Raw genomic sequence first — 113,673 nt, forward strand, 5'->3', positions numbered from 1 at the left:
TTCGAAGGAACGTGCATCCTTGCGGCCGGCATAGATTTCCAGCAGCTTCAGGCGCACTGGGTGGCGTTCCGGATGGACGCGCAGCGCCTCCTTCAGGATTTCCTCTGCCTGGGCATCGCGGCCGTAAGCGATGTACACATCGGCTTCCGCCACCGGATCGACTTCATTGGTATCGAGCTGGCTGGCCGAAGGTGCGAAGTTGGAGTTGAACACGCTGTTGCTGGTGTCCACGCTCTGGCCGCCGGTTTCGGCGAACAGCGAGTGCGCGGTGGTGCCAGGATCGCCCAGCACGCTGGCTGCTTCCGTATTCGGCAGCGCCAGTTCTTCGGCAGCTTTGCGGCGGCGGACCACCATCAGCGCTGCGATGCCCAGCAGCGCAGCAACGCCGGCGCCGATCACCTTAATGTTCTCCATGATCATGTCGACCAGGCCCGGCTCGACCTTCGCAGGAGGAGGCGCAGCTACGGAACGCTTCGGCTTGGCTGGCTTCTCTGGTGCGGCTTCCGCCGGCGCCGAGGCTTCCGGAGCCGGTGCCGTAGCTGCTGGAACTGGAGCCGGGGCTGGAGCGGATGCAGCAGGCGCAGGCGTCGGTTCGGACAGCTTGACAGCCGGGCTGGCAGCCGGTGCCGCGGCCGCCGGCGCAGGGGCTGGAGCGGGTGCCGGCGCGCTGGCCTTCGCTTGCGCGCTGGCGGCTGCCTTGCTCTTCACCTCCATCAGCTTCTCGAGATTGTTGACGTTCTTTTCCAGCTCCTTCACGCGGGCGCTGGCGTCCGCCATCTGGCGGTCCTTGGCGATCTTGTCTTCCACCGCGCCGGTCTTGCCTGGCTTGCTGGAAGTTTCGCCTGCCTTGGACAGTTTCAGCTGGTCTTTCGACTCGGTGACGGCAGTCGGGCGTTCCTTGACCTGGGCGGTGATCTTGCCGGTCTGGCTTTGCTGGGATTCCGCTTCCTTGGACGGAGTCGCCGCAGCCACCTGGCCTGCCAGCTTGGAGCGGTAGGCGTTGAAGTCGGCAGCATGCGCCACCACCACGCCGTGGGCTTCGCCCTGGCTGGTGCCCTTGACGGTGCCGGCATCCGGCACGGACAGGATGGTGCCGGACTTCAGGCGGTTCATGTTGGAGCCGTTGAACGCATCCGGATTGGCGCGGTACAGCGCAACCAGCATCATGTCCAGCGACACGTCGGCCGGTTTCAGGCGGCCGGCGATCTTGCCCAGCGTATCGCCCTTCTTGACTTGATAGCTGTCAGCGGCACCGTCCTGGGCGGCAGCGGCGCGCGGCGCAGCGGCCGGCTCCGGTGCACGCGACGGGGCGGCCGCTGCCGACGGCGCGGCGCTTGGCGCAGCTGCTTGGGCCGGTGCTGCAGCAGCAGGCGCGGCCGCAGGGGCCGCTGCCGGCTTGGCGGCAGGACGCGAACGCTGCGCCGCCACTTGCGCCGAATTGGTCGTGCGCAGGTCGGCCGGGTCCAGCAGGAAGGTGTACTCGCGTACCAGGCGACCGTTAGTCCAGGTCAATTCCAGCAGCATGTCAACGAAAGGCTCGTTGATCGGCTGGGACGAAGTAATGCGGATAAATTGGCGCGAGCCACGGGCTTCGACCTCGAAGCGCAGGCTGAGCAATGCCGAATTGAAGTCGATATTGGCGGCACGGAAGGCATCCACCGAGGCCAGCTTGGCCACCAGTTCGGATGCTTCTTCAGGGGTAACGGCAGTCAATTCGATTTCGGCGCGCAGCGGCTGCCCCAGCGAGGAGAGCACAGTGAGCTTGCCAAGGCCTGCTGCGTTGACGGAAATAGGTGCGAGCACTGCACCGCTGAGCATGGCAGCGGTCAGTGTTTTCAACGCGAACGAAGCGACCTTGGAAGGTTTTTGAACAGGCATAGTGAGCGACGAAAAATGGTTAACGTGGAAACAAAGTTACTTTTCCAGAGGTCTCAACATAACATCATGCTTTGGAGCATGCAAGCATTGTCCCACTATTCTTCCTTTAAAGGAACTATTCTGTTTCGTTCATGCCGAAAATATTCCTTCGCCCAAAGAAAAAGCCGGAATTTCCTTTGAAATCCGGCTTTTAGAAAATACTGTTTAACTTGTTTATTATTCAGTAGTTATTAGCTGATTAATAACAGTTTATTTATCCAATACGATGCGCAGCATGCGGCGCAGCGGCTCGGCCGCGCCCCACAGCAGCTGGTCGCCCACCGTGAAGGCCGACAGGTAGTCGCCGCCCATCGACATCTTGCGCACGCGGCCGACCGGGATCGTCAGGCTGCCGGTGACGGCGGCCGGGGTCAGTTCCTTGACCGACGCCTCGCGGGTGTTCGGCACGAACTTCACCCACTGGTTGTCCTTGGCGATGATGTCGTTGATCTCGTCCAGCGGCACATCCTTGCGCAGCTTGATGGTCAGCGCCTGGCTGTGGCAGCGCATGGCGCCGATGCGCACGCACAGGCCGTCGACCGGGATCGCGGAGGCGGAGAAGCCTTCGCCGCGGCCCAGGATCTTGTTGGTCTCGGCGCCGCCCTTCCACTCTTCCTTCGACTGGCCGTTGCCCAGGTCCTTGTCGATCCACGGGATCAGGTTGCCGCCCAGCGGCACGCCGAACTGCTTGGTTTCTTCCGGCGACAGGCCGTGCTGGGTGGCCAGCACCTGCTTGTCGATTTCCAGGATGGCGGAAGCCGGGTTGTCCAGCAGGTGCTTGACGGAGGCGTTGATGGTGCCGTACTGGGTCAGCAGCTCGCGCATGTGCTGGGCGCCGCCACCCGACGCCGCCTGGTAGGTCATGGAAGTCATCCACTCCACCAGATCCTGCTTGAACAGGCCGCCCAGGCCCATCAGCATGCAGGACACGGTGCAGTTACCGCCGATGAAGTTCTTCACGCCCTTGGCCATCGCGTCCTTGATCACGTTCAGGTTGACCGGATCGAGCACGATCACAGCGTCCTTGTCCATGCGCAGGGTCGACGCGGCGTCGATCCAGTAGCCGTTCCAGCCGGCTGCGCGCAGCTTCGGGAATACCTCGGTGGTGTAGTCGCCGCCCTGGCAGGAGATGATGATCTCGCAGCGTTTCAGTTCGTCGATGTTGGTGGCGTCCTTCAGGGTAGTCTCGTTCTTCGCCATCTTCGGCGCAGCGCCGCCGGTGTTCGAAGTGGAGAAGAATACCGGCTCGATATGGGCAAAGTCGCCCTCTTCCTGCATGCGCTGCATCAGGACCGAACCGACCATGCCGCGCCAACCAACCAGACCTACGAGTTTCATTTTGCTTTCCTTTGGGGTTAATTCGTTTCAATTCTAAACCGGTACCCCGGTGTCTGACCCTGCGGGTCGGACACTGGTTTACCGGTTCTAGAGCGCCGCCACCACCGCATCGCCCATCTGCCCGGTGCCCACCTTGTTGGTGCCCTCTTCGTAGATGTCAGGCGTGCGCAGGCCTTGGGCCAGCACCTTCTTGACTGCGTTTTCGATGCGGTCGGCCTGCTCCGCGCGATTCAGGGAGTAGCGCAGCATCATGGCGGCCGACAGGATCGTGGCCAGCGGGTTGGCGACGCCCTTGCCCGCGATATCGGGAGCCGAGCCGTGCGATGGTTCATACAGGCCCTTGTTGTTGGCGTCCAGCGAAGCCGATGGCAGCATGCCGATCGAGCCGGTCAGCATGGCCGCGGCGTCGGAGAGGATGTCGCCGAACATATTGCCGGTGACGATGACGTCGAATTTCTTCGGCGCTCGCACCAGCTGCATGGCGGCGTTGTCGACGTACATATGGTCCAGCGCCACGTCCGGGTATTCCTTGTGCACGTCGGTGACGATGTCCTTCCAGAACTGGAAGGTCTCCAGCACGTTGGCCTTGTCGACCGAAGTCAGGCGCTTGGCGCGCTTTTGCGCCGCCTGGAACGCCACGTGGGCGATGCGGCGGATCTCGCCTTCCGCATAGCGCATGGTGTCGAAGCCTTCGCGCTGGCCCTTGAACGGGCCGTCCGGGCATTCGCGCACGCCGCGCGGCTGGCCGAAGTAGATGTCGCCGGTCAGTTCGCGCACGATCAGGATGTCCAGGCCCGACACCACTTCCGGCTTGAGCGTCGAAGCGCCGGCCAGTTCAGGGTACAGGATGGCAGGGCGCAGGTTGCCGAACAGGCCGAGGTTCTTGCGCAGGCCCAGGATCGCCTGCTCCGGGCGCAGCTGACGCTCCAGCGTGTCGTACTTCCAGTCGCCGACGGCGCCGAACAGCACGGCGTCGGCCGCCTTGGCCAGCGCCAGGGTGTCTTCCGGCAGCGGGTGGCCCTTGGCTTCGTAGCCGGCGCCGCCCACCGGCGCGGTTTCCATCTCAAACTTTTCGTCGAGCGCGTTCAGGACCTTGACGGCCTGGCTGACGATTTCCGGGCCGATGCCATCGCCCGGCAGGATTGCGATTTTCATTATTCGATCTTCTGTTAGATAACGTTGGCCAGCCAGGGCTGGCTTGCAAGACGGCGCTCCTCGAACGCGCGGATCTCGTCGGCATGGCGCAGGGTCAGGCCGATATCGTCGAGACCATTCATCAGGCAGTATTTGCGGAAGGCGTCGATCTCGAAGGGATAGGAGACGGAGCCGTTGCTGGTGCCGACACGCTGCTGTTCAAGGTCCACTACCAGGCGGTAACCCGGGAAGGCCTTGACTTCGTTGAACAGATGATCGATCTGCGCTTCAGTGAGGACGACCGGCAGCAGGCCGTTCTTGAAGCAGTTGTTGAAGAAGATGTCCGCAAAGCTTGGCGCGAGGATGGCGCGGAAACCGTACTGGTCGAGCGCCCACGGCGCGTGTTCGCGCGAGGAGCCGCAGCCGAAGTTCTTGCGGGTCAAAAGAATCGAGGCGCCCTGGTAGCGCGGCTGGTTCAGCACGAAGTCCGGGTTGAGCGGGCGCTTGCTGTTGTCCATGCCCGGTTCGCCGTGGTCCAGGTAGCGCCACTCGTCAAACAGGTTGGGGCCGAAGCCGGTGCGATGGATCGACTTCAGGAATTGTTTCGGGATGATCGCGTCGGTATCGACGTTGGCGCGGTCAAGGGGTGCAACTAAACCTTCGTAGACGGTAAATTTTTCCATGATTCTCAACGAGGTGGCGACAGCGGGCCGGCATGCTCGGCGCAGCCCGCAGTGCGGCGGTTATTTACTGCCCGCGCCTTCCATTTTCTGGCCGACTTTCTGGACATCCTTGCCGAAGCCTGCAACGGTATTGCAACCGGTCAGGGCGAAGGCGGTGATAGCAATGGCGATGGCGAATAGTTTCTTCATGATGTGTCTCTGGCAGGTTATGGTTAGCGGATGGATCGAACATCCACAAAATGGCCGGCGATACCGGCAGCCGCCGCCATGGCGGGAGACACCAGGTGGGTGCGTCCGCCCTGGCCTTGACGGCCTTCAAAGTTACGATTGGAAGTGGATGCGCAGCGCTCGCCCGGATCGAGGCGGTCGGCGTTCATGGCCAGGCACATTGAGCAACCCGGCTCGCGCCACTCGAAGCCGGCGGCCTTGAAGATCGCGTCCAGCCCCTCGCGTTCGGCCTGCTCTTTCACCAGCCCGGAACCAGGCACCACCAGCGCCAGCTTCACGTTGGAGGCGCGCTGCTTGCCGCGCACGACGGCAGCGGCGGCGCGCAAGTCTTCGATGCGCGAGTTGGTGCAGGAGCCGATGAACACCTTGTCGATGCGGATGTCTTCGATGCGGGTGTTCGGCGTCAGGTTCATGTACACCAGGGCCTTTTCCATGGCGTCGCGCTTGACCGGGTCTTTTTCCTGGTCAGGATCAGGTACGCGGCCGTCGATCGAAGTCACTTGCTCCGGCGAAGTGCCCCAGGTCACCTGCGGCAGGATCTGGGCCGCATCCAGCGTCACCACGAAGTCGAACTTGGCGCCCGGGTCGGAATGCAGGGTGCGCCAATAGGCCACCGCCTGTTCCCATTGCGGACCTGCCGGCGAATATGGACGGCCCTTGACGTAGTTGATGGTGGTCTCGTCGACAGCGACCATGCCGGCGCGCGCGCCCGCCTCGATCGCCATATTGCAGACGGTCATGCGGCCTTCCATCGACAGCGAGCGGATCGCCGAGCCGGCGAATTCGATCGCATAGCCGGTGCCGCCCGCAGTGCCGATCTTGCCGATCACGGCCAGCACGATGTCCTTGGCGGTCACGCCGGCCGGCAGCACGCCGTCGACCTGCACCAGCATGGACTTGGACTTCTTGGCCAGCAGGGTCTGGGTCGCCAGCACGTGCTCCACTTCCGAGGTGCCGATGCCGTGCGCCAGCGCGCCGAACGCGCCGTGGGTCGACGTGTGCGAGTCGCCGCACACCACGGTCATGCCCGGCAGGGTCGCGCCCTGCTCCGGGCCGATCACGTGCACGATGCCCTGGCGCTTGTCGTTCATGTTGAAATAGGTCATGCCGACCGACCTGGTGTTCTTGTCCAGGGTTTCCACCTGCAGGCGCGAGACCGGGTCTTCGATGCCGTGCGAACGGTCCGTGGTCGGAACGTTATGGTCGGCCACGGCCAGGTTGGCCGACAGGCGCCATGGCTGGCGGCCGGCGTCGCGCAAGCCGTCGAATGCCTGCGGGCTGGTCACTTCGTGGACCAGGTGGCGGTCGATGTACAGGAGGGCGGTGCCGTCTTCCTCAGTGCGTACTACGTGGGATTCCCAGAGTTTGTCGTAAAGCGTTTTCATGATGCTGCCGTAATAGGTGATCCGTTTGATTATGCCATATTTTGTGCAATGCAAAACCCGGCTGTTTTCCGCCTTGTGAGCAATCCAACGTAGATTTCGAGCGATGGCGCCAAATAAAAAAAGCCCGCAGCCCCTTTTTGGGAGGCTGCAGGCTTGTGTTTTCTTTATTTTTCGAAGGAGGCTTTAGGCCGCCATTCGTACACTTCCCCTGCAACCGTCCATCAGGAACGATAGGCCAACCACTAGGACCAGGTCGCCCTCCGCGGAACGCGCGGTACCGGTAATGCCGTCCACCGACAGCGCGGTCATCGGTTTGATGACCAGGTCGGCAGTGCCGTCCACGGCCGCTACGGCCAGGATGTATGGCTGCGGCGAGTTGATGACGATGCCCACGCGCTCCGAGCACGGCTCGTAGCCCAGCGCACCGGCCAGCGAACGCACCGGCAGCGGACGGCCCTGGTCCTTGAGGACTGGCGCGCCGCCCACTTCCATGAATACTTCCGGCAGTTCGACCACGCGCTCGACCACCGCCATCGGCAGCGCCAGCAGCGCGCCCGAGGTGGAGACCAGCATGGTCGGCACGATCGACAGCTCGATCGGCAGGCGGATGGCGAACTTGGTGCCCTTGCCCAGTTGCGATTCGATGTGGATGGCGCCGCGGTTCTTTTCCACGGCGGTCTTGACCACGTCCATGCCGACGCCGCGGCCGGACACTGAGGACGCCACTTCCTTGGTCGAAAAGCCCGGCAGGAACACCAGCTGGTAGGACTCGTCGTCCGACAGGTTGGCGCTTGGCGAGATCAGCCCCTTTTCCGCTGCCTTGCGGCGCAGCGCCACCGGGTCCATGCCCTTGCCGTCGTCCTGCAGCACGATCATGACGGAGTTGGCCTCCTGCCACGCCTTCAGGGAGATGTAGGCTTTCGGCGGCTTGCCGATGGCCATGCGGGCGTCAGGCGCTTCCACGCCGTGGTCCAGCGCGTTGCGCAGCATGTGCACCAGCGGGTCGTACAGGCTGTCCACCACTACGCGGTCCACCTCGGTTTCCGCGCCTTCGATGGTCAGCTCGACTTCCTTGCCCAGGTCCTTCGCCAGTTCGCGCACCAGGCGCGGGAATTTCTGGAACAAGCGGCCGACCGGCTGCATGCGGGTCGCCAGCGTGGCGCGCTGCAGTTCGGTGGAATAGCGCGAAGCGCGTTCCAGCGTCTCGGTCAGGGCCGACATCAGGGTCGCAGCCTGGCCTTCGAATTTGAATTGCTGCAGGCGCTCCAGCAACACGGCTGCCTGGTTGGCGGCCTGCACCGACTCGCCGGCCACTTCGAGCAGCGCGTCGAGCTTGACGGCGTCGATACGGATCGATTCTTCCTTGGCCGGCGCGCTGGTCGGCTTGGCTTCGCCGGCCGGACGTTCGCGCACTTCCGGCGCCGCAGCGGGCGTGGCGGCCGGCGCACCGGCTGCGGCGTGGGCCGCAGCCACGCCTTCGGCACGCGCATCGACAGCAGGCCGCACGTAAGTACCGGGTGGCACCACGGCTTCGTACATGCCTTCCCAGTCAAGGCCATCGGCCGACGGCGCGGCAGCTGGCGCAGCGCCCGGTGCGGCGGCGGCAGGGGCAGCCGCGGGAGCGGCGGCAACCGGCGCGGCGGCCGGCTTGGCCTTGCCCGCAGCGGAGCTGGCCTTGCCCTCGATCGCATCTTTCAGGATCGCTTCCAGGTCGGCCGGCATCGGCGCCAGCTGGTCCGGCGCGGTGCCGTTATTCAGGTCGGTCAGCTGGTCGGCCACGAAGCCGGAAGCCTGCAGCGCCGCTTCGATCGACAGCGGCGTGACCGGCGCAGCGCCGGTGCGCAGCGCATCGAACAGGTTCTCGGTCAGGTGGCAGGCCGACACCAGCGCCCCCAGGTTCATGAAGCCCGCGCCGCCCTTGATGGTGTGGAACGAGCGGAAAACTGCGTTCAGCGTTTCCTTGTTGTCGGGGTCACGTTCGAGGCGCAGCAAGTGCTCTTCGACGTTGACGGCCAGGTCCATGGCCTCGACAACGAACTCCTTGAGCATATCGTCCATTAGAACCCCAGGTCGGCAAGCAGGTCATCGACGCTGTCCTGATTCAGGGCTTCCGATGGGACGGATGGACCCGACATCAGCGACACCTCTTTCTGCGCAATCTTCTCGCGCACATCGGCCGGCGCATTGTCCTTCAACAGTTGCGCCAGTTCGGATTCGACCTTCTTGGTGATGGCGACGACCTTCTTGATCAACTGGCCGGTGATGTCCTGGAAGTCCTGGGCCATCATGATTTCCAGCAGGCGGGCTTTCTCCGCCTCCGTTGCTTGCGCTACCTTGCTGGCAAAAGCGCGCGAATCGCCCGCCAGGGCCTTGAAGTCCTCAATGCTCAGCTTGCCTGCGAACAGGTCGGCCCAGCGGTCTTCCATTTCCTTGGCCTGCTTGGACAGTACTTCCTGCGCCGGCATGCCGTCGTCCAGGGTATTCAAGACCTTGTTGGCAGCCTGCTCGGTCAGCGAGGCGACATATTCCAGGCGGTCCTGCGCGTCCACGATCTGGGTCGACGCTTCAGTCAGGGCCTTGTCGTAGCCCAGTTCACGCAGCGAGTCGTGCAGCAGGCGCACAATGCCGCCCAGGCGCTCGAACATGCCCTCGGCGTGCTCGCCGCCTTCCGCGGGCGTCTCGCCCGCCGGGGCCGGGGCCGCTGCCGGCGCTGCGGCAGGGGCTGCCGCTTTGCTGGACGCTGCTACGGAATCAAACAGGCTTTCCAGGTCATCAGAATCGCCCGACTCGGATGCCGCAGCGGCCGGAGCCGGCGCTGGAGCAGGTGCAGGCGCATTGGCCCGTTGCGCGGATACTTCCTCAAATAATGCATCGAAATCATCAGCGGCGTCGGTCATAATTCCTGCTTCTCCATTACGTTTCAAATTGCCAAAACATTGTCAAATTTAACGCTCGGCAATAAATTGGGTTCTCTCGCGAGTGTAACAGGGGCAGCCCCCACAGTTCAATCTCTTGGGTGAAGCCGGATGGCCCTACAAGTGTACTGTTGTATTTGCGGATCGTGTGAAATACACGCTGCAAGCCCCTGAAATAACGGGAATTTGCGGCATCTGCGATGTCCTCGTGACAGTTTCTTGATAATTATCAACTCTTTACAGCAGAACAATACTGGCAAACGGGGCTACAATGAAGGCAGGAACTGGCTCTTTTAAATAGTTAAAGGAGGCTGAGATATGTATCGGAAAATCCTGATTACGACGGACGGCTCGGCCGTTTCCAGCAAGACCGCTTGCGCCGGGGTCGAATTTGCCCAGCAGCTCGGGGCGGAAGTGCTGGCCCTGTTCGTGGCACCGGAATACCAGTACCCGATTTACGTGGAGATCATCCCGCCCAGCTATCCGAGCGAGGAAGAGTACCGTGCGGCAATGCAGCGCGCCGGCAATGAGCATGTTCAGTCTATCCTCGAGTCTTGCGCGAAAAAAGGCGTGCGGGCGGAAGGCATGACAGCTTTTGCCGAAAGTGCTGCACTGAAGATCGTGGACGTGGCCAACCAGTGCGGCTGCGACCTGATCTTCATCGGTTCGCATGGCCGCAGCGGCTGGGGTCACCTGCTGCTGGGTAGCGTGACCAACAAGGTGCTGTCCCATACCAAGATCCCGGTGCTGGTGCACCGCCTGATCAAGGACCCGCGCCCGGCCTGAACGGCCAGGCGTTACGACGCGCTCCAGCCTGCCGGGCTGGGGCGTGAAGACCAGTATTGATAACTATTGAGGAACCATGATTCGAATTGTCATTGCCGACGACCACACCATCATGCGCGAAGGGCTCAAGCGCATTCTTGACGGGGCACCCGACATCGACATCGTAGGCGAAGCCATCGACGGCTTCGAAGTCCTCACCCACATCCGCCAGGGCGGCTTCGACCTGCTGCTGCTCGACCTGTCCATGCCGGGGCGCAGCGGCGTTGACCTGATCCGCCAGATCCGCAGCGAATCCCCCAAGCTCGCCATCCTCATCCTCACCATGCACGAGGAAGAGCAGTACGCGGTGCGCGCCATCCGCGCCGGCGCCCAGGGCTACCTGACCAAGGAAAGCGCCGGCACCCAGCTGGTGGGCGCCATCCGCAAGGTTGCCTCTGGCCGGCCCTATATCTCCACCGAAGTGGCCGAGCAACTGGCGCTGAATATCATGCAGCCAGCCGAAACCCTGCTGCACAAACAGCTTTCCGACCGCGAGTTCGAGGTGTTTTCGCTACTGGTGTCGGGAAAATCCATCACTGAAATCGCCAACGGCCTGCATTTGAGCGTCAAGACCGTGAGCACCCACAAGACCCGCATCATGCAGAAGATGGGCATGGCTTCGCTCTCAGAAATGGTTCAGTACGCAGTGGCGCACAAGCTGCTGACCCCGTTCAAGGCGTGATTGACAAGGTTGATTTTAGGATAATTCCTACATCGCCCCACTACCCTCCTACGGGTATATTCAGCAACGACTGATATTTTTCCCACATTCACGTTGGCATACTGAAACCATTCCGTTTGGGAACCAGGAGATCAGCATGCTCTCAACGCAACCCGTGTCCCATGAGGCCGGCCGTCAGCGGCAAGGCCGTTTGTGGTCCAACCTGAAAGAAGTGTGCGAACTGCTGCACTTGCCGCCGGTATCGCTCAATTCTGAAGAGCTGCTGTTCCAGCATGTGCAGTTCAAGACCGGCCAGCGCGTGCATACGATTGGCCAGCCGTTCGACATGCTGTACGTGGTCAATTCCGGCTTCATGAAAACGGTGCTGATTGACGAGTTCGGCAACGAGCAGGTGCTGGCCTTCCCGATGAAGGGCGACCTGATGGGCGTGGACGGCATCCACAGCAAGACTTACGCCTCGGAGGCGGTGGCGCTGTCGGACTGCGACCTGATCCTGCTGCCGTTCAAGAAGCTGACCACGCTGGGCCGCACCCACGTGGAGTTGGAGAATTTGATGTACGGCGTGATGAGCCGCGAACTGGTGCGCGAGCAAGCCATGATCGGCATGCTGGGCGCCCTGAGCGCGGAGGCGCGGGTGGCGCGCTTCCTGGTCACGCTATCGGAAAAGTTTTCGCAGATGGGTTATTCGAGCAAGCTGTTCAACCTGCGCATGACGCGCCATGAGATCGGCAGCTACCTCGGATTGACGCTGGAAACGGTCAGCCGCACCCTGTCAGCCTTCAACGAGATCGGGCTGATCAGCGTGGACCAGCGCACCATCGGCATCAAGGATGTCGACGCCCTGAAATCGCTGCGTCGCCTGCCGCCATCGCGCACGCGCAGCAAGCTGCCGTCGCGCGCCAAAGCCGCCGCCAGCGAAGCTGCCGTGCCGCTGCTGGCGACTTTGTAAAGAGTACTACTCACCCAGCTTTGGCCCGCTTCGGCGGGCCTCTTTTTTTCTTCAATAATTTATTTGACAAGCTTTGCCGACCTGAGCATAATGCAAATGCGAATCATTCTTATCTGAGGAAAAATAACAATGTCTACTGCCACTATCGACGCCCCCAAACCCAAGGCTGCTGTCGCCCCTGCCGCGCAGCAGCCGACCCAGCCCCTGCGCCGCTACACCACCGCCGGCCTGATGGAAGATCAGCGCGAAATCGAAATTGAACATGCCGGCCGCATCTACCGTCTTCGCATCACGCAGTTGAACAAGCTGATCCTGACTGCCTGAAGCTTACCCTCCCCAATCGCCAGCCAGCCGTCACACGCGGCAGCCAGCCACCCCTGAAACTTTGGAGTGAATCATGGCTATCGACCGCAACGACCCGATCTTCACGCACAGCGCCGCTGCCCGGCAGCCGGAACTGATGCTGTCCGCCGTGCTGCACCTGATGTCCCACTATACGGCCAACGCCGCCGACAATGGCGGCTGCGTCAAGCTGGCATCGGTCATCGAGCGCCACCTGAAAGCGCTGGCGGCGCTGCCGGACCTCTCGCCCGTGCTGCGCGCCACCTGCCAGCAACTGTGCGAACAGTGGGGCGCCGTGGTCGAACATGCCCGTCCTCCGCAGGAACGCGCCAATTTCCTGGCGCGCCTGATGGGCCGCCCCCGCCCTGCCCCGCTGGCGGCCTGAGGGCCATCATGTGCGACAAGCACGACACTCCAGCCGCCAAGGCCGCGGCGGCCGAACCGGCGCGCCGCCGCCGCATCTGGGACCTGCCCCACACCTGCCACTGCCCCCTGGTCGGCGTCGGCCTGCCGCTTGGCGTGCTGCGCAAGATCGTCACCAAGGCAGTCGGCGGCAAGGTGCTGGCCGACGACTATGAAGTCCACGTTGGCGCCGTCAGCGAATGCAGCAACCGCAACCGCCTGTCCGAAGCCGTGCAGAAGGAATTGGAACGCCGCTATGCAGTGGTGATCCAGCGCTTCCGCCACGCCCGCGACACAGCGGCCCTGGAAGCGTTGTGGGAAGCTGCGGTCGCCAGCGGCGACGTGCCGGGCCCGTTCTGGGCCGGCCTGAGCCACCCGCACTGCACGCTCGAACTGCAGGAACGCATGTGCCGCGACCTGCACATGATCCAGCACCAGGCCGGCGCCGCCACGCGCGCCGACATCAGCCGCCTGCAGGCGCTTGAACAATCGAATGCCGCGCTGGAGCGCGAACTGGCACGCCAGCAGCAGCGCAGCGCCACCTGGCAAGCCGAGCGCCACTCCGAACAGGAAGCCCATGCAGCCGCCATGATGCAGCTGCGCGCGCAACTGGTAGGCCGCGACAGCGTGCTCGCCTCGCTGCGCCAGCAACTGGAAGAGCTGCACGCCACCGTTCCCGGCCTCGCCACGCGCGAACGCCTGGCGCGCCAACTGGCCGACACCGAGCAACGCGTGCATGACTTGCGCGCCGAAGCCGCCGCCGCCCGCGCCGAAGCCAGCGCCCTGGAACGCCAGCTCAGCGAAGCACGCGCCGCCTTGGCCGCAGCCGCGGCGCAATCATCGCCCGCCATGCCGGCAGCCGCCACCGCCGCAACGGGCGGGCCGGCTGTCCGTGCGGGCACCACCTCGCAACGCATCACGCTGCACGGACTGCTGGCCGAGCGCGTGCTGTGCGTAGGCGGCCGCGCCGGCAATGTGGCCGGCTACCGCAGCGTGATCGAAGAAGCCGGCGCCGAATTCCTGCACCACGACGGCGGCCTCGAAGACAACGTCGCCCGCCTCGAAACCAGCATGGCCGCCGCCGACCTGGTGATCTGCCAGACCGCCTGCATCAGCCACAGCGCCTACTGGCGCGTGAAAGACTTCTGCAAGCGGCACCAGAAGCGCTGCATCTTCGTCGACAACCCCAGCGTCACTACCCTCCAGCGCGCGCTAGAACCACAATAAAAGTCGGGGTCAGGTCTGGCAATCCGCCATTCCGCTGCGCGGAATGGCGGATTGCCAGACCTGACCCCGACTTTCAAAAAGAAACGCCCCGGCGCTTGCGCGCACGGGGCGTTTTGCTACTTGCTACTGAGGGCGGCGATTAGAAGGTGTAATTGCCGGTCAGGTAGAAGGTGCGGCCCATTGGGTCGGCGTAGCGTGGGTCGAAGCCAACCTGGTGGCCCGAGGAGTTACGCAGGGACAGCGGTGGGTTGCGGTCGGCCAGGTTCTTGATGCCGGCGCGCAGCGCCAGTTGCTTGTTGACAGCCCACTTGCCTTGCCAGTCGAAGGTCAGGTGCGATGGCACGTGGATGCGCACATCTTCGGAGGCGTTGGTACCCAGGTTCCACACAGTGGTCTTGGCATCGGTGTAGCCGTTGCGGTAGTTGGCGATGATCGAGTTGCTGAACGCGCCGGTTTCCAGGGTGTTGGTCCAACGTACAACGTGGCGGAACGACACGGCATTGTTGATGCCGAAGAAGTTCATGCTGTTGGTCCACTGATCGTCAGTGCCTGGCTTGGTGTAGTCAGACTTGATCAGGTAGGTGCCTGCCAGGGTCGACGAGAAGCGACCGAAACCGAAGTTGTGGCGGCCGGTCATGTCCCAGTCGATACCCTGGTTGTGGGTCTTGCCGATGTTGATCGACAGGCGCTGGAAGGCGTAGGACGTCTTGCCGCTTGCCACTTCGGTGAAGGTGGTGAACAGCTGCGGGTAGTCCGCGCCACCGTTGGCAAATGCCAGTTGCTCGGATACCGACGATACGGCGTCGCGAATCTTCACGTCCCACAGGTCGGCGCCGGCGGAGAACCAGTTTGCCGGCTCGACGCGGAAACCAACGGTGAACTGCTTCGACTTCTCAGGCTTCAGATTCACGTTGCCACCCGACATAACCGGGTATTGCTCCAGGGCGCCAGATTTGCACAGGCTGCTGTTGCCTTGCACGTTCGGGCAAGCATACTTGGACGCGGTCACGCCTGCCGGCACCAGCGGCTGGCCGATGTTCAGCATGTCAGGTGCCTTGAAGCCGGTACCGTAGGAAGCGCGCACCACGGTGATGGAGTTTGGCTGCCAACGGGTGCTCAGCTTGTAGGTAACAGCCGATTCCTTCTTGCCCATCTCGGTGCCGGTTACGCCATTGTCGATCGCGGTGTAGGCGTCGTAACGCACGGCGCCGGTCACTTCAAAGGACTTCACCACTGGCACCAGCAACTCGGTGAACAGACCGTAGGTCTTGCGGGTCATGTCGTAAGTCGCAGGGCTGCTCAGGTTGTAGATCAGGCCATTCTTGGCAGCATCGCTCGGGGTTTGCTCGTAGTGGTAGCGACGCAGGTCACCGCCCAGTGCGATCGAGCTGGAGCCGCCGCCCAGGCCCAGGTCGAACAGCTCGCGCGATGCGCGGCCATCGATGCCGGTCATGGTGGTCGATGCATTGCGGATCGCGCCGCGGTAGGTCGAACCATCGATCAGCGCGCGGGTAGCGTCGCTTACCGGGCCCAGCGGTGCGAACGGATCGAGGGAACCGTTGGCCATCATGCTGCGGAACTCTTTGTTCAGCTGGTAGCCGCCAACATAGCGCTCTTCGTACTTGTTGCGCGACCAGGTCAGGCCACTGCTGAAGTTCCAGGCGCCGATGTCGCCTTCCAGGCCGGTCACAAAGTGCTGGGTGTCGGTCACGGTCTGGCTATCGCGGGTGCCCCAGTCGAAGCTGCGGTAGGTCGCGTTCACTGGCGAGACGCCCGGCTTGGTCACCGCCAGGTTGGCTTGCTGGGCCGGGGTCAGGAAAGGCTGTACGTAGTTGGTATAGAACGCCGAACTGACTGGCACCGAAATCGGCATGGCGTTAGGCGCGATACGTGCGGTCAGGTCGAAGCGGCCAATGACGGTTTCAGCGAACAGGTTGACGTTGTCGGTCAGCTTGAAGGTGGCGTTACCGAAGAAGGTGTCGCGCTTGCTTTGCGGGACGATTTCAACGGTCGAACCGGAGTCGAAGCCGCAAGTCTGCTGGTTGGTCGGCACCACCACGTTCATTGGTGCGCACTTGCCGTTCTTCAGCAGGTATGGGTTGAAGGTGGTACTGGTCTTGTCGTTGAAGTCGACGGTGACGTTGCCCGGCACAGCGGAGCTGCTGGTGCGGTCCATGACGTAGCTGTTGCCGTTGTAGTTGAACGGAACGAACGAGGTCTTGGCGAATTCACGCTCGGTTGCGCGCAGCTGGGTGCGCTCGTCGTGGCGGTAGGTACCCATCAGGGCCAGGCGGCCACCCAGCAGGTCGTTGCTGCCGAAAGTGATCGCGGCATCAGTCTGGCGACCGGAGCTGCTTTCGAACGGCTGGGAGAAGTTGGCTTCCAGGTTCACGCCATTGAAGTTCTTCTTCATGATGAAGTTGATCACGCCGGCGATCGCGTCGGAACCGTACAGTGCGGAGGCGCCGTCGGTCAGGATCTCAACGCGCTCGATCGCGCTCATCGGGATGGCGTTCAGGTTGACGGTCGAGCCATCATTTTGCGGAGCAATGCGGCGACCGTTCAGCAGCACCAGGGTGTAGCTCTCGCCGATATCGTGGATGGACGCGGAGACGCGGCCACCGGAGTTGGAGCCGGCAGCAGTTGCTTCAATGGAGAAGCCCTGCATCGCTGGCAGGGCCTGGATCAGTTCGGCGACGGTGTTGGCGCCGGTCTTCTTGATCGTTTCGGCGGACAGGCGCTGCACTGGCAGTGCGCCTTCGACGGCGATACGCTTGATCGCGGAACCGGTGATTTCAACGCGCTGCATTGGCGCTTCTTGCGCGGCGGCGTGGCCGGCAGCAATCAGGGCCAGGGCGGACATTGCCAGGCGCACGGAACGCACACCGACTTTTTCTTGGAAAGCCATTCTCTACTCCTTCGGGTTTCTAAAAACGTTCGAATGAGCAAAGTTTCTTTTTTGCATTTTGCTCACCGACCGCGGATTATGGGGGGAGCAAACAAGCAATTTCATGCCGGAGTATTACATTTCTAAAAGTTAAAGGGAAAATTCGCAAGATAGCGAAAGAATCGGAATTAAATTTGCCAAAAAACTGTGCAAATGTAGTTTTAACGCAACAACACTAGAATCTTATTCAATTCAAATGGATTTCTATCAACCAGAACTTGCAACATCCGAGAAAGGTGTGCTTGTAATGAATTGTACTGATACTTAATTGAAATGTATTTATACTTGACTGAAAGAAAAAACGCCCCGACGCTGACGCGCGCGGGGCGTTTTTGCAACTGCCTGGCTGACTTAGAAGGTATAGCCGCCGGTCAGGTAGAAAGTACGGCCCAGCGGATCGGCGTAGCGTGGGTCGAAGCCAACCTGGTGGCCGGACGAAGCGCGCAGCGAGAACGGTGGGTTGCGGTCGGCGATGTTCTTGATGCCGGCGCGCAGCAACACGTTGCTGTTGACCTTCCACTTGCCCTGCCAGTCGAAGGTCAGGTGCGACGGTACGTGCACGCGGAAAGTTTCCAGCTGGTTGGTGGCAACGTTGCGGCTGGTCGCTTCGGCGTCAGTGTAGCCGTTGCGGTAGTTGGCCACCAGCGAGTTGGAGAACGCGCCGGTATCGAGGGTGGTCGACAGGCGGACGATGTGGCGGAACGACACGGCATCGTTGACGCCAAAGTAGTTCATGCTGTTCACCCAGTCGTTGTCCGTACCTGGCTTGGTGTAGTCGGACTTGATCAGGTAGGTGCCGTTCAGGGTGGTGGTCAGCTTGCCGAACGAGAAGTTGTGGCGATAAGTGGTGTCCCAGTCGATACCCTGGTTGTGGGTCTTGCCGATGTTGATCGACAGGGTCTTCTTGGCCCAGTAGGTCTGGCCGTTGCCCGGATCGACGAAAGTGGTGAACAGTTCGCGGTACTTGACCGGATCGCCGAAGATCAGCGCTTCCGACACGCTCGACACGGCGTCGCGGATCTTCACATCCCACAGGTCAGCCTGCACCGAGAAGTTGCTGGTCGGTTCGAAACGGAAGCCGATGGTGAACTGCTTGGACTTCTCTGGCTTCAGGTTTTCGTTACCGCCGGACAGCACGTTGTACTGGCGCTTGCCCACCTGGCAGTAGTCCGCATTCTCGGCCTTCAGATTGGCAGGGCAGTCCCACGAGTTGGAGGTGAAGCCGGCCGACACCAGCGGCTGGCCGATATCGAGCATGGAAGGAGCCTTGAAGCCGGTGCCATAGGAACCGCGCATCAGGAACGATGGCGTAGGCTGCCAGCGCGCCGACACCTTGTAAGTGGTGGACGATTCCTTTTTGCCCATGTCGCGGTTAGCCAGGTTGTTCTTGACTGCTTCGAAGGTATCGTAGCGTGCGGCGCCGTTCACCTCGAGGCCCTTGATCACTGGCACGTTAACTTCGCCGAATACGCCGTAGTTGTTACGCTCCATGTCGTAGGCTGGCGATGCGCTGAAGCCGAAGATGTCCGAGCTGGTGGCGTGCGGGGTCTGCTGGTAGTGGTAGTTGCGGTAGTCGCCGCCCAGTGCAATCTGCGCGGCGCCCGCTGGCAACTGGAACAGTTCGTGCGAAGCTTTCGCATCGATGCCCTTCAGGGTGGTCGAGGCATCGCGGATCGAACCGTTGAACACCGAGTTGGAGATCAGCTGCTTGGTCGCATCGGATTGGCCGCCAATGCCCAGGAACGGGTCGAACTGGTTCTTGGCCAGCATGTCGCGGAATTCGGTGTTCTTGACGTAGCCGCCAACATAGCGCTCATCGATAGCGTTCCGGGACCAGGTCAGGCCGGTGCCGAAGCCCCAGGAACCGATTTCGCCTTCAGCGCCGAGCACCAGGTTCTTGGACGTGGTGATGGTTTCGCTGTCGCGGGTGCCCCAGTCGTAGGTACGGTAGCTGGCGGTCACGCTCTTGATATCGGTATCTTGCGCAGCGGTGATATATGGACGTACGTAGGTGTTGTACAGCGGCGAGCCCTTGGCGATCGAGACCGAAGCGGTGTTCGGCGCGATGCGCGCGGTGAGGTCCAGGCGCGAGTATGCCGCTTCCACGAATACATTGATCTTGTCGGTGGCTTTCACGGTAGCCTTGCCGAAGAAGCTGTCGCGGCTGTTTTCAGGCACGATCTCGATGGTTTGCACGAAATCGAAGCCGCAGTTCTGCACCAGGGCGGTATTGCTCAACGAGAGCTGGTTCATGGCGGCGCACTGGCCGTTTTTCTTCTGGTACGGGTTAAAGCCGATTGGCGCGGCGCCGGACTTGAAGGTGGCCGACACGTTGGCAGGGATGGCTGCCGGGCTGGTGCGGTCGTAGATATAGCTGTTGCCATTCCAGTTGAACGGCACGTAGGCGGTGTCGGCGAAATCGCGGTCCAGCGCGCGCACCTGCTTAGTTTCGTCCTTGCGGTAGGTCAGCAGCACATTGTAGCGGTCCGAATCCAGGTCGCCCATGCCGTAGGTCAGGTTGAAATTGCTGGTGCGGCCTGCGCTCGATTGGGTGGGCTGGCTGTGGGTGGCTTCGATATTGAAGCCCTGGTAATTCTTCTTCAGGTTGAAGTTGATGACGCCGGCAATCGCGTCGGAGCCGTACAGGGCGGACGCGCCGTCAGTCAGGATGTCGACGCTCTCAACCGCGCTCATTGGGATGGCGTTCAGGTTGATGGTCGAGCCGGAACCTTGCGGGGCAATGCGGCGGCCGTTCAGCAGTACCAGGGTGTAGCTGGCGCCAATATCGTGGATCGAAGCGGTCACGTTGCCGCCGGAATTGGTGCCTGCTGCAATGGCGGCAACCTGGAAGCCCTGCATGGCAGGCAGTGCCTGGATCAGGTCGGCGACGTTGGCTGCGCCGGATTTGGCGATCTGCTCGGCGTTCAGGCGCTGTACTGGCAGCGAGCCTTCCGCATTGATACGCTTGATGGCGGAACCGGTGATCTCAACGCGCTGGATTGGCGTTTCCTGCGCAATGGCAGCGCCAGCGGCAAACACGGCCAGGGCCGACAAGGCCAGGCGTACCGAGCGCACGCCAATTTTCTCCTGGAAAAACATTCCCTACTCCCCTTTTGTTTATGGATGAACAGACTTCACTTTGAAAGTCAGCTCGGGGATTATGAGAGCTAAGCTGTTACCAAGAATTCATACTTGTTACAAGTTTGAAATATTGAGAGAAAATTTGAGGCACCGATCGATCGTCCGAATTTAATTCGACAAAATCAAAGCCCTTCGTTGTTTGGACGCGACAGTAAAAAATTATTAATTAATAGACATCACGCCGATAGCGGCCGGAACTTGCCATTTGAACCACAACTGTTTCCGTTAATATCTCGCGCAGGGCACGATCCACGGCAGCCGCCATGCCTTCCAGGCTACCGCACACGTAGATTGCCGCGCCCTCTTCCACCCAGGCGCGCACGGTGGCGGCGTGCCTCAGCAGCAGGTCCTGCACGTACTCCTTGCCAAGCGGGCCGCGCGACCAGGCCAGGTCCAGGCGCGGCAGCATGCCTTCACGTTGCCAGGCGTCCAGTTCATCGTGGTAGAAGGCGTCATGCGCCGGGTCGCGTTCGCCAAACAGCAGCCAGTTGCGCGACTGGCCGGCCGCGGCACGCGCCTTCAGGTGGCCCCGCAGTCCGGCGATGCCGCTGCCATTGCCGATCAGGATCAGCGGGCGCGCGGCATTTGCCTCGAGCCGGAAACGGCGGTGCTCGCGCAGGCGCAGGCGCACCATGGCGCCCGCCTCGGCCTGCTGCGTCAGCCAGCCCGATGCCAGGCCGTGGCTGCCGTCGCCATGGCGGTGCAGGCGGACCAGCAGGTGCACCCTGCCATCGGGCGGGATGGAGGCGATCGAATATTCGCGCGGGCGATCGGGATCGGCTGGCGCCGCGACCTGCACCAGGTCGCCCGATTGCCAGGCCGGCAGCGGCTGGCCTGGCATCGGCTCCAGTTCAAGGTGGTAGATCGGCGCACCGGCGCTGCCAGGATTGAGCTGGCGCCGTTCGGCCAGGCGCCATTCCGCGAAATCGGGCGCATCCCAGTCCGGCGCATCGCTGGTGCCTGCCAGGTGGCTCAATTGCTGGCGCCAGGCCGCGATGGCGGGCGCGGCGCTGCGGTCGACTTCGATGCGCGGGAACAGCGCTTGCGCGCCGCGCTCCGCCAGCCAGGCGTCGAGCGCGCGGCCGAAGCCGCAAAAGCTGCCATAGGCGCTGTCGCCCAGCGCCAGCACGGCGTAATGCATGCGCCCCAGCTGGAGGTCGCTGCGCGCCATCAGGCGCTGTGCAAAGCGCGCTGCGGCGTCGGGCGGATCGCCTTCGCCGTAGGTCGACGCCAGGAACAGCACGCGTTCGGCCGCCTGCAGCGTCGCCGCGTCGAGTTCGTCGAAGGCGCACAACTGGTTCGCAATGCCGGCCACGCGCAGGGTTTCGCTGGTCTGGCGCGCCAGCAGCTCGGCATTGCCGGTCTGGCTGGCGTAGGCCACCAGCCAGGGCGAGTCGCCCGCCGCCGCGCGCGCAGCCTGCGTAGCAGCGCGGGCGCGCCGCGCGCGCAGCCAGGGCAGCAGGCATACCAGGCCATAGCCGGCAATCATGGCGGCTGTCAGGCCGAGGCGGGTCGGGTCGTTCGTCAGGATCATTCTTCTTCAAGCATTTTCTGGAAGCGGCTGCTGAGGATTTCGCGCAGCCCCTTCCGTTCGCGCAGCAGGAAGCGCGCGGCCAGGCCCCTGCGTTCTGCCAGTGCCAGCCCTTGTTCAGGGCCAAGCACCGTCAGCGCGGTGGACCAGGCATCGGCGGCCATCGCGCTTTCGTGCACCACCGTGACCGAAGCCAGCGCATTGGAGATCGGCATGCCGTTGCGCGGATCGATGGTATGCGGTCGCCGCTCGGCATCCTGCATGAAATACTTGCGGTAGTCGCCGGAGGTGGCGACGGCCAGCCCATGCAGCGCGACGGCGATTTCACCCGCGCGGCCGGCGCCTGGCGCCGGCGGTTCTTCCAGCGCTACCCACCAGGGCTGGCCATCGGGCTTGAAGCCGGCGCCGCGCAGCTCGCCGCCGACTTCAACCAGATAGTGGCGGCAGCCCTGGGCTTCGAGGTATTGCGCCAGCCTGTCCACGCCGAAGCCCTTGGCCACTGCCGACAAATCAAGCTGCACCCCGCCGGGCTGGAAGGCGCGCTTGCGCGCGGCATCCAGTTCCACCGTGCGACCCGCCATGCCGGCGCGCACGGTCGCCACATCGCGTGCACTGGGCGGCACGAAACCGGCTTCGTCATGGCGGCCGGTCGGGCCGAAGCCCCACAGGTTCACCAGCAGGCCGGCGCAGGGATCGCAGGCGCCCCCGGTCTCGCGCGCAACCTCGAGCGCGTATTTCAGCACTTCGAAAAAGCCGGCTGGCAGCACATGCCAGGTACAGGCGCCGGCGCGGTTGAAGCGGCCCAGGTCGGAGGCCGGCTCCCAATGGCTCATCTCGCGCACCACCTGGTCCAACTGCTCCTGCAAGCCGGCCTGTAGGCTGGCGGCCCGCAGCGGCACGCCGGCGGCCATGGCGCCAGGCGCCAGCGCTACCCGCGCCGACCAGGTGGTGCCCATGCTGGCGCCGCCGAAATCGACGATGCCCGCCCCCGCCGGCGCTGGCTCGGCGGAGATGGTGGGCGGCAGCAGTACCCGGCGCACCTGCTTACTGCGGCAGTACTTCCACCGTCGCCGCGTAAGTCACGCGGCGCGGCGGCATCTGGCGCGGGCCCGGCTGCTGGCCGGCTTGCGGCGCGGCGGCTGCAGGCCAGCTGCTGGACACCAGGTACATGCCCGCTTCCGGAATCTTGAAGCTGATCTCGCCCTTGGCATCGGTCGCCATGCGGATCTCGCCCAGCGTGCCGCGATAGCGCACGCCACCCGGAATCAGGCTGAAGGCCTGGTTGGCTGCCGGCTTGCCGTCCAGCAGGAAGCGCCAGGTGGCCTGCTCGCCCGCGCGCATGTCGTTCGGGTGCGTCACCGGCACCAGTTCCAGGCCAACGCCGCTCGGCTTGAACACCGCTTCATCGGTCTTGTTGGCGCTGACGAAGGTCTCCAGCCGGCTGGCTGTGCGCGACACATTGAGTTCTTCCGCATTGGCCGGCACGTTGGCCGCCAGTTCCGCCTCGGAACCGCGCCAGCGCTTCATCTCGCCATTGACCTTCCAGCTCGCCATGACCGACTGGCTCACCAGTGCGATCTTGTACGTGCCCGGCTTGGCCATCTTCACATCGAAGGTGGAACGCAGGCGGCCGGTCAGCGCGTTCTGCATGTCGACCTTGGCGCCATCAGGGCCGGTAATCGAAATGCCGTCGAGCTTCAGCGGCTGGTGGTCGACGTCGAACAGGCCTTCGGAAATCGCGGCGTCCACGGTCACCCAAGGCTCCTTGGAATCAACCAGGGAAGACGAAGGCAGCAGCCACGGCTTGTGCGCCTGTGCACTGAAAGCGGCGCCGGCCAGTGCCAGCGCGATCAGGGATTTGCTCAGCTTCATGGCGGCTCCTTATGGTTTGACTTGCACGGTCACGTCGCCCAGTTCTTCCTTGCCCTTGGCGGAGAAGGACTGCGCCGACTTGGGCGGCCATGCCACCGGCACTTTCACCAGCTCGCGGCCGCCCGCTTCGCGCGCAGCTTCCACCACCAGCTGGTAATTGCCGGCCGGGAGCTTGTTCAACGCATCTTTCGCGACCGGGAAGCTCAGCGAAACTTCGCCCGGTGCGCGGGTGGCGCCGCTCACGCCATCCATCGGCATTTCGACGTCGCGGCCCGCCTTGCGCCACCACTGGCGCATATCCTTCAGCCACTTGGTACCGGCATTGTCCTTCTTCTTCACGTCGTACAGCACGGCCAGGTTGGTCACGACCTTCTGGTCCGCGTTCTCCAGCCAGGCCGCCACATATGGGCGGTGGTATTCAGCGACGTTCAGTTGCGGGAGTTCGAATTTCAGCGTCAGGTCGGCCGCCATCGCGGACGCGCTCACCAGCGGCAAGCCGACGGCGATGGAATAGCGAAGTTTCATACAGAGGTCCTTAATGAATGTAGAGCAAAGCGATAACACAGGGAATAACGACACCCAGGCCAACCATCGGCCAGGTGAACGGCCGCTTGGCCGCGTGGAATTTCAGGATCAGCAAACCGGTAATGCAGAACACCAGGCAGGCCGCCGCAAAGATATCGATGAACCAGTTCCAGGCCGCACCGGTATTGCGGCCCTTGTGGACGTCGTTCAACCACGAAATCCAGCCGCGGTCCGTGTTTTCGAATTCCGCAGCGCCATCCTCCAGGCCGATGCGCACCCAGGCATCGCCGCCCGCCTTCGGCATCGGCAGGTAAACTTCGTCGGCCGACCATTCGGCCTCGCGCCCGCCGGCCTTGATGGACCACGTTTCGCGCAGCCAGCGCTCGCCCGCTTCCGGCAACGGCGCTTTTTCGCCGTCGTGCTTTTCGGCGAAGGCATGCAGTTCGCCGACCAGGGAGTCTGGCGCCGTGGCCTGCTTGCGCACCACAGACGGCTTGGCCTCGATCTGGCTGGCGTGATTCAGGGTGATGCCGGTGATCGCAAACAGGAACATGCCGAGCAGGCACATGGCCGAACTGACCCAATGCCATTCGTGCAGGAGTTTGAGCCAAACTGCGCGCTTGGCCTGGATTTCTGGACTGCCCAAGTTGTTACTTTCCATAAGTGAATACCGGATGATAATGCACCGGGCTTGCCAATGCAATTGAGAATCGTTATCATTTACATTGCTTTACATACCCGCTATCGCCAGCCACCTCCAGTTTGACGGATGCAGCCAGCCGCCAAACATCAACTGCATCAAATCTGGAGAGAATTTTGACCATCCGTAGCCGCAAGCACACGCTGGCCGCCCAGCCGCTGCTGAACCAATCCCTGCTCGCCATGGCCGCCATCGGCCTGCCCCTGTCCGTCCAGGCCCAGGCACAAGAAAAGACCATGGCCGAAGTCAAGGTCGAAGCCGCCGCCGACGTCGCCTACAAGGCCGACCGCGCGTCTTCGCCAAAACTGACTGCCCCGCTGGTGGACACCCCGCAAACCATTACCGTCATCAAGAAGGAATTGCTGCAGGAGCAAGGCGCTGCGTCCGTAATGGAAGCCCTCCAGAACACGCCGGGCATCACCCTGCAACTGGGCGAAAACGGCAACACCAGTGCCGGCGATACCTTCCAGATGCGCGGCTTCTCGGCCCAGTCCTCGATCTTCGTCGACGGCATCCGCGACCTGGGCGCCGTCTCGCGCGACGCCTTCAACCTGGAACAGGTGGAAGTGGTGAAGGGCCCGGCGGGCGCCGACATCGGCCGCGGCGCTGCCGCCGGCTATATCAACCTGGTCTCCAAGACGCCGGTACGCGAGGATGCCGTTTCCGGCACCGTCGCCTTCACCCAGGGCGGCGTCAAGCGCCTGACCGCCGACGTGCAGCGCGCCTTCGGCAGCAGCGGCGCCTTCCGCCTGAACCTGATGGGTTCCGACGGTTCGCAAAAAGGCAGCCGCGCACTGGACCGCGAAAGCCGCGGCATCGCGCCTTCCGTCGCCTGGGGCCTGGGCACGCCAACCCGCCTCTACCTGTACTCGCAGCACATCCGCCAGGACAACGTGCCTGACGGCGCCATCCCGAGCGTGGGCATGGCCGGCTTCTACAATGGCACCTATCCATGGCTGGCGAAAGCGCAGCGCGTCGACCGCAACAACTGGTACGGCCTGGACGGCGACTATGAGGACGTGAAGGCCGACATGGTGACCGCCAAAATCGAACACGACCTGGCGCCGAAGACCAAGCTGACCAACACCACCCGCTATGGCAAGTCCAAAATGGACCGCATCCTGAGCGGTGTGAACGCCATTACGGCGCTGGATGCGGCCAACCCGGCCAGCTGGACCGTCGCGCGCACGCGCCAGAGCGTGCTGCAGGAAAACCGTATCCTGGCCAACACCACCAACATCGTGTCGGAGTTCGATGCCTTCGGCGTGCAGCACACCATCTCGACCGGCCTCGAGTTGCTGAACGAAGAACAGTTCACCCCGACCCGCGTCGGCCTCGGCACCGCCAGCGCTGCCAACCTGTACAACCCGAACCCGAAAGATCCGCTGAACGGCTTCGCTCCTTATCTGAACGGCGCGTTCAGCAAAGGCGAAACCACCACCGTCGGCGCCTACCTGTTCGACACCATCAAGCTGAACGAACAATGGCTGGTGAACGCAGGCCTGCGCTACGAGCGCTACGACACGGAGACCAATAGCGCCACCGTGACCGCGCCAAGCACCGTGCCGGTCGCCGCCCACCTGGAAAAGTCCGGCAACCTGAGCAGCTACAAGACCGGCCTGGTCTACAAGCCAACGGCCGATGGCAGCATCTACCTGGCCTATGCCAACTCGAAGACCCCGCCGGGCAGCGCCAACCTTTCGCTGGCGGCCCAGGGCACGAACGCCAACATCAACAGCGCTGCCCTGAAGCCGCAAACCACGACCAACGTGGAACTGGGTACCAAGTGGGACGTGATCCAGAAGCAGCTGGCCCTGACCGCCGCCCTCTACCGCACCACCAACAAGGATGAAATCCCGGTCAAGATCGATGAAGTGACCAACACCTGGGGCCAGTTGGGCAAGCGCCAGGTGCAAGGCGTGGAGCTGGGCGCCGTCGGCCAGGTCACCAATGCCTGGAGCGTGATCGCCGGCGTCGCCTTCATGGACACCGAGATCAAGGAAAGCAATACCGGCGCCGGCAACAATGGCCTGGGCGCGGCAACCCGCTGGTCGCCGAAAAAGAGCGCTACCCTGTGGACCAACTACAAGCTGAACGACAAGCTGAGCTTGGGCGGCGGCGCGCGCTACACCGGTACCCAGTACCGCCTGGTCGATCCGACCGGCGACGCGGCCAAGACCAATATGCCGTCGATGCCGTCGTATACCGTGGTCGATGCCATGGCGGCCTACCAGCTGTCGAAGAACGTGTCGTTGCAGCTGAACGTGTACAACGTGTTCGACAAGTTCTACCTCTCCAGCCTGAACAATGGCGGCTCACGCTTCGTGATCGGTGCCCCGCGTATTGCCAAGGCGACCGCATCCTTCCAGTTCTAAGGATCGTGGCAAAAAGAAAGGCGGGCTCGCAGCCCGCCTTTTTATTCAAACGCCGGAACTTGCATCCGGCCCTGGCGCACCGCCTTCGGTGCCCAATCCACTGCCGCCCTGCCGCGAACCGCTTTCCGTGGCACTTTGCCGGTTACCCGGCAAAGGTCGGTCGGCGCGGCGGATCTGCCCCTCCGGAACCTCGGCGTTGGCTATTTCCGGATGCTCTGTATCGACCAGCACAAAGTTTTGCTGGTTCTCCGTGTCCTTACTGGGTTTGTCAGGCCTTCCCATGCTGGCCTCCTTACATCAATGAAACTTAGTACTTATCGCCACCCTGCTTGTTGCCCTGATAGTCCTGCTGGTAGTCCTTGCTGAACTCCTGCTGGCCCTGGCTGGGTTGCTGCTCGGTACGGCTGGCGTTGCCACGTGAACCGCTCTGGCGGTTGCCATCGTTCTTGTGGCTCATGCTGCCGGCGCGGCGTGCTTCCTCGGAAGTGAATTCGTGTGCCGTGCCCTTCTGGTGGGCTGCGCGGCCGCCTTCGGAAGCAATTTCCCTCTGGCGTTGTGGGTCCATGGAGGCAAAGCCACGTGCACTTTGCTTGCTGCCGGAAGGACTGTCCTGCCGGTTGCCGCGTTTGTCGCCTGGATTGTTCGAAGCCATGATTCGTCCCCCTGCTTGGTTCGGTGGAAAAGACCCCCGCCCCTTACCGTAGGCGCGGGAGAACTCATGTTAGTGCAAGCACTGTACAGGTAATATAGGACGTTCAGCGCGACAAATGTAGGATATCGCCTACCTTTTTTCTATTGGGAAAACCGCATCATCGGCCACAACATACACCCTGTCCGTGGTTTCCGGAATCAAAGAGTGCCCGCCAGTAAAGGCGCCAAAGGCCGGCAAGATGGCGCGCGTAGTGCCAAGCAGAAAGCAAGGCAAGCGCAACGACTCGCGCGCGGTGCGTAGGTGAAACACGGGATGCACGTGGCCAGCAACGGCATAGCCTTCGCAAGCCACATCGGGATGGTGGCACAGGGCGAACGGGCCGCAGGCATACGGCTCGTCGGCCATCGTTACGTCGAGCAGCGTGGATGGATCGCCCGCGTGCCAGTCATGGTTGCCGCGCACCAGCAGCAGCGCCAGATCGCGATGCCGGCTGCGCCAATCTAGCATGGCCTGCAATGTTGCCGGCGCCTGCGCGGGCCTCGCGTGCAGGAAGTCGCCGAGAAAAACGATGCGTTGCGTGTCATGCGTCGTTAGCAAGGTTTCGAGCACGGCAAGGTTTTCGCTTGTCGTCCCGCGCGGCACCGGTACGCCCAGCGCGCGGAAGCTGGCCGCTTTGCCGAAATGGACGTCCGCCACCATCAAGGTTTTCGCAGCCGGCCAGTACAGTGCCTTTTGCGGCAACAGCAGCACGCGCTCGCCTGCCAGTTCGGTTGCGACGGAATTCATGGACCGGCGGCCTTTTCCAGCTCACGCAGCATGCGGGCGACGCGATCGGACAGCCTTTCGGTCGTCAGCTTCTCGCGGAAGCGTTCCACCATCAACGCGAAGCCGAACGGCGTGGCGCGGCGCACTTCATGGAAGCTGGGCCGGCGCCGCTGCAAGTCCTGCAGCGTGGCACGCAAGCGCCCCAGTTCAAGCTCTTGCTCGAGCACTTCGCGCTGGGCCTGCGTCAGCAGCAGGTTGTTGGCGTCGTGCTTGCGAAAGACTTCAAAGAACAAGGACGAAGAGGCCTGCAATTGGCGATTGCTTTTCGGCTGGCCCGGAAAGCCCTGGAAGATCAATCCGGCGATGCGCGCAATCTCGCGGAACCGCCGCTGCGACAACTCGCTGGCATTCAGGCTGGCCAACACATCTTCCAGCAAGTTCTCCGTCGTGAAGGCGCCGCCCTCGTCCAGTGCCTCGCGCCACGGCAGCGCCTCCGGCGCCAGCAATTCAAAACCGTAATCGTTGACGGCGATCGAAAACGTCGCGGGCCGCGCGCGGGCAATGCGATACGCCAGCAACGACGCCAGGCCGATGTGCACCGAGCGCCCGGCGAAGGGATAGACGAACAGATGGTGTCCCTCCCTGCTTTCCATCGCCTCGATCACGGTAGTATCCGGTGTTGGGAGCGCCGACCAGCGCTGCTGGATATCGAGCAGCGGCTTGATGGCCTGCATTTCCGGTCCCGCGTAGCAGCCCTCCGTGGCACGCCGCAACTGCTCTAGCGCGGCGTGCGCCAGCTCGGACGACAATGGCATCTTGCCGCCCTGCCAGCGCGGAACAGCCCCCTTGGCGCCCGTAGCGCGCCGCACGAAGGCCGTCATTTCATGCATGCGCACGAATTCGAGAATGCGGCCGCCGAACAGGAAGTGGTCGCCTTTGGCCAGGCGCGCGATAAAGCCTTCCTCCACGCTGCCAAGCGCGGAGCCGTTCATGTATTTCACCTGCACCGTCGCTTCCGAAACAATGGTGCCGATGCCCATTCGATGGCGGCGCGCGATGGCTGCATCGGGCACGCGGTAAATGCCCTCCTCGTCCGGCAGCACACGGCGGTATTCGGGATAGGCGGACAGGCTTTGTCCGCCGCGCGCCACGAAGTCCAGGGCCCATTGCCATTCCTCCTGGCTTAGCGCGCGATAAGACCATGCCGTTCGCACTTCGGCCATCAGTTCCTCACTGCGGAAGCCGCCGCCCAGCGCCACCGTCACGAGGTGCTGGACCAGCACATCCAGCGGCTTTTCCGGCGGCGGCCGGGGTTCCACCCGGCGTTCGCGCACCGCCTCGATGGCGCCTGCCGCCTCCAGCAGTTCCAGGCTATGCGTCGGCACCAGCGTCGCGCGCGAAGTGCGGCCTGGCGCGTGCCCCGAGCGTCCGGCGCGCTGCAGCAGGCGAGCGATGCCTTTGGCGCTGCCGATCTGCAGTACCCGCTCCACCGGCAGGAAGTCGACGCCAAGGTCGAGGCTCGACGTGCAGACCACGGCTTTGAGCTTGCCCTGCTTGAGGCCCTGCTCTACCCATTCTCGTACTTGCTTGTCGAGCGATCCGTGGTGCAGGGCAAGCGCGCCCGCCCACTCGGGTCGCGCATCGAGCAGGTTCTGGTACCACAATTCGGCCTGGGAGCGGGTGTTGCAGAACACCAGCGTGCTGGCGTGTTGCGCGATCTCGTTGGCGACCGGTACCAGCATCTGCAGGCCCAGGTGGCCGGCCCAGGGAAAGCGCGATGGGTGGTCGGGCACCAGGGTATCGACCAGAACCTCCTTGCGCAGGTGGCCTTCGACGATTGCGCCATGCGGCGCCAGCACGTCGCGCGCCTGCTGCAGGTTGCCAAGGGTGGCCGACAGGCCCCACACCACCAAGCCAGGCTGCCAGCTGCGCAACCGCGCCAGCGCAAGCTGGGCTTGCACGCCGCGCTTGTTGCCCATCAACTCATGCCATTCGTCGACCACCAGCATGTCCAGTTGCGCGAACAGTTCGCTCGCTTCCGGGCGGCTAAGCAGGACGCTGAGGCTTTCCGGCGTCGTCACCAGTGCATGCGGCAGGACGCGCGCTTGCCTGGCTCGGGTTCCACTGTCGGTGTCGCCGGTGCGCGATTCGATTTGCCAGGCGGGCAACAAGTCGGCGGCGGAGGTCTGCAGCGCGCGCAGGGTGTCTGCCGCAAGCGCCCGCATCGGCGTGACCCAGAGCAGGCGCAGGCCCGGCTTGCGGCTGGCCCTCGCGCGCTGCAAAGCCGCCAGCCAGACGGCCAGCGTCTTGCCGGAGCCGGTCGTGGCATGCAGCAGGCCGGACTCGCCGCGCCGTGCCGCATCCCATACCTCGCGCTGGAAGGGAAAGACCGACCAGCCGCGCGTTGCAAACCATTCCTCCACTATCTCACGCGAAGGGCCTGCCGGTGAGCCGGAGGCAGGCAGCCGTGCAGGTTGCGGCGCCTCGCCGGGTGGCACTGGCGGCTGGCGGCGCGGCAAGGGACGCGGACGGGGGACGGCGGGACTCATGGCGGCGCCTGCACCAGCAAGCCACGCAAGGTGTCGAGCGTATCGGCATCCTCGACGGCCTTGTCGTCGCGCCGCCGCAGGATGCGCGGGAAACGCACCGCGATGCCAGACTTGTGGCGCGGCGACAGCGCAATCCCTTCGAATCCGATCTCGAACACCATGGTCGGCCGCACGCTGCGCACCGGCCCGAAGCGCTCGACGGTCGTGCGTCGCACCGCGTTATCCACCTGCGCGATTTCGGCATCGGTCAAGCCGGAGTAAGCCTTGGCAAATGGCACCAGCTTGCGCTCGCCCTCCCCGTCGCTGTCCCATACCGCAAAGGTATAGTCGGTGTACAGCGAAGCGCGCCGGCCATGTCCGGCCTGTGCATAGACCAGTACCGCATCAACGCTGAAAGGGTCGATCTTCCACTTCCACCAGGTGCCCACGTCCTTGGTGCGGCCGACGCCATACTGAGCATCCTTCGCTTTCAGCATCATGCCTTCCACGCCCCGTGCCCGCGATTCCATGCGGACCTGCGCCAGTTGCCCCCAGTCCTCCGCCAGCACCAGCGGCGACAGGCGCAGCTGCGGCTGCGCTACCTGCGCCACCAACTGCTCCAGCAAGGCGCGCCGCTCGTGCTGCGGCAACTGGCGAACGTCGACGCCGTCGAGCTCCAGCAAATCATACGCCACCAGTACTGCAGGAAGTTCGGCCAGCAGCTTCGCGCTGAGCAGCTTGCGACCGATGCGCTTCTGCAGCGCTGCGAAAGGCGCCGGCGCATCGCCTTGCGGCCAGACCAGGATTTCGCCATCGATCACCGTCCCCTGCGGCAGGCGGAGGGACGCCAGTTCAGGGAAGCGTTCAGTGATCAGGTCCTCGCCGCGCGACCACAGGAAATTCAGTCCTGCGCGTGACACAAGCTGCGTGCGCATGCCGTCGTATTTCCACTCGACCTGCCAGGCCGCCAGGTCGCCCAGCGTAGCGGGATCGGCCTGCAAGGCATGGGCCAGGAAAAATGGGTAGGGCTGCCCGCCGCGCTCCGCATGCTCGGTCGCGGACGGCGCCGCAATCAGCTGCAGGAAGCCTTGCGCCGTCGGCCGCACCCTGCCATCGGTCCAGCCCATGAGCCGCTGCGCCACCAGCTTGCTGTCCACCGCTGCGATGGCGCTGAGCGCACGGGTGACCAGCAGGCGCGACACGCCAACACGGAAACCGCCGCCGATCAGTTTCACCAGCAGGAACCGTTCGCGGGTCTCCAGTTCGTCCCAATAGCGGAACAGGGCGGCCCGCACCTCGTCCGGTGCAGCACCGCGCAAAGGCGCGATGCGCTGCTCGATCCACTCCGCCAGGCCGACGTCGCTCTCCAGGTTTGGCGCCGGCAGGATGTGGGCGATCGTCTCTGCCAGGTCGCCGACCGCGTTGTAGCACTCATCAAACAGCCATTCATCCAGTCCCGCATACTCCGTCGCATACTGGCGCAGCAACTTGACCGGGACCGCCTGCCGCGGCTTGCCGCCGGCCAGGAAATACACGGCCCACGCCGCATTCTCCGGTGCTGCCTTGCTGAAATAGGCTTGCAGCGCTTCCAGCTTGCGCTTGGTGGACGTGGTTTCATCCAGTTCCGCATACAGGCGGGCAAACTCACGCATCGCCCGCCTCCCCTGCCTCCTCGTCGCCGTATTCGGTATCGAAGCCCTTGGCGTCATAGCCGTTCTGGCACAGCCAGCGCACCATGACCGGAATCGAGCCATGCGTGACGATCACCCGTTGCGCCCCGGTGGCGCGAATGGCTTGCATCAAGCCCGGCCAGTCGGCATGGTCGGACAACACGAAACCGCGGTCTACCGCCCGTCGCCGGCGCGCGCCGCGCAATTGCATCCAGCCGCTGGCAAAGGCATCGCTGAAATCACCGAAGCGGCGTATCCACGGCGACCCGGCAGCCGATGGCGGCGCCAGTACGAGCGCCTGGCGCAGCGCTGCCTTGTCCACATCGCCCACCATCACCGTCGGCGGCAGCGCAACGCCGCCCTCCCGATATATCCGGTTCAAGGGCTCCACCGCTCCGTGGCAGACGATAGGACCAATCGAAGGATCGAGCCCGCTCAGGATGCGCTGCGCCTTGCCAAACGCGTAGCACAGCATGACGCTGCATCGCCCTTCTTGCGCATTGCGGCGCCACCAGGCATTCATGTCGTCGAAAATCGCCTGCTGCGCCTGCCAGCGGTAGATTGGCAGGCCGAAAGTGGACTCCGTGATGAAGCAGTGGCAGCGCACCGGTTCGAACGCCGCACAGGTGGCATCGGGCTCCACCTTGTAGTCGCCCGAGGCAACCCATACCTCGCCTTGGTATTCCATGCGCACTTGCGCCGAGCCGAGGACATGCCCGGCCGGGTGCAGCGAGATGCGCACGCCAAGGTGCTCCAGCGCCTCGCCATATTCGAGACCCTGGACGTTTACCTGGCCCAGGCGAGCGCGCAAGATGCCGATGCCCGGCGCGGCGCACAGGTAGTGCGCGTGACCGGGACGTGCATGGTCGCCATGGCCATGCGTGATCACGGCGCGTTCCACAGGGCGCCAGGGGTCGATATAGAACCCGCCCGGCACGCAATACAGGCCCTCTCTGCGCACGACTACCATGTCGGCCATCGCTACCCTCCTGAGTCGATTGTCGGCGGCGACCTGCAGTTATCGCAAGTACCGCAGCGCTCTATGCCGGCTGACTCATCGCCGAAATAATCGAGCAGGAGCTTCCAGCGGCAGAAGCCGCTCTGCGCGTAAGACACCATCTGCGCCAGCGCCTCGCGGTCGTGCTCCTGCTTCTCGCGATAGCGTTCCGCCAGGCGCTCGAGGTCGACCGGGCGCGGCGCACCGCCTGCCGCCCGGTATTGCAGCTTGCGATCCTGTTTCAGCCAGCCGCCTTCCTTCAACAGCTTGAGCGCGACCTGGCTGCGCTTGTCGCGCGGCCACTCGCCACCTGAAGCAGCATCATACGCCGCGCGCAGCAAGGCCGCGTCGGGATAGCTGCGCGCAAGGAAGAACTGCTGCACGCGCTTGTCCTCGTGGAAGTACAGCAAGGTGCATTCGGCTGACTCGCGGTCGCGCCCTGCCCGCCCCGCCTCCTGGTAGTATGCTTCCAGGCTGGCCGGCACCTGCAGGTGGATCACGAAGCGGATGTCGGACTTGTCGATGCCCATGCCAAAGGCATTGGTCGCCACCATGACGCGGCGCGCGCCGGACATGAACATTTCCTGGTTCTGGTGGCGTTCGGCGGCATTCAGTTTGCCGTGATAGAGCGTTACGCTTTCGCCGGTTTCCTCCAGCGCGGCCAGCATGTCTTGCGCGGCCTTGATGGTAGCGGCATACACAATGCCGCTACCCGGCGTTTCGCGCACCAGGCGCAACGCCTCGGCCGCCCGCTCATCGGCATTGGTCACCTGGCGCACGGCCAGATGCAGGTTGGGCCGGTAGATGCCGGTATTCACAATGCGCATTTCCGGCGCGCCAAGCTGGCGCCGAATATCGTCTACCACTTCGTCGGTGGCAGTGGCGGTCAGCGCCAGCACCGGCGGCCGTCCCAGCGCATCGAGAGCTGCACCGATATCGAGGTAAGCCGGCCGGAAATCATGGCCCCAGCGAGAGATGCAGTGGGCTTCATCGACCACCACCAGGCCAATGTCGGCCTTGTGCAGCAGGGACATGAACTCCGGCGTCGCCAACCGCTCCGGCGTGCAGAACACAATGCGCTCCTCGTTGTTGCGCAAGCCTTGCAATGCTTCCTGCTGCTCGTCAGCCGGCACTTTGCTGTTGAGCTGCGCGGCCTCGATGCCGATATCATCGAGCTTCTCGGCCTGGTCCTTCATCAGGGAAATCAGCGGCGAGACGACCACTGTGCTGCCTTTCAGGATCGAGGCGGGGATCTGGTAGCACAGCGACTTACCGCTGCCGGTCGGCATGATGGCAAGCGTGTCATGCCCCGCCAGCACGCTGTCGATCACTTGTCGCTGGCCAGCGCGCAAACGGTCAACGCCGAACACGTCGCGCAGCAGGGTGCGGATTTGATGATGAGTAGCCATGGCCGCAACTTAGCGCGATTGCTGGTAAGATGTCGGCGTCCTAAGTAACATACCGAGCGGCAAAATGTCTTTCTCCCTTAGCGAAACCACCTACAGCACTGACACTCCCGAAGCCAAACGCGCCATGTACGAAGACTTGCGCGCGCAACTGGGCGGACTGGTGCACGGCGAACATGACTGGATCGCCAACACTGCCAATGCCAGCTCGCTGGTGTTCAACACCATGCCGGGCTTGAACTGGGCGGGTTTCTATTTCATGCAGGGTCCGGATGAACTGGTGCTCGGCCCATTCCAGGGCAAGCCAGCCTGCATCCGCATCAGGAAGGGCCGTGGCGTATGCGGCAGCACTGTCGAAAAGCGCGCCACCAGCGTAGTGGAAGACGTGCATGCCTTCCCGGGCCATATCGCCTGCGATGCTGCCTCGCGCTCCGAGCTGGTGGTGCCGATCTTCGGCAAGGACGGCGAAGTGATCGGCGTGTTCGACCTCGACAGCCCTCTGCCGGGCCGCTTTGACGCTGTCGACGCTGAAGGCATTGAATCGCTGGTCCGCATCCTCGAACAAAGCCGCGCCTGATCCATCTCAAGAACCGTGGCGGCGCGCTTTGCATCGAAGCTGCCGTTCACGGTTGACGAGCTCTCGATTTCGATGTTGAGCCTTGGGCAAGCATGTGGCCAGTTTTACGCCAATGCTGGCCAGTACACCCAGCGTTCCAATCGTTTCCAGCAATGCGTCAAGCATGGTTGCCTCCCAGGCAGGCCTTCACAAAGAACATCAAGGTGATGCAGAACGTGGTGAGCAGCGTGACTGCGCGGATCACCTCAGCTGGTGCGCGGCGCCCGGCGCGAGCGCCGCCATAGCCGCCGATGACCGCGCCGGCCAGCATGGCCAGCGTGAGCGGCCAATGTACTGCATGGGCAAACACGAATGCAGCCACCGCCACGCCGTTGGCTGCGCTGACCAGCAGCGTGCGCGGCGCATTCAACTCCTTCAGGTCGCGCTTGTCGATCAGGCCCCACATGGCCATCATCATGATCCCGACCGCGCCGCCAAAATAACCGCCGTACACGCCGAGGGCGAACTGCAGCGCCAGCACCGCAGGCGCGCCCACCTGCCAGCGCGCTCGCAGTGCCGCACCAAGGCGCCGCCCGAACGCCAGCGCAATCGACGCCAACAGCAGGAGCCATGGCAGCACAAAGGTAAATGCCGCTGATGAAGTCCGCAACAGCAGCAGGGCTCCGGCCAAGCCGCCGCACAGCGTTGTCGCCAGCATCAGTCGCAGTGGGACGCCGCCGACCGGCTGCAAGCCGTCGCGGTAGGCCCAGGCGCTGGCCAGCCCGCCCGGGAACAAGGCTACCGTGCTGGAAGCATTCGCCTGAACCGGTGGCACGCCAGCGGCGATCAGTGCCGGCAGGCTGACAAATGAGCCTCCGCCCGCCAGCGCGTTCATCGCTCCAGCCAGCATCCCCGCGGAAAAAGTCAGAATCATCGAATCCATGCCGCCGATGTTAGACGGCCGGCCCGCTGCCCGCAATCTGGCAATTCCGGTGCTACACTTCGGAAATTCCGAATGCTGGAGACTTGGCAATGCGCTTCGACCTGACCGATATGCGGCTCTTCCTCACTGTCGTGGAATGCGGCAGCCTGACCCAGGGTGCACGCAGCATGCACCTCGCGCTGGCCTCGGTCAGCGAACGCATCGCCGGCATGGAGGCGGCGCTGGGCGCGCCGCTGCTCGAGCGCAACCGCCGCGGCGTGCGGGCCACGGCGGCGGGCGAAGCATTCGAGCGCCATGCACGTTCCATCCTGGGCCAGGTCGAACAGATGCGCGGCGACCTGCGCACCTACGCCACTGGCCTGAAGGGCCGTATCAGGGTGCTGTCGAACTCCGCCGCCATGGCTGCTTTCCTGCCGCCGCACCTGTGCCGCTTCCTGGCCACGCACCGCGACCTCTCGATCGACTTGCTGGAGCGGCCCAGCGCCGAGATCGTCCAGTCCATGGTGGACCGGCGCGCCGACCTTGGCATCGTGGCAGACATCACCGACTTCGGCCCGCTGCAGACCCACCTGATCGCCAGCGACCAGCTGGTCGTCGTCACCCACCGCCGTCACCGGGTGGCGCGGCAAGGCGATGCGACCTTTGCCGACATCCTTGGCGAAGCGATCGTCGGCATCGCGGACACCGCGCTGGAAACCCACCTGGCGGAACGCGCTTCGCGCCTGGGGCGCCAGCTCGACTACCGCATCCAGCTGCGCAATATCGAGCACGTGGCGCTGCACGTCGAGGCGGGTATCGGCATCTCGATCATGTCCAGCGCGCTGGCCCGGCAAATCCGGCGCGACCTTGCCGTGGTGCGCCTCTCCGAACCATGGGCCACGCGCCGGCTCTTTCTCTGCGCGCGGGATTTTTCAGCCTTGACGCCGCACGCCGGCCTGCTGGCGAAACAGTTGCTGGAGGATGCGCCGCCGGGCGCTTCAGGCCAGTAGCGCCACGCCCATCGAGCGCGCTTCGGCCGCGGCGACGTCGAGCAGCTCGGCAAGGTCGGGGAAGCTTTCCAGGCATTGCACGATGTCGGAGCGCCGCACCAGGTAATCGTCCTGCGGCGCAGGCAGCGGCGACAGCACGGGGCACAGGTGACGCGCCAGCAGCAGGGTATCGCGCAGGCCGGCGGGCGGCAGGCTGATCGCGCCATCGCGCAGCGAAATGATGGCGGCGCCGACTGCCTCCGGCACCTGCAGCTTGCGCAGCACTTCGCGCGCCACGATTTCCTGCACCGGCCCCAGGTGGTGCCCCATGTCATCCAGCAAGCCGGGAACCTGGTCTGCTTGGGACAGCAGGAAGAAATTGCCGGCCTCATGCACAATGCCGGCGAACAGCGCCGTGTCGGGATCAGTGCTGGTGATGTGGCACGCCACCTGGTAGGCGATGGCCGCCACGTGCGCGGAATACTTCCACAATTGCTCGGCGCGTTCGCGCAGCTGCGGGTCGCGGATGCGGGCGCCGAACTGGCGCACCACCATGGCAGCGGCCAGCGAATACAGGTTGCGGTAGCCAAGCCGCATCACGGCAGCGCGCGCACTGGTGATGGGCGGCGCGCCATGGCGCCGGAACACCGCGGCATTGGCCAGGGCGACGGCGCGCGTCGCCAGCACCGGTTCGCCCAGCACCTTGCGCGCTATCTCATCGTCGTGGCAATCAGGGTCAGCCAAGGCAAGCTGCAATGCCAGTGCGGCATTGACGCTGGTGGGGAATACCAGTTCCCCACGCTGCACTTCCGAAATAATGGTGGCTAAGTCCCTGAGCTTTTCCATGCAAGAAATTATACCGAGGCCGCCCGCAACGCGCGCACATTGCTCGGCATGCGGCGCGAAGCAGCCGCCTTGCGCACCACCGGTGCGGCCGCATCTTCATTCCCCAGCGTGAAGATGCTGATCGATTTCACCAGCATCTGCGCCTGCTCCTGCAGGCTGGCCGACGCGGCTGCGGTCTGTTCCACCAGCGCCGCGTTTTGCTGCGTGGTGTCGTCCATCTGCGTCACGGCCATATTGATTTGCTCGATACCATTGCCCTGTTCGGCCGATGCGGTAGCGATCTCCTGCATGATGGCGGTAATGCTCTGCACGCTCTTCAGCACCTCCTGCATTGCCAGGCCGGCTTCGCCGACCAGGCGGTTGCCGGTCTCGACCCGGTCCACGCTGTGGTTGATCAAATCCTTGATTTCCTTGGCCGCCGAGGCCGAACGCTGCGCCAGGTTGCGCACCTCGGAAGCCACTACCGCAAAGCCGCGCCCCTGCTCGCCGGCGCGCGCCGCTTCCACCGCGGCGTTCAGGGCAAGGATATTGGTCTGGAAAGCGATGCCATCAATCACGCCAATGATGTCCACGATCTTGCGCGAGCTGTCATTGATTTCGCCCATGGTCTGCACCACTTGCGACACCACTTCGCCGCCCTTGCCGGCCACGCCGGCCGCGCTGTGCACCAACTGGTTGGCCTGGCGCGCATTATCGGCATTTTGCTTGACGGTGGAAGTCAGTTCTTCCATTGAAGATGCGGTTTCTTCCAGGTTGGAGGCCTGCGATTCCAGCCGCGACGACACATCGGCATTGCCGGTGGCGATATCGCGGCTGGCCGCATTGATCTGGTCGACACTGGTGCGCACATCGGACACGATGCCGCGCAAGCTCTCGCTCATGGACTTGAGGGAACGCAGCAACTGCCCTACTTCATTGGGCGGACCAACATCGATGTCGTTATCGAGCTTGCCTTTCGCCACTTCGTCCGCCACCGCAATGGCATTTTGCAGCGGCACCGTCACCGAGCGGGCGATCAGCATGCAGATCCAGGCAGCCAGGGAAAACAACAGCACCATCGATACAACCATGATCCAGCGCTGCTCGGTGAAGCCCTTGATTTTCTGTGACAGCATGGCGTCGATCTCTTTCGCAGCAACTTCGTTGACGGCAAACTGCATATCAATTGCCGCTGTGGTCCTGGCCACCCACTCTTCGCCGGAATAGGTCAGCGGATCGGCTTTCACGATCTGCTCCGTGCCCAGGTCGACGATCTTGCGTGCTGCATCGCCCGCCTCGCGCAACTGCGCCCCAAGCTTGGCCTCAATGGCAGGATTTGCGGCGGCGGCCTTGCCGAAGGCCGTCAGGGTCTGGTCCAGGCGATCGGTCACGCGCGACATGATGGCTGCCTGCTGCATGCGGTCCTCGGGCGTGGCTTCCTTTTTCGCCAGCAGGCCGGCGCCCTTGGCGCGCGTCTTGCCGGTTTCTTCGGTCAGCCATGGCAACTGGTAGAACATCGACTGGATGAGCTGGTAAGTATCCTTGTCGGGATCGAGGCTCAGGCCGTACGCGTCGCCAATCAGCTCGTTCACCTTGAGCAGCTTGGGCACCAGGCCGGTATGGCCCGCATAGCTTTGCGGCACGGTGATCTTGCCCTCAGCTACATTGTTGCGCAGCGTCTCCCACTCCTGCTTGGCGGCAGCGAAGGCGTCGATGATGGCTTTGTCGCCCAGCTTTGCCGCCGCCTTCTCCAGCCGGCCATACGCCGCGTCCGCCTCAGCCTGTTTGGCGCGGCGCTTTTCCGCCACGCTGGTCACGCCGCCCAGCACCAATGCCGACAGGCCGCGATGCTGCTGCGTGTACTGCACAACCTTCAGTCCATCCACCACGATCGGCAAGCCTTCATGCTCACCTTCATATGCAGCGAGAACCTTGCCAGCCTCGCTCATGTAGAGGAATGCAGGAATGATAGCCAGCAGTGCAGCAATCAGGCCGAGGATCATGAACTTGTGGCTCAGCTTGAGCTGGCCGAGAAGAGAGGTAGGATTCATGGCAGTTTCCCAAAGAAAAGTTCAGTAAAAGGTGCGTTACAGCACCGCGATACCTCTTGCTTTGATCATATGCCGATTTATGGCCCCACGTTACAATTCGTGAGAATTAACGACAAAAATCTCTTTCTCCATCACCATTTGTGTTGCAGGCGCGCGAAACAATTGCCATTGAAGAATTTAACTTTCATGATGCAAGTGCAAGCGCTTTGTTATAGTGCCCTTATGAAATTTATTACGCCGCTGTTGACGCTGATTGTTACGCTGCTCTTGCCAGTCGCGCAGGCAGAAACCGTCACCGTCTACACCAGCGCTAACTTTGCCCCGCTCGTCATCGATGGCACCCGAGGTATCTATTACGAAGCAATCGACTACCTGAACAAACAGGCCACGGACGGCACCAGCTACCGGCTGGCCTACCTGCCGCGCAAGCGCTTGCAGATGCGGCTGGAAGACGGCACGCTGGACGGCATCGTTATTGGCATGATGCCCCAATGGTTCGATGACGTCGCACAGAAGAAATACCTGTGGACCACGGCTTTCGCCATCGACCATTTCGTGCTGGTGTCGCGCATCGACCATCCGGTGCAGATGGATGCCGGGCAAGGGCTGGCCGGCAAATCGATTGGCTTGACGCTGGGCTACGTCTACCCGGGCATTGAGGAATGGATCCAGCGCCACGGCTTGCTGCGCCAGGATGCCATCAGCGAGGAAATCAACCTGGAGAAGCTGCGCCGCGGCCGCATTGATTGCGTGGCCGTTTCGGAATCGGCGGCGCGCTATTTCGTACGGCTGCATGGCTTGCACGGCAGCCTGACTTTCGTGGATTTGCCGGGCCGCGCGACGGAGCGCCGCTTCCTTGTGCCGCTGGGACGCAATGACCTGTTCGACAAGGTTGCTCCCATCGTCAAGCGCATGCGCGAAGATCCGCAATGGCTGCGCATGACGTCGAAGTATCAGTAAGTGAATTTCACCTGCACGCCGTAGCTGCGCGGTTCGTTGACGACACCGGTGAAGTTGTTGAAGTCGATGGCTGCCACCGCCACGAGCCTGTTCGCCGCGTTGCGTACGAAAGCCGCTACCTCGAAGCGTTCGCCCCTGTCCCGGTAGCCAAGCCGCAGCCCGCCGTCCAGCAGCGGGCGCGCCTTGTACTCCACCGCCTCGTACAGGAAGAAATTGTATTTGCCGCGATAGGCCCAGTCGGCATACGCGAACAATTCACCGTTGCGCCAGGGCCGGCTGTAGCGCAGCGTGGCATTGGCGATCCAGCGCGGTGAACGCGGCAGCGGATTGCCGTCGATGAAGACGTTGTTGGGCGCCGTACCGCGCGGATCGAGCACCGTGCAGCCATTGCCGCAGGGGAGCACGAACAGGCCGGCATCGCGGATCCTGGTGGCGTTGTAGCTGGCGCCCACACTGGCTGTCCATTCGCTGTTGGGACGCATCAGCCATTCGACTTCGGCGCCCTGCCCGCGCACCCTGGCCGCGTTGACCAGGCGGTTCTGGTTGACGACGCCGCTGCCGGCCGTAAGCTGCATGTCGTCGATCGTGTAGCGGAACACGGCCAGGCCGAGGCGCGCGCGGCGCTGCATGAGATCCTGCTTCCAGCCCGCTTCCCAACTGCGGGCTTGCTCGGCGCGCGCGACGGACAGGCTGTTGCCGAACAGGATGCGGCCCTGGATCGACGGTGCGCGGTAGCCGGTCGCAAGGCGCGCGTACACATGGCTGTCCGGCGACAGGGCCTGGGTGGCGCCGAGATCCCAGCTGAAGTCGTTGCCGCGCGGAGCGGCTTCCAGCCTGGCGATCGGCGACGCGCCGGGCGCCGCTTGCGGGCGCGCGGCGACGAAGTCCTTGCGGTCCTTGGTGTAGCGCAGGCCGGCGCGCAGCAGCAGGCCCGGGCGCGCGCGCCACGACACGGCGCCGAAGGCGGCCAGCGAACGGCTGTCCTGCTCCTGCCAGGCGTAGGCGTTCTGGCGATTGCCGTTGAAGGTGTCGAAGCTGAAGCTGTCGACCCTGATCTTCTCGCTGAAGCCGTACACGCCGGCCAGCCAGCTCCATACCTGCGCCGGATCGGACTCGAGCCGGACCTCCTGCGTCAACTGCCTGTGCTTCGGCAACGCGTCGGCGGTCTCGGACGGGAAAGGAATGCGGCCCGGTCCCATGGGAGGATGCGCCAGCGAGCCAAAGCCGGCGTCGACGTCGGCACGGCTGTAGAAGCGCGCCCGCTCCCAGCCCGAGATGGCATGCAGGGAAAGGCCGTCGAACTGCCAGCGCAGGCGCAGGCTGGCACCGTTGGTTTTCAGGGACTGATGGTTCATGCCGTCGGTCGGCAGGCTGGCGTAATCAAAGCCCGGCGCCAGTGCGTTGCTGCCCTTTTGCAGGATATTGGCGCGGAACAGCGTGGCACGTCCTCCCATGCGGCGCCCGTGCCCGTTCAACAGCGCGCTGAAGGCGGAGTTCGGCTGGTACAGCAGCTGTACCCGCGCGGCATTGTCATGATAGCCCTCGAATTCCGTGGTGGCTGCGTTGGGGCGGTCGTTGAAGACACGGTTGCCGCGGTGCTGGCTAAGCAGCGACACGCGCAGCGCCAGCGTTTCGCCCAGCGGCGTATTGAATGCGCCATCCAGGTTGCGCATCTCGTCACTGCCGTAAGCGGCATTGGCGTAGCCTTCGGTCCTGAAGGCAGGCCGCACCGAATCGAACTTCACCACGCCAGCCGGCGCATTGCGCCCGAACAGGCTGCCCTGCGGCCCGCGCAGCAGTTCCACTTGCTGCAGGTCGAACAGGGGGAAGGACTTGAGCAGCGGATTCTCCTGCACGACGTCGTCGTACACGATGCCGACCGGTTGCGCGGCGTTCAGGTCGAAGTCGGTATTGCCCAGGCCGCGCAGGTAGAAACGCGGGAACGATCGGCCAAAGTCGGATTCGATGTGCAGGCTGGGCATGCGCGATGCCAGGTAGCGCAAGTCGCGGCCGCTGGCGGCCAGCACGTCGAGCGCTTCTCCGCCAAGGACCGACACGTTGAACGGGACTTCCTGCAGCGGCTCGGCGCGGCGTTGCGCCGTGACGTAGACGCTGGGCAGCGCGCCATCCTGCGCCTGCTGCGCCAAGGCCGGCGGCAACGCCGCCAGGCCAGCCACACCGATCGCCCACCATGCGCGCATGCTGCCTCCCGTGTGGCTTCATGCTAGCAGAGATAGCTGATCATGGCATAATGATAGTTTCAATTTGACCATCTCCTGGCAATGCGTGCGCTGCTGCGGTCCTCTCTGTTCGCCTGCCTGCTGGCTGCAGGCACTATGGCATCGGCGCAACAACGGCCGGGTGTAGTCTCGTTCCAGCGCGTCGCCATGCCGGACCAGGTGCCGGCCCACCTCAGCACCGTGATGGCGCAGGACGCCCAGGGCATGCTGTGGATCGGCACCCAGGACGGTCTGGTGCGCTACGACGGCTACGGCTACAAGGTATTCCGCCCGCACCCCGGCGATCCCGCATCAATCGGCGGCAGCTACATCCGCGCCTTGCACGCTGCGCGCGATGGAAGGCTGTGGATCGGCACCATCAGCGGCGGCCTGTCGGTGTTCGATCCGCGCACCGAACGCTTTACCCAGTACCGGCACGACCCGCAACGCAAGGACAGCCTGGCCAACGATCGCGTGGAAGGCATCGCGGAACTGGCCGGCGGCGTGCTCTGGCTGGCCACCGACAACGGCTTGTCGGTCCTTGATCCCGCCAGCGGCCGCTTCACTCAATACCGCCACGTGGAGGGCGACAGCAACAGCCTGGCCAACAACCAGCTGCGCTCCGTCCTGCTGGACCGCGAAGGCCGCCTGTGGGTGGCCAGCGACGCCGGCTTGCAGCGCTGGCTGGGCGACGGCCGCTTCTCGGCGCCGGTCGGCCCGGCCAATGCGATCCGCCTGTTCCAGGACGGCCGTGGCCGCATCTGGATCGGCAGCTCGCGCCAGGGCGCCGCCGTGTACGATCCTGCCAGCGGCCAGTTGCATGCACTGGCAGGGCTGAGCCACTTCTGGATCTATAGCATTGCCGAACCGCTGCCGGGCGAAATCTGGCTCGGCACTTTCGGCAAAGGCATCGACGTGATCGACGGCGCCAGCCTGGCCGTGGTCGACCGCTTGCAATACGACAGCACCAGCACGTCCAGCATCGGCAACGATCGCATTGGCGCGCTGCTGGTCGACCGTTCCGGCCTGGCCTGGGCCGGCACCTGGGGCGGCGGCATTGCGCACCACGATCCCGCCAGCCGCGCCTTCCTCAAGCTGCGGCACAGCCCATCCAACCCGCTGGGCCCGAGCCACCCGGCCATCGTGCGCGCGCTGGAAGCGGCCGACGGCAGGCTGTGGCTCGGCACCAATGGTAATGGCGTCGACGTGCTCGATGCCAACGGCCGGCTGGCGGCAGGCTTCCGCCCCGACGCCAGCCGCGGCGACGCGCTGTCAGACGGCGCCATTTCCTGCCTGGCCCAGGGGCCCGATGGCAGCATGTGGGTGGCGACACTGGATGGCACGCTGCACCGCCAGCGCCCCGGCCAGCAAGGCTTCCAGCGCTTCGGCAGCGCGCATGGCTTGCCGGGCGGCCCGATCCGCACCATGGTTTTTGGCGCCGACGGCGCGCTGTGGGCCGGCGCCCAGCAAGGCCTGGCACGCATCGGCAAGGACGGTGCCGTGAGCGCCTGGCGCCACCAGCCCGACGATCCAGGCAGCCTGTCCGGGCGCGAAGTCGAAGCGCTCGCCTTCACGCCGGACGGCACGCTGTGGATCGGTACCAATGACGGCCTGAATGCATTCGACACCAGGAGCGGCAAGGCGCGCCGCATTGTGCGCGATCCGGCGCGCGCCGACAGCCTGCCCGACAACTGGGTGCCGGACCTGATGGTCGACAAGGACGGCCAGCTCTGGCTGGCCACCCAGTCCGGCGCTGCCATCCTGCGCTCCTTCGACGGCCAGGCCGCGCACTTCGACGTGCTGTCAACGCGCCTGAAACTGCCGCCCCACCCGCCCGAGTCGCTGCTGCAGGACGCGCAAGGCCAGGTGTGGCTGGGCAGCCGCGTGCGCATCGACCCGCTGACCTGGCGCTGGCGCAGCTTCGACCGCGCCGACGGCAATGAATTCCGCACCTTGTATTACGCCAGCCGCGCGCGCATGCGCAACGGCGACCTGCTGTTTGGTTCGCCGGAAGGCTTGCTGCGCGTGCGCCCGCACATGCTGCGGCGCTGGGAATACCAGCCTGCCGTGAGCGCGACCGCACTGACCATCGACGGCGTCGAGCAGCCCGGCGCCGGCGTGCTCGCCGAGCGCACGCTGTCGCCCAGCCAGCGCGACCTGCGCCTGGAGTTTGCCGCGCCCGACTTCAGCGCGCCGGAACAGCAGCAATACCGCTACCGCCTGGACGGCTACGACGCCGGCTGGGTCAATGTCGATGCGCGCCAGCGCGTGGCCGCCTATTCCCACCTGCCGCCGGGCGACTACCAGCTACGGGTCCAGGCCAGCAACCGCGCCGGCCACTGGAGCCCGCAGGAATGGGCGCTCAAGCTGCACGTGCAGCCGGCCTTCTACCAGACGTGGTGGTTCCGTACTTCCATGTGGGTGCTGGGCGCACTGGGCGTGGCCTTCCTGTTCCGCCTGCGGCTGCACACCTTGCGCCGCCGCGGCGAACGCCTGGAGCGCCTGGTGGCCGAGCGTACCGCCGCCCTGGAAGCGGCTTCGCGCCGGCTGGAGCAAGCCAGCCTGACCGACCCGCTGACCGGACTGCACAACCGGCGCTACCTGGAACAGACCATCCAGGCCGACTTCGACCTGGCGGCGCGCCGCCATCGCAGCCTGCCGCCCGAGCCGCATGCCGACCTGGTGCTGTTCATGCTCGACCTCGACCACTTCAAGCGCGTCAACGACCAGCACGGCCATGCCGCCGGCGACGCCGTGCTGCAGCAGACGGCCAGGCTGCTGCGCGACTGCATGCGCAGCTCCGACCACATCGTGCGCTGGGGCGGCGAGGAGTTCCTGCTGGTGGCGCGCTTCATCGACCGCAACGACGCCACCGCGCTGGCGGAAAAGATCCGCTTGGCCATCGCCGCCCACGAATTCCTGATTCCCGGCGGCCAGGTGCTGCGCAAGACCGTCTCGATCGGCTTTGCCACCTTCCCCGGCATGCCGGGCCGCCCCAGCGCGCTGACGCCGGAATCGCTGCAGCGCCTGGCCGATGCCGCCCTGTACGCCGCCAAGCATACCTGGCGCGACGCCTGGGTCGGGGTGCAGGCGCGCAGCGGGGAAGCCGGCCTGTCGCGCTTCCTGGCCGACCCGAGCAGCGCGGTGGAAGCCGGCGACGTGACGCTGCTGGTGCCGCAGCAGCGCGGCCGCGTGGTGAATTGGCATTAACCCGGGTTAATTACGCGCGGACCACGCCTCGCTAAGCTGTCCTCTTTCAAGGAGGAAGACATGTCATTGCAAGCGAACGCGCGGCTGATCGAACGCTACTTCGAAGAAGTCTGGAACCAGGGCAAAGTCGACGTGCTCGACGAACTGCTGACCAGCGACTACCGCAACCACAGTCCGGGCCTGCCCGATCCGCAACCCGGGCCGGCGGGCCTCAAGCCCATTGTGCTGATGATGCGCAGCGGGATTCCCGACCTGCATTACGCCATCGTAGACCTGGTGGTCGCAGCAGACCGCGTAGCGGCCTACGTCCACATGACCGGCACGCACACCGGCAGCTTGTTCGGCATCGAGCCGACTGGCAAATCGATCGACGTGCGCCAGATGCAGATTGAATGGATCAGGGATGGACGCATCTGCCAGCACTGGCGCATCACCGAAGACTTGAAGATGATGCGCCAGCTCGGCGTCATTCTATAATCGCCTGCATGGAACATTTGACGCTGGTGCGCGCATTGCGCCGACTGGAACAAGCTGCCGGCCTGCAGTTGCCCGAGGTGGAGCAACTGGCTGCCTCCGTGCAGCTACTGCAGCTGCGCGAGCGCGAGTTCGCGTTCCACGAAGGCGATGCCTGCCCGCGCCTGTTTGCTGTGCGCACCGGCCTGCTCAAGCAGTTCTACACCACGTCCGACGGCAAGGAGTGGATCAAGAGTTTCACGGTGGAAGACGAGCTGTTTGCCTGTCCGATTGGATTCCAGCCGGGCGGGCGAACCAGCTTTGGCGCGGCGGCGCTGGAGGCCAGCGTGCTGGAGGTCATCGACTGGCGCCTGCTGGACGACCTGGGTGAGCGCCACCTGGCATGGCAGAAAGCGATCCGTTTCGGCTTCCAGGCTTTGACTCAGCTGAAAATGGTGCGCGAGCGCGACCTGTTGATGTACTCTCCGGAACAGATGTACCAGCACTTGCTGGAAAGGCGCGCCGGGTTGGTGCAGCGCGTGCCGCAGAAGGAATTGGCCGCTTATCTCGGCGTGACGCCCGTGGGCCTGAACCGGATTGCGCGCCGGCTCGAATGAAGGGTTAGAAACCCACTTCGCCGACCACCCGCAAGTCCATTTGCACTTCGCTGTGCACGGCGATGCGCCCGATATGGGCTGGATGGAAAAGCACTTGCTGCAACGCCGCCAGCATCGCTGCTTTCTCTTCCTCATTGGCGTCGCTGTGAACCAGATGTACACGTATCACATCGCCCATGTCGTTGATCCAGAAGCGTACCGTGATGTTGCCGCTGGCAGCCCCCGGCAGCACCAGCCAGCGACGCCTGGCCAGGCCACTGGCCACGGAAGGCTGCTCGGTCAATTCATCCTGGAGGAAATAGCGCGGCGTAAACGCCGGTTCCGCCGACGGTTCGGCTTGCGCCAGGGGCGCGGCTGGCGCGGCCGGAGCCGGCGCTGGTCGTTGCACCGCCCCACTGCCACGAGCCGGCGCCAATGCCGGCGCCGGCAGCAAGGTAAGCACCAGCATGGGGGAGGCAGGCTGCGGCGCGGATTCACCAGGCGTGCCCTGCCTGCCCACGCTGACCAGGACAGCCAGGTGGGCCAGGACAGTCAGCAGCAAGGCCAAAGCATTCGCCCTGCCTGCCGCCCGGGTATTACTTAACCAGTTCACGCCACTGCAGTCGCCTGGTGACAGGCTCGCCATTGTTTGAGTCACCGTCGCCGCCCCCGCTGTGCGACGGGGTATTCAATGGGATCGACTTCGGACGCTTGCCGTCGGCAGTAATGGCGAAGACCACCGCCTTGTCGTTCGACAGCCGGCTGAGGGTCGTGCCGACCACAGGCGACACCAGCCTGGTGCCGACGGGCACATCGCGTTTGGCACCCGCGGTGCTGAACTGGTACAACCAGCTGTAACCACCAGGCTGGCAAGCCGACGCTGTTGGCACCACGCTCGGCACAAGGAAAATGCCGTCAAACACATGCGGGTCGATGGCAACGCGCTCGCCCTTGCTTGGCAATTCAAGGTACCAGCCCTTGTCCTTGTCCCAGTCAACCGCTTTATCCGTGGTGCCCTTGCGGGTATCCGCGCCTTGATCCATGGTCTGAACGGCCAGCGATTCCAGCTTGATTGGGCCATCCGTCACCACATCCTTGACGGCGGCAACGATTTGCGTAGGCATGCTCCCCTCGGGAACCACCAGGTCGGAGGCGCCCAGGAAGCGACCTGTGCCGAAATACACGATGATCGTGCCGTCGCCGCGACGGGTCAGGTCCGGTGCAGCCGTGATCGGCCGGGTGTTACCCAGTTCCATCACCTTGGTGGCGGTGCGCTGCTTCAGGTTGAAACGCCACAGATTGCCCTGCAGGTCACCACCGTAAGCCCTGTCTTCCGTATTGTCCGTATAGAAGTCCTTTACAGCGGCAATATTGATGCGCGCCAGCCCGCTTGGATTCAGCTTGTCACCGGCGCCGGTGGGGATGTCCACGACATTTTTCGGATCGGCCAGGTCAAGGATAAACACGTGGCCCTGGCCATCGCCGTCGTACTTGCCGTTTTCCGCGATGTTGTTGTAGCCGGAGGTCAGCACCGCCACCCATTTGCCTTCGAGCTTGGTCACTTGCGCAGGGCCAAAGCTGTATCCCAGGTTAGGGTTGTCGTCAGCAGTGAAGGTCCACAATACTTTCGGCGGCTGCTTGGGGTTGGTGATATCGAGCGCATAGTAACCGCGGCCGCCCTTGCCCATCGCACCGATCAGGATAGTCATCCATTCCTTGCCGATCTTGACGTCGGACACGATGATCGCGCCGTCCAGGTAGTAGCGGTGGCGATCGGCGTAATCCTTGTTGGCCAGCTGCCACAGGTCCGGCAGCACCATCGGCGGAATGTAAGCCCAGCGCTCTTCACCGGTTTTTGCATCAAAGGCGTGCAGCATGCCATCGTTGGCGGCAGCGTAGACGATGGCGTCCCGGTCCGTTTTCGTGTACGCGGCGTAGCCCTCGTCCAGGAAGCCGAACGGCGGATTCTTGACGTAGATTGGCTGCGAATGGATGAAGTCGCCAAGCACCTTGTCGCGCTCGCGGTACAGGCGCATGCCATCCTTGTCCAATGGATCCTGGCCGCGCAGGAAGTTCACCAGGGTCGTTTCATCAGCCGCTTCGACTTGCTTGGTGGTCCAATTCTTAAATTGGCTCAGCGACCGTTGCACCGACTTCGAGAAGAACGCCAACTGGCTCTTATCCAAGTTTGCGGCCTTGAATGGCACCAGCCTGTTGCTGGCGTCCGAGGTCCAGATGGTACGGCTGTCGCTGCCGTCCGACGCGAACCTGCTACGCAGCAGCGTCCCAGCCTGCCACTTCGGGTCGCCGGTAATTTCGCCGGTCTGGACGTTGATCGCATAGGCGCTCAGCTCGCCATCCCAGAGCTGGGTTCGATAATTCGCCAGATAGATGAAATTATCGCCTTCGACCGGGTTCAGGTTACTGGTCGCCGCGGCTGCGCCGCTGCCGTCCGACTGGCCGATACTGCCCAAGGCCTGGTGCAGGCTTTCCTGCAAGGTGGTCGGGTCCTTGGCACTGAAATAGCTTCCACGGCCGCTGACGGCGGCATGCCATAAGTCGTCGATCGCGGTCGGGTCGTTCGGCAATGGTGCCGGCCATTCCTTGGTGCCCCCTTGCAGGATCTTATAGTAGTCGCCCGTCTTTGCGGTCTTGTAGTCCTTGCTGTAAGCCAGCGTACCATCCACGCCCAGGCCAAGGGTAAAGGTGGTCATGTGCTGGTGGTTGGCGACATCGTTGATGTTCTTGTTGCCGCCGGCGCTGGGGACGATGTTCTCCATGTCCGGACGCAGGTCGTTGTTGTAGTAGTAAAACGCAATGTCAGCCAACGACACCTGGTCGCCTGGGTTGTTCCTGGTACCGTCACCGGCTTTGTATGGCGCGTATGACGGCCGCGGCGCTTTTTTGATGTCGCCGTCCTGGTCCTTCAACAGCGTGCTCTTTGGGTCGTCAGTGTAGAGCGCCTGATTCCCGTTCCAGTAGCCGTCCGTTGCCAGGATAACGAAGTTGCGTTGGCAAGCAGCCTCGATCGGGTCATTTTTCCCATCCGGGAACGCGTCGTTCTTACCAAACTTGTACAGACGGCCGACCTCGTTCAGGGCGTTACGCAATGGCGTGCTGGTATTGGGGTAGAGCTTGTACAGCTCGTCAAAGAAGGTCTGCTTGTGCACGCCCTCAAAAGGCGCGATCGGCACTGCAATGGTCTTGTTATCGATCGTCATCATCCCAAGGCGCGTATGGAAATAGCTTGGGTCGGTCTTGTCTTCCGCCATCGACTTGGGATTTCCGCGTACGTCCTTGAATGCCAGGCCAATGGCCGTCTTGGTCATCTGGGTCCGGGTCCGGTACCAGGCATACCACGTCGCGAAATTGGTCATCTCGTTATCGTAGCTGCAGCTGACGCCGGGGCAATCGGTGCGCGTGGGCGCTTTCGGGTAGCTGCTACGGGTCGGAACAATGTCGACCCGTTCCCATTTGCCGAACACAACGGTCTTGTAGGTGTTGTCACGCAGGTCCGCACAATTTGTGGCGGAATTATCCGTGCACCATTTGACGGTCACATTGTAGTAATAGGGCGCGCCCTTCACTTCCTTCGCAACCGAGTAATCTCCGGTCGGATAGGCGTAGCTGGTCCCATCGACTGCACGCTTGCAGTCCTTTTCCTTGGACGACGAGTCAGGGCACCAGACACGATCGGGATAGCTGGCTTTCACGCTGCCGTAAGTCTGCAAATTAATGGTCTCGTTAGGCCCCTGCGACTTGCAATCGATGGTTCGCCCCGTATAGGGATTGGTTACCCCGCAAGGGTACTCTCTATACAGCGGTTCCGAATACGTCTTATCGATATCCTGGATGCCATAGCCGTCGCTCGGGATGTTCGACCATGGCGCCAAGTATTCAGTCCGGTGCTCAGTGGTCGCATCGGCCAGGCGTTTGCCGTCGGCCGTGGTCGGCCAGTCATAACGCACCGCCGGGTTGTAGTAGACCTTGTTGAAAGCGCTGGCCGCAAAAGGCGGATCGCCGTCATGGCAGATCACTGCCAGGCTGCCATTGGAGTAACGGCAAAACGTCAGGTAGCTGCCATTCGACTGCACGCGCACATAGTCGGGCATGTAGCTCCACAGCATGCTGCCCGAGTTGTCCAGGTCGAGCATGATGTTAGGCAAGAGCTGCACGGTGGTGGAGTTTGCCAACGGCTTGTCTGCCAGGTCGGTGCTGGCAGCACGCGACAAGGCGGCGCCCAGCACGCTGCCGGTGAACAGTGCCGCCAGCATCAATTGTTTAAAGAGTGGCCTCATTGATAGGTCTCGCATACTCATTGTGAAATAATTGCCTGCACGAAGCTGACGTTGGAACGCGGCCCGGCAACCCGCACCGTGATCCGGTACAGTCCGAACGGTGACGAACGACCGTTGCTGCTGTTGCCTGGCGATGTCTGGTAAGTCAGCATCGGGAGCAGAATGCCGACGCTGTCGTCAGTCGGCCCCCCTGCCGTATCGCGGGGCGTGCTGGCGCAAATGGCCGGATCCAGCACACCAGCCGTTTGACACATGCGGTGGATCACGTAGGACACCTGGTTGCCGGCCGAGTCGACCGGCAGTTTCTTGACGAGCGTGGCTTTGCTCCAGTCGAGGTCATCGTCTGCGTCCACCGTGTTATTGCCTGTCAGGTCTAGGTCGTCCTGGCTGCTGGCCGAATAACCCTCGCTGTCATGGTCCTCGTTAAGTGACTTGGGGTTGCCATGCAACCAAGCAATGGCCGCCTCCACGCCGGCGTCGGCGCTGATGGACGCACTCTGCTTGAACGCCAGGTTGCCGGCAACCAGGGACGAGCCATCGACCGAGCGCATCATGGCCAGCCCGGCCAGGGTCATGGCCACCAGCACGATGAGCGCCATGATCAGGGCCACCCCCTCCTGCTGGCGGCGCCACGCGGAAATGACTACGGATTTCATATTTTCCCCCAGATCACGTTACGCAGCGGGATGACCGTTTCAAACACGCGATAACGGTAGCAACTCCAGTCGCTTGGATATTTATCAGTTTTGAATGCGGCCCAGCTGGACGACAAGGCGGTGGTCGCTGTGCAACCTTTGTCGACGCTCTTGGGCCGCTCATACTGGACACCGCGCGTAACCATGGCAACGCGGATCGCCTTGATGCGCTGCCAGTCGGACCAGGAAGGTTCCTTCCATGGCGAGGAGGCGGCGCTGACCCAGGTGTCAATCGTCTGGCTGCCCGCCGGGGCGACGCCATATTCAGCCTGCATGTCCACCACTTCCGACATGACCAGCTCATTCGTGACCGCCGGCGCTTGCGAGTTATCGCTGCGTTCCAGCTGCTTGGTGGCCGTATTGACCGAGTAGGTCTTGCGGAAAATCGGGTGGCCATTGGCCGGCTTGAAACAAGTGACGCTCGCGCCTGCGGGATATTTCGGCCAGGCATTCGCTCCGCTTTCGAAATACGATGCCGGCGGATTGTAGCTTCCGCCAGCGCCAGAATTATGCTGCAGCTTCGAGGCTTGGGCCTGGACCTCGGTGATCTTCATGATGGTGCAGTTGCCTGCCTGCGATACCAGCGCAAGGTCGCCATCCTGGCAGACAGCGGCATTGCCCACGTCCAGTTCTGCCGACGGCTGCGGCATCGCCCTGCGTATCGTAGTGCTGCCGGATGGCTGATAAGAGGACTGGCTTGGATCGGCAAAATACTGGACCGAAATGCTGTCCGGCCCATCGCCGCCATCCTTGATCAATGCCGGCGCAAAATTCACATCGGTCAGCGCGCCTTCCTTGCCGCCGCAGTCCGCGCTTTTGTCGCAATAGGCAAAGATGTTGCTGCAGCCGACGTAGGATTTGGGGCTGGCGGTCATGCCCCAGCCAGCCATCTTGGTATCGCGCTCCAGCATGTACAGCGCAATCGCGCCATTGGCCTGGGCGTCGCCGCCGCTGGTGGTGGTGCGCTTGCGCGCTTCGTTATTGGTGAAGGCCTGGGCCACGATCAAGGTGCCCAACATGCCGACGACGAGACCCACCATGATCTCGACCATCGTAAAGCCTCTCTGGGAGCTCTGCATCATTTTCCTCATCCGTTGATCTGCGCCACCGCCTGGTAGCTGTGGGCCTTGGATTCGCCAGGACTTTTCCAGCTGATGGTGACGGTCACCTGCCTGCCGTTGAGCGCCACCGTACGCTTGCCCGCTGGCAGGGTTGTCACCGGCACGTCAGTTCCCACGTAGGCGGTCCAGTCGTCGGGATGCACCCACATCTCGCCCAATATCTGGTTGGCAGCAAAGCTGGCCTCCAGGCGGTACTTGGAGTCGGTAACCTGGCGCGTCGCCGAGGCTTGCATCCAGAGGAAGGCAAGAATGCCGAACGAGAAAACCAGGATGGCCGCCAACGCTTCAAGCAATACGATGCCATCCTGGCGGCCAGGTGTTAAATTGCGAATCATGGGATTACTCCTTAAGTACAGCCCTGGGGGGTGCCATTCAGTTTGCTGTCCGGATCGCACATGCGAACCTGGCCGCCGGAGCCAACCGTCACCACATAGCGGCGCGCGTAACTGGCCTTGGCGTTGGTAACGTCAATGCGGCTGATTTCGGTGCCTGCGGCAGCGCTAACCCGTCCGAAACTGTCGAACGTGACCACGGCGGTCTTGTCGAGGCCGGCGCCGGCAGCCAGCACACCGGCAAAGGTGTCAGGCTTGAGCGGTCGCGGAAGGGCATCGGTGGTGACGCCAACCCGTGCGTTGCCGCCGCCTTCTTCCGGCGCGCGTTTCTGGATCTCCGCCGGACAGAGGTTGGCGTTCACGCAGCCAACCGTCCAGGCCACCTTGCCATCCGCGTCGGTCAGGCTGAAGCGCACCTGCGTGCTGCGCCGCAGGGCTTCGGTGCGCGCCAGTTGCAAACCGTTCAGCACGGATTCCGCGGCAGTCCGGTTTTGCGCATCCTGGATCATGCGGGAAAAACTCGGCATTGCGAGCGCCAGCAGGATGCCGAGCACGCTGATGGCCACCAACAACTCGATCAGGGTCACGCCATTTTGCTTACGCATCAGCAGCGCCCGCCCTTGGCGGTTACCCAGCACGAGTCGGAACCAGTCCATCCGGTCGGCGCCGTCGTCTTCTTGGCATTAGCCTCGTTCAGCTCATAGGTAAAACCGGCCATCGGCCCCTTGCCTGTGGCCTTCAATTGATAGCTCATGCCGTCGGCAGCGATGGTGCAGGTAAAGGTGAAATCAGGGCTCGTCGGCGGTGCCGCTGCTGCCCCATCGGCGCAGGCGCCGGCGTAGGTACGGGTGTCCTGGAAGAACTGTTCCAGTCTGATGCGCATGTCCGACAAGCCATTGGTGGCCTGCGGAATGTGGCCGCGAATGATATAGTCTTTATAAGATGGCAACGCCACGGCCGCGAGGATGGCGATGATGGCCATCGTGATGAGGGCTTCGATCAGGGTAAAACCGCTGTTGCGATTATTGAATACACGTTTCACAAGGATTCCTTAAGCAGCAGAACATATCTTGCCGAAAAATAATTTGACGGAAGTTTAACTGCATTTGGGCAAGAAGTCCCGCACAATACGTTGCCAGAATGCATCATTAGAGCGGTTTATCTATGAAACCGGGCGGCTGTCGCACACCCGCCCCGTGGGGTAAAATGCAACGTTTTACCGCGCCCGGCGCGACGCCCGAACGAAATTCCGAAAAATGACCACCCTGCCCTCAGAAATCAATCCTGACGCCGTCAAGAACAGCCCGGCCGAAAAAGTCACGCCAATGATGCAGCAGTACCTGCGCATCAAGGCCGATTACCCGAACATGCTGGTGTTCTACCGCATGGGCGATTTTTACGAGCTGTTCTTCGACGATGCCGAGAAGGCGTCGCGCGTGCTGGGCATTACGCTGACGGCGCGCGGCACCCAGAACGGCGTGCCGATCAAGATGGCGGGCGTGCCTTTCCATTCGCTGGATGGCTACCTGGCCAAGCTGGTCAAGGTCGGCGAGTCCTGTGCGATCGCGGAGCAGATCGGCGACCCGGCACTGGCCAAGGGCCCGGTCGAGCGCAAGGTGGTGCGCGTGGTCACGCCGGGCACCCTGACCGATTCGGACCTGCTGCCGGAAAAGTCGGAGCGCCCACTGCTGGCCATGACCATGATCAGCAACCGCAAGGTGGTCACTTGCGGCCTGGCCTGGCTGTCGCTGGCCTCCGGTGCGCTGCGCCTGATGGAATTCTCCGGCGACCAGCGCAGCGTCAACACGCGCCTGGGACAGGAGCTGGAGCGCATCGCGCCGGCTGAAATCCTGCGCGGCGACGACGCCGACATGTTCGACGACATCGCGATCTGCCACGTCAACAACGTGCCGGCCTGGCACTTCGACGTGGTGCACGGCCACAAGGCCCTGCTCGACCAGCTGGCTGTCGCCACCCTGACCGGCTTTGGCGCCGAAGGCCTGGGCGCGGCATTCGGTGCAGCCGGCGCCCTGCTGCGCTATGCGCAATCGACCCAGGGCCGCGGCCTGCAGCACGTCAAGAGCCTTTCCTGCGAAACGGAAAACGAATACATCGGCCTGGACGCCGCAACGCGCCGCAACCTGGAGCTGACGGAAACCATTCGCGGCCAGGAATCGCCTACCCTGTTCTCGCTGCTGGACCACTGCCGCACCGCCATGGGTTCGCGCCTGCTGCGCCACTGGCTGCACCATGCGAAGCGCGACCAGGCCGTGGCGCGCGCGCGCCACGACGCCATCGCAGCCCTGATGCAGCACGACACCACAGGCTCGCTGGCCTACCACCTGGCGCAGGTGCCGGATATCGAACGCATCACCACCCGCGTGGCCCTGCTGTCGGCACGCCCGCGCGACCTGTCGGCCCTGCGCGACGGCCTGCAGCAACTGCCGAAACTGCAGCACGCCATGCTGCGCGCCCTGGGCCACGACAATGCGCAAGGCCTGCTGGCCAAGCTGCACTTCGGCTTGAATGAACCGAAGGAATGCGTGGACCTGCTGGTGCGCGCCATCATGCCGGAACCGGCCACCATGGTGCGCGACGGCGGCGTGATCGCGCGCGGCTACGATGCGGAGCTGGACGAACTGCGCGGCCTGTCCGAAAACGCCGGCCAGTTCCTGGTCGACCTGGAAACCCGCGAACGCGAACGCACCGGCATCGCCAACCTGCGCGTCGAATACAACCGCGTGCACGGCTTCTACATCGAAGTCACCAACGGCCAGGCAGACAAGGTGCCGGAAGACTACCGCCGCCGCCAGACCCTGAAGAACTGCGAGCGTTACATCACGCCGGAACTGAAGGCCTTTGAAGACAAGGCCCTGTCGGCGCAGGACCGCGCGCTGGCGCGCGAGAAGATGCTGTACGACGAGCTGCTGGCCGCCCTGGCCCCGTTCATCGGCCCGCTGCAGTCCATCGCCCAGGCCCTGGCCCAGGTCGACACCTTGTGTGCACTGGCCGAACACGCGCTGCGCAACAACTGGTGCGCACCGAACCTGGTGGCCGAGCCATGCATCCATATTGTGGAAGGCCGCCACCCGGTGGTGGAAAACCAGATCGAGCGTTTCATCGCCAACGACTGCAAATTCATGGCCGACCGCCGCCTGCTGCTGATCACCGGCCCGAACATGGGCGGTAAATCGACCTTCATGCGCCAGGTCGCCCTGATTACCCTGCTGGCCTACGTGGGCAGCTATGTGCCGGCCGCCAGCGCCACCATCGGCCCGATCGACCGCGTGTTCACCCGTATCGGCGCCACCGACGACCTGGCTGGCGGCCGTTCCACCTTCATGGTGGAGATGACGGAAGCAGCGACCATCCTGAACGGCGCCACCGAGCATTCGCTGGTGCTGATGGACGAAATCGGCCGCGGCACCTCGACCTTCGACGGCCTGGCGCTGGCGTGGGCGATTGCGCGCCACCTGATCGAAAGCAGCCGCAGCTTCACCCTGTTCGCGACCCACTACTTCGAACTGACCCAGTTGCCGGAAGCGCATCCGACCGCCGCCAACGTCCACCTGTCGGCGGTGGAGCACAAGGATTCCATCGTCTTCCTGCACGCGGTGCAGAACGGCCCGGCCTCGCAAAGCTACGGCTTGCAGGTGGCGCAGCTGGCCGGCGTGCCGCAGCCGGTGATCAAGGCCGCCCGCAAGCACCTGGCGCGCCTGGAAGCGCAAGCGCTGGACGCCACGCCGCAACTCGACCTGTTCGCCGCGCCGGTGGCCGATGCCAACGACGACGCGGCGCCCGCGGCTGCTCCTGCGGCCGATCCACGTGCCGAGGAACTGCTGGCAGCGCTGGACGACATCGATCCGGACGCCATGACTCCGCGCGAAGCGCTGGACCGCCTGTACCAGCTCAAGCGCCTGGCGCAGGCATGAAACGGCGGCTCGTCCTAAGTTCGCTGGCCTGTGGGGCCGCGCTGGCCGCCGCCATGCTTGCCATGCCTGCGGCGGTGGCACGCAACGACAAGGCCGCGCCGCGCAAAGGCGAATTCTCGTTCGCCCTGCTCGGCCACAACTTCCCCAAGGGCGAAGGCGACGCCGAGTTCCGCCGCATGCTGGCGGAAGCAAGTCGCAACGAGCCCGCATTCCTGATTGCCACTGGCCTCAAGTCGGCCAGTGAGCCCTGTTCCGACAGCCTGTACCAGGAGCGCCGCGACCTGATGAACAGCGCCGAGCGCCCCTTGGTGCTGCTGCCGGCAGGCAGCGACTGGACCGAGTGCCGCAATTCGAATGGCAAGTCGAACGCCATCGAGCGCCTCAACCGCATTCGCGAACTGTTCTTCCGCGAGCCCGAAGCACTCGGCAAGGGCAAGCTGCCGCTGAACCGCCAGTCCAGCATCGCCAAGTTCCGCGACTACGCCGAAAACACGTATTGGGAGTACGAGAACATCCTGTTCGTCACCCTCAACGTGCCGGCCAGGAACAACCACTACCTGGTCGAAGCGGGTCGCAACAGCGAGTATGAAGACCGCATGGTGGCTAACCGCGGCTGGCTGCACCGCGCCTTCCTGCACGCCAAGCGCAAGAACATCGCCGGCATCGTGCTGGTGATGGATGGCGAAATCGGCGCCCACGTGGAACAAGGTTTTTTTGAACGGCTCGCGCAAAAGCGCGACGGCTTTACCGAGATCCGCCGCATCGTGCGCTCGCAGGCCGACAAATATCCGGGGCAGTTGCTGCTGGTGGACAACCGCAAGCAGGGCAAGGCCGCCCCGGCAATCGAATGGAACAAGAACGTCGGCCATCTCGCGTTGGGTGCCGAATGGGTCACGCTGCGCGTGATACCGGGCAGTGCGGCGCTGTTCGTCCTGGGCAGCGAGTGACGTAAAAAAAGCCCCGCTGTGCGGGGCTTGGGATCTTAATGGATCGGGTGGCTGCGGAAGTGATCGCCTTCCTCGCCATCGTCGCCTTCATCGTCGGCGTCGTGGTGGTGATGGCCATGCGGGCCATGCACGTGCTCGTGGGCGATTTCTTCTTCAGTGGCGGCGCGCACGTCGATCACTTTCAGCTCGAAGCGCAGGGCCATGCCGGCCAGCGGATGGTTGCCGTCCAGGACCACTTTATCTTCGGCGATTTCAGTCACGGTGAAAATCATTGCGTCATCGTCTTCGCCGCCTTCAGGCAGGCCTTCGAACTGCATGCCGATTTCGAGCGGCTCCGGCAGTCGCGCACGCTCTTCCACTTTCAGCAGGTTCGGATCGTAATCGCCAAAGGCGTCTTCCGGTTCAATCTGGATCGTGGTGGCATAGCCGTTTTCCTTGCCGTCCAGTTCTTCTTCGATTTTCGGCAGGGTGTTCTCGTAGCCACCGTGCAGGTAGACCATAGGCTGGCGACCGTCTTCGATCAGATTGTTCTGTGCGTCGGACAGTTTGTACTCCACCGTCACAACGGTATTCTTGGCGATCTTCATTGAGCTTCCTTTCATATCTAAGCTGGAAGGATTATACCGCTTGCTATAATCGGCCCCATGAAAAAACTGACACTCCTGGGCGATATCACGCCCGAACAATTCCTGCGCGATTACTGGCACAAGAAGCCGCTGCTGATCCGCCAGGCCATTCCCGGCTTCAAACCCCTGCTGCCTTTCGACAAGCTGGCTGAACTGGCCACCAAGGACTACGTGGAAAGCCGCCTGGTCACCAAGAAAGACGGTAGCTGGGACATGCAGCACGGCCCCCTGAAAGAACTGCCTTCGCGCAAAGAGCGCGCATGGACCATGCTGGTACAGGGCGTCAACCTGCAGGACGACCAGGCGGATGCGCTGCTGCGCCAATTCCGCTTCCTGCCCGATGCGCGCCTAGACGACCTGATGGTGAGTTTCGCCACCGATGGCGGCGGCGTCGGCCCGCACTTCGATTCCTACGACGTGTTCCTGCTGCAGGCCGAAGGCCAGCGCCGCTGGAAGATCAGCGCGCAGAAGGACCTGACCCTGGTCGAAGGCCTGCCGCTGAAGATCCTGAAGAAATTCAAGGCCACCGAGGAATTCGTGCTGGAACCGGGCGACATGCTCTACCTGCCGCCGCACTACGCCCACGATGGCGAAGCGATCGGCGACTGCCAGACCTATTCGATCGGGTTCCGCTCCCCGTCCTACCAGGAACTGGGCGAAGCCTTCCTGCAATTCATGGCCGACTCCATCGACCTGCCGGGCCGTTATGCCGACCCGGACCTGGAGCCGACCAGCAAGCCTGCTGAAATCCCGAAAGCCATGCTGGGCAAACTGGCCGACGAATTGAACAAGGTCAGCTTCACCGAAGACGATTTCGCCATTTTCCTCGGCGAATACCTGTCCGAACCAAAGCATAACGTCTTCTTCCAGCCCCTTGAAAAGCCGCTAACTGCCGACAAATTCCAGCAATCAGCTGAGAAAAAAGGCGTTTCCCTCTCGCGCAAGACGCAAATGCTTTATCGCGGCAAGAATGTCTTCATCAACGGCGAGTCCTTTGCCATGAACAAGTCCGACAAGGCGACGCTGGAAACCCTGGCCAATACCCGCGGCCTGGACGGCGCAGCAGTGGCCGCAGCTTCCGAAGACGTGCTGGAAGCGCTCTTCGCCTGGTACACCGACGGCTGGCTGGAACTGAACAAATAATCGGAGATAGCATGGAGAAGCAGCTTTTTGACAGTCGTACCCAATTCCAGTCCCTGCTACTGGACTGCATCTCCCGAGGCCGCCTGACGCTGCAGATGTTCGACCCGGACTATGCCTGGTGGCAGCTGGGCCATTCGAAGACTGACGCCCTGCTGCGCCGCTTCCTGCAGCACAAAGGCCGCATCCAGCTGGTCGCCCACAGCAATGGCCATCTGGAGCGCAATGAACCGCGCTTCCTGAAGCTGCTGGAAGATTACAGCCACCAGATTGAATGCCGCCTGACCAGCCGCAGCATCAGCACCCTGACCGATTCCTTCTGCGTGGCGGACGGCGTGCACATCGTGCGCCGCTTCCATTCCGACCACTTCCGTGGCGAAGCGGATTTTGATGCTCCATCGTCAACCCAAACCAGTTTGGAGCGTTATGAAGCTATCTGGGCCGAAACCCAGCCGGGCCTGCGACCAGGAACGACTGGATTGTAAGCCGGAAAAATGTAAAATGCTGCGGTTCGAGGTATGACGGTAATCGCTGCAGTTGCCAGCAGATCGGCGCGGGAAAAAAATATTGCGCTTTCGCAAAATAGTTGTGTAAACCGCCCGATTTGCTATTGCGACGCAGCAGAAAACGCTATAATATCCGGTGTGTTTCCGTGTCTGGTCGACCTTTTTCTGAAGGTTGGAAGGGCCGACGAAACGCCGTACGAGCGATAATTACCGGTAATTATTCATCGCAACATTGTTTAATTTTTGTTGTTATTTAAGGAAAACAAATGAAAAAATCCCTGCTGATCGCCTCCCTGCTGGCTGTTGCCCTGGCTGCTTGCTCCAAGAAAGAAGAAGCTCCTGCTGCTCCAGTAGCAACCCCAGAAGCAGCTGCTCCAGCAGCCGCTCCTGCAGCTCCAGCAGCTGACGCAGCTGCTCCTGCTGCTGCTCCAGCCGCTGACGCTGCTGCTGCTGCCGCTTCCGCTGCTACCGACGCTGCTGCTGCTGCTTCCGCAGCTGCTTCGGCTGCTTCGGCTGCTGCTTCCGCTGCTTCCGCTGCTGCTAAGTAATTCCTGCGCAGGGAAAAGAAACCAGCCTTCGGGCTGGTTTTTTTTCGCCTATAGTTTTATGAAAGTCGGGGTCAGGTCTGGCAATCGGACATTAATGTCCGATTGCCAGACCTGACCCCGACTTTTAATAAAAAAGCCGGCTTGCGCCGGCTTTTGATTTATTGGCTTCCGCCCTTATTTCAGCTGCTCTTGCAGCAGGGTCAGGATTTTCTGCCCGACCGGCGAAGCTTCTGGCTTGTTCTGGTTATTCCACACCGAAACCTGGGTGGTGTTGACCGAATCCGAACGCACCGAGATGCGATAGCGCTGCGCTTCCTTCTCTTTATCCGATGCGCCGAAGCTGAACAGCTTGCTGAACCAGCCGCGGGTATCGGTGGCATCATTCACGAAGCGCACGAAGTACACACCCTGCACGCGGTCGCGGTCTTCCACGGTGAAGCCGGCACGGTCCAGCGCCAGGCCCACGCGGCGCCAGGTACGCTCGAAGCCTTCGTCGGTCTTGATGAAGGCATCGGCGCCCTCGCCCACCAGCACGGCGTGCTGCGCCTGGACTGCCGCATTGTCGACCGAAGTACGCGCGGTCGCCTCGTCGGTCGTGCCACCCAGCTTGGTCATCAGCTTGGCCAGGAAGATCGCTTCCAGGTTCGGGTCGCTATTGCGGTTGGTCCACATGGTCGACTCGTTCTGCGCGCCGGTCACGACTTCCTTGGTGCCGCGATGGCTGATGTAGATCTCGGTTCCGCCGGCTGGGTTGCGCTCCAGGCGGGTGCGGTACTTGTCGCGCTCGCCGCTCGAGTACAGGCCGTCGAAGACCTTGCCGATCGTGCTGCGGATGAAGTCCTGCGGGATCTTGGCGCGGTTTTCATTCCATTCGGTTTCCATCACGCCGGCAGTGGCATCATCCACCGCCAGGGTGAAGCCCGACTCTTCCCAGAACGTTTTCAGCTGCGGCCACAGGGCTTCCGGGGTCTGCTGCACCACCAGCCAGCGCTGGTTGCCGGAACGCTCGACGCGCACGGCGCTGTTGCCGGTGCTCGCCACTTCGTTGCTGCTTGCCGCTGCGCCTGGGGTGGTTCCGCGCGCAGCCTGGTAGCCGGAAGCAGTCGCCACGCCGCGGTCATTGCTTGGCAGCGAATAGCGGTTGTCCTTCGACAGCTGGGTCAGGTCCGGCGGCACGTCCAGCGTGCTGGCCTTCTTGGCCGATTTGTAATCTACCTTGGTTTCGCCGACAACGGACTGCACCATGCCGCAACCGGTCAGGCTCAGCATCAGGGCGCCAACGACGAGCCCGCGCTGCGGGGTCTGGGAAACGATCTTGCGAATAGTCATGTGAAAAAGAAGATTAGTTCAGCACACCGGATTCACGCAGGGCAGCGCGGACGGTCTCGTGATACTGCTCTGCCAGCGACACCAGCGGCAGGCGGATACCCTTCGGCATCTTGCCCATTTCCGCCAGCGCCCACTTGACCGGCACCGGGTTCGGTTCGATGAACAGGTGCTGATGCAGCGGGAGCAGTTGGTTGTTGATGGCAGTTGCCTTGGCGGCATCGCCAGCCATCGCGGCTTCGCACAGCTCGTGCATCTGGCGCGGCGCCACATTGGCCGTCACCGAGATATTACCCTTGCCGCCGGCCATCATCAGGGCGATGGCGGTCGGATCGTCGCCGGAATACACAGCGAAATCGGCCGGCGCGCGGCGCAGCAGGTCGTAGCCGCGGGCGATATTGCCGGTCGCGTCCTTGACGCCGATGATGTTCTTGATCTTGGCCAGGCGCAGGATGGTGTCATTGCTCATGTCGGCAACGGTGCGGCCCGGTACGTTGTACAGGATCACCGGCAGGTCCACCGCTTCAGCGATGGCCTTGAAGTGCTGGTACATGCCTTCCTGGGTTGGGCGGTTGTAGTAAGGAACCACTTGCAGCGAGGCGTCGGCGCCGGCGTTCTTGGCGAAACGGGTCAGCTCGATGGCTTCCGCGGTGGAATTGCCGCCGGAACCGGCGATCACCGGGATACGGCCGCCAACGCGCTCCACGGCAGCCTTGATCAGCTCGCAATGCTCGGCCACGCTGACAGTGGCGGATTCGCCGGTGGTGCCGACGATGACAATGGCGTCCGTGCCTTCGGCGATATGCCAGTCGATCAGCGCGTTCAGGCCTGGATAGTCGAGGCTGCCGTCCGCGTGCATCGGGGTTACGATTGCTACAATGCTACCCTTAATCATAGGAAACCAATTGCAATAAGAATTAAAACGACGATTGTAGAGCATACCCTGCACCCGTGGTGCATTTTGGTCGCTCAAAATGACGGCAACAGCGCCGCCTCCCTTGGAAACTCCCCTTTCACGGCACAAATCCTCTGCACCATGGCCGGTTTCGGAGTATTAACGACGCCATCTTCGAATGCGATGACACGCAAACCATGCATTCTAGCCAATTCCAACAATTCTCCCGGCTGTAACAAAAAGGCCGGGTTTGATGGTTTGCCGAAGGCCGCATTGCCATCGGCGAAAGTCTCGTAAATCAGCATGCCGTTCGGCGCCAGGCTGCCCAGCATATCGGCCAAAAGCGGACGGTGCAGGTAGTTGGTAACGACGATGCCGGCAAAGCGCGCCGGCCCGAAGGGCCAGCAGGCGCCCTCTTCTTCCAGGTCGATCTGGCTGGTGACGATGCCGGCGCCGGCCGCGGCAGCCAGCGCCGCCCCGTCGCGATCCACCGCCACCACGGCGTGGCCAAGCGCAGCCAGGTGGCGCGAGTGGCGCCCGTTGCCGCAAGCCAGGTCCAATACCTCGCCATTGGGCACCAGCGGCGCAAATCGTTCCACCCAAGCTGAAGGTGGGGTTAAAACATCAGCCATAACTCAATCCCATTGCTTCGCGCACATCGCGCATCGTTTCCTGCGCCAACTTGCGCGCTGCTTCATTGCCGTCCGCCACGATGGCGCGCACCAGGGACGGGTCGTCCAGGTAAGGCTGCGCACGCTCGTGCATCGGCTCCTGCTCCTTGACGATGGCATCGATGACCGGCTGCTTGCATTCGATACAGCCGATACCGGCCGATTTGCAACCCTTCTGCACCCATTCCTGGGTCGGGCCGTCCGAATACACCACGTGGAATTGCCACACCGGGCAACGCTCCGGCTCGCCCGCATCGGTGCGGCGCACGCGCGCAGGGTCGGTTGGCATGGTGCGGATCTTCTTCGTCACCGATTCCTTGTCCTCACGCAGAGCGATCGCGTTACCGTAGCTCTTGGACATCTTGCGGCCGTCCAGGCCCGGCAGGCGGCTGGCCTCAGTCAGCTTCGCTTGCGGCTCAACCAGGATCAGCTTGCGCGCGCCTTCGAGATAGCCGAACAGGCGCTCGCGGTCGATCATCGACAGGTTTTGCGCATCATCCAGCATGGCTTTCGCCTGTTCCAGTGCGGCGTCGTCACCCTCTTGCTGATAGGCGGTGCGCAATTCGTTGTACAGCTTGGCACGCTTGCTGCCCAGCTTCTTGACCGCGTCCTGCGCCTTTTCCTCGAAGCCCTTCTCTTTGCCGTACAGGTGGTTAAAGCGGCGCGCGATCTCGCGCATCATTTCGACGTGCGGCACCTGGTCGTCGCCAACCGGCACTTCGCTGGCGCGGTAGATCAGCACGTCGGCAGCCTGCAGCAGCGGGTAACCGAGGAAGCCATAGGTTTGCAAGTCCTTGTTGGCCAGGTTGTCGATCTGGTCCTTGTAAGTTGGCACGCGCTCCAGCCAGCCGAGCGGCGTGGCCATCGACAGCAGCAGGTGCAGCTCGGCGTGCTCCGGGATTTTCGACTGGATGAACAGCGTGGCCTGGGTGGGGTCGATACCGGCGGCGAGCCAGTCCACCAGCATGTCCCAGGTGGATTTTTCGATGATGGACGGGTCGTCGTAATGCGTGGTCAGCGCGTGCCAGTCGGCCACGAAGAACAGGCAAGGCTGCTCGGACTGCATCCTGATCCAGTTCTTCAGCGCGCCATGGTAGTGGCCAAGGTGCATGCTGCCCGTCGGGCGCATGCCGGAAACGACGCGGTCGGGGTACATGGTGTCAGCTCAGGAATGGTCGGAACGGCAGTTCGATCAAGGTCATCACAATTCCCACCAGTGCTCCTACCATAGCGCGGAATGGGCCGGTGTTCAGCAGGAGGATAATGCCGATGAAAATGATCGGTCCCAAGCGCTCGATGCTGGCGAATTTATACGCCAGGTCGCGTGGAAGCAGCGAAGTCACGATTCGGCCGCCATCAAGCGGTGGTATCGGGATCAGGTTAAAGGCGCACATAACTGAGTTCGCAATAACACCAGCCTTGCACACTTCAATCGGAAAACGCTCGGTTACGCCCAAATTGATCATCAACACGAGCAACAGCATCCAACCGAGACCCATTGCAAAATTAGCTGCAGGCCCTGCAGCGGCTACAAAGCCCATTTGCTTCTTCGGATTGCGCAGGCGATTGAAGTCGACCGGGACCGGCTTGGCGTATCCGAATGCCATATTCAGCGGCGACAGCAAAAGAAGAACCGGCAAAATGATAGTGCCGAACAAGTCAATATGACGCATCGGATTTGGTGTCAGACGGCCCAGCTTTTCGGCAGTGTTATCGCCAAAGTAGCGGGCCACATAACCGTGCGCAGCTTCGTGTAGAGAAATCGCAAATAGGACAGGGATCGCGTAGACCGCAATGTTGCGGATAACCTGGTCAAAATCGTTCATAACTGGGATTCTATCAGAGGGCTTCGACCGCTCCGCCAGCCACCTGCACTGGGGGCGAATTGAGGAATGAAGGGTTCAAAGTCCGAGGGCGGCGCAGTCGCCGCAGCCGCGCCGGATCAGTTCTGGCTCGTCGCCAGTCAGGTCCACCACGGTGGTCGGCTCGAAGCTGCAGGCGCCACCGTCAATCACCAGTTCGACCTGCTTGCCAAGCCGCTCCAGCACCATATCCGGGTCGGTGAGCGGTTCGTCGTCATCCGGCAGGATCAGTGTGGTGCCCAGCAGCGGTTGCCCCAATTCTTCCATCAGCATTTCGGTGATGGTGTTTTTCGGCACCCGCAAGCCGATGGTCTTGCGCGAGGGGTGCGACAGGCGGCGCGGCACTTCGCGCGTCGCTTCCAGGATGAAGGTGTACGGGCCGGGCGTCACTGCCTTCATCAGGCGGAATTGTTTGTTGTCGACCCGGGCGTAGGTGCTGATCTCGCTCAGGTCGCGGCATAACAGGGTCAGGTGGTGCTTCTCGTCGATGCCGCGGATGCGGCGCAGCTTTTCCACCGCCGCCTTATCGTCCAGGTGACACACCAGCGCATAGCAGGAATCGGTCGGCAGGGCGACAATGCCCCCGCCGTGGATGATTTGCGCCGCTTGCTTGATCAGGCGCAGTTGCGGATTGTCTGGGTGTACCTGGAAGAATTGGGTCATGTTTTAGCGCAGCTGTTGCAGGGCTGCGATGCGTTCTTCAATCGGAGGATGGCTGGAGAACAGCGCCGCCCAGCCACTCGGCGAGGTGATGCCCGATGCCGCCATCCCTTGCGGCAGTTCGCCCGGATGTACGCCGCCCAGGCGCGCCAATGCATGCTGCATCGGCACCGTGGAACCCAGCAAACGCGCTGAACCGGCATCAGCACGGAATTCACGCTGGCGCGAGAACCAGGCAACAATCATCGAGGCGACCAGGCCAAACAGCAGCTCGCACACGAAGACGGTGACCATATAGCCAATCCCCGGGCCGCGGCGCTCTTCATCCTTGTTCAGCATGCCGTCCACCACCGAGCCGACGATACGTGCGAGGAACACCACGAAGGTATTCACCACGCCCTGGATCAGGGTGAGCGTCACCATGTCGCCATTCGCGATGTGCGCCACCTCGTGGCCCAGCACAGCCTCGACTTCTTCCTTGTTCATCGACTGCAGCAAGCCGGTGGAAACCGCCACCAGCGCGTCATTCTTGAAAGCGCCCGTGGCAAAGGCATTGGCGTCGCCTTCATACACGGCCACTTCCGGGCGGCCGATCCCAGCCTTGTCCGCCAGGGCATGTACGGTAGTGACCAGCCACTGCTCAGTGGAATCCTGCGGCTGCTCGATGACACGCGCGCCGGTCGACCATTTGGCCATGGGCTTGGCCATCAGCAGCGAAATGATCGAGCCGGTGAAGCCAACCACCACGGAAAACGCGAGCAAGCCGCCCATGCTGGTGCCGGAGCCAGGGCGTCCGATGCCCAGCAGCGACAAGACAATCGACAGTACTACGACAACCGCAAGGTTGGTGGCAATAAAAAGGATGATGCGTTTCATAGAGTGGGCCTCCGGACAACTTTACCGAACGTTAATCTATGGTCAGCAGTAGGGATTTACAAGCCCCCGAGTTCAGAACCAGTCGTGCCACACCGGCGTCACATTGCCAGGCAGCGGCGGCAGCAAGCGAAAATCTACCCGTGCCTCGCCTGGCGCATGGAAATCGGTCCCGCGCGAAGCCAAAAAGCCATAGCTATTGGCCAGGTTGGCATATTTCGGATATTGGTCCGGCGTATGCGAGCCGGTGACGACCTCGATCGCCGTCCCGCCAAGCTGCTTGAACTCATCGAACAGGATACCTTCCTGCATCGGCGTAAATTTATAGCGCCCCGGATGCGCAATCACCGCGATCCCGCCCGCGCCCAGGATCCAGCCCACTGCATCCTGCAGCGTTGCCCAGCGATGTTCAACATACCCCGGCTTGCCCGGCGACAGGTACTTGCGGAACACTTCCGACACCGACGAACAAACGCCCTGCTCCACCAGGAAGCGGGCGAAGTGCGTGCGCGACATCAAGGCCGGGTTATCGACGTAAGTCAGCGCGCCTTCATAGGCGCCAGGAATGCCCGCCAGCTCAAGCTGACGCCCGATCTCGCGGCCGCGATTGTCGCGTCCCGAGCGGGTCTCTTCCAGCCCCTTCACCAGCGCGGGGTTGTTTTCATCGATTTGCAGGCCGACGATATGCACCGTCTCACTGGCCCAGGTAATGGAAATTTCCACTCCCGTCACGAAGCGCATCCCGTAAAGCTGCGCGGCTGCGCGAGCAGCAGCGACACCGCCCACTTCATCATGGTCTGTCAGGGCCCAGACATTCACGCCCGCCTTATGGGCATGCTCGGCCACTGCCGCAGGGGGCAGCACACCGTCGGACACGTTCGAATGGCAATGGAGGTCTACGTTCAGCATACTGGTTGCAATGTTGCGAAGGTTTCATTGTACGCTGAAAGCTCAGGCCAGGAATTCCTCCAGCATTTCCGCCAGCATTTCCGGCTGGTCGTGATGCAGCATATGGCCGGCATCGGGCATCATTTTCGGCGTCACCCGCGCCAGGTGGCCCAGACGGCGGTCGATTTCGGCGCGCGCCTCGTCCTTGGGGCCCATCCACAGCCACATATTGGTGTCTTCCGCCTCCACCCACAGTACCGGCGCCGTGATTTTCTTCCAGCAGGCCAGCACTTCTTCAACGCGGTACAGCGAAGGGCCGGGGCGCTTGTGCACCGGGTCGCCCAGGATTTCCCAGCGGCCGTCGGCATTCTGGGCCGACCAGTGGCTGGCCAGGAAAGCGGCACGTTCGTCCGACAGGCGCGGGTTGGTTTTTTGCAGGCGAGCCGCCACGGCCGCCTGCGAGTCGTAGGTGCGCATTTCAGGCTCCACCAGCAGTTCATCGAGCCATTTGCGCATGCGCGACGGCGCCTGCTCCGGCACGGTCGCTTTCAGGCCGAAGCCTTCCAGGTTGACCAGGCGGCGGATGCGTTCCGGGCGCACACCCGCGTACAAACTGACAACATTGCCGCCCATGCTGTGGCCCAGCAGGTTGACTTCCCCCTCCGGCTGGTAATGACGCAGGATGGCATCCAGGTCAGCCACATAGTCGGGGAACCAGTAGGTATCCGTGCCATTGCGTTCGGTCAGGCCAAAACCGCGCCAGTCCGGCGCGATCACATGCCAGTCGCCCTTCAGGCAGTCGACCACGAACTGGAAGCTGGCGCCCACATCCATCCAGCCATGCACCATGAAGACCTTGGGCGCACCTTCTCGCCCCCAGTGCAGCACGTGGGTACGCTTGCCGCGCACGTCGATAAAGTCGGAACGGGATGGAATCATGGTGCCTGCCTCGAAATGGGTGAAACAGAATAATAGCACGACCGTTCTAAAATCTGCTTGGCGTACAATAGCGCCACTTCCCTCCTACCGGACCATCCATGACAATTTACCAGCTTGGCGAACATGCGCCAGAGATTGATGCTTCCGCTTTCGTGGCGGAGAATGCGACCTTGATCGGCAAGGTGACCTTGCACGCGAACAGCTCCGTCTGGTTCGGCGCAACCATCCGCGGCGATAACGAGCGCATCACAATCGGTGAAAACAGTAATGTGCAGGAAGGTACGGTGATGCACACCGACATGGGCTACCCGCTCACGGTGGGCAAGGATGTGACCATCGGCCACCAGGCCATGCTGCATGGCTGCACCATCGGCGACGGATCGCTGATCGGCATCCAGGCGGTAATACTGAACGGCGCAAGGATCGGCAAGGGTTGCCTGGTCGGCGCCGGCGCCCTGGTCACCGAGGGCAAGGAATTTCCCGACAACTCGCTGATCGTGGGCGCTCCCGCCAAGGTGGTGCGCCAGCTGACAGAGGAAGACGTGGCGCGCCTGATCGGCAGCGCCGACAGCTATGTCAAACGTGGCCAGCTGTTCAAGTCGCAACTGAAAAAGATTGGATAAAAACAATGACGAACACCCCCGATACCCTGCAGAAGTTTGTTTTTGAAGACGCCGCCGTGCGCGGTGAGCTGGTCGATATCTCCGCCACCTGGCGCGAAATCGTCGCCCGCCACCACTACCCGGTCGCGGTCAAGCGCCTGCTGGGGCAAATGGTGTCGGCGGCCGCCCTGCTGTCGGCCAACCTCAAGTTCAACGGCTCGCTGATCATGCAACTGCACGGCGATGGCCCGGTACGCCTGCTGGTGGTGGAATGCGATTCCGACCTGCGCATGCGCGCCACCGCCAAGATGAATGCCGAATTCGCGATTGCGGAAGATGCCGGCCTGCAGGCGCTGGTTAATGCCCAGGGCCACGGCCGCTTCGTGATCACACTGGACCCAGCCGAGAAAGTGCCAGGCCAGCAGCCATACCAGGGCATCGTGCCGCTGGACGGCGACGACGTGGCAACCGTGATCGAACATTACATGCTGCGTTCCGAGCAGCTCGACACCAAGCTGTGGCTGGCGGCCGACGACCAGGTTTCGCGCGGCCTGCTGCTGCAAAAGCTGCCGCTGCATGGCGGCAAAGCCGAAGCCACCGCGCACGCCGCCGAAGTATCTCAGGAAACCTGGAACCGCGTGGTGATGCTGGGCGACACGCTGAAGGAAGCGGAGATGCTGGAGCACGGCATCGATGTACTGCAGAAGCGCCTGTTCTGGGAAGAGACCCTGCGCGTGTTCGAGCCGTTGCATCCGCAATTCCACTGCTCCTGCACCCGTGAAAAGGTCGGCAATATGCTGAAGATGCTGGGCCAGCAGGAAGTGGAAGACGCCCTGTCCGAGCAAGGCAAGCTGGGTATCAACTGCGACTTCTGCGGCAAGCACTACGAGTACGACGCCGTCGACTGCGCCCAGCTCTTCGTCACCGACGCCCCCGCCGAAGCCCTGATCCACGGCTCGGAAGCCAAGCACTAAACCGGTGAAGCGGTGTCTGACCCGCAGGGTCAGACACCAGGCCCGTGGCCGCCGCGTTCCAGTGTCTGCCCCCGCGGGTCGGACACTTAGAGCGCCCGCGTCAAATCCACCCACGCTTGCGGCTGCGGCTTGGCGCGCTCGCGAACCCCGAAGAACGTCACCACCAGCTCCCCGTCCTTGTCGAAGAACTCGACCGACGTCACGCCCGCCCGCTGCACCACGTACCCGCTCTTGAGCGCAGTCTCGCGAATGTGCAGGTTGAACTCCGGATCGAGCACGTTATACCAGTCACCGCTCGCAGCTGTCTTGCTGATCTTGCCGCTGTAAATCTGTGTCGCCGCGCCATTCCCCAGGAAAGCCATGATCGGCAGCTGCTGCTTCGCTGATTCGTCCAGCAGCTTGCGTAAAGCCTGCGGGCCAATCTTCTGAGCCAAGCCTTCCGGCGCCAGTCGCAATGCCTGCTCACGGCTCATTTTGAACTCGCTGACGATGCGGTTGAACTGGTGAACATCGGTCATTTCCTTCCATGCGAGCTGGAATTCCTTCACGTCTACCGCGCTATCAGCCAATTCCGCCGCCTTCGGCGCAGCAGCAACAATCTTCAGCTCCCCCGTCTGCTGCGGATGCCTGAAGTCCGCCACAATCTTGTCGAACACCGCCACGCCGGCCTCGCTCTTTACGTAGACCTTGTGCGCCGCATTGCCCTGCGCATCAAAGAACTGCAGGCTGCGGCTGGTCGTACCATCGCGCCCCGGCTGCACCACCGCGAATGCATGCTTCCAGTTCGCGAAATGGAAGCGCATGTCGATCTCACCGCCCAGGTAGCCGCCGGCCACTGCGCGGAAGCGCTCCTTGTCGCTGAACGATTCCGGCTTGGCCTTGGTCGCGACGCCGGTGCGTTCCAGCACGCCGTTCTCATTGCGGGTCAGAGCCAGAACGGTGCCAAGGTCCAGCGCGCGGATCATGATGTCGTTCACCGCGTGGTCCGCATCCGACAGTCGCGTCACGGTCTTGCCGATGCCAGTCGCCAGCAGCTCCGCTTCGGAAGTCCCCAGCGTGCGCGCCGCGTCGCGGATCTGCAGCTTGGGCTGCTCGGCACGCAGCGTGGTCCAGCGATCGGCCAGTGACGCCGCGCTTACAGTCCCGGCAGCAATTGCGATGAGGCCGGTCAACACCAGCAGAGCGTATATCTTCTTCGTCTTCATGTTCTTCTCCTTATCAGTACATCAGTTTGAAATTGACGGCAACGTGACGGCCAGGGCGCGCCTGTCGTTCGATCTCGGCCTGCGTGGCTGCCGTGGTGCCGGCAGCCAGCGTGCGTACGGCTGCGTAGTCCCAGTACTTCTTGTCGCCCAGGTTGTAGATGCCGGCGTTTAGTTCCGCATGTTTGCCAAGCTTCCAGTAGCCGGCCAGGTCGACCACCGTTGCAGCAGGGACAGCGAAATAAGCTGCCGGCTGCGACTGCGCTGCGGCCACCTCGGTCTCCGCCTGCTTGCCACGCGTGTGGAAGGCCGTCAGCGACGCGCCGCCGCGCTTCTGCGGGTCATCCCATGCCAGACTGGCCGTGGTTTTGTAGGGCTGGATCGAGTTCATGCCGGCCTTCTTGCCGGTGCGCTGGTTCTCCAGCGAGCCGCGCGATGCGCCGGACGCCAGCGAGGCGCTGAAGCCTTGCAGCGCGGGCGTCAGCTTGCCGAGCTCCGCGACCGCAGAGAGCTCGCCACCCCAACTGCGCGCATTGCCGATATTCTCCGGCCGGAACAGGCCAAAAGTGATGGTCGGGAAATTGATCGGATCGGCCGGCTGGGCCACGTACTCGATGAAGTCCTTGTAGCGGTTGTAAAAAGTCGATGCGCTCACGGTCAGCCAGCCTGCCGCCCGGCCGCGCATGCCAAGTTCGAAGGCATTGCTGCTTTCCTTGCCCAGGTTCGGGTTGCCCAGTGTCGCGTAGCCATTGCCGGCACCGGTGTAGCTGAACGAGTCATAGGTGCCGGTGCGTTCCGCGGCGGTCGGCATGCGATAGCCACGCGTGAATTTGCCGTACACGTCGAAGTCAGGCGTCACCGCTACCGTCAGGCCGAGGCTCGGCGACAGGTAGCTGTCGCTGTCCTCCTTGATCTCCTTCGCCGCACCCGGTACTGCGATCACATAGCTCTGAAGGTTCTTCGGCTCGAGCTTGCGGTATTCCGCGCGCAAGCCCGGCGTCAGTGTGGCACGCAGGCCACCCAGGGGGAACACGTATTCGCCGCGCACGAAGGCCGACAGCTTCAAGGTGTCCATGTCCGCCATGCGGTTCTTGTTGGTGACCTGATGCGCGCCGGTCGCAAGCACCACGCGGTCCTCGCGCCAGGGGCGGCGCGATTCCTGGTCCTCCACTGTCGCACCAAACGCAAGGCTGTCGCTGCCGAACTGTCGCGTGGCGTTGGCCGCCAGCCCTTTGCTCTTATTGAGGAATGCGGTGTCAATGCTGCGCGCGTAGCGTTGAGAGCCAACGACGTAGGCCGCATTGGTGTGATCCTCCACCCGGGCATCCTGCACGTAGGCACGGCTCTCCACCAGCCACGGGCCTACTGCCAGCTCATGCTCCACGCTGATGCGATTGCGGCGCGTGCGGGACGATTGCATGGCGCCTTGCGGATAAGAGGCGCCCAGCTTGTTGTCGAACGCTCGATCATGTTCGGCGCGGAAGCCGTCAAAGGTGAAACCCAGCTTCTGGCCCGGTGCCAGGCGCCACGCCAGCTTCGCCAGCAGCGCGTCCGAATTCCAGTCGTCCGGATTGGGCGCCACACTGCCTTCGCTTTCTGTCTGTTCGCCGCTGCGGTGCACGGCCACAGCCAGTGCCTGCAAGTCGCCAAATTGCCCCGCACCGGTCAGCGCATGAAGGCGCGCATTGTTGGCGCCATGGTAGCCAGCCTTGTATTCCGCGTACGCCGGCTTGTCGGCGCTGACGTAATCCGACGGCGACTTGGTCACGAACGATACCTTGCCGCCCAGGCCCTCGCTGCCGCTATCGGCCGACGTGCTGCCTGCGCCAATCCGCACTTCGCGAAAAGTCTCTGGGTCAAAGTAATCACGTCCCACGCCGAAGCTGTTCAGCGTCGAACTGTCCGGCCGCGGCGCGGCATCAGGCAGGGCGATGCCATCGAGGTCGAGGCCAATGCGGTTGCCTTCCACGCCACGGATATTGAAGCCGGTATTGCCGGCGCCGTCCCAGATATTCGCCCCACCGCTCAAGGCAGCCGGCACGGTGACCAGCGTTTCGTAGCGGGCAATCTGCGACATGTCGGTCACGCCGCGTTTATCCAGTTCGCGCGCGTCGATGGTCTTGGTTTCTTCAGGCTTGGCGGTGACGAGGATTTCGCCGAGGCGGGTCGTCTCTTGTGCCTGGGCGTGCGCGCCCAAGGCAGCAGCGAGCAACAGCGCAAGGCGCTGTGGCCGCAATACGGATGCATTCATGATGTTCCAGTCGTGAGTCAGTCAAATGCTGGCTCAAGGCTGGCACGGGGAACCTGTATTTTAATGAGAATAATTCTCATTCGCAAGAGCCGTTCCGCCAGGGGCGGAATTTTGGAGTATCCTGAGCGCCTTCTGTTTTTGCCCAGGGAATCCAATGCTGCCTATCCGTCTTTCGACCGCAGTTCTTGCCGCCAGCCTGCTGGCCTCTCCTCTCGCTTTCACCCCGGCCCTGGCAGCACCGGCCGCCAAACAGCAAGCCGGCCAAGCCAGCCACCAACTGGCGCAACTGGCCAATGACTTCCACGTCGCCCGCGCCCACTTCGACCCGCTGCTGTTTGCAACCGCCAACGGCGACCCGCGCTACAACGACCAGATCGGCATGGCGATCTCGCCTTCCGTTCGCGCCAAGCAGTTCGCCACTTATCGCCAGATGCAAAAGCGCCTCGCGAAAATCCCACGCGCGCAACTGGCCAGCCAGGAGCAGATGACACTGGACCTGCTGGCTTACGAACTCGATGCCGCGCTGGCCCTGGCGCCGTTCCCTGAACACCTGCTGCCGCTGAACCACTTCGACAACATCCCCAGCACCCTGGCGAATTACGCCGGCGGCACCGGTTCGCAGCCGCTGGGCACCGTCAAGCAGTACCAGGACTACCTGAGCCGCGTACGCCAACTGGCACCGTGGATCGACCAGGCCATCGCCAATATGCGTGAAGGCATCAAGCAGGGCATCGTGCAGCCTAAGCCGATCACGCAAGCGATGCTGCCGCAAATGGCCGCCCTGCGCAGCGCAACCGCGGAAGCCAGCGTGTACTACTCGCCGATCAAGCGCATGCCCGCTGAGTTCAGCGCCGCCGACAAGGAACGCCTCACGCGCGACTACCGCGCCGCCGTGGAAAAGCTGAACCCAGCGCTGGAACGCCTGGTAAAATTCTTGGAATCGGAATACCTGCCTGCCAGCCGTGACAGTACCGGCTGGAGCGCCCTGCCGAACGGCGCTGCATGGTACAAGGCCCGTATCAACGACAGCACCACCCTGCCGCTCACCCCGCAAGAAGTCCACGACCTCGGCCTGAAAGAAGTCGCCCGCATCAGCGCACAAATGCAAACCCTGATGGGCAAGCTCGGTTACGACGGCCCTGCGCAAGCCTTCCCGCAATGGGTGCGCGACCAGAAACAGTTCAAGCCCTTCACCACCGAAGCGGAAGTACTGGCCGAGTACCGCAAGATCTACGACACGGTGCAAACCAAGCTGCCTGCTTATTTCACCCTGGTGCCGAAATCAAAGCTGGTTGTCGACCTGGAGCCCGAACTGACGCGCGCTACGGCCTCCGACCATTACACCCCGCCTGCGGCCGACGGCTCGCACCCTGGCGTATTCTGGGCCGTGGTCAACGACCCGAAAGACTACAGCCGCACCGGCATGGCCAGCCTGCTGCTCCACGAAGGCGTGCCGGGCCACCACTTCCACGCCGCCCTGTTGAAGGAAATGCCGCTGCCCGACTTCCGCATGTTCAGCACCGAGAACCAGAACAACGCCGCCTACACCGAAGGCTGGGCCCTGTACTCGGAAACCCTGGGCAAGGACTTCGGCCTGTACGAAGACCCGGTCTGGTACTACGGCCACCTGAACGCCGAAATGCTGCGCGCAGTGCGCCTGGTGGTCGACACTGGCATGCACTCCCTGGGCTGGAGCCGCGAAAAAGCCATCGCCTACATGGTGGAGAAACAGGGCGTCTCCGAAACCCGCGCCAAAAACCAGATCGAGCGTTATATGGTCTGGCCAGCGCAAGCCCTGAGCTACAAGATTGGTTCGCTGAAAATCCTGGAACTGCGCGACAAGGCGCAACATGAATTGGGCGCCAAATTCAGCTACCCGGCTTTCCACGCAGTCGTCTTGGGCGAAGGCACCTTGCCGTTGCCCCTGCTGGAGAAACGCGTCAACGCGTGGATCGAGCAAACCAAACGTTGAGATCAGGTATTTGGCTCTCAATTGCTGACCAATACCTGAAATCTCTAAATCCATCCAATTAAGTATTGTTTCAAGCGATGCCCAAAATCTTGGAATCACGCGGACGCCTTGTGGAAACGTGGAAGGACGGCCTTCCAATTATTTGGGCATACGGTCCAGACATGCCAGCGGAGGAGACGCGTCGCGCTATCCCCTGGCTGACCGTCGTACGTTGGGAATATAACGGATGCGAAAACAATGGCATGCCTCCGGCGGAGGAGAACAAACGAATGATGATGCTTGAGTCGGCACTTGGACGTATCGAGCGTCCGCATTTTTGTGTTGAAAGCTATCGCCGGGTCGGTGCTGGGGTGAGGGAATTTGTGTACTACATCGCAGACCGTGACAAATTCCTTGCCGAACTCAATGGCCACGTTGCCGGCGAAGCGCGTTTCCCGATAGAGATCAAATTCTACAAAGACGAAACATGGTCCGAACTACGAGATCTCATCAAAGACTTCAATACTGCCAGCGCCGCGAGCTGAGTACACTGAGAGTTGAGATATCGAGATCGTTAAACCTAACTGGAAGTATTTTATGTTCGAACGGATGAAAAAAAGGTTCAAAAGCAGTCGAAAGCCGAGCCAAGAACGAATGAAGGGCTGAGCAGTTCTCTACCTTTCAGTAATGACGAAGGTCGCGTTCTCGCTGGTGAGTATGCGATGTGGTTTCCGACCCCGGAAGAGAGTCTGTTTTCCAATTCGTCAGCGCTTGGGCAGATAGAAAGGCTGTATCTGGCATGTAGTGGGATTGAAGAGGTCCTGTATGCGGCGATCCTCTGTCGCATTGGAGCGATAGATGGCAAAGTCACACAACTGGCGCTTCCGGAAGACGGTGCTATCTTTCCGGTCTTAAGTACGTTGCACTTGGAAGAGTGTAAGCAGAGCAACGGGGGCGTATCTATTGAACGACAGTCTTCGCCCTATTATTCTGGATTAGATTGGTGGACGATGATGAAGCGAGCTGCGTCTGAGATAGAAGCTCGACATGAGCCACTACTTGGAGTAGGCAAGATTTTGTACCAAAGCCATCAGCTTGAAGGCGAGTCAGCCGGACCAAGCTGCTAACTCACAGCGATCCCTGAGAATGGATGTGGCGGAACCGGCGGTTAAGGCTTCGAATCGGCGGGGGCCGGCCTGGCCTGGTCCTTGCCCAGGATCTGAACGTAGATTTCGTTCTGCTTGATCATGCTTAGCTCGAAGCGGGCACGTTCTTCGACGGCGCCGGTGCCGTCCTTCAGGTCGTTCACTTCAGAGGCCAGCTTGGCATTACGCTGACGCAGGCCTTCGTTTTTTTCCTGCGCCACCGCGACCTCTTTCTCCAGCTCCGCCACGCGTAGCCAGCCGCCCTTCCCCAGCCAAAGCGGGTATTGGATCAGCAAGAGCAACAGGGCAAGGGCTACAGAAATCAGGCGCATTGGGTCAAAACTGAACCGGCCGGGGAGTCCCGGCCGGTGGGATTGCAATTACTTCAGATTATAGAACGCATCGCGGCCTGGGTAGGAAGCGATATCGCCCAGGTCTTCTTCAATGCGCAGCAGCTGGTTGTACTTGGCCATGCGGTCCGAACGGGACATGGAGCCAGTCTTGATCTGCAGCGCGTTGGTGCCGACAGCGATATCGGCGATGGTCGAATCTTCGGTTTCGCCGGAACGGTGCGAGATCACGGCGGTGTAGCCGGCGCGCTTGGCCATTTCAATGGCGGCGAAGGTTTCAGTCAGGGTGCCGATCTGGTTGATCTTGATCAGGATCGAGTTGGCGATGTCCTTCTGGATGCCTTCTTTCAGGATCTTGGTGTTGGTGACGAACAGGTCGTCGCCTACCAGCTGCACTTTCTTGCCCAGGGCCTGGGTCAGGTGTGCCCAGCCGGCCCAGTCGCCTTCGTGCATCGCGTCTTCGATCGAGATGATCGGGTACTTGTCGCACCAGGTGGCCAGCAGGTTGGTGAACTCTTCAGCCGACAGCACCATGCCTTCGCCTTCCAGGTGGTACTTGCCGTCCTTGTAGAACTCGGACGCAGCGCAATCCAGGCCGATGGCGATCTGGGTCCCTGCTTCGTAGCCGGCTTCTTCGATCGCTTGCATGATCAGCTTGATCGCTTCTTCGTGCGAAGCCAGCGAAGGAGCGAAGCCGCCTTCGTCGCCTACGGCGGTGTTCATGCCGTTCTTATGGAGGATCTTCTTCAGGGTGTGGAACACTTCGGCGCCGTAACGCACGGCTTCCTTGAAGGATGGAGCGCCCACCGGGATGATCATGAATTCCTGGATGTCCAGGTTGTTGTCGGCGTGCGCGCCGCCGTTGATCACGTTCATCATCGGCACTGGCATCTGCATTGCGCCCGAGCCGCCGAAGTAGCGGTACAGCGGCAGGCCGGCTTCTTCGGCTGCGGCCTTGGCGACAGCCATCGACACTGCCAGCATGGCGTTTGCGCCCAGGCGGGACTTGTTCTCGGTGCCGTCCAGTTCGATCAGGGTGCGGTCCAGGAAAGCCTGCTCATTGGCGTCCAGGCCCATGATGGCTTCCGAGATCTCGGTATTGATGTTTTCGCAGGCTTTCAGCACGCCCTTGCCGAAGTAGCGCTTGGCATCGCCGTCGCGCAATTCGATTGCTTCGCGCGAACCGGTGGATGCGCCGGACGGCACTGCGGCACGGCCCATGACGCCGGATTCCAGCAGGACGTCGCATTCCACGGTCGGATTGCCGCGCGAATCAATTACTTCGCGGCCGATGATGTCAACGATTGCACTCATGTGTTTTCTCCAAAGTTAAAGCGAATATCGGGGGCAAAATTGTTGCAAGAATAACAGACGGGACTAGAACCGGTAAACCGGTGTCAGACCCACGGGGTCTGACACCTGCATGTCGTAGCCGCTGACTGCGGATTTGATGGTGTCTGACCCTGCGGGTCAGACACCGGTCTACCGGTTTCGAAAAAAAAGCCGCAACAAGTTGCGGCCTTTCCGGGCAAATCTTAGTTGAAGTTGGATTCGAGGAAGCCAGCCTTCTTGGTGACGCGATCCAGTTCGATCAGAACGGACAGCAGTTCTTTCATGCGGCCGAGCGGCACGGCATTTGGGCCGTCCGACAGCGCTTGTGCAGGAACCGGGTGGGTTTCCATGAACAGGCCGGCCACGCCCACTGCCACGGCAGCGCGCGACAGCACAGGCACCATGTCGCGCATGCCGCCCGACGAGCCGCCCTGGCCGCCCGGCAGCTGCACCGAGTGGGTGGCGTCGAACACCACCGGTGCGCCGGTTTCGCGCATGATGGCCAGCGAACGCATGTCCGACACCAGGTTGTTGTAGCCGAAGGAAGCGCCACGCTCGCATGCCATGAAGTTGTCTTCATTCAGACCCTTGGCCTTGGCGGCGGCGCGTGCCTTGTCGATCACGTTCTTCATTTCGTGCGGCGACAGGAACTGGCCCTTCTTGATGTTCACCGGCAGGCCGGATTCGGCGCAGGCGGTGATGAAGTCGGTCTGGCGGCACAGGAAGGCCGGGGTCTGGATCACGTCGACCACGGACGACACGGCGGCGATTTCTTCCACGGTGTGCACGTCGGTCAACACCGGCACTTCCAGCTCGCGCTTCACGTCGCCCAGGATTTCCAGCCCCTTTTCCATGCCCGGACCGCGGTACGAGGTACCGGAGGTGCGGTTGGCCTTGTCGAAGGACGACTTGTAGATGAACGGGATGCCCAGTTCAGCAGTCATTTCCTTCAGCGCGCCGGCGGTGTCGAACGCCATCTGGCGCGACTCGATCACGCAGGTGCCGGCGATCAGGAAGAATGGTTTGTCCAGGCCTACATCGAATCCACACAGCTTCATGCGACGTTCTCCTTGGTTTCGACTGCCTTCAGGGCCGGCTTGCCTGCGGCGGCTTTATGCGCCAGGGCTGCCTTGATGAAGGAGGTGAACAGCGGGTGGCCGTCACGCGGGGTCGATTTGAATTCAGGGTGGTACTGCACGCCCATATACCATGGGTGGGCGTTGGCACCAGTGCGCGGCAGTTCCATGATCTCGCACAGGTTCTCGTTCGGGGTGCGCGCTGCCACCACCAGGCCGGCTTCTTCAACACGGGCCAGGTAATGGTTGTTCGCTTCGTAGCGGTGACGGTGACGCTCGGTCACCACGCTGCCGTAGATCTCGGAGGCCAGGGTGCCCGGCTTCACTTCGCAGGTCTGCGCGCCCAGGCGCATGGTGCCGCCCAGGTCGGAATTGGCGTCGCGCTTTTCGATCTTGCCGTCTTCGTTCTGCCATTCGTCGATCAGGGCCACCAGCGGCTGCTCGGTGTCCGGCTCGAACTCGGTGGAGTTGGCTTTGGTGAAGCCGGCCATATGGCGCGCGTATTCGATCAGCGCTACCTGCATGCCCAGGCAGATGCCCAGGTAAGGCACTTTGGATTCACGGGCGAACTGCGCCGCCTTGATCTTGCCTTCCACGCCGCGCTTGCCGAAGCCGCCCGGCACCAGGATCGCGTCGAACTTGGCCAGCTCGGCGACGCCCTTGGTCTCGATCTCTTCCGAGTCGATGTACTCGATGTTCACGCGAGACTCGGTGTGCAGGCCGGCGTGGCGCAGCGCTTCGGTCAGCGACTTGTAGGATTCGGTCAGTTCGACGTACTTGCCCACCATGCCGATCGACACTTCCGCCTTCGGATTTTCCAGGTTGTGGATCAGCTTTGCCCACATGGACAGGTCGGCCGGCGCCGGGTTCAGGTCCAGCGCCTCGCAGATGATCGCATCCAGGCCCTGGTCGTGCAGCATCTGCGGCACTTTGTAGATGGTGTCCACGTCCCATACCGAGATCACGGCGCGTTCTTCGATGTTCGAGAACAGCGAGATCTTCGCCACTTCGTCTTCCGGAATCTTGCGGTCGGCGCGGCACAGCAGCGCGTTCGGAGAGATACCGATTTCGCGCAGCTTCTGTACCGAGTGCTGGGTAGGCTTGGTTTTCAGTTCGCCTGCCGATGCGATGTACGGCACCAGGGTCAGGTGAACGAAAGCGGAATTCTTGCGGCCGGCGCGCAGCGACAGCTGGCGGGCGGCTTCCAGGAATGGCAGCGATTCGATATCGCCGACGGTGCCGCCGATTTCGCACAGGGCGACATCGTAGCCTTCCGCGCCACGGCGGATGTAATCCTGAATTTCATTGGTGATGTGCGGGATCACCTGCACGGTCTTGCCCAGGTACTCGCCGCGGCGTTCCTTGCGGATCACCGATTCGTAGATCTGGCCGGTGGTGAAGTTGTTCACCTTGCGCATGCGAGTCGAGATGAAACGCTCGTAGTGACCGAGGTCCAGGTCAGTCTCAGCACCATCATCGGTAACGAATACTTCACCGTGCTGCATTGGGCTCATGGTGCCTGGGTCCACGTTGATGTACGGGTCCAGCTTGAGCATGGTGACTTTGAGGCCACGCGATTCGAGGATCGCGGCGAGGGAGGCGGCGGCAATCCCTTTACCAAGGGACGACACAACGCCACCAGTGACGAAGACAAATTTGGTCATTGCGAGATCGGCGCCGGGGAGGCGCGCAGCGGGAAATTGAAATTATAGCCTATTTTGACCCCGAATGCGTGCGGCACCGAACAGACCCTGGCCCCACCGGGAAGCAACAATATCTTTATTTCAACAGGAGGCCACCATGAGTCTGGATCGCGACGAATATGGCAATTATGTCGACACTGGCCACCAGGGTCCGGGTCCCCGCCTGATGGGCGCGGACACCCTGATCGGCGACCATGTCCATAACCTGCAGAATGAACACCTGGGCACGGTCAAGGAGATCATGCTCGACATGCAAACCGGGCATATCGCCTATGTGGTGATGGCGTCCGGCGGCGTGCTGGGCATCGGGGAAAAGCTGTTTGCGGTGCCGTTCGAAGCGCTGTCGCTCGACACCTCCAACCACCGCATGACGCTGAATATCGAGAAGGAGCGCATCGAACAGGCGCCCGGCTTCGATAAGAACCATTGGCCGGACATGGCCAACCAGACCTGGGCGACTGAGCTGCACAACTTCTACGGCACCAGCAGCACGACCAGCGGCCCGAGTCATCTGGACCAGAGCTCCCGCTAAAGCTCCAGCCGCATCGGGACAAACCTGATGCCATGCATTTCCGCCACCGGGCCGGTAGCCGTGAAGCCCAGGTGGCGGTACATGGCTTCGGCAAAGGTCGAGGAATTGACGGTGAAGTTGCCAGGGTTGCCGCGCGCCAGCGCACCGTCGCGCGCTAGCTCCCACAGGCGCTTGCCCACGCCCCGCCCGTGCCACGGCGCCCCTACATAAAGGCTGAACAGGTGCGAGTTATCGCGCACAGCGACCACGCCGGCCAGCACGTCACCGTCGAAAGCCAACTGGTAGCGGTAGTTCTCGTCTTGCAGGTTGCGGCGGATGATATCCGGCGACAGCGATACCAGGAATTCTTCCGCCCCGCTGCCATCGGCTTCAATGGTCAGGTAGGGCTGCAGCGACAGGATCAGCACACTGATCGCCGATGCATCATCGGCCAATGCTGGCCGAATCTCAAACTCCCGGGACAATGTTCTCTCCTTCCACCAGCACGTAGCGGCCGTCACCGAATTTGTAGCGCGCCATTCCGGTGACGTCCTTGCGCTTGCGCACCGCAGTTTCCGGTGCGTTTTCCGGCTTATCCTCCTCGTGTCCGCTAAAGCGCACGACCAGGTCGTCATAAGCCGAGCCTTCGCGCTTTTCGAACTGCCATTTTCCGACGACCGACCAGCAATGCGTCCGGTCCTCTCCGCAGTCGCCGTCATTGTTGGAGAACATTGATACGCCATTATCGGTGAGGTCGTGCATGGAGCCGTCGCTCAAGTCGAAAATGGACAGGGAGCCGATCTCGTTGCCCATCCATACCCCGCCGTGCATCACGATAAATCCGGGTTTCCCCACGCCCAGGGTTACCCACTGGACTTCGTCAAAGCGCCCGCTTGAACCAAGCGCCGCAATGTTTTCATGCCGCGCGTCGACCTGCCACTTGTCGCCATCTTTGCGCAACACGTAGGCGCTGAGCAGACCGGGCGAGCTGTGACCAGTCATCACCTCGCCATCATCGCCCAGCAATTCCGCATTTGCCACGACAACTACCCGCCCCTCCGGCAATTCCTGCATGGCGACCGGTTGCAGCAGGTACTTGCCCGTTTCGTTGCGCTGCTCAGGATCGGGCATATCGACTTCCATATAAGCCACTTGCTCGTTCCGACCGCCGTATACGACGCGCAGCAATTCCATCATACGCAGGACTTTCGGGTCGACCGGCTTTTTCTCCTCCGCCACCACTTGAGAGGCCTGTGCAGGCGCGGGTTCGGGCGCCGCCTGGAGCGCCTCTTTTTTGGCGCAGGCAGCGAGAATCAGCGCTGCGCAGAACAATGCCAGCTTATTCAACATCAGATGCTTCCGCAGGATTTTCGCCGCTGGCGAGGAGCATGCCCTTCTCGCTCAGGGAATAGCGCGCAGTTGATTTGACCTTGCGCTGGTCGCGCGCCCCGAGGGCGGCGATGTATTCTTCATAAGACGGCTCGGCTCCGGCAGCGTTTGCCTGCGCGTCGGCCTTTTGCCTGGCCTCTTCCGAACGTAGTTCGTCTACGCCTGTGAAGGCAATTTCCAGATCCGCAAAGGCCTGCCCCTGCTTCTGCACCAGGCGCCATTCTCCGCTGATATTCCAGCAATGCGGGCGTTCGCCTTCGCAGTCGCCGTCATTGTCCGAGTGGACGAGGATTTGCTTGCTGGCCAGGGTGCGCATGTCTTTCGCTGTCAAGTCGAACAGCGCCAGCGAACTCACGGACTGGCCGCGATTGCCGCTTTGGCCGACGATTGCAAAACCAGGCTTGCCGGGCCCCAGCGTCACCCAAGTCAGTTCTCCGGCAAAACCATTGCTGCCCATGTCGGCGAGCGATTCGTGGCGCCGGGTGACACTCCATTTACCATCGAGCTTGTCCAGCAAGTAGGCGCTGATGGTCGCCTGCAGCGCCATATCGCGCATGCCCGGTTCAGGACTGTCGGGAGGAATTTCGCTGATGACCAAAGCCGCCTTGCCGCCCCCCAGGTCTTTAAAGCCCAGTATCTCGCGGCCGTTGACAAGCGCGGCATCGCCGAACACAGCACGCGACAAGGCTTTCTCAAGATCCTGTTCTTCGTTGGGAGCGGCCGCTGCCAGGTCTTTCGGGGCAGCCGGTTTGGTTTCCGGAATTCGCTGGCAAGCTGCCAGCAGGCATACAGCAAGAAGTGATATCAATTTTCCATTCATGCAAAAATTTTATCACCATCCGCCCACGCACATTGTCATCAAAACTCACTGGAAGTCGCGGCTGGCGGTTGGAAGGCGGCCTAGCAGGTGGGACAAGTCGACCAGGCGCCGCGCAACCAGGTGGCGCACGATGCCTTCCTGCTGCCACACGCCATATACGCCAAGCAGCGAAGAGCCCAGCACTTCGCGCCGGTATTTTTCCACCATATCGGGCCAGACGATCACGTTGACATAGCCGGTTTCGTCCTCGATGGTGACGAACAGCACGCCCTTGGCAGTACCGGGCCGCTGGCGGCCAGTGACGATGCCGGCACCGCGCGCCAGCTGGTTGTTGCTGAAGGTGTTCAGCACCTCGGCCGGCAGGAAGCGCTTGGCCAGCAGCGCCGGGCGCAGCAGCGCCAGCGGATGGCGGCCCAGCGTCAAGCCTTGCGAACGGTAGTCGCCAAGGATTTCTTCGCCTTCGGTTGGCGGCACCAGTTGCGGAGTTTCCTCCTCCACTTCGGTCGGGCGCAGCAAATCCTTGTCCGGCACAGCGCCCGCCGCATCCCACAGCGCCTGGCGGCGATTGCCGGCCAGCGAGCGCAAGGCATTGCCGCCGGCCAGTACTTGCAGGTCGTGGCGATTGAGGTCGGCGCGCCGCGCCAGTTCAGTCACGCTGGCAAAAGGCTTGATCGCGCGCGTTTCTTCGATACGCAGCGCGGCTTCGACGCGCATGCCGCGCAGCAGTGCCATGCCGAGCCGCACCGCTGGCTGCGCCTCCCCTGCCTGCTCTTCCAGCGAAGATTCCCACCCGCTGCAAGTGATGTCGACCGGCCGCACCTCAATGCCATGGCGCTTTGCATCCTGCACCAGTTGCGAAGGCGAATAAAAGCCCATCGGCTGGCTGTTCAGCAGCGCACACAGGAAGGCGGCCGGTTCGTGGCACTTGATCCACGAGCTCACATACGTCAGCCATGCAAAGCTGGCTGCGTGCGATTCGGGGAAGCCGTATTCGCCGAAGCCTTGAATCTGCTGGCAGATCTGCAGGGCAAAGGCTTCGTCATAGCCACGATCCACCATGCCTGACACGATGCGCGTCTGGTATTTTTCCAGGCCGCCCTTGCGCTTCCACGCGGCCATCGAGCGCCGTAACTGATCCGCTTCGCCTGGCGTGAAACCGGCGGCATCGATCACCACCTGCATCACCTGCTCCTGGAAGATCGGAACGCCCAGCGTGCGGCCAAGCGCTTTCTCCAGTCCCGGCGGGTAATCAACCTTTGCCTTGCCCATGCGCCGCTGCAGATAAGGGTGCACCATGCCGCCCTGGATCGGGCCGGGTCGCACGATGGCTACTTCAATCACCAGGTCGTAGAACACTTGCGGTTTCAGGCGCGGCAGCATGCTCATCTGCGCCCGCGATTCGATCTGGAACACGCCAATGGTGTCGGCCTGGCAGATCATCTCGTAGGTCGCGCGGTCTTCGCGCGGCACATCCTGCATGGTGAAAATTTCACCTCGGCGCGCACTGACCAGGTCAAAGGCGCGGCGCAACGCGGACAGCATGCCCAGTGCCAGCACGTCCACTTTCAGCAGGCCCAGTTCTTCCAGGTCGTCCTTGTCCCACTGGATCACGCTACGCTCTTCCATGGCCGCGTTCTCGATCGGCACCAGCCGTGACAGCTTGTCCTGCGAGATGACGAAGCCGCCGACGTGCTGCGACAGGTGACGCGGGAAGCTGAGGAATTGCAGCGCCAGGTGGGCCCATTGGTGCGCCACCGGCGATTCCGGATCCAGCCCGCATTCGGCAAAGCGCTCCATCAGCTCGTGCTTGCGGTCAAACCAACGGTGCGACTTGGCGACCTTCTCGACAATTTCCAGGTCGACGCCGAGCGCCTTGCCGCTGTCGCGCAGCGCGCTCTTGGTGCGATAGCAAATGACTGTCGCGGCCAGCGCAGTGCGGTGACGGCCGTATTTGCGGTAGATGTACTGAATGACCTCTTCCCGCCGCTGGTGCTCGAAGTCGACGTCGATGTCGGGCGGCTCGTCGCGCTCGATCGACATGAAGCGCCCCACCACGCTGTTGCCCAGCGCAGGGTCGACTTCGGTAATTCCCAGGCAGTAGCAGACGGCCGAATTGGCAGCCGAGCCCCGTCCCTGGCACAGGATTTCCTGTGAGCGCGCATAGCGCACAATGTCGTACACCGTGAGGAAAAAGTACTCGTACTTCAGTTGCGCAGCCAGCGCCAGCTCTTCCTCGATCTGGTTTTGCACATTGGCCGGCACGCCGGCCGGATAGCGGCGGTGGGCGCCGATATAGGTTTCCTGGCGCAGGAAGCTGGATGGCGTATGGCCAGGCGGAATCAGCTCGTTCGGATATTCGTAGCGCAGCTCTTCCAGCGAGAACTTGCACATATCGGCAATGCGCATGGTCTCCTCCAGCGCCTCCGCCGGATAGACGTTGGCCAGCCGCAGCCGCGAGCGCAGATGCTGCTCGGCGTTCTGCCCCAGCTCATAACCGCACTCGCTGACCGGCTTGCCGAGCCGCACCGCCGTCAAGGTGTCGTGCAACGGCTTGCGCGAGCGCACATGCATGCACACGTGCCCGGCCGCGACCACCGGCAAGGCATGCTGCAGCGAGACTTCCTCGATCGCCGCGCCGTGCGCCTCGTCGAAGGCGCGGCCCAACATGGTCGTGGCGAGCCAGGTGCGCTCGCCAAAAGTGGCCGCCATCCAGGAAGCCTGCTGGTGCAGGCGCTCCACCTCGGCCGGGTATTCCGGCAGCAGGAGCAGCAGGCAATCCGGCAGGCCGCGCAAATGTTCGCGCTCCGGCGGCGGATTGGCGAAATCGTCCGGATGCAGTTCGTAGCTCCCCTTGTCGGCACGCATGCGGCCAAGGGTGATCATTTCCGAGAGATTGCCGTAGCCATTGCGGTTGGTGGCCAGCGCCAGCAGGGAGAGCGCGCGACTGCCATCGGCATGCGTCAGGTGGAAATGGGCGCCAATCAGCAGCTTCAGGCCGGCCTGCTTGGCCTCGCCATGCGCGCGTACCACGCCGGCCAGCGAACATTCGTCCGTGATGGCCAGCGCGCCATAGCCGAGTTTTACCGCGCGCTCCACCAGCTCTTCAGCATGGGAGGCACCATGCAAGAATGAAAAATTTGTCAGGCAAAACAGCTCCGCATAGGCGGGCAGCCCGGCGCGTGATGACTGTATATCCATACAGTATTCTACACTGACTCCAGCCATCCGTGCCACCCGCCTCGCCGCCGTTTCCCTCACCGTCCCTCCCGGCGGCGCTATGGACTACGTAGGATCCGCAGCCGTGGCGTAGTTGCAACGTAAACTTGTCATTTGTGAACGCTGTACAAATGAAGTTCAGCTAGAATCAAAGGCAATTTTTCCCAGGAGCAAAAAATTGTCAAGTCCTTCGATTCTGCGTAAAGCCGTTCTGACCGCCCTGTATGGTGCGAGTGCCCTGTCTGCCCTGCCTGTGGCGGCACAAACCCAGGCCGATTCCGGCGACATGACCGTGGTCAATGTGGTCGGTTCGCGCCGCGCGACCAGTTCCCTGACCGATACCGTGGCGCCGGTCGATGTCATCTCCCTGACCAAGGCTTCCGAGCAAGGCGCGCAGTTCGACCTGGCACAGACCCTGACCTTCATTTCCCCATCGTTCAATTCGACCCGCCAGACCGGCGCGGACGGCGCCGACCTGGTGGACTCCGCAGCGCTGCGCGGCCTGAGCTCGGACCAGACCCTGGTGCTGGTGAACGGCAAGCGCCGCCACACCTCCTCCCTGGTCAACATCTTCGGCGCGCGCAACCGCGGCGCCACCGGTACCGACATGAACGCCATCCCCGTGATGGCGATCAAGGACGTGCAAGTGCTGCGCGACGGCGCCGCTGCCCAATACGGCTCCGACGCGATTGCCGGCGTGATGGACATCGGACTGAAAAAGAACGTGGGCTGCGAATCGGCGGTCGGCTACGGCCAGTACGGCGCCGGCGACGGCAAGAACTGGCTGGCATCGGCCTACTGCGGCTTCGCCGTGGCAGGCGGCACCGTCGGCATCACCGGCGAATACCTGGACCGCGGCCGCTCCAACCGCGCCGAGGACGGCAACCCGCGTACCATCGGCGATTCCAAGTCCAAGAACAAGACCGTCTACGTCAACGGCGAAATCCCGGCCGGCCCTGGCCGCGTCTACTTCACCGGCGGCGTACAGCAGCGCGACGCTTCCAGCGGCGCCTGGGCGCGCAACGGCACCGACGACATCCCGACCCGCAACTCCGCCGCCATGTACCCGAACGGCTTCGTCCCGTTCATCAACGGCGACCTGGACGACCGCTACGCCATCTTCGGCTACAAGCAGAAGGTCGGCGACTGGAATGCCGACCTGTCGCAAACCTACGGCTACAACCGCCTGAAGTACAACATCAGCAACACGCTGAACGCCTCCATCGCCAACCTGGACCTGCTGAACGGCGGCCAGGGCATCAGCCCAAGCTCCTTCAATGCCGGCGGCTTCTCCTTCCAGCAGTCGACCACCAATTTCGACATGAATCGCTACTTCGAAGGCCTGGTTGGCGAAGGCCTGAACGTGGCGTTCGGCGCCGAATACCGCGCCGAGAAATACAAGATCTTTGCCGGCGAACCTGGTTCCTACATCGATGCCGACGGCGTGGGCATCGGCGGCAATGCCGGCAGTCAGGGCTTCCCGGGCTTTCGTCCTGGCGACGCGACCGACGCCAAGCGCCATAGCAACGCGGCCTACATCGACCTGGAAGCGGACCTGACCCAGAAAGCCCGCCTGCAAGGCGCCCTGCGCTGGGAGAAGTACAGCGACTTCGGCTCCACCGTCACCGGCAAGATCGCCGGCAGCTACCGTGTCGCCGATCCTGTGCTGCTGCGTGCATCGGCATCGACCGGTTTCCGCGCACCATCGCTGCAACAGGCTTACTTCTCTTCGACCTACACCGACTTCGTGGGCGGCGTGCCAACCGATATCTCGATCACGCCGGCCGTGGGTCCGGTAGGCAAGGTGGCCGGCCTCGATCCCCTGAAGGAAGAGAAATCGCGCAGCTTCACCCTGGGCGCCACCTGGACGCCGAACTCGGACCTGTCGGTCACCGCCGACCTGTACCACATCAAGATCAAGGACCGCATCGTGCTGTCCGGCCAGTTCAACCAGGAGAACTACCCTGCCCTGGCGGACAGGCTGGCGACCATGGGCGTGGGCGCCGCGCAATTCTTCGTCAACTCGGTCGACACCAAGACCCAGGGCCTGGACCTGACCGCATCGCACAAGAGCACTGTGTTCGGCAACAAGCTGACCACCTTCCTGGCCGCCAACTTCAGCAAGACCGAAGTGACCGACATCCATGCCCCGGCCGCGCTGCAAGGCTTTGAAGACGTGCTGCTGTCCGAACGCGAACGCCTGTTCCTGGAACAGGGCGGCCCGCGCCGCAAGGCCACCCTGGGCTTCGACTACGTGACCGGCGCGCTGGAGACCAACTTCAAGATCATCCACTTCGGCCCGCAGACCCTGGGTACCTGGAGCGGCACCGCAGCCGGCGTGCCGAACCAGAAATACGAAGCGAAGACTTCGGCCGACCTGGGCTTCACCTACGCCTTCAGCAAGAATGCCAAGCTCAGTTTCGGCGCCGCCAACATCTTCGACGTGCACCCGACGCCGCAAGATCCGAACGAAACCGACAACGGCTTCAAGTACGAGAGCGTGCAGTTCGGCCTGAACGGTGTCGCGTATTTCGCACGTCTGCACGTGAAGTTCTAAGCGTCACTACGGCCCAGCCCGTGTCACCTTGGGGGTGTGACCCCAAGGTGTGACACGGGCTCTTGCGTATGGTTTGATGTAGCGCAAAGACTGCCGCGGTCAGTTGATGCAATGTGGAATCACATTCCACTCGGAGGAGGTGCTATGGCTGCAATGACGATCCACCTGGCTGGCGACGTTATTTCTGCAATCGCCAAATGGGCGCCGATAGAGCATATGTCGGCGGAAGAATTCATCCTCAGCGCCGTTTCCGAAAAGTGCGCGAAAGCGACCGCACTGGAGGAAGTGGAGAGCTTCTGGCGCGACCTCGCCCTCCCCTTGCCCTCCCTACCTGTTCGAAATTAGGGCCAGCTCGGCGCCCATGTTCGCAATCGCCGCGCCAGTGTAGGTATCGGTAAAATAAGGATCGGCGAACAGCGTGCCTGCTTCTGCCTTGCCGCGCAAATGCGCGAGGATCTGCGCGCGCTGGCTGTTGTAGCGTTCTTCCGGCACATGGGCGTATTCGGCGCGGATGCCGCACGCATAGGCTTGGTACACCTCGGCTTCCTGGCCGAGGATGGCCAGGTCGACCGACAGCATGGTGTCTTTCAGCGGATGCGCAATCGCGCCGCCCTGGAAGTGGTCGGTGGCACGGACCAGCGTCGCCACTTCGTCGGCGCGCGCGGCGTCCGGCTCCAGGCCGCTGCCCAGCCACAGGCGTGCGCTGGCTTCTTCATTCGTGATGTCGCCGGCGCCGTGGGCATACACGGCGTCGTGGAACCAGAAGGCGGCTTTGACCAGTGCCACGTCGGCTGGCGCCGCGCCGGTATTGGCGGCCCAGGCGCGAATCTCCGCCAGGCCGTGCACCAGGTGGTCGAGGTTGTGGTAATGGCGGTCGGCGCCGCCGTAGGCCGACGCGCCGGTCACGCGGTCAAACCAGTCGGCAGAATGGGGGCGCTCGCGCCACAGGCTGTCCCACTCCTTGCGCAGCCAGGCCAGGATCCAGGCCTGGTACGCCGGCGCGGGGACGAATTTCTTCATGGTCCAGTTCCAGCCCACCGGGCCTTCCAGCGCCTTGACGAAGCTGGAGCTCACCGAACCCAGGTCGCGCGGCGGCATCACGAACAGCGTCTTGGCGCCGCCGATCACTTCCACATTGGTTTGCTGGATCAGGTTTTCGTAATCGAAATCGGCGGTGCTGCGAATGCCGCGGATCAGGTAGTCGACGCCGTTGCGCTTGGCCACGCGCGCCGTGTATTCGCTCTTGACGATCTGCACGCTGACATTGCCCCAGCCCCGCTCCGCGCAACTGGCCAGCACGATGGCCTTGCGTTCGTCGGCCGAGAATTTGGGCGCCTTGGTGGAGTTCTCGGACAGGAAGACGACCACTTCTTCCGCGAGTGAACGCGCTTCGCCAATGACCCACATATGGCCGTTGGTGATAGGGTCCAGAGTCCCCGAGAAACCGATCTTCTGCATGCCCTGCTCCGCTTGTCGAAAACGACATTCTAGCGCGGGGCAAACTCCACCGTCACTTTCAGGCCGCCAAGGCGCTCCGAGGCGTCCAGCGCCAGCTTCGCACCATGCCGTTCGGCGATGGCGCGGATGATGGCCAGGCCAAGTCCGCTGCCCTGCGCTTCGCTGCCCGGCACGCGGTAGAAGCGGTTGAACACGCGCTCGCGTTCTTCCGCTGCGATGCCGGGGCCGCTGTCTTCCACCACCAGCCGCGGCCCGCCTCCGCCCGCTTCCCCCGCGCCCAGTACCGAGACGTCGACCGTGCCGCCGGCCGGCGTGTACTTGACCGCGTTGTCGACCAGGTTGCGCAGCAGGATCACCAGCGCGTCGCCCTGCCCTTGCACCGTCGCCTCGTCGGCCTGCTCCAGCCCAAGGTCGATATTGCGCGCTTGCGCCGCGCCAGCCATGTCGCCCACCGCGCGCTTGGCCAGGTCGGTCAGGCTGACCGGCTCCAGCTTGGCGTCGGCCGCTTCGGTGCGCGCCAGCACCAGCAATTGCTCGACCAGGCGCGATGCCCGTTCCACGCCAGCGGACAGGCGGCCGATCGCCACGTCGCGCGCTTCGCTGCAGTCGGCGCGGGCCAGGCTGAGGATTTGCAGCTTGAGCGCGGCCAGCGGCGTGCGCAGCTCGTGCGCGGCGTCGGCCACGAAGTTCTGCTGCGCTTCGAAGGCTGTCTGTACGCGGGAGAACAACAGGTTCAGTTCCTGCACCAGCGGCCGCACCTCGTCGGGAAGGTCGGCATCGGACACTTCGGACAGGTCATCGGCCTTGCGCGAGGCCAGTTGCCGCTGCACGCGCGCCACCGGCGCCAGCGAACCGGAGACCACCCACCACACCACCAGCATCAGCACCGGCGCCATCAGCGCGATCGGCCCCACGGTGCGCAGCGCCAGCGTTCCCGCCATGCGCTTGCGCACCGCCAGGTCCTGGGCGATCTGGATGGTCTGGGTCGCGGTCTGCGCCGAGAACACGCGGTAAGTCGTGCCATTGGCGCGCACATTGGAGAAGCCCAGCACCGCGCGCTGCGGCAGTTCGGCGCGCGACAGCGAACGGAATACCTGGATGCCGTCCGGCGTCCACACCTGCACCACCATCTCGTCGTTGCCGGGATCGTTGGGGTCGCGGTTGCCGGTGGCCGCCATGGGCGCATTGGAGCGCAGCGACATGGCCATCTGCTGCATGTGGTAGTCGAAGATCTGGTCGGCGTCGTTCAGCGCGGAGCTGTAGGCGATCATCGCCTGCGCCACGGCCGCCATGGTGATCGCCGCCAGCAAGAACCATAGCAGGCGCCCACGCAGCGAGTGCGTGACGTTGACCTTCGGGACCGCCATCATCATGCTTTAGGCACCATGTAGCCGAGGCCGCGCACGTTCTGGATCAGTTCCGACCCGAGCTTCTTGCGCAAGCCGTGGATGTACACTTCAACCGCATTGGAATTGACTTCGTCCTTCCAGCTGTACAGCTTTTCTTCCAGCTGGGCGCGCGACAGCACGATGCCGGGGCGCGCGATCAGCGCTTCCAGCACCGCCCATTCGCGGGCCGACAGGCTGACCGGCTGGCCGTTGGCAATCACTTCGCGCGTTTGCGGGTTGATCGACACGCCCTTGTGCTCGAACACCGGTTCGGCCCGGCCGGCCGCGCGGCGCAGCAAGGCGCGGATACGCGCCAGCAGCTCGTCCAGGTCGTAAGGCTTGAGCACATAGTCGTCGGCGCCGGCATCCAGGCCGGCAATGCGCTGCTCGACCGCGTCGCGCGCGGTAGCCACCAGCACCGGCGTCAGCTCCTTGCGCGCACGCATCGAGCGCAGGACTTCCAGCCCGTCCTTCTTCGGCAGGCCCAGGTCCAGCAGCACCAGGTCGTAGGTTTGGGTCTGCAGGGCCGTGTCGGCCATGGCGCCATCCTTGACCCAGTCGACAGCGTAGTGCTCTGCCCTGAGCAGGTCGAGCACTACCTCGCCGATCATCGTGTCATCTTCTACCAGCAGGAGGCGCATTGTCTTACCTTTCTTGTTTTGTTAGCCGAGGCGCACCGGGATAAAGATGCGGTCCTCGCCGCGCTGGATCAGCAGCGCTACGGATTTCGTCGATTTTGCCACGAGGTCGCGCACATCGTTGACAGAAGTGACAGGACGGCCATTCACCGACAGCAGCACGTCGCCCGGCTGCACGCCGGCGCTGGCAGCCGCGCCGCCGGCATCCTCGATCAGCAGGCCCGATGCCAGGCCCGATTCACGGCGTTCCAGCGGGTCGAGCTGGCGCAGCGACAGGCCGAGGCGCAGCTTGGCGGCTGCTTCATCGTTCTGCACCGCCGCCACATTACGCTCGGAAGCGTTACCCAGCTTGCCTTCCAGCGTGATGGTCTTACCCTGGCGCCAGACCTCGAGCGCTACTTTATCACCTGGCATGGCCAGGCCCACCAACGCCGGCAGGTCGCCCGAGGCGATAATCTTCTGGCCATTCATCTTGCGGATCACGTCGCCCGCCTTCAGGCCGAGCTTGTCGGCCGGGCCGCCGCGCTCGACGTTCGACACCAGCGCGCCTTCCGGCGACTCCAGGTCGAAGGAATCGGCAAAGCCCTGGTTCACTTCCTGCACCATCACGCCCAGGCGCGCATGCACCACCTTGCCGGTCTTGACCACCTGGTCGCGCACGCGGGTCGCCACGTCGATCGGGATCGAGAAGGACAGGCCCTGGTAGCCGCCGCTCTGGCTGTAGATCTGCGAGTTAATGCCGATCACTTCGCCCTTGGTGTTGAACAGCGGGCCGCCCGAGTTGCCAGGGTTGATCGCTACGTCGGTCTGGATGAAGGGCACGTTGGAGTCGTCCGGCAGGGAGCGGCCCTTGGCGCTCACCACGCCGGCGGTCACCGTGTTTTCCAGGCCGAACGGGGAACCGATGGCCAGCACCCACTCGCCCACCTTCACGTCGGTGGAGCGGCCCAGCGGCACGACCGGCAGGTTCTTGGCCTCGATTTTCAGCACGGCCACGTCGGTTTTCGGGTCGGAACCCAGTACCTTGGCGCGGAATTCGCGGCGGTCGGTCAGCTTGACCGTCACCTCGCTGGCGTCGCGCACCACGTGGGCATTGGTCAGGATAATGCCGTCGGCGCTGACGATGAAACCGGAACCGACGCCGTGGGTCGGGCTGGGCGCGCCGCCACGGCCACGCTGGCCGGGAGACTGGAAGCGGCGGAAGAATTCGTAGAACGGATCGTTTTCAGCATCGTCGTCGCCACGGAACTGCGCCTTGGTGGTGCCGGTGGTGCTGATATTCACCACGGCCGGTCCATTGCGCGACGCGATCACGCTGAAGTCAGGCAGCGAGATCATCGGCGCGGGCACCGGTGCCGGCGCGCCCTGGGCAGCATTGGCCGGGACGGTGGCGGTGATGGCGGGTTGCGGCGAAGCGAAGGCCTGGCTCTGCTGGACAGCGATGGCTGCACCGGCACCGATAACACCGGCGGTGGCCAGGGCAAGGAACATGGTGGTGGCGTTGCGCATGATTAAACTCCTGAAGAAGATTGCTTTCTCAACGGCTCTAATATGCGGCATCAAACTTAGACGCGTCTTAATGCAAAAAAGGCCGGAAAACCGGCCTTTTCGGGGTGCTACGCGCGCTTAGGCGGCAGCTTTCTGCTCCAGGGCAGTATGGTTGACGACGCCGTCGATCGCGATCTTGCGAGGCTTCAGTGCCTCGGGCACTTCACGCACCAGTTCGATGGTGAGCATGCCGTTGTCGAAGGAAGCGCCGGTCACCTTCACGTGGTTGGCGAGCTGGAAGCGCTGTTCGAAGTCGCGGAAGGCGATGCCACGGTGCAGGAAGGTCTTTTCCTGGCCGTCTTTCTGCTTGCGGCCAATTACCACAAGGGAATCGCGCTCGGAAGTAATGTCGATCTCGCTACGATCGAAGCCGGCCAGCGCCATCACGATACGGTACTGGTCTTCCGACACCAGTTCGATATTGTACGGAGGGTAGCTGGGCTGGTCGCCGCGATGCGAGTCGTTCAGCATCTGGGCCAGGCGGTCAAAGCCGATAGCGGAACGATACAGTGGGGTCAGGTCAAAAGTACGCATTTTCATATCCTTTCAAGGTTAAGCGATATAAGGTCCGGCGGTCCCCGGCTGGGCAACCGCTGAATCCGATATAGGAGCCCCAAAAAGGATTTCAAGACCTTTTTTTTCACGTTACGTTCCGAAACAATTTGACCACCCCTGCGTGCTAAACTCGCCCGTCACACTTTCCCCATTGAAATAAATGAAACTGTTTGCCAAGTCCGCCCTCGCCCTGCTGCTGGGCGCCGCCTTCAGCGCCCACGCCGGCCAGGCGATCCCTGCCCCGGCCGACCAGCCTTATCCAGGCACCATCGTAATGAAGGTCGATGCCTCGAATACCGCCCAGAATATCTACCGCATCCAGCAGACCATTCCTGCCAAGGCGGGCAAGATGACGCTGCTGTTCCCGCAGTGGGTGACGGCCCAGCATGGCCCGACCGGTGCGCTGAACCAGTTCGCCGGCTTCAAGGTAAGCGCCAACGGCAAGATCCTGGCCTGGCGCCGCGACAACGTGAACGTGTACGCCTTCCACATCGACGTGCCCGCAGGCGCCAAATCGATCGACGTGGAATACCAGCACCTGGCGCCGACCGAAAGTGCGCAGGGCCGCACTTCGATCACGCCTGACATGCTGGGCATCCAGTGGCAGTCGCTGACCATGTACCCGGCCGGCTACGCCACCCGCCGCATCCCGATCCAGGCCACGCTGACGCTGCCGGCGGGCTGGCAATACGGCTCCGCGCTGGAAGAAGCGGAACGCAAAGGCGACGTGGTGACCTTCAAGACCACCGACGTGGAAACCTTCGTCGACTCGCCGTTGTTCGCCGGCCGCTACTTCAAGCGCTTCGACCTTGATCCGGGCGCCAAGGCGCCGGTGCACCTGAACGTGGTAGCCGACAACGCGGAAGCGCTGGAAGCAAAGCCGGAGCAGATCGAACTGCACCGCAACCTGGTCAAGCAAGCCTACAAGGTGTTCGGTTCCCAGCACTACAAGCACTACGACTTCCTGTTCGCGCTGAGCGACGAATTCGGCCGCGTTGGCCGCGAGCACCACCAGTCCAGCGAGAACGCGCTGACGACCGATTACTTCACCGAGTGGAACAAGACCGAATCCGAACGCGGCCTGCTTCCGCATGAATTCACCCACTCCTGGAACGGCAAGTTCCGCCGCCCGAAAGGCCAGGACGTGCTGAACTTCAACCAGCCGCTGCAAAACGACCTGCTGTGGGTGTATGAGGGCCAGACCACCTACTACGGCGAAGTGCTGGCGGCACGTTCTGGCCTGATGAAGGGGGCCAGCATCAAGGACGTCATCGCTTCCACCGCCGCGCGCTACACCATCCAGAAGGGCCGGGAATGGCGTTCAGTGCAGGACACCACCTACGATCCGATCATCAACGCGCGCCGCCCTATCCCATGGTCGAACTACCAGCGCAGCGAGGACTACTACACCGAAGGCATGCTGATCTGGCTGGACGTGGACACCAAGATCCGCGAACTCTCTGGCGACAAGCGTTCGCTGGATGACTTCTCCACCAGGTTCTTCGGCGTGGAAGATGGCCGCGTGAACGCGCTGCACTACACTTTCGAGGACGTGGTCAAGGTGCTCAACAGCGTGCAGCCGCACGACTGGGCCACCTTCCTGCGCACCCGCATTGAAGACCTGGGCCCGGTGCCGATGGACGGCATTACCCGCGCCGGCTACAAGCTGGTCTTCGCGGAAAAGCAGACCGAGTTCCTGAAGGCGGCGGAAGACCGCAGCAAGTCCGCCGACTTCACCTACTCGCTCGGCTTCAACGTCGGCGGCGAAGGCAAGATCGAAAGCATCCAGTGGGACGGCGTAGGCTTCAAGGCTGGCCTGTCCGGCAGCACCACCCTGCTGGCAGTCAATGGCCGGGCCTACAAGGCCGAGCTGCTGCGCAAGGCGATCACCGAGGCCAAGACCAGCAAGAAGCCGATCGAACTGCTGGTGAAACACGGCCAGCAATACAGCACCGTGGCGCTGGCCTACTACGAGGGCCTGAAGTATCCGCGCCTGGAACGCATTGAAGGCACGCCTGACCGACTGGAAGCCATCCTGGCGCCGCGACAGTAAGTCACCATGGTGCGGGCGCACTGCGGTGCGCCCGTTTTCCCTTGGCCGCGTTAGAGTGGTGGCCATCATGGTCACCGTCTACACATGGACTACGCCCAACGGGCGCAAGCCGCTGATACTGCTGGAAGAACTTGACCTGCCTTATGAGGTGGTGCCGGTCAACCTGCGCGAGCATGAACAGTTCGCCCCCGAATTCCTCGCCATTTCGCCCAACAACAAGATTCCCGCGTTGAAGGATGGCTCGCTCACGCTGTTCGAAAGCGGCGCGATCCTGACCTACCTCGCCGAAAAATACGATCGCTTTCTCGCTTCCGAGGGAACGCAACGCTACCGCACCTTGCAGTGGCTGCACTGGCAGGTTGGCGGCCTGGGCCCGATGCTGGGCCAACTGGGCTTCTTTGTGAAGGAAGGCATCGCGCTGCCGAAGGAACACTTCATCGCCGAGGCGGAGCGCTTGCTGAATGTGCTCGATCGCACCCTGGCCGGCAGCCCCTACGTGGCCGGCGATCACTACACGATTGCCGATATCGCCTGCTATCCCTGGACGGAAGCCGCCGCCTCCCACCTGGAACTGAACCTGTCCGGCAAGCCCGCCGTGCAGCGCTGGCTCGCCCAGGTCGGCGATCGCCCTGCCGTCAGGAAGGCGATGGCGTGGAAGCCTGGAAATCCTTGAGGTAGCGTGCGCTCCAGGCGGCAATCAGGCCCGCCACATACGCCGCATCCTCGCGAACGGTCAGCAGGTGGTCGGCCGTATCGAGCGAAATAAAGCTCTTGGGGTGTTTCGCTGCCGAGAAAATCTCCAGCGCATTGTTGATGCCGACCGTCGTATCGCCCGGCGCGTGCATGACGAGCAAAGCCTTGCGCATATTGGCGATCTTGTTGCGCAAGCTGTTCTCCGCCACGTCTTCCAGGAATTGCCGCTTGATGCGGAACGGCCGCCCGGCCAATTGCACCATGGCCTCGCCCTGCGCCGTGATCGCATCGACCTGGTCGCCGAACAAATGCGTGACGTGCACCGGGTCGCTCGGCGCGGCAATGGTGACCACGGCTTGCACCTCCGGCACGGTGCCGGCGAAAGCCAGCGTGGCAGCACCGCCCAGGCTATGCCCGATCAGGATGCGCGGCGCCTGGAATTCACGCCGGAGAAAGTCGGCAGCCGCCTGCAGGTCGGCCACATTGGAGGAGAAATTGGTGTTGGCAAAATCGCCTTCGCTGGCGCCCAGGCCGGTGAAGTCGAAGCGCAGCACGGCAATGCCATGTTCAGCCAGCGCCTGCGCAATGCGGCTGGCCGCGAAAACATCCTTGCCGCAGGTGAAGCAATGCGCAAACAGGGCGTAGGCACCTACGCCGTTTTCCGGAGCGTCAAGACGCGCCGCCAGCATTTGCCCCTCGGCGCCAGGGAATTCGAGTCGTTGTGCGTACATACGTCCCCCTTTCGCCAACCATGATACTTCAGGCGAACAGGCCATGCAGGTACCAGCACGTTTCCTCGGTGCCAGGCGTGCGTTCGCGGTAGACCCAGTAGTAGGCGTTGTCCTCGCCCTCGGCGATGAAATAGTCGCGAGTTTGCGTTTCGCTCCACCAGCCGGCCTCGATGCGTTCGGCGCTCGACACCATGCGCAGCGGCGAACAGTAGAACGGGCGATGGTCGCGCATCAGCAACTGGATCGGCTTGGGCAGCAGGAAGGCCGGGCGCGGCAAGGGGCGCGGCGGCATCTGGGCTGCCACGTCGGCCGGGCGTACCTTCTCGTGCAGCGGCACCCAGCGGTTGGCCACTTCGGGCCTGTAGTCGGCCTTGGGATATGGTTGCAGCACGTTTTCCGCACCGAGGCGAGCCACCAGCACTTCGAACAGGCGCTGACGCTCCTGCGGACTGCCGCCGGGATCGGGAAACAGCGAATCGCTGAGCGGCGCCATCGGCTCGACCTGGGCCGCTTCCAGCACCAGCCCGATCGCCGGTGCCGGCAGTTCCACCTTGGCCAGGCGTTCCTTCAGCAGGCGCACGATGTGTTCGTCGCGCCAGGTGGGTTCGGCCAGCACCACTTCCACCGGCGTCGGCGGGCAGGCTTCGCGGCCGCGTTCATGTTCCAGCAACAGGCGGATGCGCGAGACGGCGAACTGGTGGGCGCACAGCCAGCCGGTCAGCTGCTGCAGCAGGCGGCAGGCGCCGGCCAGCAGCAGGTCGGTGTTCTCGATGCGGCCGAACAGTTCCAGCTTGGCCTTGAAGCTGGGCGGCGCTGCCAGCCATTCGTGCATTTCAGGCGCCAGGCCCTGCGCGGCATCGAGCATGTCCAGCACTTCGATACCGCAGCGGCGCTGCAGGCCGGGGCGCGGCAGGCGCACCAGGTCGCCGATGCTGAGACAACCAATACCGTCCAGCCAGCGCTGGTGGCGCTGCAGCGGCGGCAGCAAGCCTACCGGCAGGCGATGCAGGCGGCGATGCAGGCTATCGAGCTTGAGCGCGCGGCCGCCGCCAGCACGTGCCAGCAGCCAGGCGCCGCGCGCGGTGGGCGCCACGCCCAGCACACCGCTGAAGCCGAGTTTTTGCAGGCTGCCGCGCACCAGGCGGCACAGGCGGCGGATGCCGCCGAACAGGCGCAGGCTGGCGCCCACGTCCAGCAGCAGGGTGGCGCCCTCGCCTTCCGCCACTTGCGGCGTGTATTGCAGCATGGCCATGGCGACTGCGTGCAGTGCTTCTTCTTCCTGCTGCGGGGCGCGTTCGTGCATCCGGACTTCCGGCGCCAGCATCAGGGCGCCGCTGCGGCGCATGCCGGGACGCACGCCCATCAGGTGGGCGCGGTAGGAAACCGCGAGCACGCTCTCCTGTTCCAGCACCACGCTGCACAGGTCATCCGACCAGTTCGGACAGAACACTTCGAGCGGTAGCCGGGGCAGGTAGAGGCCGATCCACAGGCGCATGACGTTGCAGCAGGGTTGGAGTTAAGGGCAGGAACAGTGGCGTGTCGCGCTGCGGTCCCCGGCGTTTGACGAATTCGATATTGATGCCTCCGGGAGCCGGCCGCAGCGCTAGCCGCAACGGCGCGGGGGAGGAGTCCTGGGCGGCGGCAATCGGCCGCAGCAGGAAGAACAGCGCTTCGCCGCACTGGGCAGCCAGGTGCAGGCGCCGCAGCGATTCGTTGCGGATGTGCTGTTGCCACAGCAGCACCGCGCCGCAACTGCCGCTGCGCAGGATCTGCTCGGCCGCCCACAGGCTGTCGGCGGCCTTGCCGGTGTTGCGGATCCACAGCAGTTGCTCTGGGGGCAACTCAAAACCCAGGGCTTGAGGTGCGTACGGGGGCTGCAGCAGGGCCGCCGGACGGTTCAGCCTGGCCAGGGTGGATTTCAATAGGCGCAATTCGCCAACACCAGGTTGTTGAAGCAACAACTCCGTCAGGACGCCCGTCGGCCAGCCGCCCCCGGGCAATTGGTGGGAGAGGACGGGAATGCCGGTATCCACACAGGACGTGGCTCCCTTGGTGAGCTGGGAGGCCAGCCAGAGGGCCGGGTGCAGGGGTTGGGGGTCAAAGAGCGCCATGCCGAACAATACTGTATATGCATACAGTATAATCCTACGAGCGCGAAGAGAAAACCTGTTTCAGCGTTTGGGCATCCAGCACGGCCTCGCTCCATTGGGCAAGCTGTTCCGGGCTGGCTTTGGCGAGGCGCTTCTGGACAGTTGGCGACAATGCCCCAAAGCGCCGATGCAACTGGCGCTCAAGCAAGTCAATCGCCCCCTCGCGCCGCCCTTCTTGCCGTCCTTTTTGCTGCCCCTCCCGTAGCCCTTCTTGCCTGCACAACTGAAACATGGGGCTAATCCATTCCACGTCACGCCTCCTTTCCAGCCGGACGATGTTGCGTCGCAGTCGCTCTTGCAGTTCAGGCGGCAATGCCATCAATCCGTCTACCACTTTAAACAAATTAATGATACGCCGCCTGCGCCACCCGCGTTCGTACAACAATCTGACGACACGCCATTTCTCCGCATAGCGCCGTTGCGGCATCCCGTGCGTCCGTTGAGCAAGAAGGTGAGCTGCAGCAACCCAGGCAAAGATGTTCCGCTCCAGCAGCAATTCATCGACCAACTCCGCGTAGCTCGACAACTTTGCCACCGCAAACCTGATGCCCATCTCAGTGCCAAGCACGCAATTATGGAATGCATCGGGGCGCCAACGCTTGCCAGCATCGGCCAGCAAAACCAGACTAGCGACAGGCAAGCCATACTCGTCAAACAAGCCGTAGTTGTAAGCCAGGATGCGCCGCGCAAGGTTCAAGTCGCGCTGCGCCTGCACTTCGACGTGGAGTAATACCTCACGCCCATCGTGCAGGAACACACTGACTAGCAAGTCAGCAATCAGGGTCCGTGACCGACCATCACGGCGGAACTGATTCAGTTCTTTATCGCGCAGGCGACGCGGCTGGCCCCAGTCAATTTCATCTGAAAGCTGTGGAAAAAAGAACGCCACGAAGTCCGCGAGGTCGCGCCTGAGTACGCTCTTCCATAGTGGGTCGAAAGTATCAGCCATCAAAACAGCCTATCCGCGCGCCGCTCCTTGGCATACCGGTTTGCGCAAGATATGGGCGGGTTAGCTAGCGGCTGATAGAATCGGCAATATTGCCAACTTAACTCACCGTCACCATGCAATTGATCGGCGCCCTCCTGTTTGCCTTTGCCTTGTTGCACACTTTCAGCGCGAAAGCGTTTGAACGTTTGTCGCACAAATTCCCGCGCCATGGCGGTTTGCTACACCTGCTGGGCGAAGTGGAAGTGGTGTTCGGCTTCTGGGCCATGGTGCTGCTGGTGGCGATGGCTTTCGTAGCCGGGCCGCAGAACGCCATCGCTTATGCAGAAACGCAGCAGTACACCGAGCCGCTGTTCGTGTTTGTGGTGATGGTGGTGGCGGCATCGCGGCCAGTGCTGGACTTCGTGCAGCGGCTGGTCAACACGCTGTCCGGCGGCCGTCCGCTGCTGCAGGCCTGGATGGGCCTTGCACTGGTACCTTTGGTTGGTTCGCTGATCACCGAACCGGCCGCAATGACACTCGCAGCCTTGATGCTGGCACCGCAAATCTTCCGCGATGGCGTACCGGAATGGCAGAAGTACGCCGCGCTCGGCGTGTTGTTCGTCAACGTCTCGATCGGTGGCACGCTGACCGCATATGCAGCGCCGCCTGTGCTGATGGTGGCGACAACGTGGCAATGGGATTCTGCCTTCATGGCCTCCCACTTCGGCTGGAAAGCCACGCTGGCAGTGCTGGTCAATGCCACTGCCGTCACCTGGCTGTTGCGCGAACACTTGCGCGTGCCGCGTGAAGCGCCTGCACCGAGTGCCCAGGCACACGCCCCGCTGTCGACCAGCATCATCCACCTGGCCTTCCTGGCTGCCGTGGTGCTGCTGGCGCATCATCCGGTCCTGTTCCTCGGCCTGTTCCTGTTCTTCCTCGGATTTACCGTGGCCTATCCGCAGCACCAGTCACCGCTGATCCTGAAAGAAGCCTTGCTGGTCGGCTTCTTCCTCGCCGGCCTGGTGGTGCTGGGCAGCATGCAGCAATGGTGGCTGCAACCAATTGTCGAAAGCCTGCAGCCACTGGCGCTCTTCTTCGGCGCGCTGGGCCTGACCGCCATCACCGACAATGCCGCCCTCACCTATCTCGGTTCGCTGATCGACGGCATCACGCCGCAAGCACAATACATGCTGATGGCTGGCGCCGTTGCCGGCGGCGGCCTGACCGTGATCGCCAACGCACCGAATCCGGCCGGCGTTGCATTGCTACGAAAAGGATTCCGTGATGAATCTATCGGTGCACTTGGCTTGCTGGCGGGAGCCCTTGCGCCGACTGCAATTGCTGCCATCGCGTTCTTCTTGTAGGACTACGCCGCGCTAGCGTAGCGCGCGCCTTGCACACGCGGCTTGGGCTATTCTGGCCTCACTCGATCACACTAATGAGGAGAGGCAGAATGAGCTATCTAGACCGCGACAAATTCGGCATCTATCGCGACCGTGACGATAACGATGGTCCAGGCCCACGCCTGATGGGCGCTGACACGCTGATGGGTGAAGACGTCTATAACCGCCAGGAAGAGGATCTTGGCGATATCAAGGAAATCATGCTCGACATGCAGACCGGCCAGATCGCTTATGCGGTGCTGTCCTTCGGCGGCGTGCTGGGCATGGGCGACAAGCTGTTTGCCGTGCCATGGCAGGCATTGCAGCTTGACACGGTGAACAAGCGCTTCGTGCTTGACTGCACCAAGGAAAAGCTGGAGAACGCGCCGGGCTTCGACAAGGACCGCTGGCCAGACATGGCAAGCCTCGAATTCGGCACGCAGATCCATAATTTCTACGGCACCACCGCCACCGGCATGCGCACCTCGACCGGCAGCGTGATGGGCGCTGGCACCAGCACCATGCAAAGCTCGACCGGCGGCAGCAGCTATAGCGGCGGTTCGACCGGCAGCGAAAGCGGCAGCAAAGGTAATTATTGATTGGCAGGATTTGACTGCTTTCTGTCAGTCAAATCCATCACCTTCCGCAGACAATCGGCTGCTGATCCAACAGCCGATTGCCTGCCATGCGTTTATTGCTTGCCCTTCTCCTGTTCGTACTGTCCTGCGCCCACGCCGGCGAGTTACCGGAATACCAGCCGCGCCCAGGCCACGAACGCCCCGTGATCGCCATCCTCGGCGACAGCGTATCGACTGAAATCACCGACTTCCTCCTGCCCTACGGCGTACTGCAACGCGCCGGTGTCGCGCAAGTACTCGCCGTCGCGGCCGAAGGGCCGTTGATCACCATGAATACCGGCCTGCGCGTGCAGGCCGACCTCGATACCAGCGCCTTCGATCAGCGCTATCCGGAAGGTGCCGACTACGTGATCGTACCTGCCATGCGGCGAGCACAGTTAGCGCCGATGCTGGCCTGGCTGCAGGCCCAGGCGGACAAGGGTGCCACCGTAGCCAGCATCTGCGATGGCGCGCTGGTGGTTGCCAACAGCGGCTTGCTGAACGGCCGGCGCGGCACCGCACATTGGGCCACCTACGAATATCGTCTCGAGAAATACCCTGGCACCGAATGGTTGCAGAACGTGCGCTACGTGGCCGATGGCAAGGTGATCTCCAGTGTCGGCATCAGCGCCGCCCAGCCGCTTTCGTTGGCCCTGGTGGAAGCCATTGCCGGCCGCGAAAAAGCCGCAGCCGTCGCCGCAGGCCTCGGCGTCGGCGACTGGAGCAGCCGCCATGACAGCGGCGTCTATGCCCCCAGGTTCGGCCACAACCTGTCCGTCTGGCTCACGCACTACACCGACCAGTGGCTGCATGGCGTGAACGACACCGGATTGCCACTGGCTGAAGGCTTCGACGAGATCGCCCTCGCCTATACCAGCGACGCCTACACCCGCCCCCATCGCAGCCGCGTGCTGGCGGTCGGTGCCAGCGACGCGGCCGTGGCCAGCCGTCACGGCTTGAAAATATTGCCTGACCGCGTTGTTGGCGCCGCCGACGCGCCGGCTGTCATGCTGCCGGCTGCGGACAGCTCGCTCGACCGCGTACTGGCAAACATCGCTGACTCGTTTGGATCGCGCACCGCCCGGCGTGTTGCGCTGGAATTCGAATACCCCGGCTATCCGGTGAGGTAAACTGGCGGCATGCCGCCTCCTCGTTCCCGCCACGTCGTCCTGCTCGCATATGAAGGCATGAACCTGCTGGACCTTACCGGTCCGCTGCAGGCTTTCGCCAGCGCCGCCCGCCGCCACTCGGCCGGCGGACCGCCCTTGTATGAACTCATCGTCGCCTCCGCCGACGGCGGCCTGGTCACCAGCAGCGCCGGGCTGGCCTGCAGCACGGTCCCCATTTCCTCGCTTGAAACAACCGATATCGACACCTTGCTGGTGGCAGGCGGCTGCCCTGGGGACACCTACTTTGCCCCGCCGGTACTGGTGAACTGGATACGCCAGCGCGCTCCGTCCGTGCGGCGCCTGGCATCGGTCTGCACCGGCGCATTCATGCTGGCCGCTACCGGCTTGCTGGACGGGCGTCGCGTGGCAACGCATTGGGAGTGGGTCGGACGCCTGCGGCGCCAGCATCCCCTGGTACAGGTGGACGAGGACAAGATCTACATCCGCGACGGCCAGATATGGTCCTCGGCAGGCGTCAGCGCCGGCATCGACCTGGCGCTGGCATTGATCGAAGAAGACTACGGCCACCGCGTTGCCATCGAGACGGCCAGGCAAATGGTGGTGTTCATGAAGCGCGCCGGCGGCCAGTCTCAATTCAGCGCCCCCCTCTCAGCGCAAGCGCGGGAAGACGGCCGGTTTGCGGAACTGCATGCCTGGATGGGCGCCAACCTTCACGCAGACCTTTCGGTCGAACGCCTGGCGGAACAGGCAGCAATGAGCGCGCGCACCTTTGCGCGCGCTTATGTGGCGCAGACCGGCTCCACGCCGGCCGCCATGGTGGAATCCATGCGGCTGGAGGCGGCGCGGCGCGCGCTGGAAGACACAACGCAGCCGGTCAAGGCAATCGCCGCCGCTACCGGACACGGTAGCGAACAGAACCTGCGGCGCGTATTCCTGCGCCGCCTTGGCACCAGCCCGGGCGAGTATCGCAAGCGCTTCAGCGCTGCATCGACTCCCACACCTTCATCAGTCGCTTGACGGACACCGGCATGGGTGTCCGCAGCTCCTGAGCGAACAGCGATACGCGCAACTCTTCCAGCATCCAGCGGTACTCGACCAGTTTCGGGTCGGTGTTCTTGCCGGCCGACTTGTCGCGCATCAGGCGCTGGTAAGGCGCCGCGGCCTGGTTCCACTCGGCCATGGCCTTGGCGTCGCGCGCCGCATCGGCGCGCAGCTTTTCCAGGCGCACGTTCATCGCCTTCAGGTAGCGCGGGAAGTGCGACAGCTGCGAGAACTCGTTCTCGATCAGGAAGCGCTTGTGCACCAGGCCTTGCAGTTGCTGCTGCATGTCCTGCGCCACCTGCTGGTTGATGCCTTGCAGGCGCTTGGGCAGTCCGTGGTATTCGGTCAGCACTTGCGACACAAGACGGGCGATCTCGTTCACCAGCAATACGATGCGCGACTTGCCCTCGTCCTTGCGCTTGATGAAGCTCGCTTCGTCTACCGGCAGCGGGTCCTGCAGGCAGGCGATGTCGATGGCCTTGGCGATGATCTGGTCGCGCAGCTCTTCCTGCGTGCCCATGGACATGAACTGCATGCCCATCTGCTGCAGGTTGGGGATCGATTTCTCGACGAACTTGATCTGGTCGCGCATCTGCAGCATGAACAGGCGGCGCAGCCCGATGCGGTGAGTGCGCGCGGCGACGTTCGGGTCGTCGAACACTTCCAGGTCGCAGTGCGTGCCTTTGTCAACCAGCGCAGGGAAGCCGATCAGGCTTAGCTTTCCTTGCGTGATTTCCAGCAGCTCCGGCAACTCGCCAAAGCTCCAGGTGGTGATATTGGTGTGCTGCGAAGCCGGGCTTGGCGCGGCAGCAGATGGCACACTTGCAGGGGCCTTGGCCGGGCTTGCGCCGCGCGCAGCATCGGCTGCGATGCCGCCGTGCTTTGGCTTGGCGCTGCCGCCGCTGCCGATGCCGCCGCCCGCAAGTTGTGCGAGTTGCGCGGCGGAGGCAGGCGTGTTGCCGCCTTCCGCCATGCGCTGGAAGCTCTGGCGCGCCTGCAAGCCGTATTCCGCCTGCAGCGTGGCCAGGTTGCGTCCCATGTCGAGCTGGCGGCCATGCTCATCCACCACCTTGAAATTCATGAAGTGATGCGCCGGCAGTTGTTCCGGCTTGAAGTCGGAAGTCAGCACACTGATCGTGATCTGCTTGCGGATGTCGGCAATGATCGCGTCAATCAGGTCGCCGCGCGCGAACTCTGTGCGTTCGCAGAATTTCGCTGCGTAGTCCGGCAGCGGCACCATGTGGCGGCGCTGCTTTTGCGGCAGGGTCTTGAGCAGCAGGTGCACCTTCTCCTTCAGCATGCCCGGCACCAGCCATTCACAGCGCTCGCGCGAAAGCTGGTTCAGGGCATACAGCGGCACCGTGAGCGTGACGCCGTCGCGCGGCGTGCCCGGCTCGAAATGGTAGGAAAGCTGCATCTCCAGCCCGGCCGCCATCATCTTTTTCGGGAACAGGTCGGTCGTGATGCCGGCCGCTTCATGGCGCATCAAGTCGTCGCGGATCAGGTACAGCAGCTTCGGATTGTCGACGGAAGCATCCTTGTACCATTTCTCAAAACCGGCGCCGTTCACCACGTCGACGGGAATCTGCTCGTCGTAGAACGCCTCAATCAACTGGTCATCCACCAGCACGTCCTGGCGGCGCGACTTGTGTTCGAGGTTTTCGATTTCGCGCACCAGCTTGTGATTGTGTGCGAAGAACGGTGCACGGGTGTCGTAATCGCCACCGACCAGCGCATCACGGATGAAGATCTCGCGCGCTTCCACCGGATTCTTCTGCCCGTAGTTGATACGGCGCTGGCTGTAGACCACCAGGCCGTACAGGGTGGCCCGTTCAGATGCGGTGACCTGCGCGGGACGCTTCTCCCAGCGCGGCTCACCCCAGGACTTCTTCAGCAGGTGGCCGCCGATCTTCTCGATCCATTCCGGCTCGATGCGCGCCACGCAGCGCGCGTACAGGCGCGTGGTTTCCACCAGTTCGGCGGAGACAATCCACTTGCCCGGCTTCTTCGACAGGTGCGAACCCGGCCAGACGTGGAACCTGATGCCGCGCGCGCCAAGGTAGGCGCCGCCCTGTTCATCCTCGCCCTTGAAGCCGATATTGCCCAGCAGGCCGGTCAGCAGCGCCATATGCAGCTGGTCGTAGGTGGCCGGCAGCTCGTTGGTGCGCCAGCCCTGCTCTTTCACGATGGTGAGCAGTTGCGAGTGTACGTCGCGCCACTCGCGCAGGCGCAGCTGGTTCAGGAAGGTGGCGCGGCACGAATCCATCAACTGGCGATTGGACTTCTTGTGCTCGATGGCGTTCTCGAACCACTTCCAGATTTTCAGGTAGCTGAGGAACTCCGACTTTTCGTCGGCGAACTTCTTGTGCGCTTCGTCGGCAGCCTGCTGGTGCTCGACCGGACGGTCGCGCGGGTCCTGTACCGACAAGGCGGAAGCGACGATCAGCACTTCGGTCAGGCAGTGGTACTCCTGAGCGGCCAGGATCATGCGGCCCACGCGCGGGTCGAGCGGCAGCTTGGCCAGCTTGCGGCCCAGCGGGGTCAGGGCGTTGTCGTCGTCGACTGCGCCCAGTTCCTGCAGCAGTTGGTAGCCGTCTGCAATCGCGCGGCCCAGCGGCGGCTCGATGAAGGGGAAGCTCTCGACGTCCGTCAGGTGCAGGGACTTCATGCGCAGGATGACGGAGGCCAGCGAGGAGCGCAGGATTTCCGGGTCGGTGAACTTTGGGCGCTGCAGGAAGTCCTGCTCGTCGTACAGGCGGATACAGACGCCATCGGCCACGCGGCCGCAGCGGCCGGCCCGCTGGTTGGCCGCCGACTGCGCCACCGGCTCGATCTGCAGTTGCTCGACCTTGTTGCGGTAGCTGTAGCGCTTCACGCGCGCCAGGCCGGCGTCCACCACGTAGCGGATGCCCGGCACGGTCAGCGAGGTTTCAGCCACGTTGGTCGCCAGCACGATGCGGCGCGCGTTGGTGGTGCGGAACACGCGGTCCTGCTCTTCCACCGACAGGCGGGCAAACAGCGGCAGGATTTCCACGTGCGGCGGGTGGTGCTTGCGCAGTGCTTCGGCGGCGTCGCGGATTTCGCGTTCGCCGGGCAGGAACACCAGCACGTCGCCGCTGCCGATGCGGCAGACTTCATCGACGCCGTCGACAATGGCTTCCATCAGGTCGCGCTTGTCGCGCGCGGCGGCAGTGCGTGCGCCCTTGGCGTCGGCGCCTTGCTGCGCGCCGGGCGCCGCGACCTGGTCGCGCTCCACGGGGCGGTAGCGCACTTCCACGGCGTACAGGCGGCCGGAGACCTCGATCACCGGCACCGGCGGCTTGCCCTCCTGCGTGAAGTGGCGGGCGAAGCGTTCAGCGTCGATGGTTGCCGAGGTGATGATCACCTTCAGGTCCGGGCGGCGCGGCAGGATCTGCTTCAGGTAGCCAAGCAGGAAGTCGATGTTCAGGCTGCGTTCGTGGGCTTCGTCGATGATGATCGTGTCGTAAGCCTTCAGCAGCGGGTCGGTCTGGGTTTCGGCCAGCAGGATACCGTCGGTCATCAGCTTGACCGAGGCGCCCTTGCTCAGGGTATCGTTGAAGCGCACCTTGTAGCCGACGTGCTCGCCCAGCGGGGAGCCCAGTTCGACGGCAATGCGTTTCGCGGTGGACGAGGCGGCGATGCGGCGCGGCTGCGTGTGGCCGATCAGGCCTTTCTGGCCCCGCCCCAATTCCAGGCAGATCTTCGGCAGCTGGGTGGTTTTACCGGAGCCGGTTTCGCCGGAGACGATGACCACCTGATGCTTGGTCAGGGCTTCCGCGATTTCCGCGCGGCGGCCAGAAACCGGCAAGTCTTCGGGGAAGGTGATCGGCGGCAGCGGATTGCGGAACGCTGCCGCGGCCTCGCGGGCCGCGCGCTGTTCAGGAGTTTCGCGCTCGCGGCGTTCGCCACGGCGCTCCTCCGCGCCCTCTCCACGCTGCTGCGGACGTGGCGCCTCGCGGCGTCCTTCGGCCTGCGCCGGGCGTGCGCCTTCCTGGCGGCCTTCGCGGCGCTGGGTAGCGCCAGCGGGCGGCTGCGCGGGCGCGCGGCGCGCCTGTTGGCCAGGCTGGCTTGCCGGGCGGCGTTGTTCGCCTTGCGGCCGCTGGCCTGCTGGTTGCTGGAGAGGATTCTTCTTGCTTGCTTCAGACATCGTTTTTTACATAGATTGGGCGCGAAAACCGCGCAGCGCATTATAATGCGCGAATAATGGAAAACCCTATCCAATTCGTCTCCTGGCTGCGCTCCGTCGCCCCCTACGTCCATGCCTTCCGCGGCAAGACCTTCGTGGTCGCTTTCCCTGGTGAACTGGTTGCTGCTGGCGCCCTCCCGGTGCTGGCCCACGACCTGTCCCTGCTGCACGCGCTGGACATCAACGTCACCGTGGTTTACGGCTCGCGCCCCCAGGTCGCCGAGCAGCTCGCCCTGCGAAACGTGGAAGGCCGCTTCCACAACGGCGTGCGCATCACCGACACGGCCGCCATGGAATGCGCCAAGGAAGCAGCCGGCGAACTGCGCCTCGACATCGAGGCCGCTTTCAGCCAGGGCTTGCCGAATACGCCGATGTCGCATGCCGCGATCCGTATCATTTCCGGCAACTTCATCACCGCACGCCCGCTGGGCGTGATCGACGGCGTCGACTTCGAGCTGACCGGCCTGACCCGCAAGGTGGACGCGGAAACGATCCACTCCATCATGGGCTCGGACGGCGTGGTGCTGCTGTCCCCACTGGGCTTCTCCCCGACCGGCGAAACCTTCAACCTGACGATGGAAGACGTGGCCTGCACCGCCGCCATCGCCCTGCACGCCGACAAGCTGGTCTTCATCACCGAAACCGAGATGATGACCGACGCCGGCGGCACCGAAATCCGCGAGCTGTCCTCGCACCAGGCCGAAGCCGTGCTGCAGGCAGGCTTCCTGCCCGACGCCACCGCCTACTACCTGAAGCACTGCGTCAAGGCCTGCAACAACGGCGTCGAGCGTGCCCACATCGTGCCGTTCGCGATGGACGGCTCGGCCCTGCTCGAGCTGTTCACCCACGATGGCGTGGGCACCATGATCTCGCACGAGAACTTGGAGTCGCTGCGCCCGGCCACCATTGAAGACGTGGGCGGCATCATCAAGCTGATCGAACCGCTGGAAGCCGACGGCACCCTGGTCAAGCGCGGCCGCGAACTGATCGAACGCGAGATCGAGATGTTCTCGGTCATCGAGCACGACGGCGTGATCTTCGGCTGCGCAGCGCTGTACGTCTTCCCGGAAGAAAAAATGGCCGAAATGGCATGCCTGACTGTCAACCCTGACGTGCAAGCCCAGGGCGACGGCGAGCGTATTCTCAAACACATGGAAAACCGCGCCCGGGCGCAGGGCATCAGCAAGCTGTTCGTGCTGACCACCCGCACCGCGCACTGGTTCATCAAGCGCGGCTTTGCTCCCGCCACTGTCGACGCGCTGCCGAAAGACCGCCAGCGCCTCTACAACTGGCAGCGCAAGTCGCAAGTCTTGATCAAGACCTTATAATCGATTTTTTTAGGAGCACCGAAGATGGCACGTACCGTCCACTGCATCAAACTGAACAAGGAAGCCGAAGGCCTGGACTTCCCGCCTTATCCGGGCGAGCTGGGCAAGCGCATTTATGAATCCGTCTCCAAGGAAGCCTGGGCTGCCTGGATCAAGCACCAGACCATGCTGGTCAACGAAAACCGCCTGAACCTGGCGGACGTGCGCGCGCGCAAATACCTGGCAGCGCAAATGGAGAAACATTTCTTCGGCGAAGGCGCCGACCAGGCAGCCGGCTACGTGCCGCCTTCGGCCTGACATTAAATGGGGACATACCCCATTTATTCAGTTGCTAATTAAATGGGGTACGCCCCCATTTAATTTAGCGGCTTGCCACATCCCCATTCATCGGCTTGCACTGGCGCAGTTCGCAGCGCGCCATGAATACCTTGCCGTTGGCGCAAGACATCCGGTAAATCTCCACCGGGCCACGCTCAGTCACCAGCCCTGCCCCGCGACCGCCGCGGCATTCTTCCGCATTCGCCAGGCGCTCCACCGTTGCCGAGGAAATACCTGGGCGGAATTCCACCTT

Annotated in this window: 97 protein-coding genes (2 of these 97 running past the window's edge); 33 read left to right on the plus strand and 64 right to left on the minus strand. The window is 62.9% G+C overall.

Annotation, left to right across the window (positions count from 1 at the left end):
- From ACN9MY_RS23990 to ACN9MY_RS24025, 8 genes are all read right to left on the minus strand, one after another.
- Positions 1-1,878, minus strand: the 5' portion of a protein-coding gene (locus tag ACN9MY_RS23990; RefSeq protein ID WP_426336233.1) for a FimV/HubP family polar landmark protein. Its footprint begins 1,050 nt before the window's first position; the window shows 1,878 of its 2,928 coding nt (coding positions 1-1,878); the start codon lies at positions 1,876-1,878; the stop codon falls past the left edge of the window.
- 249 nt (positions 1,879-2,127) lie between these two features.
- Entirely contained in the window at positions 2,128-3,255 is a 1,128-nt protein-coding gene (asd, locus tag ACN9MY_RS23995) for an aspartate-semialdehyde dehydrogenase (RefSeq protein WP_426163411.1), read from the minus strand.
- A gap of 87 nt (positions 3,256-3,342) precedes the next feature.
- Positions 3,343-4,410: a 3-isopropylmalate dehydrogenase gene (gene leuB / locus ACN9MY_RS24000; protein ID WP_426336234.1), complete on the minus strand. Its 1,068-nt coding sequence runs from the start codon at positions 4,408-4,410 to the stop codon at positions 3,343-3,345.
- A gap of 14 nt (positions 4,411-4,424) precedes the next feature.
- Positions 4,425-5,072 carry a 3-isopropylmalate dehydratase small subunit gene (leuD, locus tag ACN9MY_RS24005; protein ID WP_426163415.1) on the minus strand — a complete coding sequence of 216 codons (648 nt, stop codon included), beginning with the start codon at positions 5,070-5,072 and terminating at the stop codon, positions 4,425-4,427.
- Positions 5,073-5,132: 60 nt separating this feature from the next.
- Positions 5,133-5,261 (minus strand): entericidin A/B family lipoprotein, encoded by a 129-nt coding sequence (locus ACN9MY_RS24010; RefSeq protein ID WP_057259662.1) that lies wholly within the window; start codon positions 5,259-5,261, stop codon positions 5,133-5,135.
- Positions 5,262-5,284: 23 nt separating this feature from the next.
- Positions 5,285-6,688 carry a 3-isopropylmalate dehydratase large subunit gene (leuC, locus tag ACN9MY_RS24015; protein ID WP_426337661.1) on the minus strand — a complete coding sequence of 468 codons (1,404 nt, stop codon included), beginning with the start codon at positions 6,686-6,688 and terminating at the stop codon, positions 5,285-5,287.
- 180 nt (positions 6,689-6,868) lie between these two features.
- On the minus strand, positions 6,869-8,743 hold the full coding sequence (locus tag ACN9MY_RS24020) for a chemotaxis protein CheA (RefSeq protein ID WP_426163418.1): 1,875 nt from the start codon (positions 8,741-8,743) through the stop codon (positions 6,869-6,871).
- Complete coding sequence (locus tag ACN9MY_RS24025) at positions 8,743-9,582, minus strand: protein phosphatase CheZ (protein WP_426163420.1); 840 nt, start codon at positions 9,580-9,582, stop codon at positions 8,743-8,745. The genes ACN9MY_RS24020 and ACN9MY_RS24025 overlap by 1 nt, the downstream gene beginning before the upstream one ends.
- A gap of 336 nt (positions 9,583-9,918) precedes the next feature.
- Between ACN9MY_RS24025 and ACN9MY_RS24030 the strand changes: the two genes are divergently transcribed.
- From ACN9MY_RS24030 to ACN9MY_RS24055, 6 genes are all read left to right on the plus strand, one after another.
- Positions 9,919-10,386, plus strand: a complete 468-nt coding sequence (locus ACN9MY_RS24030) for a universal stress protein (RefSeq protein ID WP_426163423.1) — start codon at positions 9,919-9,921, stop codon at positions 10,384-10,386.
- Positions 10,387-10,462: 76 nt separating this feature from the next.
- Positions 10,463-11,107 (plus strand): response regulator transcription factor, encoded by a 645-nt coding sequence (locus ACN9MY_RS24035; protein WP_130310986.1) that lies wholly within the window; start codon positions 10,463-10,465, stop codon positions 11,105-11,107.
- Positions 11,108-11,243: 136 nt separating this feature from the next.
- Positions 11,244-12,056: a Crp/Fnr family transcriptional regulator gene (locus ACN9MY_RS24040; RefSeq protein ID WP_426163427.1), complete on the plus strand. Its 813-nt coding sequence runs from the start codon at positions 11,244-11,246 to the stop codon at positions 12,054-12,056.
- A 129-nt stretch (positions 12,057-12,185) separates the two neighbouring features.
- On the plus strand, positions 12,186-12,380 hold the full coding sequence (gene hemP, locus ACN9MY_RS24045) for a hemin uptake protein HemP (RefSeq protein WP_426163429.1): 195 nt from the start codon (positions 12,186-12,188) through the stop codon (positions 12,378-12,380).
- Between the two features lie 73 nt (positions 12,381-12,453).
- Positions 12,454-12,783: a hypothetical protein gene (locus ACN9MY_RS24050; RefSeq protein ID WP_426336235.1), complete on the plus strand. Its 330-nt coding sequence runs from the start codon at positions 12,454-12,456 to the stop codon at positions 12,781-12,783.
- Positions 12,784-12,791: 8 nt separating this feature from the next.
- On the plus strand, positions 12,792-14,027 hold the full coding sequence (locus ACN9MY_RS24055; protein ID WP_426336236.1) for a DUF2325 domain-containing protein: 1,236 nt from the start codon (positions 12,792-12,794) through the stop codon (positions 14,025-14,027).
- Positions 14,028-14,166: 139 nt separating this feature from the next.
- Here the strand turns inward: ACN9MY_RS24055 and ACN9MY_RS24060 are convergent, their stop codons facing one another.
- The 7 genes from ACN9MY_RS24060 to ACN9MY_RS24090 form a co-directional block, all read right to left on the minus strand.
- Entirely contained in the window at positions 14,167-16,935 is a 2,769-nt protein-coding gene (locus ACN9MY_RS24060; RefSeq protein WP_426163438.1) for a TonB-dependent receptor, read from the minus strand.
- Positions 16,936-17,325: 390 nt separating this feature from the next.
- Positions 17,326-20,073, minus strand: a complete 2,748-nt coding sequence (locus tag ACN9MY_RS24065; protein ID WP_426163440.1) for a TonB-dependent receptor domain-containing protein — start codon at positions 20,071-20,073, stop codon at positions 17,326-17,328.
- Positions 20,074-20,281: 208 nt separating this feature from the next.
- A complete protein-coding gene (locus ACN9MY_RS24070; RefSeq protein WP_426336237.1) occupies positions 20,282-21,649 on the minus strand; it encodes a sulfite reductase subunit alpha in 1,368 nt (455 codons plus the stop codon).
- A complete protein-coding gene (locus ACN9MY_RS24075; RefSeq protein WP_426336238.1) occupies positions 21,646-22,686 on the minus strand; it encodes an FAD:protein FMN transferase in 1,041 nt (346 codons plus the stop codon). The genes ACN9MY_RS24070 and ACN9MY_RS24075 overlap by 4 nt, the downstream gene beginning before the upstream one ends.
- A gap of 4 nt (positions 22,687-22,690) precedes the next feature.
- A complete protein-coding gene (locus tag ACN9MY_RS24080; RefSeq protein WP_426336239.1) occupies positions 22,691-23,518 on the minus strand; it encodes a DUF4198 domain-containing protein in 828 nt (275 codons plus the stop codon).
- Positions 23,519-23,527: 9 nt separating this feature from the next.
- A complete protein-coding gene (locus ACN9MY_RS24085; protein WP_426336240.1) occupies positions 23,528-24,043 on the minus strand; it encodes a DUF2271 domain-containing protein in 516 nt (171 codons plus the stop codon).
- A 10-nt stretch (positions 24,044-24,053) separates the two neighbouring features.
- The gene (locus tag ACN9MY_RS24090) at positions 24,054-24,689 is read right to left on the minus strand and encodes a PepSY-associated TM helix domain-containing protein (protein WP_426318833.1); all 636 of its coding nucleotides are present in this window, start codon (positions 24,687-24,689) and stop codon (positions 24,054-24,056) included.
- Positions 24,690-24,859: 170 nt separating this feature from the next.
- Between ACN9MY_RS24090 and ACN9MY_RS24095 the strand changes: the two genes are divergently transcribed.
- Positions 24,860-27,118: a catecholate siderophore receptor Fiu gene (locus ACN9MY_RS24095; protein WP_426336241.1), complete on the plus strand. Its 2,259-nt coding sequence runs from the start codon at positions 24,860-24,862 to the stop codon at positions 27,116-27,118.
- Between the two features lie 45 nt (positions 27,119-27,163).
- Here ACN9MY_RS24095 and ACN9MY_RS24100 read toward each other — a convergent pair whose 3' ends face one another.
- From ACN9MY_RS24100 to ACN9MY_RS24130, 7 genes are all read right to left on the minus strand, one after another.
- Complete coding sequence (locus tag ACN9MY_RS24100) at positions 27,164-27,400, minus strand: hypothetical protein (protein WP_426163456.1); 237 nt, start codon at positions 27,398-27,400, stop codon at positions 27,164-27,166.
- Between the two features lie 25 nt (positions 27,401-27,425).
- Positions 27,426-27,770, minus strand: coding sequence for a KGG domain-containing protein (locus ACN9MY_RS24105; protein WP_426163458.1), 345 nt, complete (start codon positions 27,768-27,770; stop codon positions 27,426-27,428).
- 129 nt (positions 27,771-27,899) lie between these two features.
- Complete coding sequence (pdeM, locus tag ACN9MY_RS24110) at positions 27,900-28,556, minus strand: ligase-associated DNA damage response endonuclease PdeM (protein ID WP_426336242.1); 657 nt, start codon at positions 28,554-28,556, stop codon at positions 27,900-27,902.
- Positions 28,553-31,084: a ligase-associated DNA damage response DEXH box helicase gene (locus ACN9MY_RS24115; RefSeq protein ID WP_426336243.1), complete on the minus strand. Its 2,532-nt coding sequence runs from the start codon at positions 31,082-31,084 to the stop codon at positions 28,553-28,555. The genes pdeM and ACN9MY_RS24115 overlap by 4 nt, the downstream gene beginning before the upstream one ends.
- Positions 31,081-32,715 carry an ATP-dependent DNA ligase gene (locus ACN9MY_RS24120; RefSeq protein ID WP_426336244.1) on the minus strand — a complete coding sequence of 545 codons (1,635 nt, stop codon included), beginning with the start codon at positions 32,713-32,715 and terminating at the stop codon, positions 31,081-31,083. The genes ACN9MY_RS24115 and ACN9MY_RS24120 overlap by 4 nt, the downstream gene beginning before the upstream one ends.
- A complete protein-coding gene (locus ACN9MY_RS24125; RefSeq protein ID WP_426336245.1) occupies positions 32,708-33,712 on the minus strand; it encodes a ligase-associated DNA damage response exonuclease in 1,005 nt (334 codons plus the stop codon). Before ACN9MY_RS24125 ends, ACN9MY_RS24120 begins: the two co-directional genes overlap by 8 nt.
- 2 nt (positions 33,713-33,714) lie before the next feature.
- On the minus strand, positions 33,715-35,139 hold the full coding sequence (locus ACN9MY_RS24130) for a RecQ family ATP-dependent DNA helicase (protein WP_426336246.1): 1,425 nt from the start codon (positions 35,137-35,139) through the stop codon (positions 33,715-33,717).
- 64 nt (positions 35,140-35,203) lie between these two features.
- Here ACN9MY_RS24130 and ACN9MY_RS24135 point away from each other — a divergent pair, with 64 nt between their 5' ends.
- On the plus strand, positions 35,204-35,713 hold the full coding sequence (locus ACN9MY_RS24135) for a GAF domain-containing protein (protein ID WP_426163473.1): 510 nt from the start codon (positions 35,204-35,206) through the stop codon (positions 35,711-35,713).
- A 157-nt stretch (positions 35,714-35,870) separates the two neighbouring features.
- Here the strand turns inward: ACN9MY_RS24135 and ACN9MY_RS24140 are convergent, their stop codons facing one another.
- Entirely contained in the window at positions 35,871-36,635 is a 765-nt protein-coding gene (locus ACN9MY_RS24140) for a sulfite exporter TauE/SafE family protein (protein ID WP_426318839.1), read from the minus strand.
- 89 nt (positions 36,636-36,724) lie between these two features.
- Here ACN9MY_RS24140 and ACN9MY_RS24145 point away from each other — a divergent pair, with 89 nt between their 5' ends.
- Positions 36,725-37,624 carry a LysR family transcriptional regulator gene (locus tag ACN9MY_RS24145; RefSeq protein WP_426163478.1) on the plus strand — a complete coding sequence of 300 codons (900 nt, stop codon included), beginning with the start codon at positions 36,725-36,727 and terminating at the stop codon, positions 37,622-37,624.
- On the opposite strand, the gene ACN9MY_RS24150 is transcribed toward ACN9MY_RS24145, so the two are convergent.
- On the minus strand, positions 37,613-38,449 hold the full coding sequence (locus ACN9MY_RS24150; RefSeq protein ID WP_426336247.1) for an HDOD domain-containing protein: 837 nt from the start codon (positions 38,447-38,449) through the stop codon (positions 37,613-37,615). The genes ACN9MY_RS24145 and ACN9MY_RS24150 overlap by 12 nt on opposite strands.
- Before the next feature lie 8 nt (positions 38,450-38,457).
- A complete protein-coding gene (locus tag ACN9MY_RS24155) occupies positions 38,458-40,479 on the minus strand; it encodes a methyl-accepting chemotaxis protein (RefSeq protein ID WP_426336248.1) in 2,022 nt (673 codons plus the stop codon).
- A 222-nt stretch (positions 40,480-40,701) separates the two neighbouring features.
- Between ACN9MY_RS24155 and ACN9MY_RS24160 the strand changes: the two genes are divergently transcribed.
- Positions 40,702-41,439, plus strand: coding sequence for a substrate-binding periplasmic protein (locus ACN9MY_RS24160; RefSeq protein ID WP_426163485.1), 738 nt, complete (start codon positions 40,702-40,704; stop codon positions 41,437-41,439).
- On the opposite strand, the gene ACN9MY_RS24165 is transcribed toward ACN9MY_RS24160, so the two are convergent.
- Entirely contained in the window at positions 41,433-43,640 is a 2,208-nt protein-coding gene (locus tag ACN9MY_RS24165) for a TonB-dependent receptor (RefSeq protein WP_426336249.1), read from the minus strand. The two genes, ACN9MY_RS24160 and ACN9MY_RS24165, sit on opposite strands and share 7 nt — an antisense overlap.
- 135 nt (positions 43,641-43,775) lie before the next feature.
- On the opposite strand from ACN9MY_RS24165, the gene ACN9MY_RS24170 reads away from it, so the two are divergent.
- The 3 genes from ACN9MY_RS24170 to ACN9MY_RS24180 are packed head-to-tail and all read left to right on the plus strand — an operon-like array spanning position 43,776 to position 47,938.
- The gene (locus ACN9MY_RS24170; RefSeq protein ID WP_426336250.1) at positions 43,776-46,868 is read left to right on the plus strand and encodes a ligand-binding sensor domain-containing diguanylate cyclase; all 3,093 of its coding nucleotides are present in this window, start codon (positions 43,776-43,778) and stop codon (positions 46,866-46,868) included.
- Positions 46,869-46,928: 60 nt separating this feature from the next.
- Positions 46,929-47,345: an ester cyclase gene (locus ACN9MY_RS24175; RefSeq protein ID WP_426318843.1), complete on the plus strand. Its 417-nt coding sequence runs from the start codon at positions 46,929-46,931 to the stop codon at positions 47,343-47,345.
- A gap of 8 nt (positions 47,346-47,353) precedes the next feature.
- Positions 47,354-47,938: a Crp/Fnr family transcriptional regulator gene (locus ACN9MY_RS24180; RefSeq protein ID WP_426336251.1), complete on the plus strand. Its 585-nt coding sequence runs from the start codon at positions 47,354-47,356 to the stop codon at positions 47,936-47,938.
- 4 nt (positions 47,939-47,942) lie between these two features.
- Here the strand turns inward: ACN9MY_RS24180 and ACN9MY_RS24185 are convergent, their stop codons facing one another.
- The 7 genes from ACN9MY_RS24185 to ACN9MY_RS24215 are packed head-to-tail and all read right to left on the minus strand — an operon-like array spanning position 47,943 to position 55,405.
- Entirely contained in the window at positions 47,943-48,479 is a 537-nt protein-coding gene (locus ACN9MY_RS24185; RefSeq protein WP_426336252.1) for a hypothetical protein, read from the minus strand.
- Between the two features lie 34 nt (positions 48,480-48,513).
- Positions 48,514-52,215, minus strand: coding sequence for a pilus assembly protein (locus ACN9MY_RS24190; RefSeq protein WP_426336253.1), 3,702 nt, complete (start codon positions 52,213-52,215; stop codon positions 48,514-48,516).
- A 17-nt stretch (positions 52,216-52,232) separates the two neighbouring features.
- On the minus strand, positions 52,233-52,871 hold the full coding sequence (locus tag ACN9MY_RS24195) for a pilus assembly PilX family protein (RefSeq protein ID WP_426318845.1): 639 nt from the start codon (positions 52,869-52,871) through the stop codon (positions 52,233-52,235).
- Positions 52,868-53,992: a PilW family protein gene (locus ACN9MY_RS24200; protein WP_426336254.1), complete on the minus strand. Its 1,125-nt coding sequence runs from the start codon at positions 53,990-53,992 to the stop codon at positions 52,868-52,870. Before ACN9MY_RS24200 ends, ACN9MY_RS24195 begins: the two co-directional genes overlap by 4 nt.
- Positions 53,993-53,997: 5 nt before the next feature.
- Positions 53,998-54,366, minus strand: a complete 369-nt coding sequence (locus tag ACN9MY_RS24205) for a type IV pilus modification PilV family protein (RefSeq protein WP_426163504.1) — start codon at positions 54,364-54,366, stop codon at positions 53,998-54,000.
- 11 nt (positions 54,367-54,377) lie between these two features.
- Entirely contained in the window at positions 54,378-54,968 is a 591-nt protein-coding gene (locus ACN9MY_RS24210) for a GspH/FimT family pseudopilin (protein WP_426163506.1), read from the minus strand.
- Positions 54,968-55,405, minus strand: coding sequence for a type IV pilin protein (locus tag ACN9MY_RS24215; protein WP_426163508.1), 438 nt, complete (start codon positions 55,403-55,405; stop codon positions 54,968-54,970). The genes ACN9MY_RS24210 and ACN9MY_RS24215 overlap by 1 nt, the downstream gene beginning before the upstream one ends.
- A 214-nt stretch (positions 55,406-55,619) precedes the next feature.
- On the opposite strand from ACN9MY_RS24215, the gene mutS reads away from it, so the two are divergent.
- Both mutS and ACN9MY_RS24225 read left to right on the plus strand, forming a co-directional pair.
- Positions 55,620-58,295, plus strand: coding sequence for a DNA mismatch repair protein MutS (mutS, locus tag ACN9MY_RS24220; protein WP_426163510.1), 2,676 nt, complete (start codon positions 55,620-55,622; stop codon positions 58,293-58,295).
- On the plus strand, positions 58,292-59,242 hold the full coding sequence (locus tag ACN9MY_RS24225; RefSeq protein WP_426318893.1) for a hypothetical protein: 951 nt from the start codon (positions 58,292-58,294) through the stop codon (positions 59,240-59,242). Before mutS ends, ACN9MY_RS24225 begins: the two co-directional genes overlap by 4 nt.
- A 35-nt stretch (positions 59,243-59,277) precedes the next feature.
- Here the strand turns inward: ACN9MY_RS24225 and ACN9MY_RS24230 are convergent, their stop codons facing one another.
- Positions 59,278-59,829, minus strand: a complete 552-nt coding sequence (locus tag ACN9MY_RS24230) for an FKBP-type peptidyl-prolyl cis-trans isomerase (protein WP_426318894.1) — start codon at positions 59,827-59,829, stop codon at positions 59,278-59,280.
- Positions 59,830-59,886: 57 nt separating this feature from the next.
- Here ACN9MY_RS24230 and ACN9MY_RS24235 point away from each other — a divergent pair, with 57 nt between their 5' ends.
- The 3 genes from ACN9MY_RS24235 (at position 59,887) to ACN9MY_RS24245 (ending at position 62,062) form a co-directional block, all read left to right on the plus strand.
- Positions 59,887-61,011: a JmjC domain-containing protein gene (locus ACN9MY_RS24235; protein ID WP_426336255.1), complete on the plus strand. Its 1,125-nt coding sequence runs from the start codon at positions 59,887-59,889 to the stop codon at positions 61,009-61,011.
- Positions 61,012-61,022: 11 nt separating this feature from the next.
- A complete protein-coding gene (locus ACN9MY_RS24240) occupies positions 61,023-61,493 on the plus strand; it encodes a hypothetical protein (RefSeq protein ID WP_426318896.1) in 471 nt (156 codons plus the stop codon).
- A 287-nt stretch (positions 61,494-61,780) separates the two neighbouring features.
- Entirely contained in the window at positions 61,781-62,062 is a 282-nt protein-coding gene (locus tag ACN9MY_RS24245) for a hypothetical protein (protein WP_426163520.1), read from the plus strand.
- Positions 62,063-62,236: 174 nt separating this feature from the next.
- On the opposite strand, the gene bamC is transcribed toward ACN9MY_RS24245, so the two are convergent.
- From bamC to ACN9MY_RS24290, 9 genes are all read right to left on the minus strand, one after another.
- Entirely contained in the window at positions 62,237-63,391 is a 1,155-nt protein-coding gene (gene bamC / locus ACN9MY_RS24250) for an outer membrane protein assembly factor BamC (RefSeq protein WP_426163522.1), read from the minus strand.
- Positions 63,392-63,404: 13 nt separating this feature from the next.
- Entirely contained in the window at positions 63,405-64,283 is an 879-nt protein-coding gene (gene dapA, locus ACN9MY_RS24255; protein ID WP_057261202.1) for a 4-hydroxy-tetrahydrodipicolinate synthase, read from the minus strand.
- Positions 64,284-64,357: 74 nt separating this feature from the next.
- Complete coding sequence (locus tag ACN9MY_RS24260; protein ID WP_426336256.1) at positions 64,358-64,915, minus strand: class I SAM-dependent methyltransferase; 558 nt, start codon at positions 64,913-64,915, stop codon at positions 64,358-64,360.
- Positions 64,908-66,110 (minus strand): tryptophan--tRNA ligase, encoded by a 1,203-nt coding sequence (locus ACN9MY_RS24265; protein ID WP_426163528.1) that lies wholly within the window; start codon positions 66,108-66,110, stop codon positions 64,908-64,910. Before ACN9MY_RS24265 ends, ACN9MY_RS24260 begins: the two co-directional genes overlap by 8 nt.
- Positions 66,111-66,114: 4 nt before the next feature.
- Entirely contained in the window at positions 66,115-66,780 is a 666-nt protein-coding gene (locus ACN9MY_RS24270) for a site-2 protease family protein (RefSeq protein ID WP_426163530.1), read from the minus strand.
- Positions 66,781-66,855: 75 nt separating this feature from the next.
- Positions 66,856-67,479 (minus strand): L-threonylcarbamoyladenylate synthase, encoded by a 624-nt coding sequence (locus ACN9MY_RS24275; protein ID WP_426163532.1) that lies wholly within the window; start codon positions 67,477-67,479, stop codon positions 66,856-66,858.
- A gap of 3 nt (positions 67,480-67,482) precedes the next feature.
- Positions 67,483-68,352 (minus strand): protease HtpX, encoded by an 870-nt coding sequence (htpX, locus tag ACN9MY_RS24280; protein ID WP_426336257.1) that lies wholly within the window; start codon positions 68,350-68,352, stop codon positions 67,483-67,485.
- A 72-nt stretch (positions 68,353-68,424) separates the two neighbouring features.
- The gene (locus ACN9MY_RS24285; protein WP_426163536.1) at positions 68,425-69,258 is read right to left on the minus strand and encodes a 3',5'-nucleoside bisphosphate phosphatase; all 834 of its coding nucleotides are present in this window, start codon (positions 69,256-69,258) and stop codon (positions 68,425-68,427) included.
- A 42-nt stretch (positions 69,259-69,300) separates the two neighbouring features.
- Positions 69,301-70,176 carry an alpha/beta fold hydrolase gene (locus ACN9MY_RS24290; RefSeq protein ID WP_426163538.1) on the minus strand — a complete coding sequence of 292 codons (876 nt, stop codon included), beginning with the start codon at positions 70,174-70,176 and terminating at the stop codon, positions 69,301-69,303.
- A gap of 98 nt (positions 70,177-70,274) precedes the next feature.
- Here ACN9MY_RS24290 and ACN9MY_RS24295 point away from each other — a divergent pair, with 98 nt between their 5' ends.
- Both ACN9MY_RS24295 and hslO read left to right on the plus strand, forming a co-directional pair.
- Positions 70,275-70,799, plus strand: coding sequence for a gamma carbonic anhydrase family protein (locus ACN9MY_RS24295; RefSeq protein ID WP_426163540.1), 525 nt, complete (start codon positions 70,275-70,277; stop codon positions 70,797-70,799).
- 5 nt (positions 70,800-70,804) lie between these two features.
- Positions 70,805-71,752 (plus strand): Hsp33 family molecular chaperone HslO, encoded by a 948-nt coding sequence (hslO, locus tag ACN9MY_RS24300; RefSeq protein ID WP_426163542.1) that lies wholly within the window; start codon positions 70,805-70,807, stop codon positions 71,750-71,752.
- 86 nt (positions 71,753-71,838) lie between these two features.
- Here the strand turns inward: hslO and ACN9MY_RS24305 are convergent, their stop codons facing one another.
- Both ACN9MY_RS24305 and ACN9MY_RS24310 read right to left on the minus strand, forming a co-directional pair.
- Positions 71,839-72,957: a hemin-degrading factor gene (locus ACN9MY_RS24305; RefSeq protein ID WP_426163544.1), complete on the minus strand. Its 1,119-nt coding sequence runs from the start codon at positions 72,955-72,957 to the stop codon at positions 71,839-71,841.
- A gap of 13 nt (positions 72,958-72,970) precedes the next feature.
- Positions 72,971-75,205, minus strand: a complete 2,235-nt coding sequence (locus ACN9MY_RS24310) for a TonB-dependent receptor domain-containing protein (RefSeq protein WP_426318902.1) — start codon at positions 75,203-75,205, stop codon at positions 72,971-72,973.
- Between the two features lie 154 nt (positions 75,206-75,359).
- Between ACN9MY_RS24310 and ACN9MY_RS24315 the strand changes: the two genes are divergently transcribed.
- Together ACN9MY_RS24315 and ACN9MY_RS24320 are read left to right on the plus strand one after the other, a co-directional pair.
- Entirely contained in the window at positions 75,360-77,177 is a 1,818-nt protein-coding gene (locus ACN9MY_RS24315; RefSeq protein ID WP_426318903.1) for a DUF885 domain-containing protein, read from the plus strand.
- Positions 77,178-77,338: 161 nt separating this feature from the next.
- The gene (locus tag ACN9MY_RS24320; protein WP_426172287.1) at positions 77,339-77,701 is read left to right on the plus strand and encodes a DUF695 domain-containing protein; all 363 of its coding nucleotides are present in this window, start codon (positions 77,339-77,341) and stop codon (positions 77,699-77,701) included.
- Positions 77,702-78,324: 623 nt separating this feature from the next.
- On the opposite strand, the gene ftsB is transcribed toward ACN9MY_RS24320, so the two are convergent.
- From ftsB to ACN9MY_RS24340, 4 genes are all read right to left on the minus strand, one after another.
- Positions 78,325-78,633: a cell division protein FtsB gene (gene ftsB / locus ACN9MY_RS24325; RefSeq protein ID WP_426163550.1), complete on the minus strand. Its 309-nt coding sequence runs from the start codon at positions 78,631-78,633 to the stop codon at positions 78,325-78,327.
- Between the two features lie 48 nt (positions 78,634-78,681).
- On the minus strand, positions 78,682-79,965 hold the full coding sequence (gene eno, locus ACN9MY_RS24330) for a phosphopyruvate hydratase (RefSeq protein ID WP_426163552.1): 1,284 nt from the start codon (positions 79,963-79,965) through the stop codon (positions 78,682-78,684).
- A gap of 221 nt (positions 79,966-80,186) precedes the next feature.
- A complete protein-coding gene (kdsA, locus tag ACN9MY_RS24335) occupies positions 80,187-81,041 on the minus strand; it encodes a 3-deoxy-8-phosphooctulonate synthase (protein WP_426163554.1) in 855 nt (284 codons plus the stop codon).
- Positions 81,038-82,723 carry a CTP synthase gene (locus ACN9MY_RS24340; protein ID WP_426318905.1) on the minus strand — a complete coding sequence of 562 codons (1,686 nt, stop codon included), beginning with the start codon at positions 82,721-82,723 and terminating at the stop codon, positions 81,038-81,040. Before ACN9MY_RS24340 ends, kdsA begins: the two co-directional genes overlap by 4 nt.
- 136 nt (positions 82,724-82,859) lie before the next feature.
- Between ACN9MY_RS24340 and ACN9MY_RS24345 the strand changes: the two genes are divergently transcribed.
- Complete coding sequence (locus tag ACN9MY_RS24345) at positions 82,860-83,294, plus strand: PRC-barrel domain-containing protein (protein WP_426163558.1); 435 nt, start codon at positions 82,860-82,862, stop codon at positions 83,292-83,294.
- Here ACN9MY_RS24345 and ACN9MY_RS24350 read toward each other — a convergent pair.
- From ACN9MY_RS24350 to ACN9MY_RS24365, 4 genes are read right to left on the minus strand one after another with little or no spacing between them, the layout of a single operon-like run.
- The gene (locus ACN9MY_RS24350; protein ID WP_426163560.1) at positions 83,291-83,758 is read right to left on the minus strand and encodes a GNAT family N-acetyltransferase; all 468 of its coding nucleotides are present in this window, start codon (positions 83,756-83,758) and stop codon (positions 83,291-83,293) included. The two genes, ACN9MY_RS24345 and ACN9MY_RS24350, sit on opposite strands and share 4 nt — an antisense overlap.
- A complete protein-coding gene (locus tag ACN9MY_RS24355) occupies positions 83,742-84,623 on the minus strand; it encodes a hypothetical protein (protein ID WP_426163562.1) in 882 nt (293 codons plus the stop codon). The genes ACN9MY_RS24350 and ACN9MY_RS24355 overlap by 17 nt, the downstream gene beginning before the upstream one ends.
- Entirely contained in the window at positions 84,613-85,482 is an 870-nt protein-coding gene (locus ACN9MY_RS24360; protein WP_426336258.1) for a hypothetical protein, read from the minus strand. The genes ACN9MY_RS24355 and ACN9MY_RS24360 overlap by 11 nt, the downstream gene beginning before the upstream one ends.
- 45 nt (positions 85,483-85,527) lie before the next feature.
- Entirely contained in the window at positions 85,528-88,680 is a 3,153-nt protein-coding gene (locus ACN9MY_RS24365; RefSeq protein ID WP_426336259.1) for an error-prone DNA polymerase, read from the minus strand.
- A gap of 196 nt (positions 88,681-88,876) precedes the next feature.
- On the opposite strand from ACN9MY_RS24365, the gene ACN9MY_RS24370 reads away from it, so the two are divergent.
- Complete coding sequence (locus tag ACN9MY_RS24370) at positions 88,877-91,255, plus strand: TonB-dependent receptor plug domain-containing protein (protein WP_426163569.1); 2,379 nt, start codon at positions 88,877-88,879, stop codon at positions 91,253-91,255.
- A 144-nt stretch (positions 91,256-91,399) separates the two neighbouring features.
- A complete protein-coding gene (locus ACN9MY_RS24375; protein ID WP_426163571.1) occupies positions 91,400-91,600 on the plus strand; it encodes a hypothetical protein in 201 nt (66 codons plus the stop codon).
- Here ACN9MY_RS24375 and coaD read toward each other — a convergent pair.
- The 5 genes from coaD to ACN9MY_RS24400 all read right to left on the minus strand — a co-directional run bounded on the left by coaD (position 91,583) and on the right by ACN9MY_RS24400 (position 96,821).
- The gene (coaD, locus tag ACN9MY_RS24380; protein ID WP_426336260.1) at positions 91,583-92,713 is read right to left on the minus strand and encodes a pantetheine-phosphate adenylyltransferase; all 1,131 of its coding nucleotides are present in this window, start codon (positions 92,711-92,713) and stop codon (positions 91,583-91,585) included. The genes ACN9MY_RS24375 and coaD overlap by 18 nt on opposite strands.
- A 29-nt stretch (positions 92,714-92,742) precedes the next feature.
- Positions 92,743-94,083 carry an ATP-binding protein gene (locus ACN9MY_RS24385; RefSeq protein WP_426172288.1) on the minus strand — a complete coding sequence of 447 codons (1,341 nt, stop codon included), beginning with the start codon at positions 94,081-94,083 and terminating at the stop codon, positions 92,743-92,745.
- Entirely contained in the window at positions 94,083-94,742 is a 660-nt protein-coding gene (locus ACN9MY_RS24390; RefSeq protein ID WP_057261227.1) for a response regulator, read from the minus strand. The genes ACN9MY_RS24385 and ACN9MY_RS24390 overlap by 1 nt, the downstream gene beginning before the upstream one ends.
- A gap of 21 nt (positions 94,743-94,763) precedes the next feature.
- The gene (locus ACN9MY_RS24395; protein ID WP_426163577.1) at positions 94,764-96,248 is read right to left on the minus strand and encodes a DegQ family serine endoprotease; all 1,485 of its coding nucleotides are present in this window, start codon (positions 96,246-96,248) and stop codon (positions 94,764-94,766) included.
- 117 nt (positions 96,249-96,365) lie between these two features.
- The gene (locus ACN9MY_RS24400) at positions 96,366-96,821 is read right to left on the minus strand and encodes an Hsp20 family protein (RefSeq protein ID WP_426163579.1); all 456 of its coding nucleotides are present in this window, start codon (positions 96,819-96,821) and stop codon (positions 96,366-96,368) included.
- Positions 96,822-97,002: 181 nt separating this feature from the next.
- Between ACN9MY_RS24400 and ACN9MY_RS24405 the strand changes: the two genes are divergently transcribed.
- Together ACN9MY_RS24405 and ACN9MY_RS24410 are read left to right on the plus strand one after the other, a co-directional pair.
- Positions 97,003-98,895, plus strand: a complete 1,893-nt coding sequence (locus tag ACN9MY_RS24405; RefSeq protein WP_426336261.1) for a M61 family metallopeptidase — start codon at positions 97,003-97,005, stop codon at positions 98,893-98,895.
- A 67-nt stretch (positions 98,896-98,962) separates the two neighbouring features.
- Positions 98,963-99,568 carry a glutathione S-transferase family protein gene (locus ACN9MY_RS24410; protein WP_426163584.1) on the plus strand — a complete coding sequence of 202 codons (606 nt, stop codon included), beginning with the start codon at positions 98,963-98,965 and terminating at the stop codon, positions 99,566-99,568.
- On the opposite strand, the gene ACN9MY_RS24415 is transcribed toward ACN9MY_RS24410, so the two are convergent.
- Genes ACN9MY_RS24415 through ACN9MY_RS24430 form a run of 4 tightly spaced genes read right to left on the minus strand, consistent with a single transcriptional unit; the run spans position 99,531 to position 103,418 of the window.
- A complete protein-coding gene (locus ACN9MY_RS24415) occupies positions 99,531-100,319 on the minus strand; it encodes an alpha/beta hydrolase family protein (protein ID WP_426318914.1) in 789 nt (262 codons plus the stop codon). The two genes, ACN9MY_RS24410 and ACN9MY_RS24415, sit on opposite strands and share 38 nt — an antisense overlap.
- Positions 100,320-100,347: 28 nt before the next feature.
- A complete protein-coding gene (locus ACN9MY_RS24420; protein WP_426336262.1) occupies positions 100,348-101,814 on the minus strand; it encodes a Y-family DNA polymerase in 1,467 nt (488 codons plus the stop codon).
- Positions 101,744-102,430, minus strand: coding sequence for a translesion DNA synthesis-associated protein ImuA (imuA, locus tag ACN9MY_RS24425; protein WP_426318918.1), 687 nt, complete (start codon positions 102,428-102,430; stop codon positions 101,744-101,746). Before imuA ends, ACN9MY_RS24420 begins: the two co-directional genes overlap by 71 nt.
- A 34-nt stretch (positions 102,431-102,464) precedes the next feature.
- On the minus strand, positions 102,465-103,418 hold the full coding sequence (locus tag ACN9MY_RS24430) for a DUF4351 domain-containing protein (protein WP_426318920.1): 954 nt from the start codon (positions 103,416-103,418) through the stop codon (positions 102,465-102,467).
- Positions 103,419-103,531: 113 nt separating this feature from the next.
- On the opposite strand from ACN9MY_RS24430, the gene ACN9MY_RS24435 reads away from it, so the two are divergent.
- The 4 genes from ACN9MY_RS24435 to ACN9MY_RS24450 all read left to right on the plus strand — a co-directional run bounded on the left by ACN9MY_RS24435 (position 103,532) and on the right by ACN9MY_RS24450 (position 107,543).
- Entirely contained in the window at positions 103,532-104,761 is a 1,230-nt protein-coding gene (locus tag ACN9MY_RS24435) for a putative Na+/H+ antiporter (RefSeq protein ID WP_426318922.1), read from the plus strand.
- Positions 104,762-104,850: 89 nt separating this feature from the next.
- Positions 104,851-105,378 (plus strand): PRC-barrel domain-containing protein, encoded by a 528-nt coding sequence (locus ACN9MY_RS24440; RefSeq protein WP_426336263.1) that lies wholly within the window; start codon positions 104,851-104,853, stop codon positions 105,376-105,378.
- A gap of 86 nt (positions 105,379-105,464) precedes the next feature.
- The gene (locus ACN9MY_RS24445; protein WP_426336264.1) at positions 105,465-106,526 is read left to right on the plus strand and encodes a DJ-1/PfpI family protein; all 1,062 of its coding nucleotides are present in this window, start codon (positions 105,465-105,467) and stop codon (positions 106,524-106,526) included.
- A gap of 9 nt (positions 106,527-106,535) precedes the next feature.
- Complete coding sequence (locus ACN9MY_RS24450) at positions 106,536-107,543, plus strand: GlxA family transcriptional regulator (RefSeq protein WP_426318927.1); 1,008 nt, start codon at positions 106,536-106,538, stop codon at positions 107,541-107,543.
- On the opposite strand, the gene hrpA is transcribed toward ACN9MY_RS24450, so the two are convergent.
- Positions 107,503-111,735, minus strand: coding sequence for an ATP-dependent RNA helicase HrpA (gene hrpA / locus ACN9MY_RS24455; RefSeq protein WP_426318929.1), 4,233 nt, complete (start codon positions 111,733-111,735; stop codon positions 107,503-107,505). The two genes, ACN9MY_RS24450 and hrpA, sit on opposite strands and share 41 nt — an antisense overlap.
- Positions 111,736-111,791: 56 nt before the next feature.
- On the opposite strand from hrpA, the gene argA reads away from it, so the two are divergent.
- Positions 111,792-113,102 (plus strand): amino-acid N-acetyltransferase, encoded by a 1,311-nt coding sequence (gene argA / locus ACN9MY_RS24460; RefSeq protein ID WP_426163605.1) that lies wholly within the window; start codon positions 111,792-111,794, stop codon positions 113,100-113,102.
- Positions 113,103-113,126: 24 nt separating this feature from the next.
- Positions 113,127-113,399, plus strand: a complete 273-nt coding sequence (locus tag ACN9MY_RS24465) for an oxidative damage protection protein (RefSeq protein WP_057261247.1) — start codon at positions 113,127-113,129, stop codon at positions 113,397-113,399.
- A gap of 64 nt (positions 113,400-113,463) precedes the next feature.
- Here ACN9MY_RS24465 and ACN9MY_RS24470 read toward each other — a convergent pair whose 3' ends face one another.
- Positions 113,464-113,673, minus strand: partial view of a hypothetical protein gene (locus ACN9MY_RS24470; protein ID WP_426318931.1) — the 3' portion only. Its footprint extends 153 nt past the window's final position; the window shows 210 of its 363 coding nt (coding positions 154-363); its start codon lies beyond the right edge, outside the window; it ends in the stop codon at positions 113,464-113,466.

This window comes from Pseudoduganella sp. R-31 (assembly GCF_049913235.1).
Lineage (GTDB): Bacteria > Pseudomonadota > Gammaproteobacteria > Burkholderiales > Burkholderiaceae_D > Rugamonas.

What these genes read in the sequence shown, in the direction of transcription:
- ACN9MY_RS24285 (WP_426163536.1), bottom strand. Translation starts at nt 69,258, where the DNA reads ATGCTGAACGTAGACCTCCATTGCCATTCGAACGTGTCCGACGGTGTG.
- ACN9MY_RS24465 (WP_057261247.1), top strand. Translation starts at nt 113,127, where the DNA reads ATGGCACGTACCGTCCACTGCATCAAACTGAACAAGGAAGCCGAAGGC.
- ftsB (WP_426163550.1), bottom strand. Translation starts at nt 78,633, where the DNA reads ATGCGCCTGATTTCTGTAGCCCTTGCCCTGTTGCTCTTGCTGATCCAA.
- argA (WP_426163605.1), top strand. Translation starts at nt 111,792, where the DNA reads ATGGAAAACCCTATCCAATTCGTCTCCTGGCTGCGCTCCGTCGCCCCC.
- ACN9MY_RS24105 (WP_426163458.1), bottom strand. Translation starts at nt 27,770, where the DNA reads ATGGCTTCGAACAATCCAGGCGACAAACGCGGCAACCGGCAGGACAGT.
- ACN9MY_RS24375 (WP_426163571.1), top strand. Translation starts at nt 91,400, where the DNA reads ATGGCTGCAATGACGATCCACCTGGCTGGCGACGTTATTTCTGCAATC.
- ACN9MY_RS24190 (WP_426336253.1), bottom strand. Translation starts at nt 52,215, where the DNA reads ATGAGGCCACTCTTTAAACAATTGATGCTGGCGGCACTGTTCACCGGC.
- ACN9MY_RS24205 (WP_426163504.1), bottom strand. Translation starts at nt 54,366, where the DNA reads ATGATTCGCAATTTAACACCTGGCCGCCAGGATGGCATCGTATTGCTT.
- ACN9MY_RS24440 (WP_426336263.1), top strand. Translation starts at nt 104,851, where the DNA reads ATGAGCTATCTAGACCGCGACAAATTCGGCATCTATCGCGACCGTGAC.
- ACN9MY_RS24085 (WP_426336240.1), bottom strand. Translation starts at nt 24,043, where the DNA reads ATGAAACTTCGCTATTCCATCGCCGTCGGCTTGCCGCTGGTGAGCGCG.
- ACN9MY_RS24445 (WP_426336264.1), top strand. Translation starts at nt 105,465, where the DNA reads ATGCGTTTATTGCTTGCCCTTCTCCTGTTCGTACTGTCCTGCGCCCAC.
- coaD (WP_426336260.1), bottom strand. Translation starts at nt 92,713, where the DNA reads ATGCAGAAGATCGGTTTCTCGGGGACTCTGGACCCTATCACCAACGGC.
- ACN9MY_RS24230 (WP_426318894.1), bottom strand. Translation starts at nt 59,829, where the DNA reads ATGAAGATCGCCAAGAATACCGTTGTGACGGTGGAGTACAAACTGTCC.
- ACN9MY_RS24040 (WP_426163427.1), top strand. Translation starts at nt 11,244, where the DNA reads ATGCTCTCAACGCAACCCGTGTCCCATGAGGCCGGCCGTCAGCGGCAA.
- htpX (WP_426336257.1), bottom strand. Translation starts at nt 68,352, where the DNA reads ATGAAACGCATCATCCTTTTTATTGCCACCAACCTTGCGGTTGTCGTA.
- ACN9MY_RS24290 (WP_426163538.1), bottom strand. Translation starts at nt 70,176, where the DNA reads ATGATTCCATCCCGTTCCGACTTTATCGACGTGCGCGGCAAGCGTACC.
- ACN9MY_RS24155 (WP_426336248.1), bottom strand. Translation starts at nt 40,479, where the DNA reads ATGAATCCTACCTCTCTTCTCGGCCAGCTCAAGCTGAGCCACAAGTTC.
- ACN9MY_RS24225 (WP_426318893.1), top strand. Translation starts at nt 58,292, where the DNA reads ATGAAACGGCGGCTCGTCCTAAGTTCGCTGGCCTGTGGGGCCGCGCTG.
- leuD (WP_426163415.1), bottom strand. Translation starts at nt 5,072, where the DNA reads ATGGAAAAATTTACCGTCTACGAAGGTTTAGTTGCACCCCTTGACCGC.
- ACN9MY_RS24275 (WP_426163532.1), bottom strand. Translation starts at nt 67,479, where the DNA reads ATGACCCAATTCTTCCAGGTACACCCAGACAATCCGCAACTGCGCCTG.
- ACN9MY_RS24420 (WP_426336262.1), bottom strand. Translation starts at nt 101,814, where the DNA reads ATGCGCCTGTGGATCGGCCTCTACCTGCCCCGGCTACCGCTCGAAGTG.
- ACN9MY_RS24240 (WP_426318896.1), top strand. Translation starts at nt 61,023, where the DNA reads ATGGAGAAGCAGCTTTTTGACAGTCGTACCCAATTCCAGTCCCTGCTA.
- ACN9MY_RS24400 (WP_426163579.1), bottom strand. Translation starts at nt 96,821, where the DNA reads ATGCGTACTTTTGACCTGACCCCACTGTATCGTTCCGCTATCGGCTTT.
- ACN9MY_RS24305 (WP_426163544.1), bottom strand. Translation starts at nt 72,957, where the DNA reads ATGAAGACGAAGAAGATATACGCTCTGCTGGTGTTGACCGGCCTCATC.
- ACN9MY_RS24355 (WP_426163562.1), bottom strand. Translation starts at nt 84,623, where the DNA reads ATGTTGAATAAGCTGGCATTGTTCTGCGCAGCGCTGATTCTCGCTGCC.
- ACN9MY_RS24115 (WP_426336243.1), bottom strand. Translation starts at nt 31,084, where the DNA reads ATGAGTCCCGCCGTCCCCCGTCCGCGTCCCTTGCCGCGCCGCCAGCCG.
- ACN9MY_RS24020 (WP_426163418.1), bottom strand. Translation starts at nt 8,743, where the DNA reads ATGGACGATATGCTCAAGGAGTTCGTTGTCGAGGCCATGGACCTGGCC.
- ACN9MY_RS24410 (WP_426163584.1), top strand. Translation starts at nt 98,963, where the DNA reads ATGGTCACCGTCTACACATGGACTACGCCCAACGGGCGCAAGCCGCTG.
- ACN9MY_RS24055 (WP_426336236.1), top strand. Translation starts at nt 12,792, where the DNA reads ATGTGCGACAAGCACGACACTCCAGCCGCCAAGGCCGCGGCGGCCGAA.
- ACN9MY_RS24270 (WP_426163530.1), bottom strand. Translation starts at nt 66,780, where the DNA reads ATGAACGATTTTGACCAGGTTATCCGCAACATTGCGGTCTACGCGATC.
- ACN9MY_RS24405 (WP_426336261.1), top strand. Translation starts at nt 97,003, where the DNA reads ATGAAACTGTTTGCCAAGTCCGCCCTCGCCCTGCTGCTGGGCGCCGCC.
- ACN9MY_RS24150 (WP_426336247.1), bottom strand. Translation starts at nt 38,449, where the DNA reads ATGGAAAAGCTCAGGGACTTAGCCACCATTATTTCGGAAGTGCAGCGT.
- ACN9MY_RS24360 (WP_426336258.1), bottom strand. Translation starts at nt 85,482, where the DNA reads ATGAATGGAAAATTGATATCACTTCTTGCTGTATGCCTGCTGGCAGCT.
- ACN9MY_RS24180 (WP_426336251.1), top strand. Translation starts at nt 47,354, where the DNA reads ATGGAACATTTGACGCTGGTGCGCGCATTGCGCCGACTGGAACAAGCT.
- hemP (WP_426163429.1), top strand. Translation starts at nt 12,186, where the DNA reads ATGTCTACTGCCACTATCGACGCCCCCAAACCCAAGGCTGCTGTCGCC.
- ACN9MY_RS24175 (WP_426318843.1), top strand. Translation starts at nt 46,929, where the DNA reads ATGTCATTGCAAGCGAACGCGCGGCTGATCGAACGCTACTTCGAAGAA.
- ACN9MY_RS24395 (WP_426163577.1), bottom strand. Translation starts at nt 96,248, where the DNA reads ATGCGCAACGCCACCACCATGTTCCTTGCCCTGGCCACCGCCGGTGTT.
- ACN9MY_RS24165 (WP_426336249.1), bottom strand. Translation starts at nt 43,640, where the DNA reads ATGCGCGCATGGTGGGCGATCGGTGTGGCTGGCCTGGCGGCGTTGCCG.
- ACN9MY_RS24385 (WP_426172288.1), bottom strand. Translation starts at nt 94,083, where the DNA reads ATGATGGCGGTCCCGAAGGTCAACGTCACGCACTCGCTGCGTGGGCGC.
- ACN9MY_RS24140 (WP_426318839.1), bottom strand. Translation starts at nt 36,635, where the DNA reads ATGGATTCGATGATTCTGACTTTTTCCGCGGGGATGCTGGCTGGAGCG.
- ACN9MY_RS24195 (WP_426318845.1), bottom strand. Translation starts at nt 52,871, where the DNA reads ATGAAATCCGTAGTCATTTCCGCGTGGCGCCGCCAGCAGGAGGGGGTG.
- ACN9MY_RS24210 (WP_426163506.1), bottom strand. Translation starts at nt 54,968, where the DNA reads ATGCGTAAGCAAAATGGCGTGACCCTGATCGAGTTGTTGGTGGCCATC.
- imuA (WP_426318918.1), bottom strand. Translation starts at nt 102,430, where the DNA reads ATGGCGCTCTTTGACCCCCAACCCCTGCACCCGGCCCTCTGGCTGGCC.
- mutS (WP_426163510.1), top strand. Translation starts at nt 55,620, where the DNA reads ATGACCACCCTGCCCTCAGAAATCAATCCTGACGCCGTCAAGAACAGC.
- ACN9MY_RS24025 (WP_426163420.1), bottom strand. Translation starts at nt 9,582, where the DNA reads ATGACCGACGCCGCTGATGATTTCGATGCATTATTTGAGGAAGTATCC.
- ACN9MY_RS24430 (WP_426318920.1), bottom strand. Translation starts at nt 103,418, where the DNA reads ATGGCTGATACTTTCGACCCACTATGGAAGAGCGTACTCAGGCGCGAC.
- ACN9MY_RS24345 (WP_426163558.1), top strand. Translation starts at nt 82,860, where the DNA reads ATGAGTCTGGATCGCGACGAATATGGCAATTATGTCGACACTGGCCAC.
- hslO (WP_426163542.1), top strand. Translation starts at nt 70,805, where the DNA reads ATGACGAACACCCCCGATACCCTGCAGAAGTTTGTTTTTGAAGACGCC.
- ACN9MY_RS24060 (WP_426163438.1), bottom strand. Translation starts at nt 16,935, where the DNA reads ATGGCTTTCCAAGAAAAAGTCGGTGTGCGTTCCGTGCGCCTGGCAATG.
- ACN9MY_RS24050 (WP_426336235.1), top strand. Translation starts at nt 12,454, where the DNA reads ATGGCTATCGACCGCAACGACCCGATCTTCACGCACAGCGCCGCTGCC.
- ACN9MY_RS24070 (WP_426336237.1), bottom strand. Translation starts at nt 21,649, where the DNA reads ATGATCCTGACGAACGACCCGACCCGCCTCGGCCTGACAGCCGCCATG.
- ACN9MY_RS24295 (WP_426163540.1), top strand. Translation starts at nt 70,275, where the DNA reads ATGACAATTTACCAGCTTGGCGAACATGCGCCAGAGATTGATGCTTCC.
- ACN9MY_RS24435 (WP_426318922.1), top strand. Translation starts at nt 103,532, where the DNA reads ATGCAATTGATCGGCGCCCTCCTGTTTGCCTTTGCCTTGTTGCACACT.
- ACN9MY_RS24035 (WP_130310986.1), top strand. Translation starts at nt 10,463, where the DNA reads ATGATTCGAATTGTCATTGCCGACGACCACACCATCATGCGCGAAGGG.
- dapA (WP_057261202.1), bottom strand. Translation starts at nt 64,283, where the DNA reads ATGATTAAGGGTAGCATTGTAGCAATCGTAACCCCGATGCACGCGGAC.
- ACN9MY_RS24080 (WP_426336239.1), bottom strand. Translation starts at nt 23,518, where the DNA reads ATGAAGCTGAGCAAATCCCTGATCGCGCTGGCACTGGCCGGCGCCGCT.
- ACN9MY_RS24310 (WP_426318902.1), bottom strand. Translation starts at nt 75,205, where the DNA reads ATGAATGCATCCGTATTGCGGCCACAGCGCCTTGCGCTGTTGCTCGCT.
- ACN9MY_RS24315 (WP_426318903.1), top strand. Translation starts at nt 75,360, where the DNA reads ATGCTGCCTATCCGTCTTTCGACCGCAGTTCTTGCCGCCAGCCTGCTG.
- ACN9MY_RS24450 (WP_426318927.1), top strand. Translation starts at nt 106,536, where the DNA reads ATGCCGCCTCCTCGTTCCCGCCACGTCGTCCTGCTCGCATATGAAGGC.
- kdsA (WP_426163554.1), bottom strand. Translation starts at nt 81,041, where the DNA reads ATGAAGCTGTGTGGATTCGATGTAGGCCTGGACAAACCATTCTTCCTG.
- ACN9MY_RS24170 (WP_426336250.1), top strand. Translation starts at nt 43,776, where the DNA reads ATGGCATCGGCGCAACAACGGCCGGGTGTAGTCTCGTTCCAGCGCGTC.
- pdeM (WP_426336242.1), bottom strand. Translation starts at nt 28,556, where the DNA reads ATGAATTCCGTCGCAACCGAACTGGCAGGCGAGCGCGTGCTGCTGTTG.
- ACN9MY_RS24200 (WP_426336254.1), bottom strand. Translation starts at nt 53,992, where the DNA reads ATGATGCAGAGCTCCCAGAGAGGCTTTACGATGGTCGAGATCATGGTG.
- ACN9MY_RS24365 (WP_426336259.1), bottom strand. Translation starts at nt 88,680, where the DNA reads ATGGATATACAGTCATCACGCGCCGGGCTGCCCGCCTATGCGGAGCTG.
- ACN9MY_RS24125 (WP_426336245.1), bottom strand. Translation starts at nt 33,712, where the DNA reads ATGGCCGACATGGTAGTCGTGCGCAGAGAGGGCCTGTATTGCGTGCCG.
- ACN9MY_RS24160 (WP_426163485.1), top strand. Translation starts at nt 40,702, where the DNA reads ATGAAATTTATTACGCCGCTGTTGACGCTGATTGTTACGCTGCTCTTG.
- ACN9MY_RS24120 (WP_426336244.1), bottom strand. Translation starts at nt 32,715, where the DNA reads ATGCGTGAGTTTGCCCGCCTGTATGCGGAACTGGATGAAACCACGTCC.
- ACN9MY_RS24265 (WP_426163528.1), bottom strand. Translation starts at nt 66,110, where the DNA reads ATGTACCCCGACCGCGTCGTTTCCGGCATGCGCCCGACGGGCAGCATG.
- ACN9MY_RS24340 (WP_426318905.1), bottom strand. Translation starts at nt 82,723, where the DNA reads ATGACCAAATTTGTCTTCGTCACTGGTGGCGTTGTGTCGTCCCTTGGT.
- ACN9MY_RS24135 (WP_426163473.1), top strand. Translation starts at nt 35,204, where the DNA reads ATGTCTTTCTCCCTTAGCGAAACCACCTACAGCACTGACACTCCCGAA.
- ACN9MY_RS24390 (WP_057261227.1), bottom strand. Translation starts at nt 94,742, where the DNA reads ATGCGCCTCCTGCTGGTAGAAGATGACACGATGATCGGCGAGGTAGTG.
- ACN9MY_RS24065 (WP_426163440.1), bottom strand. Translation starts at nt 20,073, where the DNA reads ATGTTTTTCCAGGAGAAAATTGGCGTGCGCTCGGTACGCCTGGCCTTG.
- asd (WP_426163411.1), bottom strand. Translation starts at nt 3,255, where the DNA reads ATGAAACTCGTAGGTCTGGTTGGTTGGCGCGGCATGGTCGGTTCGGTC.
- ACN9MY_RS24030 (WP_426163423.1), top strand. Translation starts at nt 9,919, where the DNA reads ATGTATCGGAAAATCCTGATTACGACGGACGGCTCGGCCGTTTCCAGC.
- leuB (WP_426336234.1), bottom strand. Translation starts at nt 4,410, where the DNA reads ATGAAAATCGCAATCCTGCCGGGCGATGGCATCGGCCCGGAAATCGTC.
- ACN9MY_RS24100 (WP_426163456.1), bottom strand. Translation starts at nt 27,400, where the DNA reads ATGGGAAGGCCTGACAAACCCAGTAAGGACACGGAGAACCAGCAAAAC.
- ACN9MY_RS24320 (WP_426172287.1), top strand. Translation starts at nt 77,339, where the DNA reads ATGCCAGCGGAGGAGACGCGTCGCGCTATCCCCTGGCTGACCGTCGTA.
- ACN9MY_RS24010 (WP_057259662.1), bottom strand. Translation starts at nt 5,261, where the DNA reads ATGAAGAAACTATTCGCCATCGCCATTGCTATCACCGCCTTCGCCCTG.
- ACN9MY_RS24245 (WP_426163520.1), top strand. Translation starts at nt 61,781, where the DNA reads ATGAAAAAATCCCTGCTGATCGCCTCCCTGCTGGCTGTTGCCCTGGCT.
- ACN9MY_RS24260 (WP_426336256.1), bottom strand. Translation starts at nt 64,915, where the DNA reads ATGGCTGATGTTTTAACCCCACCTTCAGCTTGGGTGGAACGATTTGCG.
- eno (WP_426163552.1), bottom strand. Translation starts at nt 79,965, where the DNA reads ATGAGTGCAATCGTTGACATCATCGGCCGCGAAGTAATTGATTCGCGC.
- ACN9MY_RS24415 (WP_426318914.1), bottom strand. Translation starts at nt 100,319, where the DNA reads ATGTACGCACAACGACTCGAATTCCCTGGCGCCGAGGGGCAAATGCTG.
- ACN9MY_RS24130 (WP_426336246.1), bottom strand. Translation starts at nt 35,139, where the DNA reads ATGGCTACTCATCATCAAATCCGCACCCTGCTGCGCGACGTGTTCGGC.
- ACN9MY_RS24145 (WP_426163478.1), top strand. Translation starts at nt 36,725, where the DNA reads ATGCGCTTCGACCTGACCGATATGCGGCTCTTCCTCACTGTCGTGGAA.
- ACN9MY_RS24235 (WP_426336255.1), top strand. Translation starts at nt 59,887, where the DNA reads ATGAAAAAACTGACACTCCTGGGCGATATCACGCCCGAACAATTCCTG.
- hrpA (WP_426318929.1), bottom strand. Translation starts at nt 111,735, where the DNA reads ATGTCTGAAGCAAGCAAGAAGAATCCTCTCCAGCAACCAGCAGGCCAG.
- bamC (WP_426163522.1), bottom strand. Translation starts at nt 63,391, where the DNA reads ATGACTATTCGCAAGATCGTTTCCCAGACCCCGCAGCGCGGGCTCGTC.